Source organism: Sphingomicrobium lutaoense, assembly GCF_014195685.1.
In the GTDB taxonomy this organism is placed as follows: domain Bacteria; phylum Pseudomonadota; class Alphaproteobacteria; order Sphingomonadales; family Sphingomonadaceae; genus Sphingomicrobium; species Sphingomicrobium lutaoense.
Window position 1 is genome coordinate 332,501 of sequence record NZ_JACICF010000002.1, and the last position, 108,528, is coordinate 441,028.

Below are 108,528 nucleotides of genomic sequence, written 5' to 3' on the forward strand. Positions count from 1 at the left end.
GGGCTAAAGGTATGCACCGAAGCTTAGGGTTCGTAGTTTACTACGAGCGGTAGCGGAGCGTTCTGTAAGTCTGTGAAGCGGAAGGGTAACCGACCGTGGAGATATCAGAAGTGAGAATGCTGACATGAGTAGCGATAAAGAGGGTGAGATGCCCTCTCGCCGAAAGACCAAGGGTTCCTGCGCAAGGCTAATCCGCGCAGGGTGAGTCGGCCCCTAAGACGAGCCCGAAGGGGGTAGTCGATGGGAAACAGGTTAATATTCCTGTACCTGGAGGTGTGTGACGGATGACGTAAATTGTTCTTCCTTATCGGATTGGAAGGGCGGTGAAGTTGTCCCAGGAAATAGCCCCTCCATTAAGACCGTACCCGAAACCGACACAGGTGGTCAGGTAGAGTATACCAAGGCGCTTGAGAGAAGGATGTTGAAGGAACTCGGCAAATTGCCTCCGTACCTTCGGAAGAAGGAGGCCCCGTCATTGGGCAACCAGTGGCGGGGGGCACAGGCCAGGGGGTAGCGACTGTTTATCAAAAACACAGGGCTCTGCTAAGTCGGCTTCAAGACGACGTATAGGGTCTGACGCCTGCCCGGTGCTTGAAGGTTAAAAGGAGGAGTGCAAGCTCCGAATTGAAGCCCAAGTAAACGGCGGCCGTAACTATAACGGTCCTAAGGTAGCGAAATTCCTTGTCGGGTAAGTTCCGACCTGCACGAATGGCGTAACGACTTCCCCACTGTCTCCAACATCTGCTCAGCGAAATTGAATTCTCCGTGAAGATGCGGAGTACCCGCGGTTAGACGGAAAGACCCCGTGCACCTTTACTGCAGCTTCAGAGTGGCAGTGGAAAACAATTGTGTAGGATAGGTGGGAGGCTTTGAAGCACTGGCGCCAGTCAGTGTGGAGCCGTTGGTGAAATACCACCCTGTTGTTTTTTACTGTCTAACCTCGAACCGTTATCCGGTTCAGGGACCCTCTGTGGCGGGTAGTTTGACTGGGGCGGTCGCCTCCTAAAGAGTAACGGAGGCGCGCGATGGTAGGCTCAGGACGGTTGGAAACCGTCTGCAAGAGTGCAATGGCATAAGCCTGCCTGACTGCGAGACTGACAAGTCGAGCAGAGACGAAAGTCGGTCATAGTGATCCGGTGGTCCCTCGTGGAAGGGCCATCGCTCAACGGATAAAAGGTACGCCGGGGATAACAGGCTGATAACCCCCAAGAGCTCATATCGACGGGGTTGTTTGGCACCTCGATGTCGGCTCATCACATCCTGGGGCTGGAGCAGGTCCCAAGGGTTTGGCTGTTCGCCAATTAAAGTGGTACGTGAGCTGGGTTCAGAACGTCGCGAGACAGTTTGGTCCCTATCTGCCGTGGGCGTCGATACTTGAAAGGAGTTGCCCCTAGTACGAGAGGACCGGGGTGAACATGCCTCTGGTGGACCTGTCATCGTGCCAACGGTGCAGCAGGGTAGCTATGCATGGACGGGATAACCGCTGAAAGCATCTAAGCGGGAAGCCTCCCTTAAGATAAGGTATCATAGAGTCGTGGAAGACTACCACGTTGATAGGCCGGGTGTGGAAGTGCGGTAACGCATGGAGCTAACCGGTCCTAATTACTCAATTCGCGCTTGATGGATCCCACCATCATCGACAGTTTTCGAGCTGTCGTGTGCGATCGCTCACTAGTTTGATCAAAGATTTCTGGAATTTCGATACGACGGTCCCATAGCTTGGTGACCATAGCGTCCGTGACCCACCCGATCCCATCCCGAACTCGGCCGTGAAACCGGACAGCGCCGATGGTACTTATGCTTAAGCATTGGAAGAGTAGGTCGTCGCCAGGCTTTGCGACCGCCGTATCGAACCCATTCACATTGTCTTCGACAGCCGCTGCTTGAACCTCAGGCGGCGGCTTTCGTGTTTATAGGGCCGACAAGGCCCGTCCGGTGACGCGGGGTGGAGCAGTCCGGTAGCTCGTCAGGCTCATAACCTGAAGGTCGTAGGTTCAAATCCTACCCCCGCAACCACCGATCAGAAGCAGCGCTTCCCTCCTGCAGGGCGGCGCTTTTTTTGTGCCTGCAATCCTCCCCGCACGCCCGGGGGCGCAGGGGAGGGTCTGCTTTCCAACGTCAGGAAGCGCCGCCCTTGCGGGCCTTGGCGACCAGCTCGCGCATCTCCTTGAGATCGAGCCCACCCGGCACCAGCGAGCGGCCGATGATGAAGCCCGGCGTCCCCTCGAGCCCGAGCAGCGCCGCCTGGTGATCGTTGCGCGACATGAGCGCGCTGATCTTGTCGTCATGCTTCTTGAGATCGCTCTCTAATCGCGCCCAATCGACCCCCGCGCGCTTGGCGGCGGCGCGGATCTTGGCATCGTCGAGCGGTCCCTGCACTTGCATCAGCTGGTCGTGGAAGACACGATGCTTCTTCTGCCACATGCTCGCGATCGCGAGCCGCGCCGCCTTGTCCGAAGCCGCACCGAACACCGGCCAGTCGCGATAGATGATCCGCACCTTGCGATCGCTCGCGACCAGCTTCTTCAAGGTGCCATGCGAAGCGCGGCAAACGGGGCATTGATAGTCGGTATACATGACGATGGTCACGTCATACCCCCTGGGCGAATAGCGCGGAGCGATCGGGTCCTCGGTGAAATATTCCCGGCTGAGTTCGCCATTGGCAACGCTCGCGGCAAGATTGGCAGGGCTTCCCGCCAGCGCGACCCCGGCACTCGCCAGCGAAGCAAGCGCGGCTCCGCTCAAACAGATGAATTTACGCATACCGTTCCTCTTTCATTGGCCTTCGACCATGCACATCGCGTCTGAAGCTGGGCTGACGCAAGCGACGAGCGGTGCCCGCCAAGCCGTCGGTCGTGGGAAATGGATCGTCTTGCCCGAGTGGTCGTTGAAGATGATCCGTAAAGGATGTGCCGGCTCAGGCTAGCTTAAGCTGATCATTGTCATAAGGTTTTCCATGTTGCGTCACCTTCTCCCCGCCCGATCGCTTTGCCTCGCTCTTGCTGCGCTGTCACTTGCCGCGCCCGTGCATGTCCAAGCTGCCGCGCCCCAGGGAGCCGAGACGCCGCAATATAGCGATCTCGACCGTTTCTACGCCGCGCGCCCCGATCCGATCTGGGTCGGCGAAAAGGGGCTCAATGGAGCGGGACACGCGCTCCTCGCCCTGCTCGAAGGCGCGAAACGCGACGGGCTCGACCCGGCTGACTATCTCGACGCCGACCTCAAGAAGGCCCTCCGCGCCAAGCTGGACAAGCCCGAGGCGCGCAAGGCACTCGACCGCAGGCTCTCGGGCGCTTTCGTCAAATTCGTCCAGGACAGCCGCACGGTCCCTGCCTCGATGCCGGTCGCCATCGGCGATCGCTGGGCCTATCCGGGCCCGCCCTCGACGCTCGAAGTGATGAGTGCGCTCGCCGCCGATCCGATGGGCTATCTTCGCGATCTGCGCTGGATGCACCCCATCTATCGCGGCCTGCGTGAAGAGGTCACGCGCACCAGTGATCCCGCCGAACGGCGCATTCTTCTCGAGAATATGGACCGCGCGCGGCTGCTCCCCGTCAATCGCCCGCGTTACATCCTCGTCGATGCCGCCGCGGCCGAACTTTATGTCTATGAAGGCAATGCGCCGCGCGCCTCGATGCGCGTGATCGTGGGTGCCCCCGAGACCGAGACCCCGATGATCGCCAGCACCATCTACTGGGCGGCGCTCAATCCCTATTGGCATGTCCCGGGCCATATCACCCGCGATGCCATCGCCAAGCGCGTGCTGGCCGAGGGCATGAAATATTTCAACGGTCGCGGCTACCAGGTCGTTGACGAATGGTCGCACGACCCGAAGATCATCGACCCCAAGACGGTCGACTGGAAGGCGGTCGCCGAAGGCCGCAAGGAGATCAAGGTCCGCCAGAAACCCGGCCCCGGCAATGGCATGGGCAAGGTCAAGTTCCAGTTCCCCAACGATCTCGGCATCTATCTGCACGATACCCCGGGCAAGCATTTGTTCGACGAGGTCAGCCGCGACCTGTCGAACGGCTGCGTCCGCCTCGAGGATGCCGACGGCCTCGCTAAAATCCTGTTCGACGGCAAGGTGCCCGATTCCGACAAGCCCGAGGATCTCGTCAACCTGCCCACCCCGGTCCCGGTCTATCTCACCTATTTCACCCGTTTCCCGGGCGAAGGCGGGGTGGTGCGCCGCGCCGATGTCTATCGCCGCGACCAGCTGCGACAGGCCGCGGGCGAGACCCGCTCGGCCAACAGCGCCCGCTAGGCGCCCCACTTCCTCATCCAGCATTGCAGGCCGTCGCGCGCGCGTACGGCCCATCGCCGCGCGTCCATTGAACCTTGGACACCGTTGAGGCGTTGGTCTCCCTCGAAAGCGAAAAAACGTGTTATACATAAGCACTTAGCTTAATCATTCGAATAGGAGCCTGGCATGGCCGATACTGCACTCCAGGCCGCGAAGGAGCAGATCCTGCGCGCCCGCGAGGACAAGAGCCTGCGCCCCTCGATCGCCGGATTTTTCGACGAGGCGACCAATACGGTGACCTATGTCGTGCACGACCCGAAAAGCCGCAAAGCCGCGGTGATCGATTCGGTGCTCGACTATGAAGCCGCCTCGGGCCGCACCTCGAACGGCTCGGCTGACCGGGTCATCGAATATGTCCATTCGAACGACCTTGAGGTCGTCTGGCATATCGAGACGCATGCCCATGCCGACCATATCTCGGCCGCCCCCTATCTCCAGGAGCGGCTCGGCGGAAAGCTCGCGATCGGCCGTGACATCATCAAGGTGCAGGACGTCTTCGGCAAATTGTTCAATGCCGGCACCGAGTTCGAGCGCGACGGCTCTCAGTTCGACAAATTGTTCGTCGATGGCGAGACCTTCCGCATCGGCGAACTCGAAGGCATCGCGCTCCATGTGCCCGGCCATACGCCCGCCGACATGGCCTTCATCATCGGCGATGCCGATTTCGTCGGCGACACCATCTTCATGCCCGACTTCGGCACCGCGCGCGCCGACTTTCCGGGCGGCGATGCCGGACAGCTGTTCCGCTCGATCCGCCGCATCCTGTCGCTTCCCGACGAAACCCGGCTATTCCTGTGCCACGACTACAAGGCGCCGGGCCGCGATGAATATGCGTGGGAATCGACCGTCGGACAGCAGCGCCGCGAAAATGTCCATGTGAAGGACGGCGTCACCGAGGAGGAATTTGTCGAAATGCGAAACCGCAGGGACAAGGATCTGGCCATGCCCAAGCTCATCATGCCCAGCGTCCAGGTCAATATCCGTGGCGGGCGGCTGCCCGATCCCGAGGATAATGGCGTGAGCTACATCAAGATCCCGGTGAACGCCGTATGACCTTGCCAGGCTTTCCGGACGCAGCGCCTCTCGCGGGGCTGGGTGGCGGCATCCTCATCGGCCTCGCGGCCGCGCTGATGCTGCTGGGTGCCGGTCGCATCGCCGGCGTGTCGGGCATCAGCGCCCGCGCGCTGGGGATCAGCAAGACCGGCATGTCATCCTCGAGCGCATGGAGCTTTCTCATCGGCCTTCCTTTGGGCGCGCTGATCATCGCCTTCCTGCAGGGCGGCATTCCCGCGACTTTCGCGGGCCCCGTCCCGCTGGTGATCGCCGGACTGCTCGTCGGCGTCGGCACCCGCCTCGGCAGCGGCTGCACCAGCGGCCATGGCGTGTGCGGCGTCAGCCGGATGTCCAACCGCTCGGTGGTGGCGACCATCACCTTCATGGCAGCGGGCATCGCGACGGTGGCAATCATGAACGCCTTGGGGCTGGAGGTGCTCAAATGATCGGACGCATCCTTCCCCCGCTGCTTTCGGGCACCCTGTTCGGCGCGGGCCTCGCGCTCGGCGGGATGACCAATCCCGCGCGCGTGCGCGGCTTTCTCGACCTGTTCGGCGACTGGGATCCCACGCTTGCCTTCGTGATGGGCGGCGCGGTGATCGTGATGGCGATCGCCTGGCGCTTCCAGTCGGGAATGAAGCAGCCGCTGTTCGCTCCCAAGTTCGCCCTGCCCGACCGCTCGGACCTCACCTCCAGGCTGGTGATCGGCTCCTTGCTCTTCGGCGTCGGCTGGGGCGTCGCGGGGCTCTGTCCCGGGCCCGGTATCGCCGCGCTCGTGGTCGAGCCTTCTTCGGCGGTCATTTTCCTCGCCGCGATGTTCGCGGGGATGGGCCTCGTCCGGATCTTTGAAAAGGCGGCCTGATGGCGGCTCCCAAGGGACTGGCGCGCTATCTCCCCATTCTCGAATGGGGCCGGCAATATGACCGCTCGATCCTGACCAGCGACCTCGTCGCGGCGCTGATCGTCACGATCATGCTCATCCCGCAAAGCCTTGCCTATGCACTGCTTGCGGGACTGCCGCCGGTCGTGGGTCTTTACGCCTCGATCCTCCCGCTGGTCGCCTATGCGATCTTCGGGACCAGCCGAACGCTCGCGGTCGGCCCGGTCGCGGTGATCTCGCTGATGACCGCCTCGGCGGCGGGCGCGGTCGCCGCACAGGGAACCGCCCAATATCTCGAGGCCGCGATCACCTTGGCGATGCTGTCGGGCGCGATGCTCGCGATCCTCGGTTTTTTGCGCATGGGCTTCCTCGCCAACCTGTTGTCGCATCCGGTGATCAGCGGCTTCATCACCGCCAGCGGCATCCTCATCGCGACCAGCCAGCTCAAGCATATCCTCGGGGTGCGCGCGGGCGGCGACAATTGGCCCGACATGCTTTCCTCGCTCGCCGCGTCGCTCGGCACGGTCAACGGCTGGACGCTCGCGATGGGCCTGCCCACCACGCTGTTCCTTTTCTGGGTCCGCAAGGGATTGAAGCCCGCGCTCGAAGCCATCGGCCTCGCCCCGCGCATGGCGGGGATCATTGCCAAGGCCGGGCCGGTGATCGCGGTCGCGGCCACCATTCTCGCCGCGATCTTCCTCGACCTCGGCGACGAGGGCGTGAATCTGGTCGGCGCGATTCCGCAGGGGCTTCCGCCCTTCGCCCTGCCGTCCTTCGACATGGGCCTCATCGGCCAGCTCTGGGTGCCCGCGCTCCTTATCTCGATCATCGGCTTCGTCGAAAGCGTGTCGGTCGCCCAGACGCTCGCCGCCAAGCGTCGCCAGCGCATCGCGCCCGACCAGGAACTCATCGGCCTCGGCGCCTCGAACATCGCCAGCGCCTTTTCGGGCGGCTATCCGGTGACCGGCGGTTTTGCCCGCTCGGTGGTCAATTTCGACGCGGGCGCCGAAACCCCGGCGGCCGGCGCCTATACCGCGGTGGGGATCGCGCTTGCCTCGCTCTTCCTCACGCCGCTTCTCTTCAACCTGCCCATCGCCACGCTGGCCGCGACCATCATCGTCGCGGTGCTGAGCCTTGTCGATCTCAAGACCCCGGGGCGGTTGTGGCGCTATTCCAAGGCCGACTTCGCCGCCCATATGGCGACCATCCTCATCACCTTGTGGGCAGGCGTCGAACTGGGCGTGATCGCAGGCGTCGCGGTCGGACTGCTGCTTTATCTCTGGCGCGCCTCGCGCCCCCATGCGGCGATCGTCGGCCGAGTCCCCGGCACCGAACATTTCCGCAACGTGCTTCGCCACGAAGTGATCACCGACCCCGCGATCCTCTCGATCCGCGTCGATGAAAGCCTCACCTATCTCAACGCCCGCTGGCTCGAGGAATATGTGCTCGAACGCGTCGCCGACCAGCCCGAGGTCCAGCATGTCATCCTGATGGCCTCGGCGGTCAATGCGATCGACGCCTCGGGCCTCGAAAGCCTCGAGGCGATCAACCACCGCCTCAAGGACGGGGGCATTGCCTTCCATCTCTCCGAAGTGAAGGGCCCGGTGATGGACCGGCTGCGCCGCACCCACTTCCTCGACGAGCTGAACGGCAAGGTCTTCCTGTCGCACGACCATGCGGTTGCCGCGCTCGAAGGCGGGCAAGGGGTCGGGAAAGCTACGTAAAGCCCCCTGTCCGGCAGGCGATTAGACTCCCCGGCACGGCGCCCTGATGCGCGCCACCACCATACCCGAAGGGAGTGACAAGCCATGGCTACCACCGGATTGGACCTGTTCGACAAGACGATCCACACCACCAACATTTGGCTCAAGGAAATCATGGGGCAGATCGGCCCCGACCGCCAGACCGCCTGGAAGGTGCTTACCACCGTGCTGCGCGCACTGCGCGACCGGCTCACCCCCGAACTCGCTTCGCATCTTTCGGCGCAACTGCCGCTGATCGTGCGCGGGGGCTATTATGATCTCTACCAGCCCGGCCATGAACGGCCCGACGTGCATACCGAGGACCAGTTCATCGACGAGGTGCGCCGCGGTCTCAGCGACAGTCGCGGGGTCGATCCGCGCGATGCCATCCGCGCGGTTTTCATGGTCCTCGACGAACATATCTCGAAGGGCGAAGTCGAAAAGGTGCGCCAGGCATTGCCCAAGTCGATCCGCGACCTCTGGCCCGAAAATATCGCGATGCGCCCGCCGATGATGAAGGCCGGCCTGTGACGATCGACCAGCTCACTTCCTTCTTCGGCTGGATGACGGTGATCAATTTCGCCTTCCTGTTCGTCGCGGCTTTCATCCTGACGATGGCGGCGGGGCCGGTGATCGCGATTCACCGCCGCCTGACGGGATTGCCCGAGCGGCGGCTCCGGATCCTCTATGTGGACTTCCTCGCCCGCTTCAAGATGCTCGCGATCCTCTTCTCCTTCGCGCCTTGGCTGGCGCTCAAGATCATCGCCTAGACCGGCGTCAGGCTTCGCTCATCGGCGGCGGGGTTTCGCTCGGCGGGGGCGAGGGCATGGGGTCGGGCGGAATGCCCGGCGTCTCGGCGGGCCGCTCAGGGGCCGGGCCGGGATCGCGCACCGGCTCTTCGGGCGGGCGCGGGTTGGGCAGTTCGCGTGGCGGCTTGCCGCCCGATAGGCCGCCGCGACGCTCGGCTCCCGAATTCGCTTCCTTGCTCATCGGAATATCAAGCGCCGCGGCACGGCTTTGGTTGCATGAACCCATCAGGCGAGCGCCAAATTGGGCTCGCTCGCTTCCATCACCTTGGCCAGCGTTTCGCCCGCGAGCTTTGCCGACCCGCGCTGGGCGATGTCATCGAGGCTCAGCACCCCGACCAACTTGTCCTGCTTGTCGAGCACCGGCAGGCGGCGGAAATGGCCTTTCTTCATCTGGTCCGCGGCGCTCTCGATCGAATCGCCTTCATGGCAGCAGGTGGCGGGACTGGTCATCGCTTCGCGCACGCTCATGCTCTGAGGGTCCTTCCCCTGCGCCAGCCCGCGGGTCACGATGTCGCGATCGGTAATCACCCCGAGGATGCGTCCTTCCTCCTCGACCGGAAGTAGGCCGATATTCTGCGATTGCATGATGCGGGCGACATTGGCCAGATTCTCCGACGGCTGGACCGACTTGGCTTCCTGGCTCATCAACTTGTTGATCTGCATGCTCTTTCTCCAATGGATGGGGAAATCCGGCTCTACACCCCGATGCCCGGCGGGGCGTTGATCCCGGTCAAGCGCCGCGCCGCGCCGGGCTAAGTATCTTCCCCGAATGTCTCCGCACGCGCGGGCGCGTAGGAAGGATTTCGAGGAGACGGGACCCATGACGGACATGCCCTGGCAGCGCGGCGTCGCCGATCGCGATTGCAGCTTGCATTATGTCGGACAGCGCATCGCGCTCGCAGGCGCGGGAGAAAGCATTTTCCGCGAGGAGGAACCGTCATCGCTCTATGTGAAGCTGCTCTCGGGCGCGGGCCGCCTGCTCCGCTATGACGAGGAAGGCCAACGCAACCTCATCGCCTTCGTCCTACCCGGCGAAATCGCCGAACGCCCGCTCGCAGGCCGTCACCGCTTCACGCTCGAAGCCGCTTCGGACTGCAGCTATGTGCTCGAAGAGGAAGGCGTGGTCGCTCCCCGGCTGGAAACCGGCGTTGCGCTGGCAGGGGGCGTCGATCGGCTCGCCGAACGCGGGATTCTCTTGAGCCGCCATCACATCCCGAGCCGGATCGCAGCCTTCCTCCTCGGCATCGCCCCCCGCTTGCTGCCCGGTGGCGCGGGACTGCGCTTCCCGCTCTCGCAGGTCGACATGGCCTGCTATCTCGCGACCACGCCCGAGACGATCTGCCGCACACTGCGCCGCTTCCGCGAACAGGGGCTCATCGAACAGCCCGCGCAGGACCGGCTCGTAATCCGCGACGAAGCAGGGCTGCGCCGCGCGGCCGGGCTGCAACGCCGCCTGCTCATGGCATGAAGGAGGGATCCGGTACCCTTCTCCGAATAACTCAATGGCTCATCACCAGCCCGACCGGACAGGATTTCAGAAGGCTGCGCGTGACTCCGCCGAACAGATATTCGCCTACCCGGCTATGGCTGTAGGCACCCACGACGAGATAGGGATTTTCCGACAGACGCGCATGACCGAGCAGGACGGTCTCGACTTCGTCCTCGTCGAACGGCTCGACGTGCAGCTCGGCATGGACATCGTGGCGCGACAGATATTTGAGCAGTTCGGTGCCCGGGAATTCCTCTTCCTTCTCCTCGACCGTCACCACCTTGACGTCGCTCGCCAGCCGCAGGAAGGGCACGCTGGTGCGCACCGTATTGGCAATCTCGTAGCTGCCGTCCCAGGCAATCACCGCGGTCCCCTTGGGATCGACATGATGGTCGTCATCGCCTGGAATGAAGACCGGGGTGCGGGACCGGGTCAGGATCTCGCCCAGCCGCGCCAGCGCCGAGGACCAGCCGATCGCCCGGTGGACATGGCGGCTGGTGACAAGCAGGTCGGCCATCGCCGCGCGATGGACGATGGCAGTGATCGCATGGCCCGTTTGCCGGTTATAATCCCAGGACACGTCCTCGTTGCCCAATTCCTCGCGCAATTCCTTTTCGAAGGCCTCGCCGCGCTCGTCGATCGCCTTGGTGAGCTGGCCGAGCCCGTAGAGATCGCCGAACCCGCCCGAGGTCACATAGGCCTCGTAGGGCGAGACCTGCAGGCAATGAAGATGCCCGCCGGTCGCCCGGGTCCAGGCCAGCGCGGCTTCGGTTACGGCCTGGATGCGTTCGTCATCCTGCGCATCGAGAAGAATGGTGGTCATGTCGGCCTCCCTTGGTCGGGGGCCTGTCTAACTTTCGGGGAAGGGGCGGGGCATTGGGATTGATACGGATGCACCGCTCTCGCCGCCGCGCGCCATTTGGCCTATGGTGCGGGCCACGCTCGGGGGAAGGACGCCCACGCCATGGCTGACCGGGACCAGGACCAAAATGCGCCCGCGGGGGTCGAGGGCGTGGCGTCGCGCGTCCCGCTCGCTGCCATCGCCGAAGCGGTCCCCGACGCGATGATCCTCATCGACGAGACCGGCCATATCGAGGCCTTCAGCAAGAGCGCCGAACAGATGTTCGGCTATGGCGAGGCCGAGGTGCTGGGCGAGAATGTCAGCATGCTCATGCCCTCGCCCCACCGCGAACGGCACGACCAATATATCAACCGCTATCTCACCACGGGACAGAAGCGCATCATCGGGATCGGCCGCGCCACTCGCGCGCGCCATCGCAGCGGGCGGACCTTTCCCATCGACCTCCATGTCGGTGAAGCGATCATCGATGACCGCCGCTTCTTCGTCGGCTTCATCCAGGACGTCAGCCGCCAGCACCAGAACGAGCGCCAACTGCATGGGCTCCTGCGCGACCTCGCGCGCGCCGACCGCATCACCCGAACGGGAACGATTGCCTCGGCGATCGCGCATGAACTCAACCAGCCGCTCGCCGCCATCTCCAACTATGTCGAGGCCGCCGCCGCGATCGCTGCCGGCCAGCAGGAAGGCAGCACAAAGATCCGCGAAGCGCTCGCCCATTGCGCCGACGAGGTCGAGCGCGCGGGCACGATCATCCGCCGCATCCGCGAATTCGTCAGCCATGGCGACGGCGAGCGCCGCAAGGAATCGCTCGCCAACATCATCGAGGAAGCGGTCGCGCTGGCGCTCGCCGACGGGGACGGCGCCAATGTCACGATCTCGACCCATATCGACGAGGCCGCCGACTGGCTGCTGGTCGATCGCATCCAGGTCCAGCAATGCCTCGTCAACCTCATCCGCAATGCGCTCCAGGCAATGGAAAAGGTCCGCGACAAGAGGATCGAAATCCATGCGCGCCCGGCTGCCGATGACATGGTCGAACTGGCGGTCGCCGACAATGGTCCCGGCATCGACCCCGCGATCGCCGACCGGCTGTTCCAGCCCTTCCTTACCACGCGGCGCGACGGCATGGGGCTCGGCCTGTCGGTCTGCCATCGCATCGTCGAGGCGCATGGCGGGCGCATCTGGGCCGAAAAGGGCAAGGATGGAGGTAGCGTCTTCCGCTTCACCCTTCCCGCTCCACCCGCCGCGAAGGAAGCCCCATGACCGAGCCTTTCTCCGTCTATATCGTCGATGACGACCCGGCGATGCGCCGCTCCATCGCTTTCCTCCTCGACCAGCAGCGCCGCCCCTCGCGCAGCTTCGAAAGCGGCGAGGCTTTCCTGCGCGAAGTCGACCGTCTCGAACCCGGCTGCATCCTCCTCGACATCCGCATGCCGGGCCGCGACGGGCTCGAGATCCAGAAATTGCTGGGGGAGAAGGGAGTGCGCTCGCCGGTGGTGATGATCACTGGCCATGGCGATGTCGCGATGGCGGTGAAGGCAATGAAGGAAGGCGCGGTCGATTTCCTCGAAAAGCCCTTCCGCAGCGAAGCGCTGATGAACGCGATCGAGAGAGCGGGGCAAAGGCTCGAACGCCATGCCCGCCATCTCCATGATGCCGAGGAGGCACGACTGCTCCTCAACGGCCTCACGCCGCGCGAACGCGATGTCGTCGCGGGGCTGGCGCGCGGCCACCCCAATAAGACCATCGCCTATGATCTCGGCATCAGCCCGCGCACGGTCGAGGTGCACCGCGCCAACCTGATGGAAAAGCTCGAGGCGCGCAGCCTCTCGGACGTGCTCCGCATCGTCTTCGCCGCCGAGGAAGAGGGCTAGATCAGCTTCATCTCGGCGATGCGATAGGGACAGACATCGCCATCGGCCTCGGTGATGGTGAGATAGTTTCCGGCCGAGATCGGATGGTTGGCGAGCCGTGCCAGCATCTCGTCGTCATCGGGCCCGTCGCGATAGGAAAAGGCCCAGTCCCCGCCGGTCGGGATGAGCTGGCCAACCAGTTCGGGCTCGTTGGGCCAGAAGCGCCGCACGATCGCGCGCGAGGACGTCTTGCGGATCGCCTCGCCGTCGATGACCCCCGCGCGCCCCACGGGCAGATGGAGGATATAGCCCCGCGCCGCCGATCCCTGCGGGAAGGCAGGCGTTCGCGCCAGTTCGAGGCGCACCGCATACCAGTCGGAAAGATGCTCGTTCATCGACCGGCGCGCCTCATGACCGGCAGCTGTTGAGGCCGAGCAGCCGGTAAAGCGGGCAGAAGCTGAAAAGACTGGTGAGGATGAGGATCGCCGCAATGATCATCGCCGCGGCCGCCAGCCCACCTCCGATGACGCCGAACACGGCCAGCGAGAGGAGAATTGCCGCGGCGGCATAGCGGCTGATCCGGTCGGCGGTTCCGACATTGGCGTGCATGATGGTCCTTCCTTTCCGCGACGAGAATGCGCGGGGAGGATCCTAGGAAGGCGGGCATGGCCCCCGCCATCGGTTAGACTACTTAGCGGATGCCCATGTGATTGGGGCCGAATACCATTTCCCCACCATAATAGCCCTGCATGATGAGCGCCGCGGCAAGAATGAACAGCCCGATCCGCAGTCGGGTGCGCCCCGCGTCGCGAAGCGCGAACCATGCGGTGACGAGCGCGACCAGCGCGATTCCGGTCCCGTTCCAGCGGTGGATGGCAAGGATTTCCGACCGGTCGGATAGCCGCCAGCCCGCCGCGAACCAGCCGAGCAGCGCCGCCAGTGCCGCCCCGATCGCGCCTCCCGCGACGAGAAAGCGCACCGTCGGCTCCAGCCCGAGGCCGGGCCGCGCCATCAATGCCAGTTCGGCAAGAAAGGCGACCAGCAGGAGAGCGATGGGAAAATGCGCCGCGACCGGGTGGAGCCGGCCGAGGAAATCGCTCGCCGAAGTCGCGCGGTTCTTCTCGATCGCCGCCTGCAGCGCTTCCTCGGCACTGATCGGCGGCGGCGCGGGCGCGTGCATCTCCTCGCCCTCGTGATGGATCATTTCCTCGGGCGAGGGCATGCCCAGCTGGTTGGCCATCGCTTCCATCTGCGCCATCTCGGCATCGGTCATGTCTTCCTTGTGCCCCTCGTGCGCCGGCGCGGGGCCGGCAAGGAGGAAGAGGGCGAGAATGGCGGCCTTGAGGCGGAAAAAGCGGTTCATGCCTATCCTTACGCAGGGCGCGGCGCTCTCCCTCATGTTTGACTTTGAGGGATCGGCCGCGTCACAACGTAACAGCCCATGCAGCAGGCAAGGGCAAGGGAACGGAAAAGAGTGATGACGACGAGGCAGGATGACGCCAGGCAAGGCGAAACCATGGTACCCGAAGCCTTCATGCAGGGTGTCTGGGCCCGCGTCGCGCAGCTCGCCGAAGCGGCCGAGCGCCGCCGCCGCACGGGGCTTCTCATGGGAATGGTGACGGTCGCGCTCGGCGCGGGCTTCGCTACCATCGAGGCACCTGCCCATGCCGACCAGCCGCGCTACGGGCTCGTCGACGTGGCTGCGCTGTCGCCCTCGACGCTGCTGCGATGACAATGCAGGTCACGCGCCGCCACATCGTCCTCGCGCTCCTGCTCGCGGTGCTGGCGGGGTCGCTGGGCGCGCTGGCCGCCTCGCAGTGGGGCAGCGCCGACGAACGGCCCAGCATTCATGATTTCCTCCATGATGAACTCACTCTCACGCCCGAACAGGACGCCGCGCTCGACCGGGTCGAGGAGGATTTCGCCGCCGAGCGTCAGCGGCTCGAAGAGGAATTGCGCCGCGCCAACGCCCGCCTCGCCAGGGCAATGGAAGAAGAGCATCGCTACGGCCCCAAGGTCAGCGCGGCCATCGACGATGTCCATGGCGCGATGGGCGAACTGCAGAAGGCGACGATGCGCCACATCTTCGCGATGCGCGAACTTCTCGACGAGGAGCAGGGCCGCGCCTTCGACCGGCAGATCAGCCGTTCGCTGACCGGCCCGCAGCGCGAATAGGGCGCGTGGCCCGGCCGGAGGAAGAGGAACGGGAAGCGGCGCTGGTGCGAAAGGTCGCCGCCGGCGAACGCGAGGCCTTCGACCGCCTCGTCCTCCCGCTCGTCCCGCGCCTCCTCGGCATCGCGCGCCGGATGCTCGGCTCGACCAGCCAGGCCGAGGACGCGGTTCAGAATGCGCTCGCCGCGGTATGGAGGACCCGCCAGCGGCTCGAACCCGACCGCCCGGTGCTGCCCTATCTGACCACCGTCACGCTCAACAAGTGCCGCGACCAGCTTCGCCGCCGCAAGGCCGCGCGCCTCTTCGGCCTCGGGCAGGATGCCGCCGACGAGCGCGACGAGGCCCCCGACCCGGAAATGCGCGTAGGCGACACGATGGCGCTTTCGCAGGTCCAGTCCGAGATCGACCGATTGCCCACCCGCCTCAAGGAAGCGCTCGTGCTCATCGCGATCGAGGGAATGAGCCACCGGCAAGCCGCCGCGCTCACCGGCACCACCCCCAAGACCATCGAGATGCGACTTTATCGCGCCCGCAAGCGTTTGCGCCACGCGATCGATTTTTTTGAGGGATAATCCCCTTCCCGGTCGTAAGAAGCCCCGAAAGAGCAAACGCCCCCCCCGGAAGGATATTGCGTGCCCACTATCGATCGTAGGAAATTCATCAGCGGCGGCCTCGGCGCTGCCGGGCTCCTCGGCCTCAACGCGGCGATGCCCGCCTGGGCGCGGGGCGCCGATATCGGCCATGGCCTCGTCCGCCAGGGCTTCGATGAAGTGCGCGGCCCGCGCATCGACCTCGATGTCCGCCACAGCCGCACTCGCATCGCGGGCCATTCGGGCCATGCGATCGCGGTCAACGGCAGCGTGCCCGGCCCCCTGCTCCGGCTCAAGGAAGGCACCACGGTCCAGCTCGCGGTGCACAACCATCTGGGCGAGGACACCTCGATCCACTGGCACGGCCTTCTCGTGCCCTTCCATCTCGACGGCGTCCCGGGGGTCAGCTTCCCGGGCATCGCGCCGGGCCAGACCTTCGTCGCCGAATTCCCGGTCCGCCAGAGCGGCACCTATTGGTGGCACAGCCATTCGGGCCTCCAGGAACAGATGGGCCATTATGGCGCGATCGTCGTCGATCCGGCGGGCCCCGATCCGATCGAGGCCGACCATGACTATGTGATGGTGCTCTCGGAGTTCAGCCGCCTCCACCCGCACACCGTCTTCGACAAGCTCAAGAAGGGCGAAGGCTATTTCAACTATCAGCAGCGCCACTGGACCGACGATTATCCGCTGACCGGAGAGGAACGGCGGATGTGGGCCAGGATGCGCATGATGCCGACCGACATTCTCGACGTCTCGGCGCCCAACTATACCTATCTCGCCAACGGCCACGCCGCCGATGACGGGCTCGAATATCGTTTCTCGCCGGGTCAGCGGGTGCGCCTGCGCATCGTCAATGCGGGCGCGATGACCTTTTTCAACATCCGCATTCCCGGCCTTTCCTTCGAGGTCGTCGCCGCCGATGGCCAGCCGGTCGTGCCGGTGAGCGTCGAGGAACTGCAGATCGGCCCCGCCGAGACCTATGACATCCTCGTCACGCCGGGTTCGGCCGAGGCCTATACGATCGTCGGCGAATCGATGGACCGCTCGGGCATGGCGGTGGCCACGCTCGTCCAGCGCCCGGGCGCGCGCGCCGAGGTGCCGGCGCTTCGCGATCCGCCGCTTCTCACCATGGCCGACATGGGCATGGCAGGACATGGCGAGGGGGGTCATGGCGGCCACGGAGGCCATGGCGGTCATGGCGACAGTTCGGGCTATGGCGGCATGGACATGGGCGACATGAACATGCGCGATACCTCGCTGCTTCCTCCGACGGTGAAGGCCGGGCCCGGGGTGGACATGGTCGCCCCCAATCCCGTCGACCGCATGGGCGATCCGGGCATCGGGCTCGACAAGGTCGATCACCGCGTCCTGCGCTACACCGATCTTCGCGCGCTCCATCCCAACAAGGACAACCGCACGCCCTCGCGGCTGGTCGAGATCCACCTGACGGGCAACATGGAACGCTATATGTGGTCGTTCGACGGCCAGAAGTTCAGCGCCGTTTCCGACGATCCCATTCGCTTCGCCTATAACGAGCGCGTGCGGGTCAAGCTCGTCAACGACACGATGATGGCACACCCCATCCATCTGCACGGCCATTTCTTCGAATTGGTCAACGGCTCGCCCAAGGGCCGCCAGCCGCTCAAGCATACGCTCAACGTGCAGCCGGGCGGCAGCGCCCAGTTCGACCTCACCGCCGACGAGCCGGGTGACTGGGCCTTCCACTGCCATCTTCTCTACCACATGCACGCCGGGATGTTTCAGATCGTGACGGTTGCCTCGCCCCAGGGAGGCCAGTCATGAGCCTCACTCTCGCTCTCCTGCTCGCGCTCCAGCAGCACCAGCATCATCACCCGCCCAAGGCCAAGCCCGCGACGAGCGCCAGCCAGCCCGCGAAGAAGCCTGCGGCCAAGACCGCTCCCAAGGCAGCCCCGAAGCCTGCCCCCAAGGCCTCGACGCACGGCCATGCGGGCCACGCCAAGCCTGCTGCCAAACCCGCTCCCAAGGCAGCGCCGAAGCCCGCTCCCAACCCGGTCGCCAGACCCGCCGCGACGACGCAACAGGTCGACCATTCCGCCCATGCGATGCCGCAGGACGATCCCCATGCGGGTCACGACATGGCCATGCCGCAGGTAGACGACCCCCACGCCGGCCACGACATGGGCGATGAGGATCCCCACGCGGGCCATGACATGGGCAAGGACGATCCCCACGCCGGCCACGACATGATGGTCATTCCCAAGGCCCCGCCTCCGCCCGAAGCGGGCAGCGGCCCCGCGCGCGCCGCCGAAGCGCTATGGGGCAAGGAAGCGATGGACCGCGCCCGCGAAAAGCTGCGCATCGAGAATGGCGGCCAGAAGGTCTTCTGGTTCCAGGCCGACCGTGCCGAGCTGCGTGTCGCCGACGAAGGCGAGAATTACCTCTGGGACGTCCAGGGCTATTATGGCGGCGATCTCGACAAGTTCTGGTTCAAGAGCGAAGGTGAAGGCGAATGGGGCGGATCGCTCGAAGGCGCCGACGTGCAGGGTCTCTGGTCGCACGCCATCGCGCCCTACTGGGACCTCCAGACCGGCATCCGCCAGGACCTGACCGGCCCCGCGCGCACCTATGCCACCGTCGGAATCCAGGGGCTTGCGCCCTATCTTTTCGAGGTCGATGCCGGGCTGTTCCTGTCGAACAAGGGCGACCTGACCGCCGATGTGGAAGTCGAACTCGACCAGCGCATCACCCCGCGGCTGATCCTCCAGCCGCGCGCCGAACTGTCGCTTGCCGCGCAGGACGTTCCCGAACTGGGCGTGGGCGCGGGTCTCTCGTTCGTCGAGGCGGGGGTTCGCCTGCGCTACGAATTCGCCCGCGAATTCGCGCCCTACATCGGCCTCGAACAGGAGTGGCTGGTCGGCGGGACGGCCGATTTCGCCCGCGCCGAAGGCCATGCCGCCCGCCGCACCAACATCGTCGCCGGTATCCGTTTCTGGTTCTAGGAGAATGACTATGAAAAGCCTGATTGCCCCCATTGCCCTTCTCGGCATCCTCGCCGCGCCCGTTCACGCGCAGCAGGAAGGTCATCAGCATCATCCCGAAGGCCATGGCCCGACCGGCGAGGAAAATGCCGAGATGATGGCCGACAGGGACGCCATGCACGCCCGCCACCAGGAAATGATGGCCAAGCACAAGGAAATGAAGGCCAAGTGCAAGGAGATTATGGACGGCAGCGAGGAGATAAAGGCCAAGTGCAAGAAAATGATGGCCGGGCATGCCGGTCATGACATGCACAAGATGCATGGCGAACATCAGGCGAAGATGATGGAAGGCGCCATGGGCACGCTCAAGGCCTATCGCGACGCGCTCGTCGCGCTCGATGCCGATGCCATGACTTCGCTGTTCGCCGAGGACAGCCATGTCTTCGAAAATGGCAAATATGAAGGCAGCTTCGCGGACTATATGGAACATCATCTCGGGCCCGAGCTGCACGCCATCAAGAGCTTCACCTTCACCGATCCCACGATCGACGTCGAAGTGATGGGGCATATGGCGCTGGGCCGCGAAACCTATCGCTACGACATCACGCTCGATGATGGCCGCGAGATCGCGCGCCAGGGAACGGCCACCTCGGTGCTCAAGCATGACGCAACGGGTTGGAAGATCATTCGTTATCACAGTTCATCGCGCACCCCGCGCTAGGGCGGCGCTTTTTCCACCCACAGCGGGAGAGGAAGCATGAGCTATTATTTTGCCCGCCAGATCGAGGGCATGGACATGGCAAAGGTCGAGGAACGCGCCCGCGAGGCGCTGTCCTCGGCAGGTTTCGGCATCCTCACCGAGGCCGACGTGTCGGCCACGCTCAAGGAAAAGATCGGGGTCGAATTCCGGCCCTACAAGATCCTCGGGGCCTGCAATCCTGCTCTCGCGCATGAAGCGCTCAAGGTGGAGGACAAGATCGGCACCATGCTTCCCTGCAATCTCATTCTCCAGAAGCTGGACGATGGCCGCATCGAAGTCGCGGCGATCGATCCGGTCGCTTCGATGCGCGCCATCGACAATCCCGATGTCCGCCAGGTCGCCGAGCAGGTGGCCGGCAAGCTCAAGGGAGTGATCGAAGCGATCTGACCATCATCAAGGGGCGGGGGCCGAACTTCAGTACAGAGGGAATTCATGAACGACCGGATGCACCACGCCCCTTCGGAAAAGACCAAATGGCTCAGATTCTTCGGCATGATCGCGACCGCGACCGTGACGATGTTCTTCCTAATGTACCAGCTGGTCTACGAAGGCAGCCATCTCACCTTCAGCATGAACCGGCTGATTTCCTCGCTGGTCTCCGGCTCGGTGATGGTCATCATCATGCTTCTCTTCATGTGGAATATGTATCGCGACAAATCGACCAAGATGATGGTCCTCGTCGCCGCGCTCATCGCCTTTGTCGGCCTGCTCTTCATCAACCGCGGACAGGCGCTGATCGACGACGAACATTTCATGAAGTCGATGATCCCGCACCATTCGATCGCCATCCACAATGCGCGCAAGGGCGACATTTCGGACCCCCGCGTTCGCAAGCTCGCCGACGAGATCATCGAGGCGCAGGTGCGTGAAATCGCCGAGATGAAGCTGCTGCTCGAGGATATCGAGCGCAACGGCAAGCAGGGCGACGGAACCGCGCTTCCCCCGGTCCCCGCCGAACTTACCCCCGAACTTTATGACAAGGCTAGGGAACGGCTCGAAAAGCCCGTTACTCCCGAACTGCGCGACGCAGTCACCGTCGAACGATAAGCGAAAGGAACGCGGCCATGACCGATACGAATGACGAAGGCAGCTGGGACGTTCCCGAGCTCGAACATGCCGAACTGGTGCAGATGCGCATCCGGCTCATCGCGCTCGAGACGATCGTCGCCGCGCTTCTGTCCACCGCCAGTGACGAACAGCGGCAGATCGTCGCAGCCTATGCCGACAATATCCGTGCGCGCCCCGATGCCAAGCGCCATCCCCTCACCGAATATGCCGCCGAGGAAATCGAACGCCTCCTCAACCGCTCGGACAGCGCCTGATAGACGCGCGCGACTTGGCGGGCCGGGGCGGGGTTGCTAAGGGCCGCCCCAGCCCGCCCAGCCAGACGAGACCCCCGCGCCATGAGGCCCGAAACCCCGCCATCCTCGGTGATGGCCTTCTACTGCTTTTCCCGGTTCGACGCGCCCGCCGCGCTGCGGGCGCCGCTGATCGAGCGCTGCGAAGGCCTTGGCATCAAGGGCACCATCCTCCTCGCGCCCGAAGGATTGAACGGCACAGTCGCCGGAACCCGCCCCGCGCTCGAAGAATTGCTTGCCCATCTGCGCGCGCTGCCGGGCTGCGCGGCGATGCCCGTCAAATGGTCGACCGCCAGCACGCCTCCTTTCCACAGGATGAAGGTCCGTCTGAAGCGCGAGATCGTCACCATGGGCGTCGAGGGCATCGATCCCGGACAAATCGTCGGCACCTATGTCCCACCCGCCGAGTGGAACGAACTGATCGCCGACCCCGACACGATCCTCATCGACACGCGCAACGATTATGAAGTCGCGATCGGCACCTTCAAGGGCGCGATCGACCCCCAGACCCGCAGCTTCGGCGACCTGCCCGGCTGGTTGCGCGAACAGCGCCCCCGCTGGGAAGCCGAAGGCCGAACCCCGCGCGTCGCGATGTTCTGTACCGGCGGAATCCGCTGCGAGAAATCGACCGCTTTCCTCAAGGCCGAGGGCGTGGACGAGGTCTATCACCTCGAAGGCGGCATCCTCGCCTATCTCGAACAGGTCGCGCCCGCAGAAAGCGTCTGGGAAGGCGACTGCTTCGTCTTCGACGAGCGGGTCAGCGTCGGCCACGGGCTGAAGGTCGGCGACTACCGGCTGTGCCGCGCCTGCCGCATGCCCGTCTCCGCCGCCGACCGCGCCTCGCCTCTCTACGAGGAAGGCGCCAGCTGCCCCGCCTGCCACGACATCCGCAGCGAGGAGCAGCGCCGCCGCTACCGCGAACGCCACCGCCAGACACAGCTCGCCGCCCGGCGCGGCAAGACCCATGTCGGCGCCCGCCCGCCGGAAAGCGAATGAGCTTGCCCATCCTCTACAGCTTCCGCCGCTGCCCCTTCGCGATCCGCGCCCGCTTGGCGCTTCATGCCAGCGGCACCGAGGTCGAACATCGCGAGATCCTGCTGCGCGACAAGCCAGAGGAGATGCTCGCTGCCTCGCCCAAGGGCACCGTCCCCGTGCTCGTCCTTGCCCAGGGCAAGGTGATCGACGAAAGCATCGAGGTGATGCGCTGGGCGCTCGGCCGCAACGATCCCGAAAGCTGGCTCGAAGGCGACGACCCCGCGCTCATCGAGCGCATCGACGGTCCCTTCAAGCATCATCTCGACCGCTACAAATATGCCTCGCGCCACGACAGCGACGAAATCGCCCACCGTACCGCCGCTCTGGAAATCCTCGCCGAACTCGAAGCGCGGCTGGAAAAGCAGCCCTATCTTTGCGGCCCCCGATGGACGATGGCCGACGCGGCAGTGATGCCCTTCGTCCGCCAGTTCGCGATGCACGACCGCGCATGGTTCGATGCTCAACCGCTGCCGCGCCTCCGCGCCTGGCTCGACGCAGCCCTCGCTTCACCCCGTTTTGCCGAAGTGATGGTCAAGCACCCCCTCTGGCAAGCCGAAGGCTAGAGCGCCTCGACGATGGTGGCATTGGCGATGCCGCCGCCCTCGCACATCGTCTGCAGGCCGAAGCGCCCGCCCCGCCGCCGCAGCGCATGGATTAGCGTCGCCATCAGCTTGGTCCCGCTCGCCCCGAGCGGATGGCCGAGCGCGATCGCCCCGCCATGAACGTTGAGCCGCTCGGGATCGGCACCCGTCTCCTTGAGCCAGGCCAGCGGCACCGGCGCAAAGGCCTCGTTGACTTCATAAAGGTCGATATCGTCATGCCCGCGCCCGGCTCGTTCGAGCACCCGCGCGGTCGCGGGAATCGGCTCCATCAGCATGATCACCGGATCGCCCGCGGTCACCGCCAGCGCATCGATCCGCGCCAGCGGAGTGAGCCCATGTTCGGCCAGCGCCTTCTCGCTCACCACCATCACGCCCGAGGCGCCATCGCAGATCTGGCTGGCATTGCCCGCGGTAATCCTGCCGCCCTCGCTGATCGGATCGAGACTGGCGAGCCCTTCCATCGAGGCATCCTCGCGAATCCCCTCGTCACGGTCGTGGCAGATCGCATTACCCTCGCGGTCCACTCCGTCGAGCGGCAGGATTTCCGCCTCGAAAGCGCCTTCCCGCGTCGCTTCGGCGGCCTTGCGATGGCTCGACAAGGCAAAGGCATCCAATTCCTCGCGCGCCATCTGGTAATCGGCGGCGATCATCTCGGCGCCTGTGAACTGGCTGAACTGGGTGACGCCATAGCGCTCTAGGATTGCGGGGCTCCACGGACCTTTGCCTACCCCCGCCTTCACCGCCAGCATGGTGGGCGATCCCATCGGCACCCGCGTCATGCTTTCGACTCCGGCGGCGATCACCACGTCCTGCGTCCCGCTCATCACCGCCTGCGCGGCGAAATGGAGCGATTGCTGCGAGCTGCCGCACTGGCGGTCGATGGTCACCGCGGGCACGCTGTCGGGAAGCGAGGAAGCGAGCACGCAGCTTCGCCCGATATGGAAGCTCTGCTCGCCGACCTGGCTCACGCAGCCCATGATGACATCCTCTATGGCGGCGGGATCGATCCCGCTGTCGGCGACCAGCGCATCGAGAATCCGCGCGCCCATGTTGGCGGGATGCCACTCGCGGAGCGCTCCGCCGCGCTTGCCGCCTGCGGTCCGCCGCGCCGCCATCACATAGGCCTCGCCCATCATCGCTCTCCTCGAAAGATCAGGGGAAAAGGGGGTAGGCCGCGCGCTCCCGCTCGGCAAGTCTTGGGCGGGGAGACCATCGCCAAGCCCGCGCTTTGCCGCTACCGCTTGGGCCATGACCGCAACGCTTGCGCCCTTCCACCTCGCCTTCCCGGTCGACGATCTCGCCGCCGCGCGCCGCTTTTATGGCGAGCTTCTCGGTTGCCGCGAAGGCCGGTCGAGCGCCGAATGGGTCGATTTCGACTTCCACGGCCACCAGATCGTCGCCCATCTCGCCCCCGATGCGGGCGACCGCGCATCCAACCCGGTTGACGGCCATGAGGTGCCGGTCCCCCATTTCGGGCTGCTGCTGCCGGTCGCCCAGTGGCAGGCCCTTGCCGACTGTCTCGAAGCGGCAGGCACCGACTTCGTGATCGCGCCCCATGTCCGTTTCGAGGGCAAGGCAGGCGAGCAGCATGTCATGTTCCTGCGCGATCCGGCGGGCAATGCGCTCGAATTCAAGGCCTTCGCCGATCCTCGGCAGATCTTCGCGCGCGACTGACCGCCTTTCCATCAGCGCGTCGATGATTTCGCATCCATTGATTGATCCAGCCGATTGAACTGATGAACGCAAAGCGTTGGACAGTCGGCCTCGGAAAGGCGCACCCTCCCAGCCTGTGATCAATATATGAGTCGAGAGGAACAGGGTAATGGACAAGAAAACCGGCGAAGGCTTCAGCGGCTGCCCCATGCATGACGGGGGCGTCCGTGCCCTGCTCGGTCGCACCAATCGCGACTGGTGGCCCGACGCGCTCCAGCTCGACATCCTAACGCAAGGCGGCACCAGCCCCGATCCGCGCGGCGAGGATTTCGACTATGCCGAGGCCTTCCAGAAGCTCGACTATCAGGCGCTGAAAGAAGATCTGAAGGCGCTGATGACCGACAGCCAGCCCTGGTGGCCGGCAGACTATGGCCATTACGGCCCCTTCTTCATCCGCATGGCCTGGCACGCGGCGGGCACCTATCGCACCGGCGATGGCCGCGGCGGCGCCAATTCGGGGCAGCAGCGCTTCGCTCCGCTCAACAGCTGGCCCGACAATGGCAATCTCGACAAGGCGCGCCGCCTGCTCTGGCCGATCAAGCAGAAATATGGCGAGAATATCAGCTGGGCCGACCTGTTCATCCTCACCGGCAATGTCGCGATCGAATCGATGGGCGGCCCGGTGTTCGGCTTCGGCGGCGGGCGTGCCGACGTCTACGAACCCGAAAATGACGTCTATTGGGGCAGCGAGGAAAAATGGGTCAGCGAGGGCGTCGAGACCCGCATCATTCCCGAAGAGGGCAAGGCGCTCGAAAACCCGCTCGCCGCGATCCAGATGGGCCTCATCTACGTCAATCCCGAAGGGCCGGGCGGCAACCCCGATCCGCTGCTTTCCGCGCGCGACATGAAGGAAACCTTCTCGCGCATGGCGATGAACAATGAGGAAACGGTCGCGCTCACCGCGGGGGGCCATGCCTTCGGCAAGTGCCACGGCGCGGTTCCCGTCGACGGGATGAGCGGCGATCCCGAATCCGAGGCGATGCACCTGATGGGCTTCGGCTGGACCACCGATCCCGAGGAAATCGGCAAGGGCCATATCACCACCTCGGGCCTCGAGGGCGCCTGGACCCCCAATCCTACCCAGTGGGGCAATGACTATTTCCGGCTCCTGTTCAAATATGACTATGAGCTGGTGAAAAGCCCGGCGGGCGCGCAGCAGTGGCAGCCGATCGATCCCGATCCCGAGGACATGGCGCCCGACGCACGCGATCCCTCGAAAAAGGTCCCGACGATGATGACCACCGCTGACATGGCGCTCAAGATGGACCCCGAATATCGCGAGATCTCGCAGCGTTTCCTCAACGACCAGGCCGCGCTCGAAGACGCCTTCGCCCGCGCCTGGTTCAAGCTGTGCCACCGCGACATGGGGCCCAAGGTCCGCTATCTCGGGCCCGAGGTGCCCGACGAGGATCTCATCTGGCAGGACCCGGTGCCCGAAGGCACGATGCCCTCCGACAGCGCGGTCTCCGACTTCAAGTCGAAGATCCTCGACAGCGGGCTTACCGTGACCGAACTGGTCAAGGCGGCCTGGGCCTCGGCCTCGACCTATCGCAAGTCCGACCATCGCGGCGGCGCCAACGGCGCGCGCGTCCGGCTCGCTCCGCAGAAGGACTGGGAAGCCAATGATCCCGACGAACTCGCCCAGGTTCTGTCGAAGGTGGACGAACTTCGCGGCGATCTCTCGATGGCCGACGCGATCGTGCTGGCGGGCAGCGCGGCGGTCGAAAAGGCAGCGCGCGACGCGGGCTTCGACGTCGACGTTCCCTTCACTGGCGGTCGCGGCGATGCCAGCGAGGAGCAGACCGACGTCGAAAGCTTCGAACCGCTCGAACCCTTCGCCGACGGTTTCCGCAACTATCTGAAGACCAAGGCCTCGGTGAAGACCGAGGACATGCTGGTCGACAAGGCCCATCTCCTCAATCTCTCGATTCCCGAGATGACCGTTTTGGTTGGCGGGATGCGCGCGCTCGGCGCCAACAGCGGCAATTCCTCGCATGGCGTTCTCACCGACCGCCCAGGACAGCTGACCAACGACTTCTTCGTCAATCTTCTCGAAATGGGGACCCTGTGGGAAGTCGTCGATGAAAGCGGCGACGAGGAATTTGTCGGACGCTGCCGCAAGGAAGGCCATGAGAAATGGCGTGCCACGCGCACCGATCTCGTGTTCGGCTCCAATTCGCAGCTTCGCGCGGTCGCCGAGGTCTATGCCGAGAAAGGCAGCGAACAAAAGTTCGTCGACGACTTCATTGCCGCCTGGGTGAAGGTGATGAACAACGACCGGTTCGACCTGCACCGCTGATCGGCGGACCGGTTGGTGAAGGGCCCGCTTCCCCACGAGGGGAGGCGGGCCTTTTGCTGTTCTAAAAGCGCCCGGGCGCGACCTTGTCGGGCGACAGGCGCGGCGATCCTTCCCCGCGCCGCTCGGCGGCCTTGACGAGGTCGCGCACCCGCGTCGCGATCGGCACCGGCACGCCGTGCCGCTGCCCCAGTTCGATTACCGCTCCTTGCAGCGCATCGACTTCGGTGGTGCGCCCCCGATCGAAATCCTCGGCCATCGACGAACGTGCCTCGGGATCGATGCGGAAAGTGCGCGCCGCGACCTTGCGGAACAGGAAGGTCGGCAGCCGCAACAGCTTGGCCATCCAGCGCGGCGAAATCGGGGTCGCTCCCTGGTAATCGATCCCCGCCGCCTCGAGCGCGGCCATGCCTTCCTCCATCTGCCACGCCATGAGCTTGCGCCAGCGCCGGTCGGACATCTGCTCGATCAGCGGAATTCCCGACAGGGCGTTGAGCGCATTGTTGAGATTGATGAGAAGCTTGCCCCAGGCGAGTTCCTCGATCCCGTCCTTTTCCTCGAGGCCAAGGCAGCTCCCTTCGAACAGGCCTGCAATCGGCACCGGTCCCTTCGCCGCGATCAACACCCCGCTGGTGGCACGGTGGAAGCGCCCGTCGCCCGTCTGCACGACATTGAAGGGCACCACGCCTGCGCGCACGTCCCGGCCCGGCAATTTCTCCTTGAGGATCGGCGCATTGGTCACGCCATTCTGCAGGCTGACGATAATTGCTTCGGGGCGCGCAAAACGAGCGATGCCCTCCGCCATCTCTTGGGTCGCGCCGCTCTTCACCGTGACGAAGATCACATCGGCGCTTGCCAGCGCCGCGGGATCGACGGTCATCCCCGCCTCGCTCGCGGGGATATGCGCGTCCCAGCCGTCATTGTCGCTGAGGTGAAGCCCGTCCCGCGCGACCCTTTCGGCCACCGCTCCGCGCCCCAGCAAGGCGACATCGCGCCCGGCATGGGCGAGCACTCCGCCCACGAAGCAGCCGATCGTTCCCGCTCCGGCAATGATGATGCGCGGATTGTCCTTCACCGGTTTCGCCTGCCTGCGATCAGCGCATCGACCACGCCCGGATCCGCCAGCGTCGAAGTATCGCCCAGCGAGTCATAGTCATTCTCGGCGATCTTGCGCAGGATCCGCCGCATGATCTTGCCCGACCGCGTCTTGGGCAAGGCAGGGGTGAAATGGATGAGGTCGGGGGTCGCGATCGGCCCGATCTCGCTGCGCACCTGCGCTTTCAACTCCCGTTCGAGCGCGTCGTCCGGCTCCTCGCCCGCGACCAGCGTGACGAAACAATAGATGCCCTGTCCCTTGATGTCGTGCGGATAGCCCACCACCGCGGCTTCGGCGACCGTGGGATGCAGCACCAGCGCGCTCTCGACCTCGGCGGTCCCCATGCGATGCCCCGACACGTTGATGACATCGTCCACGCGCCCGGTGATCCAATGATAGCCATCCTCGTCGCGCCGGCACCCGTCGCCCGAGAAATAGCGCCCGGGAAAGGTCGAGAAATAGGTGTCGACGAAGCGCTGGTGGTCGCCATAGACGGTGCGCGCCTGCCCGGGCCAGCTGCGCGCCATGCAAAGATTGCCCTCGGCAGCGCCTTCCAGCAGCTTGCCCTCGCCATCGACCAGCACGGGCTCCACCCCGAACAGCGCCTTGCCCGCCGCGCCGGGCTTCATGTCATGCGCGCCGGGCAGGGTGGTGATCATGATTCCCCCCGTCTCGGTCTGCCACCAGGTATCGACGATCGGGCAGCGCCCGCTCCCCACCACTTCATGATACCATCGCCACGCCTCGGGATTGATCGGCTCGCCGACGGTGCCGAGCAGCCTGAGCGAGGATCGGTCGCGGCTCGTCACCGGCCCATCGCCCTCGCGCATCAAGGCGCGGATCGCGGTCGGCGCGGTGTAGAAGATGCTCACGCCATATTTGTCGACCACGTCCCAGAACCGCCCGGCGTCGGGATAGTTGGGAACGCCTTCGAAAATCACTTGGCTCGCCCCGTTCAACAGCGGCCCGTAAGCGACATAGCTATGCCCGGTGATCCATCCGATATCGGCGGTGCACCAGAAGATATCCTCGGGCCGCACGTCGAAAACATAATGGAAGGTCAGCGCCGCCCACACGCCATAGCCGCCGGTCGTATGCAGCACCCCCTTGGGCTTGCCGGTCGAGCCGGATGTGTAAAGGATGAAGAGCGGATCCTCGGCCTTCATCTCCTCGCACGGGCAGTCCGCATCGTTCGCCTTGTCGGCCAGCCAGAAATCCCGTCCTTCGGTCCAGTTCACCTCGCAGCCCGTGTGCCGAACCACCAGCACCGCCTCGACACCGGCGCCCGGCCGCTCGAGCGCCGCATCCACATTGTCCTTGAGCGGCACGGGCTTTCCTCCGCGAAGGCCCCCGTCGGCGGTGATGACGAAGCGGCTTTCGCAATCGGCGATCCGCCCCGCCAGCGCTTCGGGCGAAAAGCCCCCGAACACCACCGAATGGATCGCCCCGATCCGCGCGCAGGCGAGCATCGCGGCGGTCCCCTCGGGGATCATCGGCATGTAGATCGTCACCCGGTCGCCCTTCTTCACCCCGATCGCCTTCAGCGCATTGGCGATCCGCACCACTTCGCGATGCAACTCGCGATAGGTGAGAGTGCGCGCCTCGCTCTCGGGATCGTCGGGCTCGAAATGAAGCGCCACCTTCTCGCCCCGCGCATCGAGGTGCCGGTCGAGGGCATTGTGGCAAAGGTTGAGAACCCCGTCGTCGTACCAGCGGATATCGACCGGATCGTAGGACCAGTTTCCCGCCTTGCTCGGCGCCGTCACCCAGTCGAGCCGCCTCGCCTCCTCGAGCCAGAAAGCGTCATTGTCGCTCAAAGAGCGCGCATATCGCTCGGCATATTGCTCGGGCGTGGCATGGGTCCGGTCTGTCTCGGGCGCGCGCACCAGGCTGTCGGTCACCGCTTCTCTCCCTTCGTCGCTCGAAACGGGCAGGTTAGGCAGCTTCGCCGCGACTGTCAGCCACAGATCGCTTGCCTGCTGGCGAAGGTCCGCTATCGTGCCGCCAAAGTTTCAACCATCAATCCCGCGCTGGGGGAGGCGCAATTTCATGACCTTTGGCGAGTTGATCGACAATGTCTCCGGACTGATCTGGGGCGGCACCTGGGGCGATGCGCAACTAATCCCCCTGCCACCGATGGTGATCGTGCTGTTCGGCATCGGGCTCTACATCATGGTGGGGCTCAAATTCTATCCGCTCCGCCAGCTCGGAAGCGCCTTCAAGGGGCTGTTCGCAGGCCGCAAGAGCGCGGGCGAAGGTGAAATCTCGCCTTTCGCGGCACTTTCGACGGCTCTGTCGGGACAGGTCGGCACGGGCAACCTTGCCGGGGTCGCGACCGCGATCACGCTGGGCGGGCCGGGCGCGATCTTCTGGATGTGGATTACCGCGCTCATCGGCATGGCGCTCGCCTTTGCCGAAGGCAGTCTTGCCATCCGCTATCGCGAAAAGGCGGCGATCGGCGCCTATCGCGGCGGTCCGATGACCTACATCATGATGGGCCTGGGCAGGAAATGGACCTGGCTCGCCATCCTCTTCTGCATCGGCACGCTGTTCAGTGCGGTGGTCACGGGCAATTCGATCCAGTCCAACTCGATCGCCGACAGCTTCGGCGAACTGTTCGGCTTCGAGGAATGGGTGTCGGGGATCATCGTCGCGGTCGCGGTGTTCGCGGTGATCATCGGGGGCATCAAGTCGATCGGTTCGGTCGCCGAAAAGGTCGTTCCTTTCATGGCGGCGGCCTATATCCTGCTCGCCATCGTCGCGCTCATTCTCAATGCCGCCGATCTTCCCGAGACCTTCGGGCTGATCTTCTACGGCGCCTTCAACCCGCAGGCCGCATCGGGCGGTTTCCTCGGCGCGATGATCATCATCGCGATCCGCGCGGGCGCGGCACGCGGCCTCTTCTCCAACGAAGCGGGTCAGGGTTCGACCCCGATCGCCCACGCGGTCGCGCAGACCAACGATCCCGAACAGCAGGGCCGCATGGCGATGCTCGGCACCTTCATCGACACGATCGTGATCTGCACCATGACCGCGCTGGTGATCCTCACCGTGCGCGGCGATTTCACCTATGAAGGCGCGGCAGTCGCCCATGCCTGGCAATCGGGCCTCAATGGCTTTGAAATGACCTCGGCGGCCTATGGCGCGGCCTTCCCGCTGCCGGTGCTCGGCATCCCGATGGGGACCTTCATCGTCAGTGTCGCTCTCATTCTTTTCGTCTTCACCACGCTCCTGACGTGGAGCTATTATGGCGAACGCGCGATCACCTTCATCTACGACCGGATCCCGGGCGCGAGCGTGAAGGGCGAAAAGACGCTGCACTTCCTGTGGCGCCTGCTCTGGTGCGTCGTGATCTTCATCGGGGCGAGCGTCGATCTCGAACTGGTGTGGCGGATGGGCGATATCTCGAACGCTGCCATGGCGCTTCCCAACCTTGTTGCGCTGGCGCTCCTGTCGGGGGTGGTGTTCAAGCTCGCCAAGGGCGACCGCAACGCCGGTCCCACGCACGAGCTCAAGCATATCAAAAAGGTCGGCGAGGAAGAGGGGGCGGTAAGCCACGAACCCCCGCCGGGCGTCGGCCACTAGGGCTGCCGCAGGAAAGGGAAAGGCCGGGGTTCGCCCTGGCCTTTTTCGTTCGGGAGCGCATTTCGGCTCACATACGTATGCAGTTTGCAACGGGTTTGTTGCGGTGCAGCAACAAATCGGATAGGTTCGCCCGCTGAAAAAAGAGTGGGAGCCTTGTCATGAAGTATTTCGGCCTTTCGTCCGCCGCCCCGATCGCCATCGCGGTCGCCTGTCTGTCGCAACCCGCCCATGCGCAGGCCGCGCCGCAGGAAGAGGCTGGCCAGGACGTCGTCGCCACGCCGCTCGACGAAGGCTCCGACCAGGTCGTTGACGAGACCATCGTCATTACCGGCACTCGCCTGTCACGCGATCCCAACCAGGCTGCGCCGTCGCCCATTTCCTCGGTCTCGGTCGAGGACATCCGCAGCACCGGACAGGTCGATAGCGCCGAACTGCTCCGCGAGCTTCCGGCCCTGTCCAACTCGGGCACCATCGCGGACTCGCTCGAACGGGGCGAAGGCGGCATCGGCCAGGCCACGCTCAACCTGCGCGGACTGGGCTCGGGCCGCACCCTCGTGGTGGTCAATGGCAAACGCCATGTCTCGGGCGTCGCGGGTTCGCAGATCGTCGACGTCGCGACCATCCCGCCCGCGCTGATCCAGCGGGTCGACGTGCTCACCGGCGGCGCATCGGCCGTCTATGGCGCCGATGCCGTCAGCGGCGTCGTCAACTATGTCCTGCAGGACGATTTCGAAGGCTTCGACATTTCGGGCCAGGTCGGCAATTCGCGCCACTCGGACGGCTTCACCGCTTTGATCAACGCGGTGATGGGCAGCAGCTTCGCCGATGATCGCGGCAATATCACGCTCGCGGGCGGCTATGCCCGCATCGACGAACTGCAGATGGGTGACCGCGCCTATACGCGCGACAATGGCCGTTTCAACACCGGCCAGACCTATCCCAATCCGCTGCGTCGCTTCCAGAAGGGCGATATCTCGGCTTCGGCGACGCCCAACTTCTTTGGCTATTTCAACACCGCCAACGGGCTCTTCCCCTATGGCTTCTCGATCCCGCTGCCGGGCACCGCGGCCTATGACGCGATCTTTACCGGCGGGACCACGCCCACTGCCGAGGAACAGCGGCTGATCGACCAGGCACTGGGCGCGCCTTCGCTTGCCTTCCGCTCGGGCCCGGTATTCGCCATCTCGTCCAACTCGGGCCTCGTCTTCCGCCGCGATTTCGGCTTCTTCGACGCCGACATCAACAACAATGGCATCAACGATTGCGAGGAAAGCTTCATCGGCTTCACCGGCTTCGGCGGAGGCGGCTGCTATGTCACCACTCCCGATGGCGGAGTGCGCATCTTCGAAGATGGCATCATCGCTTCTTCCTCGAACCAGTTCGGGGGCGACGGCGCGGCCGAACGTTATGACGCCGATTCACTCATTCCGCAGAACGACCGCTATTATGCCAACCTTCTCGCCAGCTTCGAGGTGGCGGCGGGCGCCGAACTGTTCGTCGACGCCAAATATGTGAAATCGAAGACCCGCTCGCAAAGCCCCTACAACACCTTCTACGATTCGCTTCTCATCCTGCCCGACAACCCCTTCATCCCGGCGGTGCTGCAGGCCGATGCCGACGATGCGGGCGGGCTGCGCGTCAGCCGCGACTTCATCGACCTCGGGCCGGGCGCCACCACCGCCGAACGCGACACCTACCGCATCGTCGGCGGCCTGCGCGGCGAGATGGGCAATGGCTGGGACTATGAGGTCTACGGCAATTATGGCCGCACCGAGTCCGATGTCACTTTCTCCAACTCGGTGCTCTATGACCGGCTGTTCGCCGCGCTCGACGCGGTCGACGAAGGCGAATTCCTCAATGGCACGCCCAATGGCAACATCGTCTGCCGTTCGGATCTCGATCCCACCGCGGTCTATCCGGGCAGCCAGTTCTTCCCGGTGATCGAAGGGGGCTTCTTCACCTTCAACCCGGGCGATGGCAGCTGCACGCCCATTTCGATCTTCAACGGCGCTTTCTCGGTCAGCCAGGCGGGGGTCGATTTCATCACCACCCCCACGACCAATTCCTCGACCTTGGAGCAGCTCGTGTTCGGAGCCAGCCTCGTCGGCGACACCGGCAGCTTTCTCAACCTGCCGGGCGGCGCGGTGGGCTTCGTGCTCGGCGCCGAATATCGCGAGGAGAAAAGCGACACCCGCTTCGATCCGCTGACGCTCGGCATCCTTCCCGTCACCACGCCCTTCGGCAATGCCGGCGATTTCGTCGGCGACATCAGCGGCAACCAGTCGCTGGTGTTCGACGCCCAGACCCGCACCTTCGACGCGGGCGGCAAATATGACGTGAAGGAGGTCTATGGCGAACTCCGCTTGCCGATCCTCGCCGACATGCCCTTCGCCAACCAGCTCGAAGTGGGCGGCGCGGCGCGCTATTCGGACTATTCGAACATCGGCGGCACCTTTACCTGGAACGTCAACGGCATCTACGCTCCCGTCGAGGATCTGAAGCTGCGCGGCACCTACGCCCGCGCGGTGCGTGCGCCCAACATCAACGAATTGTTCAGCCCCGACCAGGGAACGGTCTTCCGTCCTGCCGATCCGTGCGATCTCGCGCAGATCAACGCCCTTCTCGCCGCCGATCCGGCGGCGGGCGCGCTGCGGCGCGACAATTGCTATGCCGAACTCGGCGTGCTGGGCTTCGATTCCGTCACCAATCCCTATCTCGACCCGCTGACCGCGCGTTTCTCGGGCACCACCGGCGGCAATCCCGACCTCGATGAGGAAACCGCCACCACCTGGACCGTCGGCGCGGTGCTCCAGCCCCGCTTCATTCCGGGCCTCGTCATCACCGCCGACTATTATGACATCGTCATCGAGGATGCGATCTCGGCGGTCAGCGCGCAGGACATCGTCGACAGCTGCTACGATGCCAGCGACTTCCCCAACCAGTTCTGCGGCCTCTTCGATCGCCAGACCGATTTGGGCTCGCCGATCCTCGGGGGCTTCACCTTCCTGCGCCAGCGGCAGCTCAATTTCGGCCGCATCGAGACCGCGGGCGTCGATGCGACGATCGGCTATAACTTCGACCTCGGCATGAACGAATTCGCGCTGCGCGCGACCGCCAACTGGGTCGACAAGATCGACTTCTTCTTCGATCCCACCGACCTCAGCGTCGTCGATCCCGAACTGCGCGAACAGGGCCGCCCCGAATGGTCGGGATCGGGCTCGGTTACCTGGACCCGCGGCGACTTCTCGCTGGGCTACCGCCTCCAATATATCGGCAGCCAGGCGATCGGCGGGGTCGAGATCGAGACCGCCGACGTGGTCGCCGGCCCCGAAGGCTTCGCAGACGAGAAGTTCGTCCACGACCTCTCGTTCAACTTCGACGTTGCCGAGGATATGTCGATTTATGGCGGGGTGAACAATTTCACCGACGTCGATCCCTATCCGACCAACTCGGCCTATCCGGTCTCGCCCTACGGACGCTATTATTTCCTCGGCTTCCGCATCAGCGGCGACCGGCTGCCGTTCTAGCCTGAAAGCGAAGGGGGCGGCCTCCCGGGGCCGCCCCTAGCGCGTCTCGAACCCCGCGATCGCCTCGGCCATCCACCGCCCCGCCACCAGGCTCGACAGGTCGGTGAGGTCAAGCGGCGGGTCCCACTCGGTCAGGTCGATCATCCGCACCCGGGGATCGCCCGCAAGCTTTCGCACCGCGAAGAAGAAATCGCGCGCCTGCATTCCCCCGGGTCGCGCGCCCGGCGCGCCCGGAAGCTGCGCCCGGTCGATGACGTCGATGTCGCAATCGACCATGATCGCCTCGCAATGCCCGACATGCGCGAGCGCCGCCTCGATCGCGGCGGCAATGCCATGGTCATCGACCTGCGCCTGCGTGATCACCCGGTTTCCCGCGGCCAGCGCATCGCGATGCATTTCCTGGCTGTTGGCAAAGGGCGCCAGCCCGATCTGCGCGATATTGGCCCCCGGCATCCCGTCCTCGATGAGCGCGCGCACCGGATTTCCATTGCCCAGCCCGTCCGACAGGTCACGCATGTCGAAATGCGCATCGAGCGTGATCAGCCCCACCTTGCCGAGATCCTCGCCCAGCGCCTGCACCCCGGGCCGCGTCACCGCATTGTTGCCACCGACCAGCAGCGTCAGCGCATGCCGCCCGGCGCTCTTTCGCGCCAGTTCGCGGATCGGCGAGGTCGCTTCCTCGATCTCCATCCCCCCGATCGCGGCATCGCCCATGTCGGCCACCCGCGCGGAAAGCTCGCGTCCCGTGTCGATGTCATACAGCCCGATCCGCCGCAAAACCTTGCGCAGCGCGGCAGGCGCCTCGTCGCAATTCCCGGGCGTTACCGAGCCCGCCCCCAAGGGCGCGCCCACGAGGCCGATGGCCGCGCCATCGCCACTTTTCACCAACAAGTCGTTCAAATTCGGCCAGCTCATGCTTGACGGATAGCACGGTGCCGTCGCAGTGCCAGCACCCATGTGGGATCGCCTCATCACCGACTGCAATGTGGCCACCATGGTCGCGACCGACGATGACCCTCTGGGCATCATCACCAATGCCGCCATCGGCATCGACGGCGGACGCATTGTGCGCATCGCCAAGCGCACTGAGCTGGCCGGCTTCCGCGCCTGCGAAGTCACCGCACTCGACGGCGCCTGGGTTACGCCCGGCCTCATCGACTGCCACACCCATCTCGTTTTCGGCGGCAACCGCGCCGATGAACATGCGATGCGCCGCGCGGGTGCCAGCTATGAGGAAATCGCCAAGGCCGGCGGCGGCATCCTTTCGACCGTCGAAAAGACCCGCGCCGCGAGCGAGGAGCAATTGCTCGCCTCGGCCCGCCGCCGCCTTGACGCGCTCGCCTCGAGCGGCGTCACCACCATAGAGGTCAAGTCGGGCTACGGCCTCGACCCCGACAGCGAACTCAAGATGCTCCGCGTCGCCCGCGCGCTCGACGGCCATGCCGGGGTGAAAGTGGTCGCGACTCTCCTCGCGCTCCACGCGCTGCCCGCCGATGCCGACCGCTCGCATTATGTCGACATGGTGGTGAAGAAGACCATCCCCACCGTCGCCGCCGAGGGGCTGGCGACCAGCGTCGATGCCTTCTGCGAGGGCATCGGATTCACGCCCGCCGAGGTCGAGGCGGTGTTCACCGCCGCGCGCCACCACGGGCTCGGCGTGCGGCTCCATGCCGAACAATTGTCGAACCTTGGCGGAGCCAGGCTCGCCGCGCGCTACAAGGCGCTGTCGGCCGACCATCTCGAACATCTCGACGAGGAAGGCGCCGCCGCGATGGCTGCCGCGGGAACGGTGGCGGTGCTATTGCCGGGCGCATTCTACTGCCTGCGCGAGACCCGTCGCCCGCCGGTCGATCTCCTGCGCAAGGCAGGGGTGGCGATGGCGGTCGCGACCGACTGCAATCCGGGCACCTCGCCCACGCTTTCCTTGCCTCTGATGATGAACATGGCCACCACGCTGTTCGGCCTGACGCCCGAGGAAGCGATCATGGGCACGACCATTCATGCCGCCCGCGCCTTGGGCCTTGCGCATGAACGGGGTGTGCTCTCGCCGGGCAAGAGCGCCGACCTCTGCGTCTGGAAGATCGAGGGGCTGGCGGAACTTGGATATTGGATCGGCCTTCCGGGGCCGCACCTGCGGATCGCCGCGGGACAGGACAGGGGAGTGAAATGAACGAACGCCGCGACAACAGCCGCGTCATCCGGGCGCGCCGGGGTGGAGAGAAGGTGGCGAAGCATTGGACCACCGAGGCGGCGGTGCGGATGCTGATGAACAATCTCGATCCCGAGGTGGCGGAGGATCCGCAGAGCCTGGTGGTCTATGGCGGGATCGGCCGCGCCGCGCGCAACTGGGACTGTTACGACCGGATCGTCGAGACGCTCGAGCGGCTCGGCGAAGATGAAACGCTGCTCGTCCAGTCGGGCAAGCCGGTAGGGGTCTTTCCCACCCACAAGGACGCGCCGCGGGTGCTCATCGCCAATTCGAACCTCGTTCCCAAATGGGCCGACTGGGACCATTTCAACGAATTGGATCGCAAGGGCCTCATGATGTACGGCCAGATGACCGCGGGCAGCTGGATCTACATCGGCAGCCAGGGCATCGTCCAAGGCACCTACGAGACCTTTGCCGAGATGGGCCGCCAGCATTATGGCGGTGACCTTGAAGGCAAGTGGATTCTGACCGGCGGGCTCGGCGGAATGGGCGGCGCACAGCCCCTGGCGGCGGTGATGGCGGGCGCGCATTGCATCGCCATCGAGGTCCAGGAAAGCCGCATCCAGAAGCGGCTCGAGACGCGCTATCTCGATCATCGCGCCGACAGCGTCGAGGAAGCATTGGAGATCATCGGCAAGGCCGACCGGCCCACCAGCGTCGGGGTGCTCGGCAATGCCGCCGACATCTATCCCGAACTGATCGAGAAAGGCATCCGTCCCGATGCGGTGACCGACCAGACCTCGGCGCATGATCCGGCCAATGGCTATTGCCCGGCAGGTTGGAGCGTCGAGGAATGGCAGGACGCGCGCGAGAAGGATCCGGCGGGGCTGGCCCGCGCGGCGCGCGACAGCATGGCGCGGCAGGTGCGCGCGATGGTCGCCTTCCACGAGATGGGGGTGCCGACCTTCGACTATGGCAACAATATCCGGCAGGAGGCCTTCGACCAGGGGGTGCGCCGTGCCTTCGCCTTTCCGGGCTTCGTCCCCGCTTATGTGCGGCCGCTCTTCTGCAAGGGAGTGGGCCCGTTCCGCTGGGCGGCGCTGTCGGGCGATCCCGAGGATATCGCAAAGACCGATGCCAAGGTGAAGGAGCTGATCCCCGACGATCCGCACCTCCATCGCTGGCTCGACATGGCGGCCGAACGCATCGCCTTCCAGGGGCTGCCGTCGCGGATCTGCTGGGTCGGGCTGGGGCAGCGGCACCGGCTCGGGCTGGCGTTCAACGAGATGGTGGCGAAGGGCGAACTCAAGGCACCGGTGGTGATCGGGCGCGACCATCTCGACAGCGGCAGCGTGGCCTCGCCCAACCGCGAGACCGAAAGCATGCTCGACGGCTCGGACGCGGTGTCGGACTGGCCGATCCTCAACGCGCTTCTCAACACCGCGAGCGGAGCGACCTGGGTGAGCTTCCATCATGGCGGCGGGGTCGGCATGGGCTATTCGCAGCACTCGGGCGTGGTGATCGTCGCCGACGGCAGCGAGGATGCCGCGCGGCGCCTCGAACGCGTGCTGTGGAACGACCCGGGCACCGGGGTGATGCGCCATGCCGACGCGGGCTATGACATCGCGAAGGACTGCGCGCGCGAACAGGGGCTCGATCTTCCCATGGTGACCCGATGATCCAGCTCGACCCCACCAACATCGACCTCAACACTCTCCGCCAGCTGTGGGAAGGGGAGGAAGGCAGGCTCGACGATGCCGCGCAGCGCCGCATCGCCGACAGCGCCGAGGTGGTCAGCCGCATCGTCGCGGGCGGGGAAACCGTCTATGGGGTGAATACCGGCTTCGGACTGCTCGCATCCGAACGGATCGCGCCCGACCGTCTCGCCGAATTGCAGCGCAACCTCATCCTCTCGCACAGCTGCGGGCTGGGCGATCCCTTGCCGCGCCATGTCACCCGCCTGATGATCCAGCTCAAGCTGCTCGGGCTGGGACGCGGCCATTCGGGGGTGCGCCCGCTCGTCACCGACGCGCTGCAGGCGCTGCTCGACGCCGACGCCATGCCGGTCGTCCCCTCGCAGGGCAGCGTCGGGGCCTCGGGTGACTTGGCGCCGCTCGCGCACATGACCGCGACCCTGCTCGGCGAAGGCTGGATCGACCTCAAGGGCGAACGGATGCCCGCCGCCAGGGCGTTGCAGAAAATCGGCCTCGGCGCGATCGAACTGGGGCCCAAGGAAGGCTTGGCCTTGATCAACGGCACGCAGGCCTCGACCGCGATCGCGCTCGATGCTTTGTTCACGGGTTCGCGCGTCTTCGATGCCGCGGTCGCCGCGGGTGCCTTGTCGGTCGATGCGCTGATGGGGAGCGTCAAACCCTTCGATCCGCGCATCTCGCAACTGCGGGGCCAGCCGGGCCAGATCCGCGTCGCCGCGGCGCTGCGCGAATGGCTCGACGGTTCGCAGATCGTCGAAAGCCACCAGCGCTGCGGCAAGGTGCAGGACCCCTACAGCTTCCGCTGCCAGCCGCAGGTGATGGGCGCCGCGCTCGACCTCCTCGGCAGCGCCGCTGCCACGCTCGAGATCGAGGCAGGGGCGGTCACCGACAATCCGATCCTGTTCGAGGAAGATGACAGCGCGATTTCGGGCGGCAATTTCCATGCCCAGCCGGTCGCCTTCGCCGCCGACATGATTTCGATGGCGCTCTGCGAGGTGGGCAGCTTGTCGGAACGGCGCACCAGCGTGCTGGTCGATCCCAAGATGAGCGGGCTACCGGCCTTCCTCATCGACGATGGCGGAGTGAATTCGGGGCTGATGATCCCGCAGGTCACCGCCGCGGCACTGGTCAGCGAGAACAAGACGCTCGCCTATCCCGCCAGCGTCGATTCCATCCCCACTTCGGCGGGGCAGGAAGACCATGTCTCGATGGCGCCGATTGCCGCGCGCAAGGCGCGCAGCATCGCGCAGAATGCCGCCGGGGTGATCGCGGTCGAACTGATCGCGGGCGCGCAAGGGGTGGATTATCACAAGCCGCTGAAGACCAGCCCGAAGCTCCAGGAACTGCACGCGATGGTGCGGCGCCACAGCGCCTATCTCGAAAGCGACCGCTACTGGGCCGACGAGATGGAAGCGTTGCAGGAAGCGGTGCTCAAAGGCGAAATCGGCTAGTTGCCAACCCGGCGCCACTCCTCGGACTTGCAGAAGATGCCGAGGACGACGCAGCCACGGACCTTGATGCGGTCGGACGAGATCTGCTCGATCCGGCCGCTCGCATTCATGTTGCGGTCGGCAACGAACACCTTGGCCTTGTAGCGATTGGGCCCGTCGGGCTGGATGTCGGTAATCAGCCGCGATCCGACAAGATTGATCCCGCTTCCCTTGCGGGCGCGTTCCTTCTGCTTTTCCGAAGCGCTCACCACGGTGCCGCACATCGCCGGCCCGCAGGGCGCGATGTCGATCACCAGATTGCCTTCCTTCCACTTGCCGTCGAGCGGATGGGGCGAGCCCGCGCTCGCGGGCGCGGCGAGAAGGGCCAACAGGCCAAGAGGGATCCACTTTTTCATGCCTGCCGCTTTACCATCCGCTGATGGCGCTGGGCTGAACGAATTGTGACCGGAATTTGTCAAAGCGCGCATTCTTGCCGGAAATCAGCGGTCGCGGCGGATCGGGCAGGCGCCTTCATGCTCCTCGACGAAGCGACGAATATGGTGGCTGGCATGGCTCAATGCGGGGCGCCACGTCGCCATCCCCATGTGATGGGTGTCGAGTTCGATGGCCTCGTCGACTTCATGCTCGGCGCCGCGCGCGGCATTGGGCGCGACGATCCCGTCGCGCCGCGACCAGAAGGCAAGCGTCGGTACGGGCGGCTTGCCCACCCCGCGCTGAAAGGGCGGGTGATCGACATGATGGCCGGCGATCCGCTCGTAGAGCCAGCGGACATTGTTGTTGGTCTTGAGATCGCCCGAAAAAGGCGAAGCCAGCGTCACCACCGCGCGGACATGATGCTGATGATGGCGGGCGGCCGCGCGGGCGAACAGCCCGCCGAGGCTCCACCCCACCAGCAGGACCTTGCGCCCGTCATTGAGCGCGTCGAGCCGCTCGCCGATGCGGATCATCGTGTCGGGCCGCGCGCCGCGATTGACGCCCATCCCCCAGCCATGGACGCGCCACCCGCTGCGTGCCAGCGCGCGGCGGATTTCCATCGTCGCCCGGTCGGAAGCGAGAAAGCCCGGAATGACCATCGCGGGCGGGCCTTCCTCGGGACCGCGCGGGTTGAGATGGCCCAGCCGTGCCAGCATGCGGGGAAAGGACCAGACCACCTCGCGCGTTCGATGCCAACCTGACGGAGCCAGGTCGCCAGGATCGAAACGATCCGCCTCACCCGGGCGCGGTGTGATGTCCTTGTTCACCCCATCAATATGGGGTCGGTTCACCCGCGATACAAGTTTATCGCGGAAAACCCCTATTTCTTGAGAAAGTTGTCGATTTCGCGCACCACCGTGCGCACCCCCTTGCGCGACACGCCGAACCCCATGTGCGAACAGTCCACCTCGCAGGCGGCATCGCATTCATGCGGCAGCCCCCGCGCCGACCGCGGCGCGACGATCCCGTCCCTTCGCGACCAGATTGCCAGGTGCGGCACCGGCGGCTTCTCGGTAATCCGCGGCAAGGGCGGATCATCGACCTTGTGCCCCGCCACCCATTCATAAAGCCGCCACACATTGTTGGCGCGCACATCGCCCGAAAAGGGGCTGCCCAGCGTTACCACCGCGCGCACCCGCTCGGGCCGCGCCCGCGCATATTCGCGCGCGAACAGCCCGCCGAGGCTCCACCCCACCATCAGCACCGGCCCCTCGGGCACCGCCTTCGAAAGCTGTCCGTCGATCCGGTCGAGAATGTCGGCGCTCGCACCCCGGTTGAGTCCCAGCCCCCAGGGATGCACCCGCCACCCCGCTTCGGCCAGCGCCCGGCGCAATTCCATCGTCGTGCGATCGGTGGCGATGAAGCCCGGGATGACCATCGCGGGCGCCCCGTCCTCGGGCCCGCGCGGCCCCAGATGCCCGAACCCCCGGTGAATGCGCGAAAAGACCGCCGCCGCCTCGAGAGCCCGCTTCCAGCCAGGCGGCGGCCGCTCGTCGAGGTCGAGGCCCTCAGAGATAGCCATCCCCGCCCATCAGTTCGGCGATCGCGGGCGGCAGCTTGACCCGCCCGTCGGCGGTCTGGTGGTTCTCGAGGAAAGGCACCAGGATCCGCGGGCTCGCCAGCGCGGTATTGTTGAGCGTATGCGCATGGCGCACCTTCCCGTCCTCGCCGCGATAGCGAAGATTGGCCCGCCGCGCCTGCCAGTCGTGCAGGGTCGAACAGCTGTGCGTCTCGCGATATTTTCCAAGGCTCGGCACCCAGCTCTCGATATCGTTCATCCGATATTTGCCGAGCCCCATGTCCCCGGTCGAGGTCTCGATGACCTGGTAGGGAATTTCCATCTTCGCCAGCAGCGTCTCCGCCGCCGCGAGCAACCTCGCATGCCACTCCTCCGAGACCTCATCGTCGGCTTCGCAAATCACATATTGCTCGACCTTGACGAACTGGTGGACCCGCAAGAGCCCGCGCACATCGCGCCCCGCGCTCCCTGCCTCGCGGCGGAAGCAAGGCGAATAGCCGGCATAGAGAATGGGCAGGTCGGCCGCCTCGAGGATCTCGCCCGAATGCAGCCCGGTCAGCACCACTTCGGCAGTCCCGGCAAGAAACATCTCGTCTTTCTCGAGCGCATAGGTCTCCTCGCGATGCCCGGGGAACTGCCCCTGCCGCACGAAGGCTTCCTCGCGCGCGATCGCGGGCACGGTGATCGGATCGAAGCCGTTGCCCATGATTTCCTCGAGCGCCCAGGTCATGAGCTTCTGTTCGAGAAGCGCCAGCCTTCCCTTGAGGCAATAGGTCCGGCTCCCCGACACCTGCGTCACGCGATTGAGATCGGCCCAGCCATTCTTCTCGATCAGCGCGACATGGTCGAGCGGTTCGAAATCGAACTCGGGCACCTCGCCCTCGGTGCGGATGACGACATTGGCGCTCTCGTCGGGCCCGACCGGTGCGCCCTCATAGGGGATGTTGGGGATGAGAAGCTGCATCGCCGCCATTTCGGCGCGCTTGCCTTCCATTTCCTTCTCGAGCGCGCTCGCGCGGTTGCCTGCTTCCTTGGCGCGCTTGCCCAGTTCGGCCTTTTGCTCGGGCGCGGCATCCTTGAAGCTTGCCGAGATGCGATTGCGCTCGGCGCGGAGCGCATCGACCTCGGTCTTGGCCGCCCGGAGTTCCTCGTCGAGCGCGAGAAAGCGGTCGAGATCGAGCGTCACGCCCTTGTCGATGATGGCCTGTTTCACCCGGTCGGGATGGGCCTTGATAAAATCCATGGACAACATGACGGAGCGAATTGGCCCATCTGCCCGTTGCTTGCAAGGCTTCTGCTCGCCTATCGCTACTGGGAACAACAGGGGAAATATCCATGCCGTCCGGCCTACTTGCACTGCTCGATGACGTTGCATTGATCGCCAAGACCGCCTCGGCTTCGGTCGACGATGTCGCCGCCGCGGCAGGCAAGGCGGGTTCCAAGACCGCAGGCGTGATCATCGACGATGCCGCGGTCACGCCGCGTTACATGGTCGGGCTCGACCCCAGCCGCGAACTGCCGATCATCGGCAAGATCACGCTCGGCAGCTTGAAGAACAAGCTCATCTTCCTGTTACCCGCGGCGCTCCTGATGGCGCAATTCGCGCCATGGCTGATCGTGCCGGTGCTGATGCTCGGCGGTGCCTATCTGTCCTTCGAAGGCACCGAGAAGATCATCGAGGCAGTGACCGGCGACCATCATGGCGAAGCCACGCTCGCCGAGGCCGACACCCCCGAAGAACTCGAACAGCGGCAGGTCGCGGGCGCGATCCGCACCGATTTCATCCTCTCGGCCGAGATCATGGCGATCACCTTGAACGAACTCACCGAGGGAGGCGGTCTCGACAGCATCTGGATGCGCGCGGGGGCGCTCGCGATCGTCGCGGTGGCGGTCACGCTGGTGGTCTATGGGTCGGTCGCGCTCATCGTGAAGCTTGACGACATCGGCCTCCATCTCGCCAAGCGCGAAAATGGCGCGGCGCGAAAGATCGGCCGGGCGATGATCGCCTTCGTCCCCAAACTGCTCAAGTTTCTCTCGGTGGTAGGGACCGCGGCGATGCTCTGGGTGGGGGGAAGCATCCTCCTCCACGGCTTCCACGAGCTGCACATCTTCGATTTCCTCTACCAGTGGCAGCATGACGCGGCACTGGCATTGGGCGGCGACAATGGCATGCTCGTCTGGGCGGTCGAAACGCTCGGCGCGGCGCTCGTCGGCCTCCTCTTCGGCTTCATCATCGTCCAGATCGTCACCTGGCTGTTCGGCCATCACCCGCTCCATGGCGGCGGCGAACCGGTGCGGAAGGCGTGAACGCGCTCGCGGTCTTTCTCGGCGGTGGGCTGGGCGCGCTGCTTCGCTGGCTGGTGGGCAAATGGTCGATCGGCGCGGTCGGCACCGCTTTTCCGATTGCCACCCTGTCGGTCAATCTGGCGGGCAGCCTCGCGATCGGGCTGGCGATCGGCGCATTGGACGGGGTGGGCCATACCGCGCGGCTCTTCTTCGTGACGGGGGTGCTCGGCGGCTTCACCACCTATTCGGCCTTCAGCCTCGATGCGCTCACCTTGTGGCAGCGCGGACAGTCGGGGCTCGCCGCGCTCTACGTGCTGCTGACGTTGGTGGGGGGCCTGGGAGCCTGCGCGGCGGGCTACCAGCTCGCGCGCTAGGCAAGGGCCAGGGCTGCCCTAGTCGAAATGCAGGCGGCGATAGCGCCCGCGAAAATAGAGCAGGGGGTCGAGATGCTCCTCGAAAGTCGCTTTCTTGACTTCGCCGACGAGGATCCAGTGATCGCCCCCGTCATGCACCGCGTGGCGCGAACATTCGAACACCGACAGCGAATCCATCAGCACGGGCGCGCCCAATTCGCCTTTCTCCCATTCGGTCTGGCCGAAACGGTCCTCGACGAAGGTCGAGAAAGTGATCGAGGCGGGGCGCTGCTCGGTCTGCAGGACATTGACCGCGAAATGGCTCGCCTGCGTCAGCGGGGTCGCGCTCGCCGCCGCCTTGGCGATGCACACCAGGAGGAGCGGCGGGTCGAGCGACACGCTGGTGAAGCTGTTGGCCGTCAGCCCGATCGGATTGCCGTCATCGTCGAAACAGGTGACGATCGTCACCCCGGTCGCAAAACAGCCCAGCGCATCGCGCAGGGTGCGCGGGTCGCACCCGCTCCGATATTCACTGGGCTTCGCCATTGGCAGGGCCATAACGCCCTGCTTCGGCCTCGCCAAGCGCCAGCAGTTCGCTCGCGCTCAAATCCTCGAGCCGCGCTGTGACGCTCTCGAGGCTGTCGGCGACGAAATAGAGCGGCTGGAAGCAATCGTTGCGATAGGGCGTGGCGGCGGCATCGGCGACGGTAAAGCGCGGACGCGGCACCTCGGCCTCGAGCGCGGCCCGCGCTTCGGAAAAGCTCGATGCCAGTCCCGCACCGAGGATGCGCGTCTCGCCCCGCTCGGCGGCCAGCCCGAATTCGACGCTGTGCCAGTAGATGCGCGAGATCGTCTCGCCTTGCCCCGCCGCGCAGGCCGCGACCCCGAGGTGGCCCAGCGCCTCCATCAGCCGCGCCATCGGCTGGTAGGCCAGAAGGGGGACATGACCGAAGATGTCGTGAAAGCAGTCGGGCTCCTCGAGATAGTCGAGCTGCGCGCCGTCGCGGATGAAATTGCCGATGGGAAAGACCCGGTCGGCCAGCATTGCGAAAAAGGCCGCGTCGGGAACGATCCCCTCGACCGACACCAATTGCCAGCCGGTGAGCGCCTTCAGCCGCAGCGACAGCGTCTTCAAGCGGGGGATTGCGGCGGGTTTGAGGTCGAGCCGCCGCAACCCGTCCATGAAGGGACTGACGATCCGCCCGTCGAGCAATTCGACCTGGCGCGAATAGAGGCGGTTCCAGGTGTCATGGTCGGCGGCGCTGAACTGTCCCCATTGTTCGGGCACGACGAAAGCGCGCCAATCGGGCGGGTCTCCGGCCTGGATCCGGGGCTGGAACATCTTCTCTGTCTCCTTCACGGGCAATAAAAAACCCGCCGAAGCTCGGGAGCTTGGCGGGCGATGGGTCCGAAAAATCTGCAGGGATTAACCTATGGCTGACTCGTCTCCATCGCACGCCTTTTCCACGCATGGCGATAGGCCGACATGGCGGCAGCCGTCGGGCAGATGCGGAAAAGGGTGATCGAACGGGTCATTGCGCTCTCGTTATGGCAATCGCCCGCTGAAGGAAAGATGAATTTTCTCGTCGAAGGCGCGTTCCGCCGTGCGGCCGCTCAGTCTTCGGCCAGCTTGCCGATGGCACGCGCCAGCTTGAGGTCGCGCTCGGTGATGCCATCCGCATCATGGCTGGTGAGGCGAAAATCGACGCGGTTCCAGACATTGGTGAACTCGGGATGGTGATCGACCTTCTCGGCATGCATTGCCACTCGGGTGAGGAAAGCGAACGCCTCGGAAAAGTCGGCAAATTCGTAGCGCCTTTCGAGCGCCTTGCCGTCCGCGCTCTTGGTCCAGCGTTGGGGAATATCCATATCGACAGCCTAGCCACGGGCGCCTGTCTTGCAAAGCGCCGCTCGAGCGCGCAGGACGCGGCCCAGACATTTCAGGGAGCCATGATGAAAAACGCCTATATCTGCGACGCCGTCCGGACCCCCATCGGAAAATTCGGGGGCGCGCTGTCGAAGGTCCGCGCCGACGATCTCGCCGCGGTTCCATTGGCGGCGCTCAAACAGCGCAATCCCGGCGTCGACTGGGCGATGCTCGACGATGTCATCATGGGTTGCGCCAACCAGGCCGGCGAGGACAATCGCAATGTCGCGCGCATGGCCGCCCTGCTCGCCGGGCTGGGCGACACCGCGCCCGGTACCACGGTCAACCGCTTGTGCGGCTCGGGGCTCGATTGCGTGGCAATGGCCGCGCGCGCGATCAAGGCGGGCGAGGCCGATCTCGTCATCGCGGGCGGCGTCGAGTCGATGACTCGCGCTCCCTTCGTCATGCCCAAGGCCGAAAGCGCATTTTCGCGCGATGCCGCGATCTACGACACCACCATCGGCTGGCGCTTCGTCAACCGGCGGCTCCAGGCCGAATATGGCATCGATTCGATGCCCGAGACCGCCGAAAATGTCGCCGAGGAATATGGCATCAGCCGCGAGGACCAGGACAAGCTCGCGCATGAAAGCCAGGTCCGCGCCGCTCGGGCCCAGGAAAATGGCCGGCTCGCCGCCGAGCTGGTGGCGGTCTCGGTGCCCCAGCGAAAGGGCGATCCCTTGATCGTCGATCGCGACGAACATCCGCGCCTTTCCAGCCTCGAGGTGCTGGCGGGCCTGCGTCCCATCGTGAAGAAGGACGGCACCGTCACCGCGGGCAATGCCTCGGGCGTCAACGACGGCGCCGCCGCGCTGATCATCGCTTCCGAAGAAGCGGTGAAGCGCCACGGCCTCACCCCGCGGGCGCGGGTGCTCGGCGGCGCGGTCGCGGGCGTGCCTCCGCGGATCATGGGGATCGGCCCCGCGCCGGCTTCGGCCAAGCTGATGGAACGGCTCGGCCTCCACATCTCCGACTTCGACGTGGTCGAACTCAACGAGGCCTTCGCCGCACAGGGTCTCGCGGTGCTGCGCGAACTGGGACTTCCCGACGATGCCGACCATGTGAACCCCAATGGCGGCGCGATCGCGCTCGGCCATCCCCTCGGGATGAGCGGCGCTCGCCTCGCGCTCACCGCCACCGAGGAACTCGCCCGTCACGGCAAGGGCAAGGCGCTCGCCACCATGTGCATCGGAGTGGGGCAGGGGATCGCGCTCGCGATCGAACATGTCGGATGATCGACAAGGCCGCCATCCTCGAGCTGCTCGCCAAGGTCCCCGACCCCGAGATCCCGGTGATTTCGGTGGTCGACCTGGGGATCGTGCGCGGCTTCGAGGATGACCGGCTGATCATTACCCCCACCTATTCGGGCTGCCCCGCGACGGTGGAGATCGAACATTCGATTCGCGCCGCGCTCGATGCCAACGGCTTTTCCGGGGTGAAGATCGAAACGCGCCTCTTCCCGCCCTGGTCGACCGACATGATCAGCGAGGAAGGCAAGGCGAAGCTCAAATCTTACGGGATCGCCCCGCCCGAACGCAGTGAAACCGCCGAATGCCCGCAATGCGGCAGCGCGGACACCCGCGAGATTTCTCGTTTCGGATCAACGCCTTGCAAGGCCCAATGGCAATGCAACGCCTGCCTCGAGCCCTTCGACCGCTTCAAGTGCCACTAGCTAACCGCCGCACTGTCCGCGGTGCAGCAGAAAATGGTCGGCCAGCACCAACGCCATCATCGCCTCGCACACCGGCGCCCCCCGCAACCCGACGCACGGATCATGCCGCCCCCGCGTCACCGCTTCCTTGGCGTCGCCCGCCGCGTTGATCGACGCCACCGGCTTTCGGATCGAGGAGGTCGGCTTGAAGGCGATGCGGGTGACGATCGGCTGTCCGGTGGAGATGCCGCCACTGATCCCCCCGGCATGATTGCTGTCATACCTCCCGCCTTCGCGCATCGGGTCGGCATTCTCGCTTCCCCTCAGCCGCGCGGCATTCATCCCCTCGCCGATCTCGACTCCCTTCACTGCGGGGATCGACATCATCGCTCCGGCAAGGTCGGCATCGAGCTTGGTATAGATGGGCGCACCCCACCCGGCCGGAACGCCGGTGGCGCGGCATTCGACGAGCGCCCCGAGGCTGTCGCCGTCGGCGCGTGCCTCGTCGAGCATCGCGTCCCATCGGCCTGCGTCCTCCTCGCCGCCGATCGCGATTACTTCCGCCTCAACTCTCACCTCGGGAATGATCAGTCGCGCGACCGCGCCGGCGGCGACGCGCATCGCGGTTTCGCGGGCGCTGGCACGGCCTCCGCCGCGCGGGTCGCGGCGACCATATTTTTCGTCATAGGTGCGGTCGGCATGTCCCGGCCGGTAGGCGGCGTCGGCGGGGTAATCGGCAGAGCGGGCATCCACATTCTCGATCAGCATCGCGATCGGGGTGCCGGTGGTATGGCCGTCATGGACACCCGAGAGGATGCGCACCTGGTCGGGTTCCTGCCGGGGCGAGACGTTCCTGCCGGTCCCAGGGCGCCTCCGGTCGAGATATTGCTGCACATGGGCTCCGTCGAGCGCGATTCCCGGCGGGCAGCCGTCGAGCATGCAGCCGATCGCCGGACCATGGCTTTCGCCCCAGGTCGCGAGCCGGAGCAGATGGCCGAAGATATTGTGGCTCATTCCAATTCTTCCAGTTGTGCGCCGAGCGATCGCATCACCTCGGCAAATCCCGGGAAGCTGACCGCAATCGAGCGGCCGTCGTCAAGCGTCACTGGCTGCCGTGCACCCAGACCCAGTGTGAGAAAGGCCATGGCGATGCGATGGTCGCCATGCGCCAGCACCATGCCGCCGCCGCGCACCTTGCCGCGGCCGAGGATCCGCAACGCGTCGGCCTCGGGAAAGACCGAGACGCCGTTGGCGGTCAACCCCGCCGCGACCGCGCCCAAGCGGTCCGATTCCTTGTGTCGCAGTTCGCCGAGGCCCTCCAGATGGCTTTCGCCATCGGCAAAGGAAGCGACGCAGGCGAGCAGCGGGATTTCGTCGATGGTCGAAGGCACCTGATCGGGGGCAAGATGGATCGGTTCGAGCCGGTCGTGGGAAACGGTCACGTCGGCGACCGGCTCTCCCGACTGGATCCGTTCGGCGTCGATTTCGACCCGCGCGCCCATTCGCTCGATCGCTTCGAGGAAGCCCGTCCGTCCCGCGTTGATGCAGACGCCGGGGGTGGTCACCGAAGCGCCGTGGATGATCGCGGCGGCCGCCCAGAGGAAGGCCGCCGAGGAAGGATCGCCCGGCACATGGATGTCGGTGGGGCGAAGCGAGCGTTGATTGCCGAGACGCACACACCAGCCTTCGGGGCAGGGCTCGGCGTCGACCTCGACCCCGAACTGAAGCAGCATGACCTCGCCATGATCGCGGCTGGGAACGGGTTCGACGATGCGCACTGGCCCCTTGCTGCGCAGGCCCGCGAAGAGCAGCGCCGTCTTGACCTGCGCCGAGGCGACGCGGCCGACATGGTCGATCCCGCCGAGCCTCTGGCCGTGCAGGGTGATCGGCAAATGGTCGGCGCCGTCAAATCGCGCGCCCATGCGCGACAGGGGTTCGGTGATGCGGTGCATCGGACGGCGCGACAGCGAGGCATCGCCGGTGAAAGTCGCACGCAGTCCCTCGACGCCTGCTGCCGCGCCCATCAGGAGCCGGGCGCTGGTCCCGCTATTCCCGCAGTCGAGAGGGTCTTCGGGACTCGTCCAGGGGCCTCCTTCGACGCGCCATTCGCTTCCGTTGCCCTCGATCCGCGCGCCCAGTGCCTCGACGGCTTTCGCGGTGGCCATCACGTCTTCGCTGGTGAGCAGGCCACGGATGCGGCTTTCCCCCTCGGCCATGGCGGAAAGGATAAGCGCGCGATGGCTGATCGACTTGTCGCCGGGCACGGTGGCCCGCCCGCCGAATTGCGGGCTGGGGCTGGAACGCCAGGCGCTCAAAGAAGCGCCGCCACTTGGCGGGCGAGCTCGATTGCCTGGCGGGCATTGAGACGCGGGTCGCACGCCGTCCGATAGGCGCGGTCGAGATCCGCCGGACCCTGCGGGCCGCCACCGCCCAGACATTCGGTGACATCGTCGGGGCTCATTTCGAGATGCATGCCGCCCGGATGCACGCCCGCCGCGCGGCAATGGCGGATGAAAGCGGCGATTTCGCTCGTGATCGCGTCAAAGCGGCGGAGCTTGCGGCCATCGACCTTCTCGGTGTTGCCGTGCATCGGATCGATGATCCAGACCAGATTGCGCCCGCGCACCGCTTCGAGGAGCGGCGGAAGGGCCGCGTCGATCCGGTCGGCACCAAACCTACCGATCAGCACCAGCTTGCCCGGCCGGTCTTCGGGGTCGAGCCGTTCGCACAGCCGAACGAGATCGTCCGGCTGGAGAGTCGGTCCGCATTTGAGGCCGACGACATTTTCGATCCCCGAAAGATAGTCGACATGCGCGCCATCGAGCTGGCGCGTGCGGTCGCCGAGCCAGACCATATGGCCCGAGGTCGCCCACCATCCGCCTTCGCCATCGCGGCGGGTGAGCGCTTCCTCATAGGGGAGGAGCAGCGCTTCATGGCTGGTGTAGATGGGATCGCGGCCATGACGCGCGACGCTAAGCGTGGCGGCGGTGCCGACCGACTGGAAATGGGCGCGGACCATGCGCTCGGGGTCGTGCGCGCGGGCAGCCGCCGAAAAGGCCTGCCCGTTGATGATGTCGCCGCGATAGGCAGGCAGTTCGATGCGTCCGCGCATTTCGGTCGGGGCCGAGCGTGGTTTGGCGAACTGTCCCGCGATCCGCGCGATGCGCACCAGCGGCACGCCCGCTGCGGGCCGAAGATGCTCGGCCATGCCGTCGAAAAGCTGGGCAAGGCGAGCCACCCGTTCGGCAACCGCATCGTCGAAATTTTCGGCGCAGTCGCCGCCCTGGAGGACGAAGGCGCGGCCCCGGGCGACCATGGCCATTTCCTCGCGCAGCGCGCGGGCATCGCCGATGGCGACCACGGGAGCGGCATCCTTGAGATGCGCCTCGACCGCAGCCAGCGCCGCCTTGTCCTCATAGGAGGGCAATTGCCGTGCGGGTCGTCCGCGCCATCGGCCCGGCCGCCAGCCCAAGATTTCTTCGTCACGCGCCATGCGCCGCCCCTATAGCATGCGGACGCGAAAGGCGACGGTCTTGGACAGGAGCGCTAGGCGGGCCGCCGCGCGTAGATGCCGAAGCCCGCGATCGCCGCATAGCAGAGCGCGGGCAGCGTCAGGGCGAAGGCAAGGCTGCCCGACAGGTCGGCAAGCGCGCCGAATGCGACCGGAACCACCGCGCCGCCAAAAATGGCGACATTGATGATGCCCGATCCGTCGGCGGCCCGGGGGCCGAGCTTTTCGCAGGCGAGGCTGAAGATCGTCGGGAACATGATCGAGTTCATCAGGCCCACCGCAAGGAGGCTGTAGCCCGAGACGACGCCGGTGCTATTCGCCGAGATGAGGATGAGCGTGATCGCCCCCATCGCGTTGAAGGCAAGAAGCTTGCCCGGGCTGAACATGCGCAGCAGGGCCGAGCCGATGAAGCGGCCGACCATCGCGCCGCCCCAATACAGACCGATGAGCTTGCCTGCGTCCTGTTCGGGCAAGTTGAGAACGTCGGCTTGCATCAGATAATTGACGATGATCGAGCCGATCGCGACCTCGGCCCCGACGTAGAGGAAGATGCACAGCGCGCCATAGCCGAAGCGCGTACGCTTCAGGAGGTCGAAGCCTGCAAGTCCCGAGGAAGGTGCATGGGTCTCGCCCTTAAGCTTGTTGCGGAACTTCCAGACCACCGCCGCGACCAGCGCGATCGCGACCGCGAGGCCCAGATAGCCCTGCCAGATGGCCTCCGATTCTGCCTGGCGATATTCGATGAGCGCCTGGCCCGACAGTTGTTCGGCGCTCATCGTCGCGAGGCTGCCGAGAATGAGGATCGAGCCCACGATCGGAAAGACGGTGGTGCCGAGCGAATTGAAGGCCTGCGCGAAGGTGAGGCGGCTGTGCGCGGTGCGCGGCGGTCCGAGCAGCGAGATGAGCGGATTGGCGACGACCTGGACGATCACCACTCCGCTGGCGAGCACGAAGAGGGCAAAGAGGAAGATCGCATAGGTGGCGGTCTGCGAGGCCGGAATGAACAGGAGGCAGCCGACCATCATGGTAAGAAGCCCCGCGACCGCGCCGCGCATATAGCCGATCTTCTTGACCAGTTTGGCGCCCGGAATACCGATCACGAGATAGGCGGTGAAGAAGCAGAATTGCACCAGCATCGCCTGGGTGTAATTGAGGGTGAACAGCTCCTTGAGCTTCGGAATGAGGACATCGTTGAGACTGGTGATGCCGCCGAAGATGAAGAATAGCGCAAAGACGAAATATTGCAGACCCGGCGCGTCGATCGGCTGGCCCTCTTCCTCGAAGGGGCGCGGGTCGGTACTGCTGGATACTTCCGGTGCGATGGCCATCGTGTCGTCCCCCTCATGCCGCGACGGCACGCGGCCAAGCCTGATCGTTTCGCGGCAATGTGAACGATCACATTTACCTCGTCCAGCCCATATTTAGGCACAGGCAAGGAGAAGTCGATGACAATATTCAGAACCGATGAAGAACGCTTCGCCGATGTGCCCGATTATCCCTTCGCCCCGCATTATTTCCACGTGCATCTCGACGGCGGCGAGGTGGCCCGCCAGCATTATCTGGACGAGGGACCGAGCGAAGGGCCGGTCATCCTGCTGCTCCATGGCGAGCCGAGTTGGTCCTTTCTCTATCGCCATATGATCCCGCCGCTCGTCGAAGCGGGCAATCGGGTGATCGCACCCGACCTCATCGGTTTTGGCAAGTCGGACAAGCCGACCCGCCGTTCGGATTATAGCTATGCCGCCCATGCAGGCTGGCTGGGTCAGCTTCTCGATCATCTGGGGCTGCGCGACATCGGACTCTTCTGCCAGGACTGGGGCGGCCTCCTGGGGCTTCGTCATGTCGGGATGAATCCGCAGCGCTTCGCTTTCGTGGTCGCTAGCAACACCTTCCTGCCGGTGGGCGCGGGGTCGCCAAGCGACGCCTTCGTCGCATGGCGCGAATATGCGACCACCAATCCCGCCTTCAACATCGGGGGGGTGATCCAGCGTGCGACCGTGCGCCACCTCTCCGATGCCGAGGTCGCGGCCTATGACGCGCCTTTTCCCAACGAGGAATCGAAAGCCGGGGCAAGGGCCTTCCCCGCGCTGGTGCCGGTGGCGCGCGACGATCCGGGCGCGCAGGACAATCTGACCGCATGGGAAGGCCTGTCGCGCTACGAGCGGCCGTTCCTCACGCTGTTCACCGACGAGGACCCGGTGACGCGGGGCGGCGAGCGCTATTTCCAGGAAATGGTGCCGGGCGCGGCGGGGCAGCCGCATCGCATCGTCGAGGGCGCGGGGCATTTCTGCCAGGAGGATGCGCCCGAGATCTTCGTCGAGGCGCTCCTGTCGCTATCGGCTCAGCGGGAGCGGTCGTAACGCAAGAGGAAGCGCTTGCCCGCGATGGTTTCCTCTTCCTCGACGATCCCGCCACGCGCGCTGACCGCGGCGCGGAAATGGTCGGTGTCATAGTCGGCGAAGATATCCTCGCGCTGCGACAGGAGAGTCTGGACCATCGGGTCGTCCTTGGTCGGAAATTCGATCACGCCGACCGGCGCGATGCCCATCAGCCAGTCCACCGCCATGTCGAGCGGCACGTTCCGGCCAATCGCGATATGGTGGATGACCGCGAGCGGCGACAGTGGCAGCGACCGGCAAACGGCACAAGGCATGACGGCCCCAGAAGCCGGACCCGGCGCTTCAGCTGCGATCTTCATGCATTTCGATGGTGGCATGGTCGATGTGGAAGCGTTCGAGGAGCAGTGCCCTTGCATCGCTCTTGATCCTTGTCATGTCGGAGCCTGCCGTCGCGGTGATTTCCATGGTGACCACCGGTCTTTCCTGCGTGACCGACCAGGCGTGGATATGATCGACCCTGCACACGCCTTCGACCTGCATCAGGAGATCCGCCACTTCCCGCCGGTCGAAACCGCGCGGCGCACCTTCGAGCAGGATGTGGCCGCTTTCCTTTACGACCGCCCATGCCGAGCGCAGGATGATGAGGACGACCAGAAGCGACAGAAGCGGATCGATCGGCGTCCAGCCGGTGAAGATGATCACGAGCGATGCAATGATCGCGGCCACCGAGCCGAGAAGATCGCCCGCGACATGAAGCATCGCGGCGCGGATGTTGAGATTGTCGCTGCCGCCCCGGGTGAGGATCGCAAAGGCGAGGATGTTGACCACGAGGCCGCCCACCGCGACCCACAGCATCAGCCCGCCGAGGATTTCGCCGGGCGCGCGCAGCCGTTCGATCGCTTCGTAACTGATCCAGGCAGCGATGGCGAACAGCGACAGGCCGTTGACGAAGGCCGCGAGCACCGAAAAACGGTCGAAACCATAAGTGCGTTTCCAGTCGGCGGGACGTCGCGAGATGCGAAAGGCGAACCATGCCAGCATCAGCGATGCGAAGTCGGTGAGCATATGGCCCGCATCGGCGATGAGTGCGAGCGAGCCCGACACGATCCCGCCCACCAGTTCGGCGATCATGAAGCTGCCGGTCAGTGCGGCGGCGAGCGCGATCTTGCGCTCGTTGCGCGGAGCATGTGAGTGGCCGTGATGGTCGCCGCCCATATCCTACCTTCCTTGTGTCACCGGCACGCAGGCCGCCCAACTGGTTTTCGGGGCCGCGAAGGTTTATCCTGCGCGCCGCCCTGCCACTGCAGAGGCAAGCAGAAAGGAGTAGCAAATGTCTATCCTTTACCCCCTGATGATGCTGGCCGCCGGCAGCGCGGCACTTCCTCCCGACAAGGGCGATGACGAGGCCGCGATCGCCAGCGCGACGAGCGCGGCGCCCGCTTCGGTGACCGCCGATGCCACGATCGTGGATGGCGAGGGCAAGGTCATCCGCAAAGGGAAGAACGGTTTCACCTGCCATGCCGAAAGCGCAGCCATGGGGCCGATGTGCAATGATGCCACCTGGGGCAAGCTGATCGCCGCCCTGATGGCCGGAAAGCCCTATGAGGGCAAAAGCTTCGGTGTTTCCTACATGCTCGCAGGGGAAGGCGATGCGCCCGGCGTCAGCAACAAGGACCCGGCCGCGACGGCTCCCAGCCCCGACAACGACTGGATCAAGGAAGGCCCGCACATGATGATCATCCTTCCCGATCCGGCGATGCTCGAAGGCATTTCCACCGATCCGGCCGATCCCGTCTATGTGATGTGGAAGGGCACGACCTACGCGCACCTGATGGTGAGGATCGCCGAGGAGAATTGAGGCTCAAGGCTCGGCGGAACCTGTGAAAGAGGGGGCGGCCAATGTCGCCCCCTCCCGAAAGCGCGACCTTATTGCGTCGGGCCCGCCTGACCGTCGTCAGTCGCCGTGGTGTTGGCGACCGGCACCTCCTCGGGTGCCTCGTCGGTGAAACGGTCTGCATGATCGTTGGCGAACTGTAGCTGGCACTTCTTCTGCACGCTGTTCACCCGCAGCGCCTCATATTCCCCCATCATGCGGGCATATTCGGCATTTTCCGCGCTATTCTTGCCCTTCATGAAAAGGAGCGCGGGCGCGAAGAGCACCATGCCCACGCCCATCGCCCATTTGTCGTTATTATTCCGCTTCTTCAGGCTGTGATACAGCTCGTTCGACTTGCGCTCCACCGCGGCCATTTCGAGGCCGATCTGGTCGCAGTCATAATCCTGGAACTGGATCGGCGAGACATAGGCCGGCGCGATCTTGTTGGGATTGGAAGCGCACGCAGTCAGGGAACAGACGCCAAGCAACAGTACAAATTTCTTCATTACAAACCCCCGTTTTCATGAGGGGTCCCGATTGCCTGTTATCGGGCCGAGCAACCACCAGTAACTGGTCCGGTTCTGGTCCGAATCGGACCAATCACGCCGCGACAGATATGGTCGCCCCGCGTGGGTGCAAGGCATCGAAAAGAGCGGCGGGAGCGGACGATCAAAGGATGGCGGAGCGGGTGGGATTCGAACCCACGATACGGGGTTACCGTATACACACTTTCCAGGCGTGCGCCTTCGACCACTCGGCCACCGCTCCGTACCGGGCGACCCTTTAGGCAGAAGCGGCGGTGGGGGCAAGGCCGCTTGCCGCTTTGCCCGCGCATGCTAAAGCCACGGGCATGACAAGGCGGATCGGAAAAGCCCCCAGCGCGGCCGAACTGGAAGCGCTCGCGCTCGAGGCCATGCGGCGCCTCGGAAAGCCGTTCAGCGACCATCTCGACGAAATCGTTCTCAAGATCGAGGATTTCGCCGACGAGGCGACGCTCGCCGCGATGGGCATGGAAGATCCGTTCGAACTGACCGGCCTATACGAAGGCGTGCCGCTTCCCGAGCAGAGCGTCGAACAGTCAGGGACTCTTCCACCGGTGGTGCGCCTGTTCCGCCGTCCCATCCTGGATGAATGGGCCGACAATGGCTCCGAGACGCTCGAGGAATTGGTGCATCATGTGGTGATCCACGAACTGGGGCATCATTTCGGGCTGTCGGACGAAGATATCCATGCGCTCGAGGAGCAGGCCTGATGCTGCTCGAACTGTCGGACGTAAGCTGCCGGCGCGGCGGGCGTCTGCTGTTCGAACATCATGATCTTGCGCTCGCGGCGGGCGATGCGGTGCACCTCACCGGACCCAATGGCGTGGGCAAATCGAGCCTTTTGCGGTTGGCGGCGGGGCTGCTCGCGCCCGCCGCGGGCAGTATTCGGCGCGCTGACGCCGCGCTCGCCGACGACAGACTAGCACTGGACATGGAAAAACCGCTGGGGGAGGCGCTTGCCTTCTGGGCGCGCATCGACGGCATATCGCCGGACGCCGCGATGGAAGCGATGGGGCTGGCGCCGCTCGCCGACGTTCCGGTGCGCTTCCTGTCGACGGGACAGGCGCAGCGCGCCCGGCTGGCGCGGGTGATCGCCTCGGGTGCACCGCTCTGGCTGCTCGACGAACCGCTCAACGCTCTCGACAAGGATGGTCGCGATCGGTTGGGCCGCGCCATCGCCGCGCACCGCGAAAAGGGCGGTGCGGTTCTCGCGGCGAGTCATGTTTCGCTTGGCGAGGATTGGCGCGAGGCGCGGCTATGATGCGACTTCTCCTCCTTCGCGAAGCGCGACGCGCCTGGCGCGCGGGTGCCTGGCTGCCGATCGCCTTCTTCCTTCTGGTCGCCGCGCTCATTCCCTTCGGGGTGGGGCCCGACCCACGGGTCCTCGAGCGCATCGGGGTGGGGGTGATGTGGGTCGCGGCAGTGCTCGCGGCGCTGCTCCCGATCGAAAGGTTGGTCGAGCCCGACCTCGCCGACGGGACAATCGATCAGCTGGTGCTGCGCGGAGTGAGCGAGGAATGGATCGCGGCGAGCAAGATCCTCGGCCATTGGCTGGGCTTCGGGCCGATGTTGCTCTTCGCGACCTTTCCCGCGACGATCCTTCTCGGCAGCGAGGGGGCGGGGCTCGAGCGGCTGCTGGTCGGCCTCGCCATCGGGACCCCCGCGCTTGCCGCGCTGTCGGTGGCGGTCGCGGCGCTCACCGCGGGCCTGTCGCGCGCAGGGGCGCTGGCCGGGCTCCTGCTGCTGCCGGTCGCGATTCCGCTGTTGATCTTCGGGGCAGGCGAGGGGCCGTCGGCGCTCAAGTTCGAGGCCGCGACCGCGCTCGCCTTGCTGGTCGGAAGCCTGTTCGTGACCGCGGCGGCGCTCCGCGCGGCTCGGCGCTAGCCGCGCGACCAGCGCGCGAAGATCGCGGTGGGAAGCAGCAGGCCGCGACTTTCCTCGCGGACCGCCATTTCGCCCATCTCGACCGTGCCGCCGAGATGCGCGGTCGCCTGTCGAACGAGTTCGCCGATCGCCAGCGCTGACATGCGCACCGCATAGACGGTGAGAATCATGAAGCGACTCTTGTCGTCGAGCAGCTTGGCGCAGTCGCCGACCAGCGGCGCCAATTGCTCTTCGAGCTGCCAGCGCTCGCCCTTGGGGCCGCGTCCGAACTTGGGCGGGTCGAGCATGATGCCGTCGTAGCGGCGGCCGCGCCGGACCTCGCGCGCGGCGAACTTTGCGGCATCCTCGACCAGCCAGCGGATCGGGCGGTCCTCCATGCCCGACAGAGCGGCATTGTCGCGCGCGCCGTCGACGGACTTTTTCGAGGCATCGACATGGACGAGCCGGGCGCCCGTCTCGCTCATCTGGAGCGTGCCGACCCCGGTGTAGCCGAACAGGTTCATCGCTTCGCTGCCTTCGCCAAGCCGCTCGCGCGCGAAATCCCACTGGGGCGCCATGTCGGGGAAGAAGGCGAGATGGCGGAAAGGAGTGAGGCTGGCGTGGAAGCGCACCTTGCCGCGCGAAAGCGGCCAGCGCTCGGGCACCGCGCGATGCTCGACCCAGCGGCCGCGTCCATCCTCGTCGGAGGCGGGCATGAAGGTCGCGTGCGGATCCCAGTCGTCCAGCGCGCGGGGCCACATGGCCTGGGGTTCGGGGCGAACCACGCGAATGTCGCCATAGCGTTCATATTTTTGCCCGTCGCCGCAGTCGATGAGGCCCCAGTCGTCCCAGGGCTCGGCAATCAGGCTGGTGAGCGAATTCATCGGTTTTCTCCGCGGCGCCGTCGCAGCGCCAGAATGAAGATGGTGAGAGCGATGAAGGCGAAGGCGAACCATTGCACCGCATAGCTCATGTGGTTGTCGGGCAATTGCGAAGGATCGGGGCGCTCGAAGGGTTCGAGGCCGGCCTGTGGCGGATCGGCCTGGAGGCGGACCTTTCCTTCCTGGCCCGGAACGATCAGCCCGGTAACCACGCCGGCCTCCCATTCGACCGGCGAGGGGTCGCGTGACCATCCGATCAGGACGTCGACCGTCCCTCTGTCGGTCGCGCATTGCTTGACCTGCGCATAGCCGAGCGTGCCGCGCTGGTTATGCGCGGCGGTCGCGCCGCTTTCGATCACGCCCTGGCAATCGACCGCGCTGCGGCGGAACAGCGCTTCGCGCATTTCTGCCTTCCCGCGCGGGAAGGCGATGACCTCGTCGTCGCCGAGCGCGCTTTCATATTGGGCAATCAGCGCGTCTTTCCACTTGGCGCGTTCGAGCTGCCAGAAGCCGAGCCCGAGCATCACCGCGATCGCCGCGCCGACGATGATGGTGGCGAGCCATTGGGCATTGCGGGTCATGGGCGCAGCCTCCCTTCGCGCGGGCCGGTGCGATATTCCTGCACGAGCAGCGCTGCCTTGCCGAGGCGCAGGCCGAGGAGGGTCATGCCGATCAGCAGCGGAAGCCAGATGGAATGGACCCAGAAAGGCGGCGCAAGGCCGAGTTCGAGCCAGATCGCCGCGCCCGCGATGATCGCCCCGATGATCAGGATGAGGAAGGCGGCGGGACCGTCGCCGACATTGAACTGGCGATAATCGAGGCCGCAGCCCCGGCAGGCGTCGGCCAGCGCGACGGCACCGGAGAAGAGCGTCCGCGCTCCGCAGCGGGGGCAGAGCCCGGAAACGGAAGCGGCGACGAGCGTGGGCCCGTCGCCGCCTTGGTGATGCCCGAAGGTCATGATCCTAGTGGATGGGGGCGCCCCAGCTGCCCCACACATAGATGGCAGCGAAGAGGAACAGCCACACCACGTCGACGAAATGCCAATACCAGGCCGCGGCTTCGAATCCGAAGTGCTGCTTGGGCGTGAAGTCGCCCTTGTAGGCACGGGCGAGGTTCACGATCAGGAAGATCGTGCCGACGATGACGTGGAAGCCGTGGAAGCCGGTCGCCATCATGAAGGTCGAGCCGTAGATATTGCCGGTGAAGGCAAAGGCGGCGTGACCATATTCATAGCCCTGGATGAAGGTGAAGAGCACGCCCAGCGCGATCGTCGCCCACAGGCCCTTCTTCAGCCCTTCGCGGTCGCCATGGATGAGCGCGTGATGCGCCCAGGTGACCGTCGTGCCCGAGCACAGGAGGATAAGGGTGTTGAGAAGCGGATAGCCGAACGGATCGAGGACCTCGATGCCCTTGGGGGGCCACTGCGCCACGGTCGCGGCGAGTTCGGGGTCGGTGACCAGCTCGGTGACTTCGCCCATCACCTCGATCGGCATGGGGAAGAGCGAGGCGTTGAAATAGGCCCAGAACCAGGCGACGAAGAACATCACTTCGGACGCGATGAACAGGATCATCCCGTAGCGATGGTGCAGCTGGACCACGGGGGTATGATCGCCGCTGTTCGCTTCGCGGCGGACGTCCGACCACCAGCTCCACATGGTGAAGAGGACGCCGATCAGGCCGGCACCGGAGATGAACTGCCCATAGGGGTTGTCATGCATCCAGAACACGAGCCCACCGAGCATCAACATCGCCGAAATGCTGCCGATCAGCGGCCAGATGCTGGGGGGAAGGATGTGATAGTCGTGGTTTACTTGTCCGGCCATCTTGTCATTTCCTGTTTGTCGTCAGGGGCGCTCTAGCCGCCCCTTCGTCAATTTTCCACCGGGAAAAAAGTGTAGCTCAAGGTGATCTCGTCGATATGGGCGGTCGCGGGATCATCGCGGATCGCCGGATCCACGAAAAAGGTCACCGGCATGTCCACCGATTCCCCGCCCTTGAGCGTCTGCTCGGTAAAGCAGAAGCATTCGATCTTGGAGAAATAGGGGCCCGCCTGCACCGGCGAGACATTGAAGGTCGCGGTGCCCGTCGTCGGGCGCGCGACGAGATTGGTGGCCCGGTAATGGACGATCGTGCGCGCGCCCGGCGCGATCCGCACGGTCGATTGCACCGGCTCGAAGCGCCACGGCAGCGCGCTGTTGATATTGGCATCGAAGCGCACCCCGATCTCGCCGGCCACCGCCCCCGGCGCTTCCTGCGCGACCTGGGTGGTGCCGCCGAAACCGGTGACCTGGCAGAAGACGCGGTAGAGCGGCACGCTGGCGAAGGCGAGACCAAGCATCGCGAGCGCGAACAGCCCCATTTTCATCGCGGTGCGGACGTTGGCATTGTCCTGCGCATGCTCGGTCATGAAGCGAGACCCATCTTGGCAATGGTGATGCCGAACACCAGCGCGACGAACAGCAGGAGGAGGATCGCGGTGAGGCGGCTCCGCTCCTTCTGGCGACGCTTGATCTCGTCCTGCTCGTTCATAGGCTGATCCACCGATCCGCGACGACCGCGGCAAAAAGAATGAAGAGATAGAGAATCGAGAAGCCGAACAATTGCTTTTCGGGCTTCATGCCCGACGGCTCCTCGGCGCGGTTCATGGCGGTGCGAACCGCCAGCACGAGGAAGATCGCGTTGAGGACGATACTTGTCCAGCCATAGAGGCTGCCCGCCAGGCCAAGCGGCCAGGGCGCCACCGCGGCGGCGACCATCGGCAGGGTGTAGAGCAGGACATGGCGGCGCGTCGTCGCGAGCCCCGACACGACGGGAAGCATCGGGATGCCCGCCTTGGCATAATCGGTGCGCACGAACAGGCTGAGCGCCCAGAAATGCGGCGGGGTCCAGAGAAAGATGATCGCGAACAGCAGGACCGGCATCGCACTGACGTCGCCCGTGACCGCGGTCCAGCCGATCAGCGGGGGGAAGGCACCTGCCGCGCCCCCGATCACGATATTCTGCGCGGTTCGGGGCTTGAGCCAGACGGTATAGACCAGCACGTAGAAAAGGATCGAGGCAAGGAGGATCGCGGCGGCGAGGAGATTGGTTGCCAGCCCCATGAGGATCACCGAAAGCGCCGACAGGCCGACCCCGAAATGGAGCGCGGTCTGGCGGTCGAGCCGCCCTGCGGGGAGCGGGCGCGACCGGGTGCGCTTCATCTGCGCATCGACATCGGCTTCATACCATTGGTTAAGCGCACCCGCCGCCCCGGCACCGAGCGCGATGCACAGGATGGCAGTGAAACCGAGAACGGGATGGATCGTCTCGGGCGCCGCGAGAAGGCCGCACAGCGCGGTGAAGACGACAAGGCTCATGACACGCGGCTTGGTGAGCGCGAAGAGGTCGCGCCAATCGGCGGGCAGCATGGCCTGGGATGCGGGAAGGCTGGTCACGGATCGGGCCTATAAGGCCTTGCCCCGCAAGAGAAAAGAGGGGGCTATGCGCAATTCATTTTCCATCCAGCATCGGAGAGCTAATATGGCGCCATGTTGACGCTCGCTCTTGCCGCATTCGCTCTCCAGGCCGCCGAGCCGCAGGCCATGCCCCTTCCTCCCGCTGCCGGGGAGGAGCCGGTCCCCGAAATGATCGTAGAGGAAGACCTTGTCCATGTGACGCTCGAAACCGAGATGGGGCCGATTCTGCTCGCTCTCGACCGGGGCCGCGCGCCCGTGACGGTCGCCAACTTCCTTGCCTATGTCGATCGCGGCTGGCTCGACGGACAGCCTTTCTACCGTGCCATGCCCTGGGGCGATGGCGGGCTGATCCAGGGCGGAGTGCGCGACGGCGCCAAGCTGCTTGACCCGATCGAGCATGAGCCGACCAGTCGGACGGGGCTTTCCAATGTGCGCGGGGCGATCGGGATGGCCAATGCCGGACCCGGCACCGCGCGCAACGACTTTTTCATCCTCACCACCGACATCGCGGCCTTCGATGCCAAGGAAAACTCGCCGGGCTTTGCCCCGTTCGGCATGGTGGTCGAGGGAATGGATGTGGTCGAAGCGATTCTCGCCGCGCCGGTCGACCCCGACAAGGGCGAAGGCGCGATGAAGGGTCAGATGCTTGCCAAGCCGGTCCGCATCCTCGAAGCCGAGCGGAGCGAGGACTAACGTCGCGTGGCGCGCTCGAACAGCAGCGCCGACCCCGTGAACAGTCCCGCGAATAGCGCATTCACCCCGATCAGTTCGGCCAGGCTTTCGCCGGGCTGGAGATGCTTGCCCGTCACTAGGCCTGCAAGGGCCATCAGCACGCAAAGTGCCGCAACGATGGCCATCGTGCGTGCCATGCCCTTTGCCTTTAGCCGCGAGAAGGCCGCGCCCAGCGCGACGATGGGCAAGGCAAGGAAATAGAAGAGATTGAAGGGGTCGTTTTCCGAGCCGACGATCCCGACCGCGAGATTGGCCCAGACAAGGAAAAGCAGCCCGCCGACCCCGATCAGCGCGCCGAAGCGGTAGGCAGTCGAGTGCGATCGACGCAGGAAAAGCTCGATGCCGAGACCCGTGCCCCCGAGTAGCAGTGCCGCAACGATGAAGTCGAAGGCCGTCCATTGGACGCTGTCACCCATCTGCATGGCGACAAGCGGCGCAATTAAAGGCAGCGCCAGCACGCCCCACAACAGATAGCGCATCCTTCCCAGCCCGTTTTCCGAAGCTTCGCTCATCTCTCTTGCTCCTTCTGCCATTCCTTGTGCGGTCATGCCGGGAAGCCGCTTCGAAAGGCATGAGCAAAGCATGAGCATTTGCTGAGGATCGCGCTTTTCCTCAGCGCTTTCGCCAGAGAATCGCGGCGGTCACCAGTCCGCCGAACAAGAGGCCTTCACCCCCCGCCACCAGCGCTTGTGCGAGCGGGCCGAAGCCATCCTCTCCCGCAAGCCTTCCGAACAGCCCGAGATCGAGCTGCGATCCGTGGAACCGGCGGGCCAGGCCCGCGAGGCTCGCCGCCATCAGCTTTCCGCCGAGCAGGGCGATGAGGATGCCTGCCCCCGCGCCGCCGATCGCACCGCCGATCGCGGGACGTGGCCAGCGTGCCTCTGGCCCGCCGCCTGCACGCGCTCCCATCGCGACCATCGCGCCGAGGATGAGGCCTTCGAGGCCGCCCGTGAACTGGTCGTGCGGGCTGCCGAAGAAAAGCGAGAAGCTGCCGCTTGCGATGAGGTGGAACAGATCGCCGACGATGAACCCGCCGATCGCGCCGCCCACCGCGCTGAAGAGGAAAGGCTGGCGCATCACCCGGCTGGCGAGTGCCATGCCTGCCGAGACCCCTAGCGCGCCGAGGGCGGCAAGCAGCATGGTGAGGATGGTCATCACGAAGAGAATCGGCATCGCGGCGTCATTGCCGAGACCCGCGATCAATCCGTAGACGAGCCCGCCGACGAGGCCCGCGACCGCGCCGCCAGCGGTACCCGCGAGGACGGGCGCGAGCAGGTTGGCGGTCGGGCCGCTATCGCCGCCCGCGGCGTCGACCTTGGCGATGAAGCGGTAGCCGCGCTTGGGCACGGTCTCGATGAAGCGGGGGGCGGCGGCATCGTCGCCCAGCGCCTTGCGCACTTCCTTGATTGCCTGGGTGAGCGCTTCGTCGCCGACGATGACCCCGGGCCAGACCCTCTCGAACAGTTCGTCCTTGGCGAACAATCGCCCGGGATGCGCGGCGAGCAAGGCGAGGAGATCGAAGGGTCGGGGCTGGAGCGGCACCGGTTCATCGCCGCGCAGCAACTGCTGTTCGCGAAGGTCGAGGGTGAAAGGGTCGAAGCGGATCAACTGCGCGGTCATGCCGGATGAAGGGATAGCATGCTTGGCGCGGCGGGAAAGCGGGCGGGCGCTTGGGGGAGGCAAAAGAAAAAGGCCGCCCCGCGCTGTGCGGGACGGCCTCTTTTCCTTGGGTCCGCCGGGACTAGTCGATCCGCGGCAGTGTTTCGAACTGGTGATAGGGCGGCGGGCTGGACAACGTCCATTCCAGCGTGGTGGCGCCCTCGCCCCATTCATTGTCGTCGGCCTTCGGCCCCTTGGCGAGCGACCAGAAGACGTTGACGAAGAAGATCAGCATGCTGAACGCCATGATCGCATAGCCCCAGCTCGAGACCTCGTTCCAGGCCGCGAAGGCTTCCGGATAGTCCGGATAGCGACGCGGCATGCCGTCAAGGCCGAGGAAGTGCTGCGGGAAGAAGATCACGTTCACGCCGATGAACATGATGAAAAAGTGCAGCTTGCCGAGCAGCTCGTTGTAGCGCTTGCCGCTCATCTTCCCGAACCAGTAGTAGAAGCCCGCGAACAGCGCGAAGACCGCGCCCAGCGACAGCACATAGTGGAAGTGCGCGACCACATAATAGGTGTCGTGCATGATCGTATCCACGCCGCCGTTCGCCAGCACGACGCCGGTGACGCCGCCCACGGTGAACAGGAAGATGAAGCCGATCGCCCACAGCATCGGAGTCTCGAAGCTGATCGAGCCGCCCCACATGGTGGCGATCCAGGAGAAGATCTTCACGCCGGTCGGCACCGCGATGATCATCGTCGCGGCGGTGAAATACATCTTGGTATTCACGTCCATGCCGATGGTGAACATGTGGTGCGCCCAGACGACGAAGCCGACGACGCCGATCGCGACCATCGCATAGGCCATGCCGAGATAGCCGAACACGGGCTTGCGGCTGAAGGTCGCGATGATCTGGCTGACGATACCGAAGGCCGGCAGGATCATGATGTACACCTCGGGGTGACCGAAGAACCAGAACAGGTGCTGGTAGAGGATCGGGTCACCACCGCCCGCGGCATCGAAGAAGGTCGTGCCGAAGTTGCGGTCGGTGAGCAGCATGGTGATCGCGCCGGCGAGAACCGGAAGCGCGAGCAGCAGGAGGAAGGCAGTGACCAGCACCGACCAGACGAACAGCGGCATTTTGTGCAGGGTCATGCCCGGCGCGCGCATATTGAAGATGGTGGTGATGAAGTTGACCGCGCCGAGGATCGAGGCGGCACCGGCAAGGTGCAGCGAGAAGATGGCGAAGTCCACAGCAGGCCCCGTCGAACCCGAGGTCGAGAGCGGGGCATAGACCGTCCAGCCGGTACCTGCGCCCATGCCCGTGCCGCCCGGCACGAAGGCCGAGGCAAGAAGCATGATGAAGGCCGCGACCGTCAGCCAGAAGCTGATGTTGTTCATGCGCGGGAAGGCCATGTCGGGCGCGCCGATCATGATCGGAACGAACCAGTTGCCGAACCCGCCGATGAGCGCGGGCATCACCATGAAGAAGACCATGATGAGGCCGTGCGCGGTGATCAGCACGTTCCAGTGGTGAAGCGCTTCGTCGAAGCTGGCTTCGGCACCGGCGCCGAAGGGCCAGCCGAAATTGTTCAGGACCTGGATGCCCGGTTCGGCCAGTTCCCAGCGCATGATGCCGGAAAAGGCGCCGCCGATGATCCCCGCGAAGATCGCGAAGATCAGGTAGAGCGTGCCGATGTCCTTATGGTTGGTCGACATGAACCAGCGGGCGAAGAAGCCCGGCTTGTGGTCGGCATGCGCCTCGGCATCATGGGCCTGGAGCGGCATGGCAGTGGCAGTGGTGTCAGTCATCAATCTATTCCACTCTCAGGTCAGGCGGTGACGGGCTGGTTGGGCTCGGCCTCGGCCGGGGTGGCAGGCGTTGCAGGCGCGGCATCTTCTTCCGAAGCGCCTTCGGCCTGTGCCGGGGCAGCGCCCGGCATGGTGCCGCCCTTGGAAGCGATCCACCGTTCATACTGGGCCTGCGGCACCACTTCGATGGCGATCGGCATATAGGCATGGCGCGCGCCGCACAGTTCGGAGCACTGGCCGAAATAGACGCCCGGCTTGTCGACCTTCACCCAGGTCTCGTTGAGACGGCCGGGAACCGCGTCCATCTTCATCCAGAAAGCGGGGATCGCGAAGCTGTGAATGACGTCGGCGGCGGTGACGATGAACTTCACAGTCTTGCCGGCGGGAATGACGATCCGCTCGTCGACGGCGAGAAGCGCGGGGCCATCGGCGTCGGTGCGATAGCGCGCACCTTCGGGCAGCGTGGGATCGTCCTTTTCCTTGAGCATGTTCGAGATGATCTCGAAGCCGCCATTGTCCGGATATTGATAGGTCCAATACCACTGGTGGCCGGTGACCTTGATCGTCACGTCGGCGGGCGGCGGGCTGTACTGCTTCTGGATGAGCTTGATCGAGGGCACCGCGATCACCACGAGGATGATCACCGGGACCACCGTCCAGATGACTTCGATCAGCGTGTTGTGCGTGGTGCGCGAAGGCTCGGGATGCGCGCTGCGACGGAAGCGGACCATCGCATAAAGGAGCAGCGCCAGAACGAAGATGCTGATCGCGGTGATGAGCGGCACCAGCCAGTTGTTATGGAAATCGGCGGCATATTGGCCGACTTCGGTGAACTGGTCCTGCAGGCCGAAGCGGCCGTCGGGCTGTCCCACGCTGGGCACGGGAGCGGCATAATCGAAGAGTTCGGCGGCTTCGCCGTCGACCGTTTCGCCTTCGCCGTCGTCAAGATCGGCGGCCAAAGCGGCGCTTTCGCCGATGGGGGTCTGCACCGTCGCGGTTGCCGTGGCGGGGGCCAGGAGGGCGGCTGCCAGGACAATCAGCCATCGCTTCAATATCATTGTCGCTCCAAACATGGTCGTGCGCGTGGAAGGGAGCAGGGGCGCCCCCGAAATTTGGCGCCTTATAGGCAGCAAGTGCCCAACCCTCAAGCACTGGATCAAAGTCCATGTTCGCGGTCCTTGTCTCGGGCCATGACGGGGCGTAAGTCGTGGCCCGAACAGTTTGGAGATCGGCATGACCGAAGAGGAAATCTTGGCGGAATTCCGCGACGCAAAGGCGTTGCTTGAAGGCCATTTCATCCTTTCCTCGGGGCTGCGCAGCCCCCGCTATCTGCAATGCGCGCGCGTGCTGATGAACCCCGCGCGGGCCGGACGGCTCGCCACTGCGCTCGCGGCAAAGCTGCCGGATTCGGTGCGCGATTCCATCGACGTGGTGGTCTCGCCGGCGATGGGCGGAGTGATCATCGGTCAGGAAATGGGCCGCACTCTGGGGCGCGACGCGATGTTCCTCGAACGGCCCGACGGCGTTTTCCATTTCCGCCGCGGCTTCGCGCTCGAGCCGGGCGCCAAGGTGCTAATGGTCGAGGACGTGGTGACCACCGGCCTGTCGAGCCGCGAAGCGATCGCGGCGGTCGAAGAGGCCGGCGGCGAAGTGATCGCCGAGGCCGCGCTGGTCGACCGGTCGGGGGGCAATGCCGATCTCGGGGTGCCTTTCACTCCGCTCATCCGGCTCGACGTGCCGACCTACGAACCCGATGCCCTTCCCCCCGAATTGGACGCCATTCCCGCGATCAAGCCCGGGAGCCGCGCGGCTTGAGCGAACGGCTGCGCCTCGGGGTCAATATCGACCATGTCGCGACGATCAGGAACGCTCGCGGCGGGGATCATCCCGATCCGGTGCGCGCTGCCGAGATCGTCGCGCGCGTGGGCGGCGACGGGATCACCGCGCATTTACGCGAAGACCGGCGCCATATCCGCGACGACGATCTGCAGCGCATCCAGGACGCGACGGACCTGCCTCTCAATCTGGAGATGGCAGCCACCGAGGAAATGCTCGAGATCGCCTTGCGCCACCGCCCGCACGCCGCCTGCATCGTTCCCGAAAAGCGTGAGGAGCGCACCACCGAGGGCGGCCTCGATGCAGCGGGCTTGCACAACCAGCTCGCGCCGGTGGTGACGCGCCTTGCCGATGCGGGGATCCGCGTCAGCCTGTTCATCGAAGCGAGCGAACGGCAGATCGATGCGGCCTTGCGATTGGGCGCGCCGGTGGTGGAATTCCACACGGGTGAATATGCCCATGCCTTCATCTACGGCGGTCATGACAAGGTCGCAAGCGAATTGAAACGCATCGGCGACATGGCCGCGCTGGCCGCGAAGAACGGGATCGAGCCCCATGCCGGGCACGGCCTCACCTATGACAATGTCCAGCCGATCGCCGCCATCCCGCAGATCGCCGAACTCAACATCGGCCATTATCTCGTCGGCGAAGCGATCTTCGTGGGCCTCGAAAATGCCGTGACGCGGATGCGATCGTTGATGGACGAAGCGCGCTGATGATCGTCGGGATCGGTTCGGACCTGTGCAACGTCGAGCGCATCGCGGCATCGCTCGCCCGCTTCGGCGAGCGGTTCGAAAAACGCGTCTTCACCGATGTCGAGCGCGAGAAAGCGGCGCGCCGCCCCTTCACCAAGGCAGGGACGCTCGCCAAGCGCTTCGCCGCCAAGGAAGCCTTTTCCAAGGCGGTGGGGACGGGTTTCAAGCGCGGCGTTTTCATGAAGGATATCGGCGTGGTCAATGCGCCGAGCGGTGCCCCGACGCTGGTCCTGACCGGCGGAGCGAAGGAACGGCTTGACGCCATCACCCCCAGCGGCCACGCGATGCACATCCATCTCAGCCTGACCGATGACCATCCCTGGGCCCAGGCGTTCGTGATCCTCGAGGCCCGCGAAGACAAGAGTGCCAAGTGAACAAAGCGCGTCCCAAGAAAGATTATCGTCAGCTGGCCCGCGCGGTCTGGAGCGAGATCAAGGGCCTCTTCTTCGTGATGCTCGCGGTGCTGGGCGTGCACAGCTTCATCGCCAAGCCTTTCTACATCCCGTCCGAATCGATGATGCCCGTGCTGCTTACCGGCGACCGGTTGGTGGTGACCAAATATCCTTATGGATACAGCTTCGTCTCGCCGACGATTCCCAACCCGGTGGGCATCGTGAAATGGCTGGTGCCCGGCGGCGATCCGGGTGGCTGGACCGTCACCCTGCCCCCGATCGAGGGGCGGCTGTTCGGCTCCTATCCGAAAAGGGGCGATATCGTGATCGTCACGCCGCCCGGCCGCTACGAGGACTATATCAAGCGGGTGATCGGTTTGCCGGGCGATCGCATCGCGTTGGTCGATGGCCAGCTCATCCTCAATGGCGAAGCGGTGAAGCGCGAGATCCTCGATCCCGTCGAAATCCCCGTCGATTCCAATTCGCCCTGTGGCCTGTCGCTCGAGGGCTTCGCCTTTGACCGGGCGCTTGCCAGCACGATCCGCGAAGGCGAGGACGGGCAGCGGCTGTGCGTCCTGCCGATCATCCGCGAAACGCTGCCCAATGGCGTGAGCTACGATACGGTCGAACTGGGCTATAGCGACGGCGACAATTATCCCGAGATCACCGTTCCCGCGGGCCATGTCTTCCTGATGGGCGACAATCGCGACCGTTCCTCCGACAGCCGTTTCGGCGAGGAAGTGCGCGGGCTGGGCGGGCCGGTGCCGGTCGAGAATATCGGCGGGCGCGCCGAGTTCATCACTTTCTCGCTCGACGGGACGACCGGATTGAATCCGGCAAGCTGGTGGTCGTCATTGCGCGAAGGGCGCGCGGGCAATAGCTTGCGGGGTAGCAGCGCGAGGGACGCCGACTAGGCTCCTCCCCTTCGCCAAAAAATTGGGGGTTTTGATGGCCAGTCACGATTATGAGCCCGGTCCGACCGAGATCAGCGACCCCCGGCTGAGATTCGAGGTGCAGCGCGCGGGCATCTGGATCGGGATGGTCCTGCTGGCCGCACTTGTCGTGGTGCTGGCCGCGCCGCTCCTGCTCATCATCGGGGGAATGGTCTTCGCCGTGCTGCTCGACGGGGGGACGCGGCTTCTCGGCCGCTGGCTGCCGATCGGGCGCGGCTGGCGGCTCGCGCTGGTGATCCTCGCCGCTCTCTTGTTCATCGGCTGGACGATCTGGTATTCGGGCACCCAGCTGGTCAACCAGTTCGCTTTGTTGCGTGACACGGTGACCGCGCAGGCAGACCGCCTGCTCGACTGGCTGAGCGCCAACGGTCTTTTCCCCGACGCCAACCTGTCGGCCATCTCGGGGCAATTGTTCGCTTCGATCGGTCGTGTGACCAGCGTACTGGGCACCGCGATCGGCGCGCTCACCGCCGCCATCCTCATTTTCGTGATTGGCATCTTCATCGCGATCGAACCCAAGATCTACGACCGCGGCGTCGCCTGGATGGTGCCGATGGCGCACCGCGAGAAGTTCTTCGAGATCAGCGACCGGGTAGGCTTTGCGCTGCGCCGACTGCTCGCGGGGCGCATCCTCGGCATGGTGATCGAGGGTATCTTCACTTATGTGATGCTGGCCCACGTCGGGACCTGGTTCGGGATTGCGCCCGTTCCGCTTGCCGCGGTGCTCGGCCTGCTCACGGGCCTTCTCGCCTTCATACCCAACATCGGCGCGATCATCTCGGGCATCCTGATGGTCGCGGTCGGCTTCTCGGCAGGGACCGAGCCCGGCCTCTGGGCGATCTTCGTCTATTTCTTCGTGCAGAATTTCGATGGTTACGTGATCATTCCGCTGATTGCGAAGAAGACCGTCGATCTCGCTCCTGCGCTGGTGCTGGCGGCGCAATTGCTGATGGGGACGCTGTTCGGTTTTCTGGGGCTGCTGCTTGCCGATCCCATCGTCGCGGCGATCAAGACCACGCTGGAGGAAATCAGCAAGCGCAAGGAAGAAGCGGAGCCGGCTCCGCCCCCGCCCGAAGATTAGTTGGCGGGGGTCTCTTCGGCCGGAGCGTCTTCGCCCTGAGGCGCGTTGGGCGCGGTCGGCGGCGGGCCGACCAGCTGCGCCGCGTCGCGAACGACCTGGGCGATTTCGACCGAGAAATAGAGATCGTCGCCGGGCTTGATGATGCTGCCCGGCGGGGGGCTGTCGCCATAGGCCAGTTCGGAGGGAATGCGGATTTCGTAGCTTCCGCCTTCGCGCATCTGCTGGAGCGCTTCGGCAAAGCCCGGAACCACGCCCTGCACCAGCATCGGCACCGGCTGGCCGTTCGAGCTGTCGAAGACCTCGCCATCCTCGAGCCGGCCCTCATAGGAAACGAAGGCACCGTCCTGGTCGGTGATCAGCTCGCCTTCACCCGCTTCGAGCGTGCGCACCATGACACCGTTCTCGGTCGTCACGCCCTTGAGGGGAGCCGCCCCTGCCCAGGCGATGGCAAGCGCCGCGATGACTAGCGCAGCGATCGCCAGCCACAGCTTGGCGACCGACCCGCGTTTGATCGGGCGGAGAGGAACCTGGCTGGCCGACATGGACTTTCCCTTCGGAAAGAGAAGGGTGCCTTAACGGCCGCCTTCGCGTTCGATGCGCTTGCGCTCGAGCTTGCGGGCGCGGCGGATTGCGGCGGCACGTTCGCGCGCACGCTTTTCCGACGGCTTTTCATAGTGGCGACGCAGCTTCATTTCGCGATAGACGCCTTCACGCTGCAGCTTCTTCTTGAGCGCGCGCAGCGCCTGGTCGACATTATTGTCGCGAACGATGATCTGCATAAAAAACACCAACTCCTTTTCGGTCGACCCCAATTCAGGCCGGTCGCCAAACCGTCCAACCGGACGGCCAGCGAGAGAATCACTTTAGCGAAAGGGACCAATGGTCCTCCACGAGGGCGGCCCCTTAGCAGCGCCGCGCCGACATGGCAAGTTTGCCGCGTCGATGTTGCAGCGCGACAGACAGTGGGCTTGGCGCGACGAACCGCCATTTCGTCCATCTCTAATTAACTAACGGAATGATAAGCATTAATTCCAGTGGGAGGGACGAATAGAATGTTGAACAGGCGGACATTGCTGACACGCGGACTGACGGGGGCCATCGGCTTGGCAGCATCGTCCTCCGCGCTATCATCGCAGCCTGCCAATCCGTCCTTCGTCTTCCGGACCACGCCGCGCCCCGGCGTGGATCCGCTGGCACCCGCGCCGCGTGCGCCCGGCGGAATCAATCCCGAACTGTTCGCCAAGGCCAAGGAAGCGCTCGATCGCCATTCGACCTATGTTGCCGACCGCGAATGGATCGGCATTGCCGACTATGGGCTGCGCTCGGACGAAGCGCGCTTCCACCTCGTGCACCTGCCTTCGGGCCATGTCGAAAGCGTGCCGGTGACCCATGGCCGCGGGTCTGACCGCAACCATAATGGCTATCTCGACCATTTCTCGAACCAGCCCGGCTCGCTCGCGACCTCGAGCGGCGCCTATCTCACCGCGAGCCGCTATCATGGCAAATATGGCCTGTCCGCCAAGCTGCACGGTCTCGACTGGTCGAACAACAATGCCTTCAACCGGGCGATCGTGATGCACCATGCCTGGTATGCCGAACCCGAGATGATCAGCCAGCACGGCAAGCTCGGGCGCTCGGAAGGCTGTTTCGCCTTTTCACGTCGCGATCATTGGCACGTGATGAGCCGGCTCGGCGAAGGCCGGCTGATCTACGCGGACAAGCTGGCCTGACCGCTTCAGGCGGTCGGCACCCCGTCCTTTCCTGCTTCGGCTGACTGCGATGCGCCCTTCACGGGGCCCGCATCGCGGAGCGCAGCGATCACCGGCGCGTCGCGGTCGTAGATGTCATCATACTGGATGAGCTTTCCGTCGGTGGTCGCCGCAACCGAGAAATAGACGATATAGACCGGCACCGGATTGACGAAATTGGCTTGCACCGTCTCGCCGCTGTTGAGCGTGTCGACGGTCTTCTGCGTATCCCATTCGCCTCCATCCATGCCCAGGAGCGTGGTCGCCAGCTTGAGGATGTTCTCGGTGCGGATGCAGCCATGGCTGCGCGCCCGCGCCTCGGCATTGAAGAGATTCCGCGCATTGGTGTCGTGCAGGTAGATGAGGTGCGGATTATACATCACGAACTTCACCCGGCCGAGGGAGTTGCGCGGACCCGGCGGCTGACGCCAACGCTGGATCGAGCCGTCATCGCGGCGCACCGCGACATAGCCGGGCTTGCCCGCCACCTCGGGAGCGATCGACGGCGGGACTTCCCACCAGGGATTGAAGATCACGCCCTGGGCCTTGGCCATCAGCTGGGGCGTGGGGGTTTTCTTCGCGCCTGCGACCGCACGGTGACGCGAGATGGTCTGCCCGTTCTCGATCAGCGCCGCGGTGTAAGCGGGGATGTTGGAGATGATGTAGCGATCGCCAAGGTCGCGCGGCAGCCAGCGCCACCGATCGAGGTTTAGGCGGATCTTGCCCACCGCCTTCTTGTCCTTCTTGTCGGCCTTGACGAGCGCGGTCTTGAGCGCGGCATATTGCGGATGGGTGGGGAGAAGCTCGTCGAGCGTTTCCTTGAGCCTGCCATGGTAGAGCGCCCATTCGAGCAGCGCCGCCTGGCGGTCCTTGCTCAGATCCTTGTCGACGATATGCCAGTCGACCCGGTCCTCGCCGCGGGCATGGCCAAGCGCGAGGTCAGAGGAAAGAAGATTGAACCGTTCGGTCGCCGCCGCCGAGATGGTGGCCGGGTCGCCCGAACGCATCGCGGCGCGCAGGCCCTCGGGGTCATAGTCGGCGGGCGCGAGCCCCTCGGCACCCACTCCGTCGATATAGGAAAGCAGCGCCTCGACATCGGCAAGCTGCCAGACCGGCACCTTGGCTTCCTCGGGAGCGAGCGGATCGCCCTGGGCGATCTGTTCATCGACCGTCAGCACCTGTTTTCCGGGAACGCCGTGCGGAGCGACATGCGCGTCGGGAGCGTCCTGCGCCTTTTCGGCCTCGACCGCCCGATCGGCTTCCTGCGGCAGCGCCATGGCGGTACTGGCAGAGAGAAGCATGATGGTTGCCGACAATTTCCCGATAATCTGGCGCTTTGACACGTGTTTTTCCCTGACATTTCTGAAGTGGTAGGAAAGATTAGTCCCGGCAATCCTTACACAGGCTGAATGGCCTGCAAAAGGCTGGACACACTTCTTTAAGCAACTGTTGTTAAAAGGAAACGCGTAACTAGTGCGTAGGGGGTTGGGGACAATGAACCACAAGCAGATCCTGGACGGGAGCATGATCCCGCGAACGGTCAAGCGCATGTTCGACGAGCGGCTCGAAAGCCGCCACGACGCTGGCTCGCAAACCGCCGTGATGGGACTGCGTGGTGAAAGCCACGTCGTTCGTTTAATTAATATTTCTGACAACGGGGCTATGGTGATTTATCCCGGCATGCCCCATATTGGCGAACAGGTGACGCTCCAGCTCCTCGACATGGGGGAGGTCACCGCGGTCGTTCGCTGGGTACGCGACGGGCGCATAGGTGTGAACTTCGCCGACTGACTGGACAGCCGGCGCGGAGATAGAACATTCGATGATCAAGGCGCGTCTGGCCGAAGTTGATCTGGGAAGCGAGCGTCGCCGCGTGGCGCGCCAGCCGGTCGATCTTGAAGGCCAAGTCCGGGAAATGGGCGAAGAGGGCTTCGAGGCCCGCATTCTCAACATCTCGGAACAGGGATTCATGGCCGAAGCGCCGCTCGGCGATTTCGAGGTGGGGACGCGCATCTGGCTCATTCTGCCCGGTCGCGACCGCGCCAGCGCGGTGGTCAAATGGATCGCCGGGACCAAGCTGGGCGCCGAATTCGCCGAACCCGTCGAAGTCAGCGCGCTGACCGCCTAAGCTCTCTTAAAGCGCGTCGATCACCCGATCGGCGGTTCTCGTCACCATCTGCTTCACGCCCTCGAACGTGGGATGCAGTCCGTCGGCCTGCATCCGGCCCGGCTCGCCGATCACCCCGTCGAGGAAGAAGGGGTAGAGCGGCACGCCATAACGCTTGGCCAGCGCGGGATAGATGGCATCGAAATGGCGGACATAATGGGGATCGTAATTGGGCGGCGCGCGCATGCCGATCAGCAGCACCGCGATACCGCGTTCCTTCGCGGTCTCGATCATCGCCGACAGATTTTCCTCTGTGACCGCAGGGTCGATTGCCCGCAACACATCGTTCCCGCCCAGCGCGATGACAAGGAGGTCGGGCTGTTCGTCGAGCCCGTCCAGCGTCCAGCCGAGCCGCGCTCGTCCCGCGCTGCTGGTATCGCCCGAAACACCTCCGTCCACCACGCTGGCGGCAATTCCCCGCCGCCGAAGCGCATCCTCGAGCTGGGGTGCATAGCCCAGACCTTCGGGCAGGTTGTAGCCTGCCGTCAGGCTGTCACCAAAGGCGAGGATGCGGGGTCTTTCGTCGGACGCAAGGGCCATGTCCGTCGAAAGAAGGAAGCCAAGAAGCGCAGCGATGATCAGGCGTGTCATGAGAGCCAAGCTGGCCATTCGCGGCAAATCTGGCAAGGTTCGATGCGGCGAGGCCGTGCATGAGAAGGATGATCGATGGACTTGGTGGAATTGAAGGATATCCGGCTCACGCTGGGCAAGGGCGCGGCGCGGACCGAGATCCTCAAGGGCATCGACCTGACCGTCGGAGCGGATGAAAGCCTCGCGATCCTCGGCCCCTCGGGTTCGGGCAAATCCTCGCTGATGGCGGTGATGAGCGGTCTCGAACAGGCCAGCGCGGGCGAAGCGCGTTTGCTGGGCCGCGACATGGGGACGCTCGACGAGGATGCGCTGGCACGGCTGCGCGGGCGCGACATCGGGATCATCCTCCAGAATTTCCAGCTCCTGCCGACGATGACTGCGCTCGAAAATGTGCGGGTGCCGATGGAATTGGCCGGTGCCAGTGATGCCGAGGAACGGGCAAGCAAGGAGCTTGCGCGTGTCGGGCTTGCCGACCGGCTGGGCCATTATCCCTCGCAGCTTTCGGGCGGCGAACAGCAGCGCGTGGCGATCGCCCGCGCGACCGCGCCCCGACCCCGTCTGCTGCTCGCCGACGAGCCGACGGGAAATCTCGACGGAGCCACCGGGGCCGCGATCATCGATCTCCTCTTCTCCCGCGCAAGCGATGCGGGTGCAGGCTTTATCGTCATTACCCATGACCCCGCGCTGGCCGAACGCGCGGGGCGGATCATCCGGATGCGCGACGGGATGCTGGACGCCGCATGACCGTCTGGAAGCTGGCCAAATGCGACTTGCGGGGCGGCCTTGGCGGGCTGGGCCTCTTATGGCTGTGCCTCACTCTCGCGGTGGCTGGGCTGGCCGCGGTGCTGAGCCTCGTCTCGGCGATGGACCGCGCGATCGAGGATAATGCCCGCGCGCTGCTCGGCGGCGATCTCGAACTGTCGATCGCCGCGCGCGAAGCGGGGCCCGACGAGCTTGCCGCGATCCGCGCCCTGGGGCCGGTGACCCATGTGATCGAAACCCGCGCGATGCTCAATGCGGGCAAGAAAGGCACCAGCCTCGTCGAGTTGAAGGGCGTGGACGAGGCCTATCCGCTCGCGGGAACGCTCGAACTGGATGGACGCCGGCCGCGCGGCCAGGAGATCGCGGTCGACCGCGACCTTGCCGCGCGCCTCTCGCTCGAGGTCGGCGACAGGGTAAAGCTGGGGCTTGGCGAATTCACCATTTCCGCGCTCATCCTCGACATGGCCAATGGTGGGGGGTTCTTCTTCGCGCCGCCCGTTCTGATCGACCCGGATGGGCTGGCGGCCTCGCGGCTGGTGCGGCCCGGCAGTATCGTCGAACATGAATATCGCATCCTCCTTGCCGCCGAGGCCGATCCCGAAGCGGTTGGCCAGAGGTTCACCGAACGCTTCGAGGATGCGGGCTGGGACTTCACCACCCGCGACGGCGCGGCCGGCGGAACCCAGCGCTTCGTATCGCGCACCGGCGATCTCCTGCTGCTGGTCGCCCTGTCGGCGCTCGGCATCGGCTCGCTCGGCATCGCCAGCGCGGCCAGCGCCTTCGCCGCGACCCGGCGGCGCACCGTCGCGCAGCTCAAGTTGGTCGGGGGAACGCGGCGCGCGATCGGCGCGATGCTGTCGATCGAACTGGGCATCGTCGTCGTTGCCGCCCTTCTTGTCGGCCTTGCCCTCGGGGCCTTGGCGCCGCCGATCGTCGGATCGATCATCGGCGAACGGCTGCCCATCGCGCCGCATCCGGGCCCGCACCTCGATGCGCTCTCGCTGGCAGCCATCACGGGCATTCTCGTCACGGTCGCCGCGGCCTGGTCGCCGCTGGCGGGCGCGCTCGACGTGCGTCCCGCGGCGCTGCTTCGCGGCAGCGTCGAGGATGGGGCGGGCGAGCGGCGTTGGCTCGTTCCGCTGATCGCCGGAGCCGCCGCGATCGGAGTGGCACTGTTCGCTTCGTCCAACCGCGAACTGGCGGCGCTGGCGATCGGCGGGCTGTTCCTGCTTGCCCTGATCTTCGGCGCGATGGGCTGGGCGATCCGGCTGCTTGCCCGGCGTCTGCGCCATCGCGGCGGACCGGTGCAGCGGCTCGGCGTCGCTGCGCTCGACCGGCCCGGCAATGCCACCGTCCGCCTTACCGTCGCGCTCGGGCTGGGGCTCAGCTTGCTGCTGCTGATTGCCGCGACAGGGCAGAGCCTTCTCAACCAGATCGACGAGAATATCGCCGAGACCGCTCCCGACTATTTTCTCATCGACCTGCCGCGCGAAAGCGAAGCCGACTATCGCGCGCTGGTCGACCGGGTGCTGCCCGGTGCGGGCGTGGCGATCGTTCCCTCGCTGCGCGGCGCGGTGACCGCGGTGAAAGGGCAGGCCGTGGCGGAGATGGAGGAAATCCCCGACGGCGCCTGGATCCTCAGGGGAGACCGGGGTCTGACCTTCCTTTCCGAATTGCCCGCCAGCAACCGCATCACCAGGGGCCAATGGTGGTCCCGCGACTATGACGGTCCGCCGCTCCTCAGCATCGATGCCGATGCCGCCGAGGCGCTGGATCTCGCCATTGGCGACACGATGACCGTGTCGATCCTTGGGCGCCCATTGACCGCTGAAATCGCGAGCTTCCGCGAGATCGACTGGCGAAGCTATGGCTTCAACTTCGCGCTCATCTTCTCGCCCGGGAGCCTCGACGATGCGCCCTATACGCTGATGAGCACGGTGAGCGCGCCGCCCGGTACCGACCTGGTCGCCTTCGAGCGCGAAGTGGTCGAGGCCTTTCCGCAAGTCAGCGCGATCAAGGTCGCCGATATCGTGAGCGAATTCCGTGCCATCCTCCTTAGCCTTGACGCGGCGGTGCGCATTGCCATCGCGCTCGCCATCGCGATGGGCGTGATCGTGCTGGCGGGGTCGGTGGTGGCGACGCGCGCCCAGCGGGCCCGCGATATCGTGCTGTTGCGACTGGTCGGCGGGCAGCGGCGTCAATTGATCGGCACCCAGCTCGTCGAATTCTCGATCCTCGCGGCGCTGTCGGCGCTGGGTGCCGCGGGAGCGGGGCTGCTGGCGGCTTGGCTCCTGTGCGCCTACTGGTTCGAAATCGCCTTCGCTCCGCAATGGGAAAGCATTCTTGCGATCCCCGCCGGAGCGATCCTGCTGGCGATCGTGGCGGCGCTCCTCGCGGCGTGGCCGGCGCTTGCCGCGCGGCCCGCCGAGGCGCTTCGGGCACGCTAAACCGCTGATTTTCCAACGTCCCAAATTGGATCGCGTGAAACCCTATCCTTTATTGTTCGTTAATTGTGGACGAAAGGATAGCGGTTATGAAGCACGTACCATCACTTGGCGACCTGCATATGAAGCATGATCCCGCTGGCCGGGGCTATCATGCCATCTATCGCGAGGAGGAAGTGAACCACTGCCCCGGTTGTGGCCGGACGCAATGGCTGGTCGGCCGCTTTTCGGCCGAATGCGCTTTCTGTTCGACAGCCCTGCCGCTGGCCGATGCCAGCCTGACGCTGCATGCCGGTCCGCCGGTGATCGAGCATCGCAACCGCAACGCCCGCCCCGCATTCGCTGCCTGAACCGGTCAGTCGTCCGTTGAAGGACGCACCGGGACCTGCACGTTGCACAGGGCGACGCCGCCCGCAGGAACATCATAGAAATCATCGTAGCGGTTCGACCGCACATCGAGATAGCGCGCGAAGGCGGCGCTGTCCTCGCTGAGATATTGGTAGGACGGACGCTCGTCTTCAGGGAGTGACGAGGCCAGGCGGATCGAGACGATCAGGCTGGCCTTTTCGCCTTTTTCCTCGACGAGAAAACCGAGCGGCCCCGAACCGCGCGGCAGGCTAGAGAGATGTTCGATGCCATCGACCGCCCGCCCGACGATCGCGATATTGCGGTCGAGGTGGCGCGGCGCATGGCCGATGATGGCATAAAGTTCGGCGCCCGAGCCCGTGTTCGGGCTGAGATCGCGCCCCGCACCGAGCGTTCCATAGCAATGGGTAAGGCTCGCGGTGCCATCCTCGTAAATCGCCACCGGCCAGCCGTCCGAAAATCCGGCGACCATCGCATAGGGATCGGGTGAGCCGAGCAGCGTGAGATCGAGCCCTTCGGCGCTGCGGACATATTCGGGCGGGGGATTGTCGATCACGCCGTCGGGGTTGGGACGGTCGCTTTCGAGAAGACCGAACTGGGCGACATAATTGTCCTGTACGCGATAGACGCTCGCACCTTCCCAATAGCCGCTGTCGGCGAAGCGGCGGATGTTGGCGACATGGACGGGCGCCCATTGCGGAGCGAGCTGGAAGGCGATCCGCTTGCCGCCTTCAAGATCGACTAGCAGCAAGTCCTCGGCGGGAATGGTGATCCAGTCCTCGGGCTGGGCCAGTTCGATGGCCTCACCGGGTGACATCTTCTCGCGCTCGGACTCATAGCCGGAATGCAACAGGGCGGCGGCCATCAACACGAAAAAGGACATCATCTTCTCCCCCACTGGATTCAGGAGCCGCAGCATGGCGCTTTGCGCGCGAAGCGCAAGCGGTTAGGGAGAGCGCCATGCATATTGCCACGCTGATGCTGCTCGGTTCGGGCGAACTGGGCCGCGAATTCGCCATTGCCGCCAAGCGGCTGGGTTGCCGCGTCATTGCCTGCGACCGTTATCCCGATGCTCCCGCGATGCAGCTCGCCGACGACAGCGAGGTCTTCTCGATGCTTGACGGCAAGGCCTTGCGCGCCGCGGTCGAGAAGCATCGCCCCGATGCCATCGTCCCCGAGATCGAGGCGATCGACACGGGTGAGCTCATCGCGCTCGAAAAGGAAGGCTGGCGCGTGGTCCCCACCGCCCGGGCGGCGCAGCTGACGATGAACCGCGACGGCATCCGTGAACTGGCCGCCGAACGGCTGGGGCTCGAAACCAGCAAATATCGTTTTGCCGAAAGCCGCGAGGAAGCGGTTGGGGCAGCCGGGCATTGCGGCTTTCCCTGCGTGGTGAAACCGGTGATGTCCTCATCGGGCAAGGGGCAAAGCGTAGCGCGTGACGCCGTCGAACTGGGCCGCGCCTGGGACTATGCCGTCGCCAACATGCGCGGCGACCGCCCGCGCGTGATCGTCGAGGAGTTCATCGCCTTCGACAGCGAGATCACGCTTCTGACCGTCGCGACCCGCGACGACGTGCTCTTCTGTCCGCCGATCGGCCATGAGCAGGAAGGTGGCGATTATCGCACCAGCTGGCAGCCCGCGCGTCTTTCCGATGCGGTCCTCGCTTCAGCGCAAGAGCAGGCCGCGAAGATCGTTCGCGAACTGGGCGGCGAGGGGCTGTTCGGGGTGGAATTCTTCATCGCGGGCGACCGGGCGATCTTTTCCGAACTCAGCCCGCGTCCGCATGACACCGGGATGGTCACGCTGATCGGGCAGCATCCCAACGAATTCGAACTGCACCTGCGCGCGATCCTCGGCCTTCCCATCCCCGCCATCGACCTTGTCCACCAGGCATCGGCCAGCGCGGTCATCCTCGCCAGCGGCGAGAGCGGCGCTTTCGGTTTCGAAGGGGTCGCAGAGGCGCTTGCCCTCGGCAAAAGCGGCGCGCCCGTCGAGATCCGGCTGTTCGCCAAGCCCGAAACGAGGCCCGGACGGCGCATGGGGGTCGCGCTGGCGACCGGTTCGACGATCGAGGAGGCCCGTGAAAGAGCGCTTCAGGCAGCGGCAAGGGTCTGCATTGTCGAGGACTAGGAAACGATTGGCCGGGGCCAAGCATTGACCCGGCAAGAGCCCCGTTTGGCGGCGCGACTGATTGATGGAGGAACGGACCGTGAAAGCACTCTACATCCTGCCGATGATCGGACTGCTGGCAGCGTGCGGCGAAACCGAAACGCCCACCAACGAAGCGCCCGCAATCGAGGTGCGGAGCGATCAGCAGAACCAATTGTTCGAATTGAGCGACCTGAATCGCGACATCGCGATGCGCCGGGCAATCACCGGCGCGGGCTTCCGCTGTCAGCGGGTCGATGGCTCGGGTTTTGTCGGCAAATATAAGAATCTCGACCAATGGGCCGCGACTTGCGAGGACCAGCGCGAATGGGCGGTTTACGTCGGTCCCGACGAAACCGCGCAGGTACGGCTATGCAGCGATGTGGTCGAACAGGGCCTGCCGGGCTGCGAAGTCACCAAGGCCGCGACGGGCGTCTATCTGGCCGACGCGCCGTCCGAAAACTGATCAGTCGTCACACTTGCGGGTGATCTTGAGCTCACCCTGCGCGGACATTTCCTTGATTTCGACGCATTTGCCGTCGCGCTTTTCCTCGCGCCAGCTGCCGTCGGGATTCACCTGGCGCTTGGCCTTGGGCACGCGCTTGCCGTCGACAATCTCATAATCCCACTTTTCAGGCGTCTTCTGCGCCTGCGCATAGGATTGCGCCGCCGGCGAGAAAGCCAGCGCAGCCATTCCGGCCGCCAGAAGGGCAAATGCAATTCGCGTCATCATGCCCGAGGTGATAGCGATTCGCCGATGAACCCGCCATGAAGCGGTCGGGCGGCTTCAATCACGCTGCTGACCGGGCATAGTCTTGATTCTTCACCAATGACGAAGGCGTCGCCGCTGCCGGCTCGTAACGTGCGATAAGCTTTCCCTGCACCGCGAGTCTTGGGCTTCGAATGACAACGACGTCGCCGATGCCCTGCTTGCCAGTCTCTATCGCTTCGAGGTCGGGCAGGACGTGCGCGCCGATCCGCGCGCCCTGTTTCTCGAGGCCATGCAATTGGCCAATGCGATCGAGGTCTGGCGGTTCACCCGCCCGTGGAACACCCGCCGCATCACGGAAAGTTTCGGGGCGCTCGAAGCGCATCTCCGCGCATAAGAAAACAGCCGCCCCGAAAGGCGGCTGTTTCTTGGCCAAACGGCACTTCGGCGGAGGGCAGCTTAGCCCTGGCGCGCCTTGAAGCGACGGTTGGTCTTGTTGATCACATAGGTGCGACCACGACGACGGATGACCCGGCAATCGCGGTGGCGCGACTTGAGCGATTTCAGAGAATTACGAACTTTCATGGCCGGAACACCTGCCTCGGGTTAAAATCTAAGAATGTCGGGGGTTTGATCCCAAATCCGGGCGCTCACCTAGGGTCGGCGCCTGCCAGAGTCAAGGCTTTACCGTCCGGCGAGTGCCTTTCGGATCGAACAGATCGCCGAAGAAATTGCCTTCATACCAGTACGGCCGGTGCGTCTCGCGCGCCAGGCGACGGGCGATGCGATAATTGAGTTCGGCATAGCGGGCGAGCGCGGTCCAGTTGATCGGCTGGGTCAGGTCATCGCCCGCACGGTGGTAGCGCTCCTTGAAGAAAGCCGACCATTGCTCCTCGCCGCCGCTTCCGTAGCCGGTGAAAAGCAGGATGGAGGGGATGCCTGCCTGCGCGAAGCGGTAATGGTCCGAACGGGTGAAGATCGCCTGCTCGGGCATCGGGTCCTTCGATACGCTGATGCCGATCTCGGCCCCCGCCGCCGCGACCGTTTCGGCAACGCTATTATGCGCCGCGCCGAAGGCGACCACGTCATTGAAGTCGTAAAGCGGAACCGGCATGTCGAGATTGACCACCGCCGCGATACTATCCAGCGGGACGGTGGGATTGGCGACATAATAGGATGCGCCCTGCAGCCCCAGCTCCTCCGCGGCAAGCGCGATGAACAGCACCGAACGGCGCGCATCCTCGGGCTTTTGGGCAAAGAGCCGTGCGGCTTCGAGCATGGTGGCGATGCCCGAGGCATTGTCGAGCGCGCCGTTGAAGATATTGTCGCCGCCGCGGCTTTCGTCGATGCCAAGATGATCGAGATGCCCCGACATCACGACATGTTCATGGGCCAGCGCGGGGTCGGTGCCGGGTAGCCGCGCCACCACGTTGGCCGCGGTGAATTCCTCCCAGGTCGAGCTGCCTTGCACGCTCATCGTTCCGGCCAGCGCGAAGCTCGGAAGGCGCTTGCCCGATTTGGCCGCGGCCCGCAGCTGGGCGAAATCCTGCCCGCTCCCCGCGAACAGGTTGCGCGCCGCATCGTCGGTCGCGACCATGCGCGCCTTGAGATCGCCGGGCAGATCGTTCGAGCGGCCCTTGGCATCGACCCAACCGGTCACTTCGCGGCGCGAATGAAAGCGCACGTAGCGGTCGCTGCCGATGACGATGAGGCCCACCGCCCCATGGCGCGCGGCGCTTTCGACGCGGCTGGAGCCGAGGTGCGCCGAAATATCGCTGTTGGTTCCCTTGGGAAGATCGGGCTGTTCGTTGAAGGCAACGACGATCTTGCCGCGGACATCGACCCCCGCATAGGCGTCATGACCGAAAGGTCCGGCCTCGAGGCCATAGCCCACGAAGACGAGCGGCGCGGTCAGTTCGACCCGTTCCTCGAGGACCGAGGGAAGCAGCCGCACCCCCTTCACCTCGCGCCCGCCATGGCGGACCTGCTGTCCGCTCAGCGAAGCCCGGCGGAAGGTGATGTCCTGGAACCAGCTGCCATTGTCGCCAGCAGGCTCGAGCCCGAGCGAGCGAAAATGGCTCGCGGTATAAAGAGCGGCCACGTCATAGCCGCGCTGCCCGTTGCCCCGCCCTTCGAGCAGGTCATCGGCGAGGAATTCGACATGAGCGCGCACTTCGTTCGCGCTGGCGCGCATCGCGCTGTCTTCGGCATGGAGCGGGGACGCGGCAAGAACGAGAGCCGCGGCGGCGAAAAGCAAACGCATCGGGAAATCCTTCGACTGGTGGGCGGCGCGAACATAGCGGGAGGCAAAGACCCGTGCGACCCCTTTCGACAAATACATCGCCATGTTCGACAGGGGTTTGCGCGCCCGCTCCACTCTCTCTATCAGGCATCCCGAACCAGAAGATCGAAAGGCGACCATGGGCATCTCCATTTCCAGTGCGTTTGACAGCGGCAACATCAAGCTCGTCGAGATCCGGGGCGACGAGATCGACCTCGAAATCGAGAAGGATTTCCAGTCCGATTTCTATCAATGGTTCCATTTCCGCGTGACCGGCGCGAAAGGCCGCGACCTCACCTTGCGGATCACCAATGCCGGCGATGCCGCCTATCCCGAAGGTTGGCCCGACTATAAGGCGCTGATGTCGATCGATCGCGACGAATGGACCCGCGTCGAAGCGACCAGCTATGAAGATGGCGTGCTGACCATGCGTCTCGTGCCCGAGACCGACAGCATCTTCCTCGCCTATTTCGTTCCCTATTCGATGGATCGCCATCTCGACCTCGTCACCACCGTGGCGGCGCTGCCGGGCGTTTCCTACGAATCGCTCGGCAAGACGCTCGACGGGCAGGACATGGACCTGCTCAGCATGGGCGAAGGCGATCTCAACGTCTGGCTCTATGCCCGTCAGCATCCGGGCGAAAGCATGGCAGAATGGTGGATGGAAGGCGCGCTCGACAAGCTCACCGATCCCGATGATCCCGTCTCGCGTGTCCTGCTCAAGGAATGCCGCTTCCACATCGTTCCCAACATGAACCCCGATGGTTCGCACCGTGGCCATCTTCGCACCAACGCGGTTGGAACGAACCTCAATCGTGAATGGGACAATCCCACCGCGGAAAAGAGCCCCGAAGTGCTGCTGGTGCGCAACCGCATGGACGAAACGGGCGTCGATTTTGCGATGGACGTGCATGGCGACGAAGCGATCCCCGCCAATTTCCTTGCGGGGTTCGAAGGCATTCCCTCGATTACCGATCGCCAGACCGAATTGTTCAATCGCTTCGCCAAGCGGCTCGAACAGGCATCGCCCGATTTCCAGACCGAGAAAGGCTATGCCGTCGCCGGTCCCGGAGAAGCCAATCTGTCGATGTCCACCACCCAGCTCGCCGAGCGCTATGGTGCGGTGTCGATGACGCTCGAAATGCCCTTCAAGGACAATTTCGACCTGCCCGACCCGATCTATGGCTGGTCTACCGAGCGCTGCAAATATCTCGCCCACGCCTGCCTCGACACGCTCCACTCGATGCTGGGCGATCTCAAGGAAGGCCGCAAGTAAGATGCCCACGCTCGTCCTCGTTCGCCATGGCCAGTCGCAGTGGAACCTCGAGAACCGCTTCACCGGCTGGTGGGATGTCGATCTGACCGATGCGGGGGTCGAGGAAGCGCGTGGAGCGGGACGGGCGCTGGCCGCGGCGGGGCACGAGTTCGATTGCTGCTTCACCAGCCTCCAGACCCGCGCCATCCGCACGCTCCACCTCGCCCTGCACGAGATGGGCAGCCTCTGGCTTCCCGTCACCAAGCACTGGCGCCTTAACGAGCGGCACTATGGCGGGCTGACCGGCCTCAACAAGCAGGAGATGCGCGACAAGGTCGGCGACGAACAGGTCCATATCTGGCGTCGCAGCTTCGACATCCCGCCGCCCCCGATGGACGCCGACAGTCCCTACCGGATGGAAGGTGACCGCCGCTACCAGGACATCGAGATCCCCGAGACCGAAAGCCTCAAGGACACGATCGCGCGCGTCCTTCCCTATTTCGACGAAGCGATCGCGCCGTCCCTCAAGTCGGGCAAGCGGGTGCTCATCTCGGCGCATGGCAACAGCCTGCGTGCCCTAGTCAAGCATCTGTCGAACATTTCGGACGATGAAATCACCGGCCTCGAAATCCCCACCGGCAAGCCGATCGTCTATGAACTCGACGACGATCTGGGCGAAATCAGCCGCGACTATGTCGAGGGCGTCTAGCGCTTCTTGCGGTACATCGCCTCGTCGGCCTTGCTGAGGATGTCCTCGGGCGTCGTTTCGCTATCGTCGATCAGCGCGATCCCGATCGCGACCGACATCGGGACCGTCTGGCCCTCGTAGCGGAATCCCGCCTGCTCAACCGTCGTGGCAAGCCGGTCAGCGGTCTTGCGCGCCTGTTGCTCGTCGACTTGGGCGAGCAGCACGCAGAATTCGTCGCCGCCATAACGCGCGAGGACATCGCTGGCACGCAGCCTCTGGCTGAGGAGATGAGCGACCTTGGTGAGCGCGGCATCGCCCGCGATATGGCCATGCTCGTCATTGATGCGCTTCATCCCGTCGAGATCGAGGAACAGCAGCGCCGAGGTTTCGCGATAACGCTGGCACCGGGAGATCAGACGGTTGAGTTCGCGCATCAACCCGCGCCGGTTGGGGATGCACAGGAGATGGTCCTCATGAGCCATTGCCTCGACCTCGGCGATGCGTTGACGAAGGGCGAGATTTTCTTCCCTCAGCCGCGCGACTTCCCGGGTTAGATCCCGGTCCCGCATGGGTTTTCCGGCCTTCGTCATCTGCACCTCCTACCTGACAAACGCACAAAAGGCAGGGGCTATCCTCGCCGGCATTGCGAAAGGGGCGGCGCTTGTCCTACACCCCGGCTTCAATCGCGAAGGGGAAACAAGCGAATGACTGCCCGTGTGGGGATCATCATGGGGAGCCAGTCTGACTGGGACACCATGCGTCATGCCGCCGAAACGCTCGATGCGCTCGGCGTCGCCTATGAAAAGAAGATCGTGTCGGCCCATCGCACGCCCAGGCGGCTGGTCGATTATGCCGAGAGCGCCCGCGAAAGGGGGCTGTCCGTCATCATCGCAGGGGCAGGAGGAGCGGCCCATCTGCCGGGCATGGTGGCCTCGATGACCCCGCTTCCGGTGCTTGGCGTTCCGGTCCAGTCGAAGGCGCTTTCCGGGCTCGACAGCCTTCTTTCCATCGTCCAGATGCCCGCCGGCATCCCCGTCGGCACGCTCGCGATCGGCCGCGCCGGTGCGACCAATGCCGCGCTGCTGGCCGCCGCGATGCTGGCGACCGGCGACGATGCGCTGGCGAAGCGCCTCGATGACTGGCGCGAACAGCAGACCGCTAAAATCGCGGAGGAGCCGCAATGACGCTCAAGCCCGGATCGACCATCGGGATCGTGGGCGGGGGCCAGTTGGGCCGCATGCTCGCGCTGTCCGCAGCGCAATTGGGCTATCGCACCCATGTCTATGCGCCCGACCCCGCGCCTCCCGCGGCCGAGGTCGCATCGCTCTATGTCTGCGCCGAATATGCCAATGGCGACGCGCTCGCTGCCTTTGCTGCCGAGTGCGACGTCCTGACCTACGAATTCGAAAATATCCCGGTCGAACCCCTGGCGGCGATGGGCGACAAGCTGCGCCCTGGCACCGCATCGCTCGCGATCGCGCAGGACCGCGCGCATGAAAAGGCCTTCGTCGAGGAACAGGGCTGCCGTGTCGCGCCCTGGCACCGCATCGATAGCGTCGAGGATCTCCGCGACGCCGCCGAACGGCTGGGCTTTCCCATGGTGATCAAGAGCCGGCGGCTTGGCTATGACGGCAAGGGCCAGGCCTGGGTGCGCGAGATGGATCATCTCGAGGAAGCCTGGGGCGCGATCGGGCGCGAGCCCGCGATCGCCGAGGCCGCGGTCAATTTCCAGGCCGAATTCTCGATCCTCGTCGGTCGCCGCGCCGATGACGAGATGCGGGTCTGGAATGCGCCGCGCAACATCCATGACGGCGGCATCCTGCGCCGGTCCGAGGTTCCCGCCGGCAATCCCGTCGATGCGTTGGTCGACGATGCCGTGGCCTCCTCATGCCGTCTCGCCAGCGCGTTGGGACATATCGGCGTGATGGCCGTCGAATTCTTCGCCACGAGCGAAGGCGCGGTAGTCAACGAAATCGCGCCGCGCGTCCACAATTCGGGCCATTGGACGATCGAAGGCGCGCTGACCTCGCAATTCGAACAGCATATCCGCTGCCTCCTCGATGCCCCGCTTGGCGATACCGGGCTGGTCGCGCCGCGCGTGACGATGGACAATCTCATCGGGTCCGACGTCGACCGCTGGGAGCAATTGCTCGGCGAACAGGGCGCGCATCTACACCTCTACGGCAAGCGCGAAGCGCGGCCCGGACGCAAGATGGGGCACGTTACCCGCCTCGGATAACGCGCCCCATTCGATTGCCGGAAAGTGGCGGGTGCCTTTCTAGAGGTCGCCCGCCATTTCATATTCGATGCCCGCCGCTTCGAGCTGCGGCCGGACCGCGCGGGCATCGCCCACGATGACCCAGACCCAGCCTTCGGGATCGAGCACTTCGCGGATCGCCCCGTCGAGGCCTTCCTGCGTCTGGGCGCGATATTTCTCCGACAGCGTCTCGTAATAATCGTCGGGACGGCCGAGTTCGACATTGTTGCGCATGCCGCTCAACACCGCGCTGGCGGTCTCGAACTGGCCCGGCAGCGCCGCGACATTGCTTGCCACGATGCGCTCGAGTTCGTCCTTGGTCACGCCCTTGTCGCCAAGGAAGGCGCGAACCTGCCCGTCGAGAGCGACGAGGCTGTCGGCGGTGCGGTCGGCCTGTACCGGCGCGGTGATGTAATAAGCGACATCCTCGTCGCTCCGGCGCACCGAGCCGCGCACGCCGTAGGACCAACCCTTGGATTCGCGCAGGTCCATGTTGATGCGCGACAGGAAGCTGCCGCCCAGCGCCTCGTTCGCGGCGTTGAGATCGACCAGATCAGCCGACGGATCGACGGGCAGGATCTGTGCCGCCGCGACGATCGACTGCGGCGAATCGGGCCGGTCGATAAGGATGACCTGCTGCTGGCTGGGACGCTTGGGCCGTTCGGGGAAAAGCTTGGTGCCTTTCGCCACGGCGGGTGCCTGCCAGGTTCCGAACTCGGCGTCGATCGCGGCCTTCACCTCTTCGAGCGACAGGTCGGAAACCACATAAACTTCCATATTGTCGGGGCGGAGGAAGCGCTGCTGGAAGGAGACGAGATCGTCACGGCTGAAGGCCTTGATCGCTTCCTCGCTGCCATAGGGGCTCGCACCATAGGGATCGTTCTCGCCATAGATGATGCGCGGCAGCGCCATGGCGAGCAGCCCGTTGGGGCTCGACTTGGCGCGGGCGATCCCCGCCAGCGCCTGCGAGCGAACGCGGTTGATCTCGCCTTCGGCAAAGGTCGGTTCCTTGAGCATCAGCCCGACCAGGTCGAGCGAAGCGCCAAGGTTGTTCGACAGCGTCGACATGGCGACCGTGCTTTCATCCATGCTGTTGCCGAAGCGGATATCGGTGCCGAGCGATTCGCGCGTTTCCGCGATCGCCTGCGCGTCGAGATCGCCCGCACCTTCCTCGAGCAGCGCCATGGTCATCGCGGCGAGCCCGCTCTTGCCGATGCTGTCGGCGGCGTTGCCGGCATCGAACTCGATGACCATCTGGGTCACCGGCACCGTGTCGCGATGCGCATAATGCAGCATCGCGCCGTTCGACAGGCGGACATGCTCGACATCGGGGAAATCGAGCGCCTGCGTCACCCCGATCGGGGGCAATTCGCGCACCGTGCGCTCGAACACCCGGGTCTCGGCGCCCGGAGCGGCGCTGCCGCCCTTGGCTTCCTCGTAGGGCGGGCGCTCGCCGGGCATCAGGTTGACCGTCACCGAAGGGCGGGCCAGCCACTTGGCCGCAGCCGCGCGCACCATTTCGGGCGTCAGTTCGGCATAGTCTTCGAGCGTCTTGCGATAATAGTCGCTGTCATCCGAATAGAGCTTGCCTTCGGCAATCGCATTGGCCTTGCCGCCGAAGCCTCCGACCTGTTCGAGACCGCGGATCCGGTCCGCCAGCATGTCGGTCACTGCGCGATCGACTTCGGCCTGGGTCGGCCCCTTGACAACGAATTCGGTGAGGACGCGATTGAGGCTGTTTTCCAAGGCATCGACTTCGGTGCCGACCTTGGCTTCGGCGCCCATCGAGAAACGGCCGAGCCGGTGAAAGGCGGTGTAGGAAGCATAGGCATTGTTCGCGCTTTCATCGCCGCGGACGATCGCCGCATCGAGACGAGAGGAAGCGAGCCCGCCGAGGATGCGCGCGGCGATTTCCAGTGCTTCGGTATCCTCGTCGTTGAGGCCGCCGACGACCCAATGCTTCTGCACGCGCGGCGTCGGAATGCGGTCATGCATCACGAGGCGCTTGGCTTCGTCGAGCGTCGGGATGTCGGCCTGGGCAGGGTTGTTCACCTTGCCGCGCCCGATCTCGCCGAAATATTTCTCGACCAGCGGACGCGCAGTCTCGGCGTCGATATCGCCGGCGAGGACGAGAATGGCGTTGTTGGGGCCATATTTGTCGATGAACCAGTTCTGCACGTCGCCCAGCGTCGCGCTATCGAGGTCGGCCATCGAACCGATGGTGCTGTGGCGATAAGGATGCCCCTCGGGGAAGAGCGTTTCCGACACGGCATAACCGACGAGCCCGCCCGGACGGTTATCTCCCTGCCTCTTCTCGTTCTGGACGACGCCGCGCTGGTTATCGAGCTTTTCCTGCGTCACCGCGCCGAGCAGATAGCCCATGCGATCCGATTCCATGAACAGCACGCGCTCGAGCGCGCCCGTCGGCACGTTCTGGAAATAGTTGGTGCGATCATACCAAGTGGTGCCGTTGAGGTTGGTGGCACCGATCTTCTCGGTCCATTCGAAATAGTCGCCCGGGAGGTTCTCCGAGCCGTTGAACATCAGATGTTCGAACAAATGGGCGAAACCGGTCTTGCCCTTGGGCTCGTCCTTGGAGCCGACATTATACCAGACCGACACCGCCACGATCGGCGCCTTGCGGTCTTCATGGACCAGCACCGTCAGTCCGTTGTCGAGCTGGAAGCTCTCGTGGTCGATACGCACCTGTTCGACGAGGCTGGTGAGGTCGCTGGCGGCCTGGGCGGCCTGCTGCTCGGCGGCGAAGGCCGCGGATGCGGGAACGGCAGTGAGTGCCGTTGCGGCAAGCAGCAGGGAAAGTGGCGAAAATCGTGACATGAGGCTCTCCGATGGACGAGGATTTTGCGCGAAACAGTGACGGCCCATCGCCAAGGGGGCAACCCCCATCGACCAACGGGCCGCCTCTCTCGACCAACGGAGGGGGATGGCGGAACCTAGTGCCCGGGGCGCAGATCCTGGTTCGGAATGGTGCGGTAACGCGCTTCGATGATGCTGAAGACCCCGAAGAGGATGAGGCCGACGCAGATTGCGGTGAACAGCCAGCCGGTGTCGCGAAGGCTGTTGAGTGCCCCGGCCAGTCCGCGCGCCTGGTCGGTCGCGCCCATGCCGGCCTGAATCACGAACCAGCCCGACACGATGAAGACGATGCCGCGCGCAAGATGGCCGAGCAGCCCGAACCATTCGACGAACTCGGGCGTGTTGCCCACCAGCCCGTCCATATATTCCTTGGTGACGCCCTTCTTGATCTGCCACAGCCCGGCGATCAGTACCCCGGCACCCGCCAGCAGAATGAGCCAGTCGCCCGCCGTCTGGCTGGCAGTCGCCGCGGCTTCCTCGGTGCCGCCGCCGCTGCCGCCCGAACCGAACAGCGTCTTGGCGGCAAGATAGGCGAGGATGAAATAGCCGAAGCCCCCGATGATGTAGAAGGCGCGGGTCGCCTGTCCCTTGGCATCATCGTCCTTGCCCTCGAGATTCTTGACCGCATCGACGATCTTCCACAGCCCGTAGCCGACCGCGCCGACCGCGATGATGCCGAGCAGCGCATTGCCCGCCGGCAATTCCTCGACCGACTTGAACAGGTCGGAGGTCGAAGTCACGCGGCTCGATTCCAGCGCGATGTAGCCCAGCAGGATATAGATCAGCCCGCGCGCGAAAAATCCGATGCGCGTCCAGGTCTCGAGTTGCGTCGCCTTTGCCATCTTGTCTTCCTTGTCCCTGTTCGGGGGTTAGACGGTTGGCCGCGCCCTCGGGTTCCCTTAAGTTGCTGACAGCACGACTTTTCGATGCTAGCGGCGCGGCTTGCCAAATCACCGACAGACTGAAGCTTCATGACTGACCTCTCGCGCATCCGGAATTTCTCGATAATCGCGCATATCGACCATGGCAAATCGACGCTCGCCGACCGGCTCATTCAGCTGACGGGCGGCCTTACCGAGCGCGAGATGAAGGCGCAGGTGCTCGACAATATGGAGATCGAGCAGGAGCGCGGGATCACCATCAAGTCGCAGACGGTCCGGTTGAACTGGCAGGCCGCCGATGGCGAGACCTACGAACTCAACCTCATGGATACGCCGGGCCATGTCGACTTCGCCTATGAAGTGAGCCGCAGCCTCGCCGCCTGCGAAGGCGCGCTCCTCGTCGTCGATGCCGCGCAGGGGGTCGAGGCGCAGACCCTCGCCAATGTCTACCAGTCGATCGAGCATGATCATGAGATCGTGCCCGTGATCAACAAGATCGACCTGCCCGCCGCCGATCCCGACAAGGTCAAGCTCGAGATCGAGGAAGTGATCGGCCTCGATGCCGAACATGCCGTCGAGGCAAGCGCGAAGACCGGCATCGGGATCGAGGAAATCCTCCAGGCGATCGTCGACCGCATCCCGCCGCCCACGGGCGACCGGGAAAAGCCTCTGAAGGCGATGCTGGTCGACAGCTGGTACGATCCCTATCTCGGCGTGGTCATCCTCGTCCGCGTGCAGGACGGCGTGCTCAAGCGCGGGCAGCAGATCAAGTTCATGCAGGCCGGCACCCAGCATCTCGTCGACCGGGTGGGCTGTTTCACGCCCAAGCGCGTCGAACTCGACGAGCTGGGTCCGGGCGAAATCGGCTTCATCACCGCGCAGATCAAGGAAGTCAGCCAGACCGCGGTCGGCGACACGATCACCACGGTGAAAAATCCCACCGAAAAGCCGCTGCCGGGCTTCAAGGAAGTGCAGCCGGTGGTCTTCTGCGGCCTCTTCCCCGTCGATGCCGCCGATTTCGAGAAATTGCGCGAATCGCTTTACAAGCTGCGCCTCAACGATGCGTCCTTCAGCTTCGAGATGGAAACCTCGGCGGCGCTGGGCTTCGGCTTCCGCTGCGGCTTTCTGGGCCTGCTGCACCTCGAGATCATTCAGGAGCGACTGACCCGCGAATATGATCTCGACCTCATCACCACCGCGCCGAGCGTCGTCTACCGGATGGACCTCGCGCACACCAAGAATGAGGACGCCAAGACGATCGAGCTGCACAATCCGGCGGACATGCCCGATGTGAACCGGATCATCAGCATCGAGGAACCCTGGATCAAGGCGACGATCTATACGCCCGACGAATATCTCGGAGGCATCCTCAAGCTGTGCCAGGACCGGCGCGGCATTCAGAAGGAACTGACCTATGTCGGCGGCCGTGCGCAGGTGGTGTACGAACTGCCCTTGAACGAAGTCGTGTTCGATTTCTACGACCGGCTGAAGTCGATCTCGAAGGGCTATGCCAGCTTCGACTATGAACAGATCGGCTATCGCGAAGGCGACCTCGTGAAGATGAGCATCCTCGTCAACGAGGAGCCGGTCGACGCGCTATCGATGATCGTTCACCGCGGCACCGCCGAGGAACGCGGCCGCGGCATGTGCGAGCGGCTGAAGGAACTCATCCCGAGGCACCTGTTTAAGATCCCGATCCAGGCCGCGATCGGCGGCAAGATCATTGCCCGCGAAACGATCAGCGCGATGCGCAAGGACGTCACTGCCAAATGCTACGGCGGCGACGCCACGCGTAAGCGCAAGCTTCTCGAGAAGCAGAAGAAGGGCAAGGCCAAGATGCGCGAATATGGAAACGTGAGCATCCCGCAGGAGGCCTTCATCGCCGCCCTGAAGATGGGCGACGACAATTAGTCATCGCGGCGCGCTCTGACGCTCAATCCCGCAGGATCGCGTCGATGTCCTTGGCGCCGTGGCGTTCGGGGAGTTGGCTGTCCTCGTCGCCCCAGGTGCGGTTGACGAGGCGGCCTCGGCGGACGGCTTCGCGGGACGCGATCTCGTCGGCCCAGCGGTTGACGTGGCGATAACTGGCTGCGTCAAGGAAGGTCGCGGAATCGCGGTAGAGCTTGCCCTGCACAAGCGGCCCGTACCAGGGCCAGATCGCCATGTCGGCGATCGTATATTTCTCGCCCGCGACATAGCGGCGCTCGGCGAGCTGCTGGTCGAGAAGGTCGAGCTGGCGCTTCACTTCCATCGTGTAACGGTCGATCGCATATTCGATCTTCTCGGGCGCATATTCATAGAAATGGCCGAACCCGCCGCCGAGGAACGGCCCCGCGCCCATCTGCCAGAACAGCCAGTTGAGCACCTCGGTGCGCGCCGCAGGCTCAGTGGGAAGGAAGGCTCCGAACTTCTCGGCGAGATAGAAAAGGATATGCCCGCTTTCGAAGATCCGGAGCGGCTCTCCTCCTCCGTTCGGGCGGGTGTCGAGCAAGGCGGGGATCTTGCTGTTGGGATTGATGTCGACGAAGCCCGATCCGAACTGCTCGCCCTCGGTGATGCGGATCGGCCAGGCGTCATATTCGGCATCTTCGTGCCCCGCCGCGAGCAATTCCTCGAGCATGACGGTGACCTTGACCCCATTGGGCGTGGCGAGGCTGTACAGCTGCAGCGGATGCTTTCCGCGCGGCAGTTCCTTTTCCTCGCGCGCGCCCGCGGTCGGGCGGTTGATGGCGGCGAATTGCCCGCCATTTTCCTTGTCGGCGGTCCAGACCCTGGGCGGCTCGTAACGGTTCATGGCCTTTCCTTCGATCGGGCTAGCGCAGGAAATTGACATAGACGGCGTGGATGACGCCCGGAACGAAGAAGATCAGCGTGAGAATGAGGTTGATCCAGAAATCGCGGTCGATGCCGTGGCGGGCGAGAACGCCGACCGGCGGGATCAGCACGGATAGAATAAGGATGATCAGATTACCCATCGGAATGGCTCCTGAAAAAAGTGATTGGCGAACCTGGTTAAGGCAACCGCCCGACCCCTCGGCCTGTTCCGAACTTGCTGAAATGCACCAATCTTTCGCGCTCCACGCGTGACTCTTGAACGGGTTTTGGGTTAATTAAGGGCATGGACCGCTGGGGGGACAGCGAGTCGCCGCCGCAGGCGAGCGAAATGATGCGTGACGAACAATCAGCACGCACCGCCCCCGTTCAACCCGATCAGCCGACTGTGGATGGCCAAGCCAGGGAGGGTCCTTTGGATGGTGCTGGCCTGGGGGAGGGCTTTGATTTCCATGCCCTGCTAGGGATCGCCGATTCCCTGCCGGTCATGATGGCATTCTGCTCGACCGATCTTCAGTTCAGATTCGTCAATCGTCCGCTCGCCGACTGGTTCGAATGTCCGCGCTCGCAGCTTCTCGGGCGCAGCATTAAGGACGTGATGAACGCGCGGACCTACGAGACGCGCCGCCCCTTGCTCGAAGCCGCTGCGAAGGGGCAGCGCCAACTGTTCGTGGCAGAATTCCATCACCCGACCCGCGGCCTCCTGACCACCCGCTCCGAATATATCCCCCATTATGACGCGCGCGGCGAGATCGCGGGGATCGTTCTCGTCATCCAGGACGTCAGCGAGCAGCGATCCACCGAAATCGCCTTGCGCGAAAGCGAAGCGCGCTTCCGCCGCATCGCTGACAGCGCCCCCGTCCTCATGTGGGTCAGCCGCAAGGACGGCAGCCGCGATTTCGCCAACGAGGCATGCCGCGAATATTTCGGCGACACGGTCGTCGACGATCCGCGCTCGGACTGGACCGATCGCATCCACCCCGACGACCGCGGCCGTGTGGTCGAGACAATCCGCTCGGCGCGCGAAAAGGGCACGGCGTACGACCTTATCGGGCGGCTCAAGACCCGCGAGGGCGAATATCGCTGGCTTCACGCCGTCGGCCAGCCGCGCTTCGACCCCGAAGGTAATTTCATCGGCCATATCGGGACCGCGAGCGATGTCACGGGAACCAAGGAAGCCGAGCTCGAGCTGCGCCGTGAAGTGGCGGATCAGCAAGGCGAACTGGCGCAGACCGAAGCGCGCTTCCAGGCCGTGTTCGAAAGCCTCGAGATGGTCGGGATCATGGCGCTCGACGGCAGTTATCTCGAGGTCAACCGAAGCGTGGTCGAGGGTCTTGGCATCACCATCGAGGAAATGCGCGGCCACAAGCCTTGGGAAATCGCTGCCTTCGCCCCCTTCGACGACAGCAAGGAAAAGCTCGTCGATATGGTCGAGCGCGCGGCAGCCGGGGAATCGGTCACCGGCGAGATGACCATCCGCACCATCGAGGGCGACAACCAGATCATGGTGACGATCAAGCCCGTCACCGACGCCGACGGAAAGCCGCTGTTCCTCGTCGGCGAAGGGCGCGACGTCACTGAACTCAAGATCGCGCAGGACCAGCTTCGCCAGGCGCAGAAGATGGAAGCGCTCGGCCAGCTGACCGGCGGGATCGCGCATGATTTCAACAATCTGCTCACCGTCGTGGTCGGCGGCCTCGATCTCATCGCCAAGCGGGTCGAGGACGAAAAGCTCAAGCGATATGCAGAAAACGCCTTGTCGGCGGCCGAACGCGGTGCGCGGCTCACCGGGCAGCTTCTGGCCTTCAGCCGTACCCAGCGGCTCGAAGTGGCGCCGGTCACCGTGGGCCGCCTGATCGAGGAAATGCGCCCCCTGCTTCGCAACGTGCTGGGCCCCGGGATCGAGAAGCAATTCGATTTCCAGGACCAGGACATGAAGGTCATGGCCGATTCTACCCAGCTCGAGGTCGCCATCCTCAACCTCGCGATCAACGCCCGCGACGCGATGACCGACGGGGGCCTGCTGCGCTTCGCCTCGCGCCGAGTCACGGTGAGCGAAGACCATGAACTCGAACCCGGTGACTATATCGAATTGTCGATTGCCGACACGGGCGAGGGGATGCCGCAGGATGTCGTCGATCGCGCCTTCGATCCCTTCTTCACCACCAAGGAAGTGGGCAAGGGGACGGGGCTGGGGCTGTCGATGGTCTATGGCATGGCGCGTCAGTCTGGGGGCACCGCGCGCATTGCCAGCATGCCGGGCGAAGGCACGACCGTGCTTCTTTACCTGCGCAATGCCGACGACAAGGACGAGGGGCGCGGCGTTCCCGTCAGCGGCTCGTTGAAACCGCGCTGTGACACCAGGGGCAAGAAGGTGCTCGTCGTCGACGATGACGAACAGGTGCGCAGCTATATCTGCGCCAGTCTCGATGAAAGTGGCTATGCATTCGCCGAGGCCGCCGACGGCGAAACGGCGATGAAATTGCTGAAGCAGTTCGAGCCCGATGTCGTCATTCTCGACTATATTATGCCGGGCCGTTCGGGCGCCGAGATCGCCGCGGCGATGCTGGAAAAGGACCCCGACCTGCCGATCCTGTTCGTGTCCGGCTATAACGAGACCGATGCGATCCGCGAAGCGGCGCCAGATGCCGCTTTATTGGCCAAGCCCTTCCGCCCGGATGCGCTCGACGCGGCAATCTGCGACCTGCTCGGCGACTGACTGCGGCGCGGCTTAGCTCGCTTTCTGGCGAACCATTCCGCGCACCATCTGATCGGCGCGGTCGAAGGCCAGCGGACGGCCGAACAGATAGCCCTGGATCGTATCGACCCCAAGATCGCGCATGCGCTCGAAATCCTCGGCGGTCTCGACGCCCTCGGCAGTGACGTTCATGCGGAACGACTTGGCGAGCTGGACGATCGACTGGATGATCGCGACATTCTCCTCGCGGGTGCCGGCTTCGCGCACGAAGCTGCCGTCGATCTTGAGCTTGTGGAAGACCGCCTTGTTCAGATAGCCGATCGAGGAATAGCCCGTCCCGAAATCGTCGAGCGCGATGCCCACGCCGAGCTGGCGCAGCCGCTTGAGATTGTCGAGCGTGACCGTGTTGTTGCCCAGGAACACGCCTTCGGTGACTTCCAGCTCGATCCGGTTGCCCGGCACCTTGTAGCGGGCAAGGCACTGGCTCACGATGTTGGGCAGCGCGGGCATGCAGATCTGCTTGGGCGAGATGTTGACCGCCACGGTGATCGGCTCGGGCCATTGCGAGATGGTGCGGCAGGCCTCGGTGATCACCCATTCGCCGATCTGCATCATCAGGCCGCATTCCTCGGCGATCGGGATGAAGACGGGCGGCGGGATCAGCCCGCGCGTCGGGTGCTGCCAGCGGATCAGCGCCTCGAAGCCCACCAGCTTCTGGTCCTTGGCCGAAACGAGCGGCTGGTAGAGGAGGTGGAATTGTTTCGAAGCGACGGCGGCGCGCAGGTCGCTTTCGAGGCGCACCCGGTCGTCCTGCTCGCTCTGCAGTTCGGAGGAGAAATATTTGGCGACGCCCCGGCCCGCGCCCTTGGCTTCGTAGAGCGCAAGGTCGGCCTTAAGGATAAGGTCGTCGACCGTCGCCCCGTCGATCGGTCCGAAGGCGCAACCGATCGAAACGCCGATACGAATCTCGGTCTCGTCGATGATATAGGGTTCCTTGATCGCCGTGATGATCGATGCGGCGAGCGTCTCGATATTCTTGCGCGACTGGGCGTCCTTGATGACGATCGCGAATTCATCGCCGCCCATGCGCCCGACATGGCCAAGGTCGCCGACTTCGTTGCACAGTCGCTTGGCGACCGCCTGCAAGACCGCATCACCCTTGGGATGGCCGAAGGTATCGTTGACCGGCTTGAACCCGTCGAGGTCGAGGAACATGATCGCGCAGGGCACATTCGACTGGTTCGCGGTGCGCAGCGCCTCGCCGAGAAGCTGGCGGACGCGGCCGCGATTGGGCAGTCCCGACAGCACGTCCATGTTGGCAAGATTGGTCAGCCGTTCCTGCGTCGCGCGCACCTCGGTAATGTCCGAGCCCACGCCGCGGAATCCCTCGAAACGGCCGGCGGTATCGACGATCGGGTCGCCCGAGATCGAGATCCAGCGGCTGCCCCGGCGCGAGGAGACTTCCATCTCGAGATTGGTGAAGGGCTTCTTCTCGAGAAGCACGCTACCCAATTCCTTATGCTCGCCGAGCAGGCCGGGGAAATTCTGCCCGATCACCTGGCTCGACGGCTTACCGAGAAGGGCAACCATGCGGCTCGACAGATAGGTCACGCGGTTTTCATCGTCGACCTGCCAGAGCCAGCCCACGCCGCGCTTTTCATATTCCTGGAGAAGCAGATTGGCGCTTTCCGACTGGGTGCCGAAATCGGCGGTGGTCTTGAGCTGGCCGAACGCCCAGCGCGCGACATGCACCACCCCGACGATCGACACGCCGAGAATGAACAGGATCGAAAGCATATGCTCGAACGGAATGCCGGAGCGGGCGATCACCATCGCGTAGCAAAGGCCTGCGGTGAACAGCGCCATCCACGCCATGACGCAGATCGGGATGACGACCAGCCCGAGGGCGGCGACGCCGAGGCCCGCCATGATCGAGCCCAGGATCACCTGCTCGGGCGGAGCGAGCGACGCGAAGGAAAAAAGCGGCAGGCTGAGCCAGGCCAGTCCGCGCAGCACCACGTCGCCGACAAGGACGGCCATCGGCACCTTGCGCCCCGAGCGGCCGATATGGGTCACGGCCTGCTTGCGCGCCCACATCATCGACAGCACGTTGGCCGAGGCGACGAGCAGGATCCACCCCATCACCTGCGCCATGTCGAGTGCGCTGTGCAGCGCCGCGGCGACCAGCAGCGCTGCCACGATATTGGCGATGCTGAACAGGGGAGCGAACTGGGCCCTGGCAATCAGCTGGACGTCGCGCAGGGGCGAACTCGAACGATCGTCGGCGAAGGTCGAGACGCCGAGCGATTCTCCGTCTGGCAGACGGGCCGAAATCATCCGCTTGTACCGGTCTGGGGCCTTGTACATTGCCACTCCGTTGGTGATCGAGTGGTCAATCCCTAGGCCAAGAGGGTTACATCGGGGTTAAGATTGCCCCGCCGCAGTCCCTCCCGGAAGGTCCGGTTTGATCCCCAAAAGGTCCAGTCCGCGGGTCGTGATCGGATGGTAGAGAGGCCGTGCCTTGGCATAGAGACGCTTGGCGATCGGCATCCCCCATTCCTTATCCTCGGCGAGCGCGGTGATCAGCGGTGCGACAAATTTGCGCCGCCCCTGGCTGGTGAGGAACTCCTCGAGACGCGGCAAGGCGGGGTCGTAACGGTTCTCGACCGCCAGTTTGAGCCAGAGGAAGAGAATCTCATTATTTCCGGTCTGCGACAGGCCGAACGCCCGGTCGAGAGCGGCAAGCCGGTTGTTGGGCAGGTCGGTCTCGATGCTGCCGAGGAAACGGAGACGCTCATCGGTATTCCAGCCGACCCAGGCCTCGCGGTTGGGGGTCTCGCCATTGTCGAAGGCTTTCACCGCCGCATCGACCTCGGCAAAGGCCTCGGGATTGGCGGGCGCCACATTGTCGGGAATGCCCGCTTCATAGACCCATTCGTCGAGGCGCAGCGAGGCTTCGAGTTCCTCGTCGCCCTTGATCAGATATTCGCGCACTTCCTCGAGGAACATGGACGAGGTCACGGGCTCGAAGGCATGGCGCTCGAACCAGCCCTTGAGGAAGGCATCGAAGGCTTCGCGCCCGACCGCCGCCTCGATGGTGCGCAGGAAGGCCGCACCCTTTTCATATGGTACGCCGTTGAAACCGTCGTCCGGATGCTTTCCCTTGAGGTCGATGGCGAGCGCCTGCTGCCATTCTTCCAGCTCCTCGATCTCGCCGCGAATGCCCTCGAGGCTCAGTGCAACCTGCTGGTCATAGGCTTCCTTGCCATAGACCGCTTCGACGATGCGCTGCTCGGCATAGACGGTCATCCCTTCGTTGAGCCAGAAATCGGCCCAGGTGGCATTGGTCGCAAGGTTGCCCGACCAGCTGTGCGCCAATTCGTGCGCAATGAGGCTGGTGAGCGACTTGTCGCCCGCGATGAAAGTCGGGGTGAGGAAGGTGAGGCGCGGATTTTCCATCCCGCCGAAGGGGAAGCTCGGCGGCAGAACGATCATGTCATAGCGGCCCCATTCATACGGCCCGAACAGCCGTTCGGCGGCAGTGATCATCCGCTCGGTATCGGCCAGTTCGGCAGCTGCCGCATCGATGGTCTCGGGCTCGGCCCAGACCGCCGAGCGCAGGCCAAGCGAGCGCTTCTCGATCTCGCCCACCGCGATGGCGATGAGATAGGGCGGCACCGACTTTTCCATCTCGAAGCTGAAAATGCGGTGGTCCTTCCCGTCGGGAACTGGATCGCCGATGGTCGCCGCGCTCATCACCGCGGTGAGCGGGTTGGGAACGCGGATCTTGGCTTCCCAGGTCTGGCGGATGCCCGGCGAATCCTGCGTCGGGATCCAGCTGCGGTTCTCGATCGCCTGACCCTGGCTAAGGAGAAAGGGATGGCGACCGCCCGCAGTCTGTTCGGGGCTGAGAAACTGGAGCGCGGTCGAATTCTCGGCCGAGACATAGTCGATGACGATGCGGCGCGCATCGCCGATCTTCACGCTGATCGGCGCGCCCAGCGTCTCGTCTTCCTCGCCGACTTCATAGGCAAGCGGCTCACCGTCGGCGGCAGTGACCGAATTGATCGTCAGACCGCGGCTGTCGAGAATGATTTCCTCGGCATCGTCCTTTGCGTCGATATCGAGCGTCGCCGTGCCTGCCACCCGCTTGGCGTCGAAATCGACGTCGAGGTCAAGCGCGACATGATAGACCCGCGCTTCGAGCGGTTTGGCATAGCTGTGGACGTCGACGGCATCTTCGCGGTCGAGGATCGGCGCGATGTCGTTGGCCGCCATCTCGTTACCTTGGGGGGCTTCGTCCCCGCTCCGGCACGACGCCAAGAGAAGCGCGGACAGGGCAAGGGTGAATAGACGCGCGGACATGGACAAAATCTCCTCTTGTGCTGCGAGGCACCGGAACGCGAAATGCCTCCCGTTCGTCCCCTAGACCCCATGGGGGGCTGCGCCAAGCCTAGGCGATGCGCTTTTGCGCGCCTATGTTGGCTGGCATGAAAGGCGGTATCATTGGCTAGGGATCCTGTCTCCACGATGAAGGAAGGCAAATCGCAACCCGGCGGCGTCAAGCGTCTCCAGCGGGAATCGGTGGCGACGCTCGCCAAGAATGCCGGTCAGCAGGTCCCCATCGGCCCCCGCAAGGAAGGGCAGGCGGGCGGTCTCGACCGACCCTTCTTCGCGGACAAGAACCGCGCTTTCTGGATCCTCCAGTCGCTTGGCTGGTCGGGCTATTTCATTCTGCGCTTCCTTACCGGGGTCGCCAATAATTTCGGGGCGATCTTCGCGGTCCATGCGCTCATTCTTACCGCCACCGGCTATTCGCTCACCCTGCTTCTCGCGGCGGTCTACAAGCGGCTGATCACCATGCAGGCGACGGTCACCGCGCTGGTGTCGCTCCTTCTCGTCTCGATCGCGGCGGCGATCTTCTCCTTTGTCGAGACATGGAGCATCTCGACCTTCGTCAATCCCGAGTTCCAGCCCGCGGGCGTGCAATTCTTCGGCGCGGTGATCCTCGGCTTCTCGCTGCTCGCCGCCTGGTCGGCGCTCTATTACGGGATCAACTATTACCTGCTGCTCGAAGACCAGATCGACCAGCGGATGCTCCTCGAAAGCCAGGCTTCCTCGGCGCATCTCGCGATGCTCCGCTACCAGCTCAATCCGCATTTCCTTTTCAACACGCTCAATTCGATCTCAACGCTGGTCCTGTTGAAACAGACGGGACGCGCCAACGCGATGCTCTCGCGGCTTTCGAACTTCCTACGCTACACGCTCGTCAACGAGCCCACCGCCAAGGTGCCGCTCGCCAAGGAAGTCGAGACGCTCAAGCTCTATCTCGAAATCGAGAAAATGCGCTTCGAGGACCGGCTGCGCCCGCATTTCCGCATCGATGCCGATACGGTGAACGCGCGCCTGCCTTCGCTGCTTCTTCAGCCGCTGGTCGAAAATGCGATCAAATATGCGGTGACTCCTGCCGAGGAAGGCGCCGACATCTGGGTCAAGGCCCGGCGCGAAGGCGCGGCGGTGGTGATCGAGGTGTCCGACAGCGGCCCGGGAGAAGCGGCAAGCAGGGAGCCGACCAAGTCGACAGGCGTTGGACTGCAGAATATTCGCGACCGATTGGCCAATGCCTATGGCGCGGCCCATGGATTTCGGACGCAATCGAACGAACATGGGGGTTTTAGCGTTATCATCCAGATTCCATATCGAACGGAAAAATTATGACCATTCGGACCATTTTAGTCGATGACGAACCCCTGGCGATCCAGGGCCTGCAACTGCGCCTCGAGGCGCATGACGATATCGAGATCATCGCCACCGCCTCCAACGGGCGCGAAGGCATCCGCCAGATCAAGACGCACAAGCCCGATCTCGTCTTTCTCGACATCCAGATGCCCGGTTTCGACGGCTTCTCGGTGATTTCGGGAATGATGGACGTCGAGCCGCCCTTGTTCGTCTTCGTCACCGCTTATGCCGACCATGCGGTCAAGGCATTCGAGGCCGAGGCCGTGGACTATCTCGTCAAGCCGGTCGACGAGGACCGGCTCGCATCGACGCTCGAGCGCGTGCGTGAGCGGTTGAGCGAGAAGAATGCCGCCGAAAAGGCCGAGAAACTGCAGGAAGCGCTCGCCGAACATGCCCCGCAGGCGGCCGAGGAAATCGCCGAAGGCAGCAGCGATGCCCCCTCGGCGAACCGCTACGAGCAGGTGATCAACATCCGCGACCAGGGCCAGATCTTCCGCGTTGACGTGGGCGATATCGAGCGGATCGACGCCGCGGGCGACTATATGTGCATCCAGACCGGCGACAATACGCTTATCCTTCGCGAAACGATGAAGGATCTCGAAAAGCGTCTCGACCCGCGCCACTTCCAGCGCGTCCACCGCTCGACCATCGTCAATCTCGACCAAGTCAAGCAGGTCAAGCCGCACACCAATGGCGAATGTTTCCTCGTGCTGGGTTCGGGTGCCGAAGTGAAGGTGAGCCGCTCCTATCGCGACGTGGTGGCGAGGTTCGTGCACTGATGCTCTGGATGCTTCTTCTCCAGGCGGCGCCGCCCGCTCCCGATATCGCGCTCGTCGCCACCGTCGAGGCGCGCGAAGTGAAGGTCGAAAGCAAGGGGCAGGCGACCATCGCCGCCACTGCCACGCCCGACGGCGGCAGCCGTGCCGAGGCCAGCGGCGATGGACAGCGCTACGAACTGCGGATCGAGGCAAGAATTGCCGATCCGCTGCCTGCCGATGAAACCGGGGACAGTCCGCAACGTTGAGGCTCCACAGGAAGAAACAGGGAGTTTCAACATGCGTTTTCTGATCGCGGCGCTTGCCGCCACCACCGCTTTCGCCACCCCCGCGCTGGCCCAGTCGGGCCAGCAGGAGCAGCAACGCCAGCAGGCGATGGGCCAGATGGGTCAGATGTCGCCTGCCGCGCGCGCTGCCATGCAGTCGGGCAACCAGCCCGACGTGCTGCTCGACATTCCCAACCTGTCGATCGACGAACTCACCGTCGAGGTGGACAGCCTCGAAGTCGACATCTCGCTCGATGCCCGGCTCGCCAATCTCCTCAAGCTGACCGCGGGCGCCAATGCCAGCGTCGACAAGGTCAAGATCGGCATCAAGGGCGTGCAGGCGCAGGCGACGCTCATCGTTCGCTTCGACAATGTGAAGGAAATCATCGACCGCACGCTCCAGACGATCGACAATAATCCGGAGATCGTCGAAGGGCTCTTCAGCACGGTCGACAATACCGTCGGCACCGTCGGCAATGTCGCCAACAATGCCGTTTCGACCGTCGGAAACCTCACCACCACGCTGCTTCGCGAAGGCCAGCTTCTGAACTTGGCCAACAGCGGCCTCAGCCTCGTCAACGAAACGGTGAACGCGGCGGGCAATACGGTGCGGCAGGTCCGTTCCTCGAACGGCGGTCTCTACGAAGTCGTCACCGACGCTTCGAACCGCATCCTCTCCTCGCGCCAGCTTTCCTCGCGCTAGGGACGGTCGAATTCCGCACGGGTCAGGCGGCCCATCAAGGCCGCCTGCCACACTGCCCGTGCCACGAGGAACAGGGTGAAGCTCGCCCACAGGCCATGATTGCCCAGCGGCCAGGTCAGCCATAGCGCGAGCGCATAGGCCGCTGCGCCCCCCAGCATCGTGAACAGCAGGTGGCGGGTCCAGCTGGCTCCGACATACACCCCGTCGAACACGAAGCCGGCCACCCCCGCGAAGGGGATGAGGACCAGCCATGGCGCCATTTCCTGCGCCGCGTCGCGCACAGCCGGCGTGGCCGCGAAGCTCGCCAGGATCGGATCGGCGAACAGGGCGAACGCCCCTGCAAGCAAGAGGGCCGCGACAAAGCCCCGCTGCGTGATCGCCTTCACATAAGCGACGAAGCCTGCCCGGTCTCCAGCTCCCTTGCGCTCGCCATTGAGCACCTGCGCGGCATTTTCGAACCCGTCGAGAAGCAGCGCCGAGAAGACGAACAATTGATAGATGATCCCGTTGGCCGCGAGCGTCACCGCGCCCCGCTCGGCGCTCAAGCGCGTCAGCGCGGCGAGGCTGACCATCAGCACCACCGTGCGCAGGAAAAGGTCGCGGTTGACGATCAGGAAGGGGCGCAGCGCCGCCAGCCCGAACTGCGCCCGCTCGCGCGCCGCGCCGAGAAGATGGCGCCCCGCCGGGCTGGCAAGAATGAGCGTGCCGACCAGCGCGAGCTTGGCATATTCGGCGATGAAGCTCGACCAGGCGACCCCCGAAATCCCCATGCCGAGGCCCAGCACGAACCACAGTCCCAACCCCACATTGAGAAGATTATAGGCAATCTCGATTGCCATCGCGGTGCGCACCTGTCGCCGCCCGACGAGGAAGCCGATGAGCGCGAGGTTCGCCATCACGCCCGGCGCGCTCCAGTAACGGATGTCGGCATAGATGCGCGCGGCGCGCAGCACCTCGCCCTCGGCCCCCAGCGCCGAGAGAAGCAGTGGCAGCAGGATCGGCTTGGCGAGAAGCAGGAGCGCGGCGATCGTCACGCCGACCAGCAGTCCGCGGGCAAGCAGTTCCGCCTGTGCCCGCTCGCCTTCGCGGGTGCCCGCTTGCGCGACCATCCCCGTGGTGCCGGTCTTGAGGAAATTCATCACCGTGAACACGAGAGCGAACAGCCGCGCGCCCACATCGACCGCGCCCTGGGTCGCCGCATCGCCAAGGCGACCGACGATCCACATGTCGCCGATCCCGATCAGCGCGGTCGCGACATTGGTGAGCATCGCCGGAATGGCGAGCGCCCAGATGGCGCGACTGTCGATCCGTGCGCTGATCATCGCGGCCTGCTATGGCAGCGGCAGGAAACAAGGGGAAGCAATATGGGCAGGATTACCGGACTGGGCGGCGTCTTCATCAAGCGCGCCGATGTCGAGAAAAGCAGCCGATGGTACAAGGAGGTGCTGGGCATCAGCGGCGAATATGGCCCCGTCTTCCGCTTCTCCGACGAACCCAAGGACGACCCTTTCAGCTTGCTGTCGAGCTTTGCCGACGACACCGACTATCTCGATCCCTCGCCGCATCCCTTCATGCTCAACCTGCGCGTCGACGATCTCGACAGCTTCCAGACCGAGCTGGAGGAAAAGGGCGTGGAAATCCTCGGTCGCCAGGACGAGCCCTATGGCAAGTTCGCCTGGATCCTCGACCCCGACGGCGTGAAGATCGAATTGTGGGAGCAGATCGGCCCCGCTCCCGAATGAGCGGCTAGCCGTCCATCTCGCTTGCGACGCAGCTTTCGAGCGCTTCGAGCGGGCGACCCATCGGCCCCGTCGCCAATCGCACGTCGATCAATCGCCCGGCATGGAGCGAAAGGCTGTCATCGACATGTCCGAGCGGGTGGCTCGCCGGGTCCATCGTCACGCCGAAGCGCATGAAGCCGCCGGCCATCGCGATACGGTGGACCTCGGGCGACAATGCGCTTTCGCCATCGTCGATCACCAGGTCGCCGGTCACCCGATAGACCTCATTGTCGAGCTTGTCCTTGTGGAGCACGACCAGTTCCATCGCGGGATCGCCGGCATAGCGATTGACGTGCAGGAAATATTGCTCCTTGCCCGCCGAAAATTCGCGGAACACCGTGCATCCGGCATCGCTGACATCGACGACCCATTGCCCGGTCGGAGTGGCATTCTGCTGCTTCGCGGCGGCAGGCGCGGCGAGAAGGCCGATCGACAGGGCCGCGGCGAGATATTTTCTCATGACTCCATCTCCCGATGCTGACGCACAATAATTACTCCTATCGCGCCAATGCGTCCATCACTGCCGTGCCGGCCGCCCGAACCATTTGCGCCACTCTCCGCGCGGCCCCGACTTCAGCACCGAGCGCTTGAACATGCGGCTCGCGAACTTGAGTATGAGCGCCACCCACAGCGCCTGCCATGCCAGCGCGAGGAGATGCGGCCAGAGCGCGGCATCCTCCGCCGCCCGCCCGAGCATCGCGAAGGGAGAGGAGAGGGG

General features: G+C 64.6%; 117 protein-coding genes, 2 tRNA genes and 2 rRNA genes (2 of these 121 only partly in view). 65 read left to right on the forward strand and 56 right to left on the reverse strand.

Features of this window, described 5'->3' with window-relative positions; translation table 11 throughout:
- The 3 genes from FHS50_RS09865 to FHS50_RS09875 all read left to right on the forward strand — a co-directional run.
- Positions 1–1,622, forward strand: a 23S ribosomal RNA gene (locus tag FHS50_RS09865) (it extends 1,170 nt beyond the left edge of the window).
- 96 nt (positions 1,623–1,718) lie between these two features.
- Positions 1,719–1,833, forward strand: a 5S ribosomal RNA gene (rrf, locus tag FHS50_RS09870).
- 106 nt (positions 1,834–1,939) lie between these two features.
- Positions 1,940–2,016: transfer RNA gene (locus FHS50_RS09875), tRNA-Met, on the forward strand.
- 102 nt (positions 2,017–2,118) lie between these two features.
- On the opposite strand, the gene FHS50_RS09880 is transcribed toward FHS50_RS09875, so the two are convergent.
- Positions 2,119–2,763 (reverse strand): DsbA family protein, encoded by a 645-nt coding sequence (locus FHS50_RS09880; protein ID WP_183934264.1) that lies wholly within the window; start codon positions 2,761–2,763, stop codon positions 2,119–2,121.
- A 193-nt stretch (positions 2,764–2,956) separates the two neighbouring features.
- On the opposite strand from FHS50_RS09880, the gene FHS50_RS09885 reads away from it, so the two are divergent.
- The 7 genes from FHS50_RS09885 to FHS50_RS09915 all read left to right on the forward strand — a co-directional run bounded on the left by FHS50_RS09885 (position 2,957) and on the right by FHS50_RS09915 (position 8,748).
- Positions 2,957–4,264, forward strand: coding sequence for a L,D-transpeptidase family protein (locus FHS50_RS09885; protein ID WP_183934265.1), 1,308 nt, complete (start codon positions 2,957–2,959; stop codon positions 4,262–4,264).
- 165 nt (positions 4,265–4,429) lie between these two features.
- On the forward strand, positions 4,430–5,356 hold the full coding sequence (locus tag FHS50_RS09890) for an MBL fold metallo-hydrolase (RefSeq protein ID WP_183934266.1): 927 nt from the start codon (positions 4,430–4,432) through the stop codon (positions 5,354–5,356).
- Positions 5,353–5,802 carry a YeeE/YedE family protein gene (locus FHS50_RS09895; RefSeq protein WP_183934267.1) on the forward strand — a complete coding sequence of 150 codons (450 nt, stop codon included), beginning with the start codon at positions 5,353–5,355 and terminating at the stop codon, positions 5,800–5,802. Before FHS50_RS09890 ends, FHS50_RS09895 begins: the two co-directional genes overlap by 4 nt.
- Positions 5,799–6,218 carry a DUF6691 family protein gene (locus FHS50_RS09900; protein WP_183934268.1) on the forward strand — a complete coding sequence of 140 codons (420 nt, stop codon included), beginning with the start codon at positions 5,799–5,801 and terminating at the stop codon, positions 6,216–6,218. Before FHS50_RS09895 ends, FHS50_RS09900 begins: the two co-directional genes overlap by 4 nt.
- Positions 6,218–7,960, forward strand: coding sequence for a SulP family inorganic anion transporter (locus FHS50_RS09905; RefSeq protein WP_183934269.1), 1,743 nt, complete (start codon positions 6,218–6,220; stop codon positions 7,958–7,960). Before FHS50_RS09900 ends, FHS50_RS09905 begins: the two co-directional genes overlap by 1 nt.
- Before the next feature lie 84 nt (positions 7,961–8,044).
- Positions 8,045–8,509, forward strand: a complete 465-nt coding sequence (locus FHS50_RS09910; protein ID WP_183934270.1) for a DUF2267 domain-containing protein — start codon at positions 8,045–8,047, stop codon at positions 8,507–8,509.
- Positions 8,506–8,748, forward strand: a complete 243-nt coding sequence (locus tag FHS50_RS09915) for a DUF6868 family protein (protein ID WP_183934271.1) — start codon at positions 8,506–8,508, stop codon at positions 8,746–8,748. Before FHS50_RS09910 ends, FHS50_RS09915 begins: the two co-directional genes overlap by 4 nt.
- A 7-nt stretch (positions 8,749–8,755) precedes the next feature.
- On the opposite strand, the gene FHS50_RS09920 is transcribed toward FHS50_RS09915, so the two are convergent.
- Together FHS50_RS09920 and FHS50_RS09925 are read right to left on the reverse strand one after the other, a co-directional pair.
- Complete coding sequence (locus tag FHS50_RS09920; RefSeq protein ID WP_183934437.1) at positions 8,756–8,968, reverse strand: hypothetical protein; 213 nt, start codon at positions 8,966–8,968, stop codon at positions 8,756–8,758.
- Between the two features lie 44 nt (positions 8,969–9,012).
- Complete coding sequence (locus FHS50_RS09925; protein ID WP_183934272.1) at positions 9,013–9,450, reverse strand: CBS domain-containing protein; 438 nt, start codon at positions 9,448–9,450, stop codon at positions 9,013–9,015.
- Positions 9,451–9,607: 157 nt separating this feature from the next.
- Between FHS50_RS09925 and FHS50_RS09930 the strand changes: the two genes are divergently transcribed.
- A complete protein-coding gene (locus FHS50_RS09930) occupies positions 9,608–10,255 on the forward strand; it encodes a Crp/Fnr family transcriptional regulator (RefSeq protein WP_183934273.1) in 648 nt (215 codons plus the stop codon).
- 31 nt (positions 10,256–10,286) lie between these two features.
- On the opposite strand, the gene FHS50_RS09935 is transcribed toward FHS50_RS09930, so the two are convergent.
- Positions 10,287–11,099 carry a universal stress protein gene (locus FHS50_RS09935; protein WP_183934274.1) on the reverse strand — a complete coding sequence of 271 codons (813 nt, stop codon included), beginning with the start codon at positions 11,097–11,099 and terminating at the stop codon, positions 10,287–10,289.
- A gap of 141 nt (positions 11,100–11,240) precedes the next feature.
- On the opposite strand from FHS50_RS09935, the gene FHS50_RS09940 reads away from it, so the two are divergent.
- Positions 11,241–12,401 (forward strand): two-component system sensor histidine kinase NtrB, encoded by a 1,161-nt coding sequence (locus tag FHS50_RS09940; protein WP_183934275.1) that lies wholly within the window; start codon positions 11,241–11,243, stop codon positions 12,399–12,401.
- The gene (locus FHS50_RS09945; RefSeq protein WP_183934276.1) at positions 12,398–13,012 is read left to right on the forward strand and encodes a response regulator transcription factor; all 615 of its coding nucleotides are present in this window, start codon (positions 12,398–12,400) and stop codon (positions 13,010–13,012) included. The genes FHS50_RS09940 and FHS50_RS09945 overlap by 4 nt, the downstream gene beginning before the upstream one ends.
- Here FHS50_RS09945 and FHS50_RS09950 read toward each other — a convergent pair.
- From FHS50_RS09950 to FHS50_RS09960, 3 genes are all read right to left on the reverse strand, one after another.
- Positions 13,009–13,386: a hypothetical protein gene (locus FHS50_RS09950; protein ID WP_183934277.1), complete on the reverse strand. Its 378-nt coding sequence runs from the start codon at positions 13,384–13,386 to the stop codon at positions 13,009–13,011. The genes FHS50_RS09945 and FHS50_RS09950 overlap by 4 nt on opposite strands.
- Before the next feature lie 13 nt (positions 13,387–13,399).
- Positions 13,400–13,600 (reverse strand): YgaP family membrane protein, encoded by a 201-nt coding sequence (locus FHS50_RS09955; RefSeq protein WP_183934278.1) that lies wholly within the window; start codon positions 13,598–13,600, stop codon positions 13,400–13,402.
- An 82-nt stretch (positions 13,601–13,682) separates the two neighbouring features.
- Entirely contained in the window at positions 13,683–14,354 is a 672-nt protein-coding gene (locus FHS50_RS09960; protein ID WP_183934279.1) for a DUF2231 domain-containing protein, read from the reverse strand.
- A 114-nt stretch (positions 14,355–14,468) separates the two neighbouring features.
- On the opposite strand from FHS50_RS09960, the gene FHS50_RS09965 reads away from it, so the two are divergent.
- From FHS50_RS09965 to FHS50_RS10015, 11 genes are all read left to right on the forward strand, one after another.
- Complete coding sequence (locus FHS50_RS09965) at positions 14,469–14,723, forward strand: hypothetical protein (protein ID WP_183934280.1); 255 nt, start codon at positions 14,469–14,471, stop codon at positions 14,721–14,723.
- A 2-nt stretch (positions 14,724–14,725) separates the two neighbouring features.
- Complete coding sequence (locus FHS50_RS09970; RefSeq protein WP_183934423.1) at positions 14,726–15,166, forward strand: periplasmic heavy metal sensor; 441 nt, start codon at positions 14,726–14,728, stop codon at positions 15,164–15,166.
- A 5-nt stretch (positions 15,167–15,171) separates the two neighbouring features.
- Positions 15,172–15,735, forward strand: coding sequence for an RNA polymerase sigma factor (locus FHS50_RS09975; protein WP_183934281.1), 564 nt, complete (start codon positions 15,172–15,174; stop codon positions 15,733–15,735).
- Between the two features lie 60 nt (positions 15,736–15,795).
- The gene (locus FHS50_RS09980; RefSeq protein ID WP_183934282.1) at positions 15,796–17,559 is read left to right on the forward strand and encodes a copper resistance system multicopper oxidase; all 1,764 of its coding nucleotides are present in this window, start codon (positions 15,796–15,798) and stop codon (positions 17,557–17,559) included.
- Positions 17,556–18,737 (forward strand): copper resistance protein B, encoded by a 1,182-nt coding sequence (locus FHS50_RS09985; RefSeq protein WP_183934283.1) that lies wholly within the window; start codon positions 17,556–17,558, stop codon positions 18,735–18,737. The genes FHS50_RS09980 and FHS50_RS09985 overlap by 4 nt, the downstream gene beginning before the upstream one ends.
- Positions 18,738–18,747: 10 nt before the next feature.
- On the forward strand, positions 18,748–19,437 hold the full coding sequence (locus FHS50_RS09990; protein ID WP_246333119.1) for a YybH family protein: 690 nt from the start codon (positions 18,748–18,750) through the stop codon (positions 19,435–19,437).
- Between the two features lie 36 nt (positions 19,438–19,473).
- On the forward strand, positions 19,474–19,863 hold the full coding sequence (locus FHS50_RS09995; RefSeq protein WP_183934284.1) for a DUF302 domain-containing protein: 390 nt from the start codon (positions 19,474–19,476) through the stop codon (positions 19,861–19,863).
- A 45-nt stretch (positions 19,864–19,908) separates the two neighbouring features.
- Positions 19,909–20,523 (forward strand): DUF305 domain-containing protein, encoded by a 615-nt coding sequence (locus FHS50_RS10000; RefSeq protein WP_183934285.1) that lies wholly within the window; start codon positions 19,909–19,911, stop codon positions 20,521–20,523.
- Between the two features lie 17 nt (positions 20,524–20,540).
- Positions 20,541–20,798: a hypothetical protein gene (locus tag FHS50_RS10005; RefSeq protein ID WP_183934286.1), complete on the forward strand. Its 258-nt coding sequence runs from the start codon at positions 20,541–20,543 to the stop codon at positions 20,796–20,798.
- An 81-nt stretch (positions 20,799–20,879) separates the two neighbouring features.
- Positions 20,880–21,830, forward strand: coding sequence for an oxygen-dependent tRNA uridine(34) hydroxylase TrhO (gene trhO / locus FHS50_RS10010; RefSeq protein ID WP_183934287.1), 951 nt, complete (start codon positions 20,880–20,882; stop codon positions 21,828–21,830).
- A complete protein-coding gene (locus tag FHS50_RS10015) occupies positions 21,827–22,432 on the forward strand; it encodes a glutathione S-transferase (protein ID WP_183934288.1) in 606 nt (201 codons plus the stop codon). The genes trhO and FHS50_RS10015 overlap by 4 nt, the downstream gene beginning before the upstream one ends.
- On the opposite strand, the gene FHS50_RS10020 is transcribed toward FHS50_RS10015, so the two are convergent.
- Positions 22,429–23,604 carry an acetyl-CoA C-acetyltransferase gene (locus FHS50_RS10020; RefSeq protein ID WP_183934425.1) on the reverse strand — a complete coding sequence of 392 codons (1,176 nt, stop codon included), beginning with the start codon at positions 23,602–23,604 and terminating at the stop codon, positions 22,429–22,431. The genes FHS50_RS10015 and FHS50_RS10020 overlap by 4 nt on opposite strands.
- 115 nt (positions 23,605–23,719) lie before the next feature.
- On the opposite strand from FHS50_RS10020, the gene FHS50_RS10025 reads away from it, so the two are divergent.
- Complete coding sequence (locus tag FHS50_RS10025; RefSeq protein WP_183934289.1) at positions 23,720–24,145, forward strand: VOC family protein; 426 nt, start codon at positions 23,720–23,722, stop codon at positions 24,143–24,145.
- Positions 24,146–24,293: 148 nt separating this feature from the next.
- The gene (gene katG, locus FHS50_RS10030; RefSeq protein ID WP_183934290.1) at positions 24,294–26,483 is read left to right on the forward strand and encodes a catalase/peroxidase HPI; all 2,190 of its coding nucleotides are present in this window, start codon (positions 24,294–24,296) and stop codon (positions 26,481–26,483) included.
- Between the two features lie 61 nt (positions 26,484–26,544).
- Here the strand turns inward: katG and FHS50_RS10035 are convergent, their stop codons facing one another.
- Both FHS50_RS10035 and acs read right to left on the reverse strand, forming a co-directional pair.
- On the reverse strand, positions 26,545–27,555 hold the full coding sequence (locus tag FHS50_RS10035; protein WP_183934291.1) for a 2-dehydropantoate 2-reductase: 1,011 nt from the start codon (positions 27,553–27,555) through the stop codon (positions 26,545–26,547).
- Positions 27,552–29,477: an acetate--CoA ligase gene (acs, locus tag FHS50_RS10040; protein WP_183934292.1), complete on the reverse strand. Its 1,926-nt coding sequence runs from the start codon at positions 29,475–29,477 to the stop codon at positions 27,552–27,554. The genes FHS50_RS10035 and acs overlap by 4 nt, the downstream gene beginning before the upstream one ends.
- A 148-nt stretch (positions 29,478–29,625) precedes the next feature.
- Here acs and FHS50_RS10045 point away from each other — a divergent pair, with 148 nt between their 5' ends.
- Together FHS50_RS10045 and FHS50_RS10050 are read left to right on the forward strand one after the other, a co-directional pair.
- Positions 29,626–31,161: an alanine/glycine:cation symporter family protein gene (locus FHS50_RS10045; protein WP_183934293.1), complete on the forward strand. Its 1,536-nt coding sequence runs from the start codon at positions 29,626–29,628 to the stop codon at positions 31,159–31,161.
- A gap of 158 nt (positions 31,162–31,319) precedes the next feature.
- Positions 31,320–34,688, forward strand: coding sequence for a TonB-dependent receptor domain-containing protein (locus FHS50_RS10050; protein WP_183934294.1), 3,369 nt, complete (start codon positions 31,320–31,322; stop codon positions 34,686–34,688).
- Between the two features lie 36 nt (positions 34,689–34,724).
- Here the strand turns inward: FHS50_RS10050 and FHS50_RS10055 are convergent, their stop codons facing one another.
- Positions 34,725–35,603: an arginase family protein gene (locus FHS50_RS10055; RefSeq protein WP_221184917.1), complete on the reverse strand. Its 879-nt coding sequence runs from the start codon at positions 35,601–35,603 to the stop codon at positions 34,725–34,727.
- Positions 35,604–35,643: 40 nt separating this feature from the next.
- Between FHS50_RS10055 and hutI the strand changes: the two genes are divergently transcribed.
- The 3 genes from hutI to hutH are packed head-to-tail and all read left to right on the forward strand — an operon-like array spanning position 35,644 to position 40,000.
- Positions 35,644–36,858 carry an imidazolonepropionase gene (gene hutI, locus FHS50_RS10060; RefSeq protein WP_183934296.1) on the forward strand — a complete coding sequence of 405 codons (1,215 nt, stop codon included), beginning with the start codon at positions 35,644–35,646 and terminating at the stop codon, positions 36,856–36,858.
- Positions 36,855–38,516: a urocanate hydratase gene (gene hutU / locus FHS50_RS10065; RefSeq protein ID WP_183934297.1), complete on the forward strand. Its 1,662-nt coding sequence runs from the start codon at positions 36,855–36,857 to the stop codon at positions 38,514–38,516. The genes hutI and hutU overlap by 4 nt, the downstream gene beginning before the upstream one ends.
- The gene (hutH, locus tag FHS50_RS10070; RefSeq protein WP_183934298.1) at positions 38,513–40,000 is read left to right on the forward strand and encodes a histidine ammonia-lyase; all 1,488 of its coding nucleotides are present in this window, start codon (positions 38,513–38,515) and stop codon (positions 39,998–40,000) included. The genes hutU and hutH overlap by 4 nt, the downstream gene beginning before the upstream one ends.
- Here hutH and FHS50_RS10075 read toward each other — a convergent pair.
- From FHS50_RS10075 to serS, 4 genes are all read right to left on the reverse strand, one after another.
- The gene (locus tag FHS50_RS10075) at positions 39,997–40,395 is read right to left on the reverse strand and encodes a DUF2147 domain-containing protein (RefSeq protein WP_183934299.1); all 399 of its coding nucleotides are present in this window, start codon (positions 40,393–40,395) and stop codon (positions 39,997–39,999) included. The genes hutH and FHS50_RS10075 overlap by 4 nt on opposite strands.
- Before the next feature lie 84 nt (positions 40,396–40,479).
- Positions 40,480–41,130 carry an alpha/beta hydrolase gene (locus FHS50_RS10080; protein WP_183934300.1) on the reverse strand — a complete coding sequence of 217 codons (651 nt, stop codon included), beginning with the start codon at positions 41,128–41,130 and terminating at the stop codon, positions 40,480–40,482.
- A 164-nt stretch (positions 41,131–41,294) separates the two neighbouring features.
- Complete coding sequence (locus FHS50_RS10085; protein WP_246333121.1) at positions 41,295–41,996, reverse strand: alpha/beta hydrolase; 702 nt, start codon at positions 41,994–41,996, stop codon at positions 41,295–41,297.
- Positions 41,983–43,236, reverse strand: a complete 1,254-nt coding sequence (serS, locus tag FHS50_RS10090) for a serine--tRNA ligase (RefSeq protein WP_221184918.1) — start codon at positions 43,234–43,236, stop codon at positions 41,983–41,985. Before serS ends, FHS50_RS10085 begins: the two co-directional genes overlap by 14 nt.
- A gap of 92 nt (positions 43,237–43,328) precedes the next feature.
- On the opposite strand from serS, the gene FHS50_RS10095 reads away from it, so the two are divergent.
- Both FHS50_RS10095 and crcB read left to right on the forward strand, forming a co-directional pair.
- A complete protein-coding gene (locus tag FHS50_RS10095) occupies positions 43,329–44,300 on the forward strand; it encodes a DUF808 domain-containing protein (protein WP_183934302.1) in 972 nt (323 codons plus the stop codon).
- Positions 44,297–44,653 (forward strand): fluoride efflux transporter CrcB, encoded by a 357-nt coding sequence (crcB, locus tag FHS50_RS10100; RefSeq protein ID WP_183934303.1) that lies wholly within the window; start codon positions 44,297–44,299, stop codon positions 44,651–44,653. Before FHS50_RS10095 ends, crcB begins: the two co-directional genes overlap by 4 nt.
- An 18-nt stretch (positions 44,654–44,671) precedes the next feature.
- On the opposite strand, the gene FHS50_RS10105 is transcribed toward crcB, so the two are convergent.
- From FHS50_RS10105 to FHS50_RS10115, 3 genes are all read right to left on the reverse strand, one after another.
- Positions 44,672–45,178, reverse strand: a complete 507-nt coding sequence (locus FHS50_RS10105; protein WP_183934304.1) for a flavin reductase family protein — start codon at positions 45,176–45,178, stop codon at positions 44,672–44,674.
- On the reverse strand, positions 45,162–45,974 hold the full coding sequence (locus FHS50_RS10110) for a phenylalanine 4-monooxygenase (RefSeq protein WP_183934305.1): 813 nt from the start codon (positions 45,972–45,974) through the stop codon (positions 45,162–45,164). Before FHS50_RS10110 ends, FHS50_RS10105 begins: the two co-directional genes overlap by 17 nt.
- A gap of 272 nt (positions 45,975–46,246) precedes the next feature.
- A complete protein-coding gene (locus tag FHS50_RS10115) occupies positions 46,247–46,501 on the reverse strand; it encodes a 4a-hydroxytetrahydrobiopterin dehydratase (protein ID WP_183934306.1) in 255 nt (84 codons plus the stop codon).
- Positions 46,502–46,585: 84 nt separating this feature from the next.
- Between FHS50_RS10115 and pcaF the strand changes: the two genes are divergently transcribed.
- A complete protein-coding gene (gene pcaF, locus FHS50_RS10120; RefSeq protein WP_183934427.1) occupies positions 46,586–47,791 on the forward strand; it encodes a 3-oxoadipyl-CoA thiolase in 1,206 nt (401 codons plus the stop codon).
- Entirely contained in the window at positions 47,788–48,228 is a 441-nt protein-coding gene (gene paaD / locus FHS50_RS10125; RefSeq protein ID WP_183934307.1) for a 1,2-phenylacetyl-CoA epoxidase subunit PaaD, read from the forward strand. The genes pcaF and paaD overlap by 4 nt, the downstream gene beginning before the upstream one ends.
- Here paaD and FHS50_RS10130 read toward each other — a convergent pair whose 3' ends face one another.
- From FHS50_RS10130 to FHS50_RS10145, 4 genes are read right to left on the reverse strand one after another with little or no spacing between them, the layout of a single operon-like run.
- Entirely contained in the window at positions 48,229–49,221 is a 993-nt protein-coding gene (locus FHS50_RS10130) for a chorismate synthase (RefSeq protein ID WP_183934308.1), read from the reverse strand. It abuts the gene before it with no gap.
- A complete protein-coding gene (gene aroA / locus FHS50_RS10135) occupies positions 49,218–50,522 on the reverse strand; it encodes a 3-phosphoshikimate 1-carboxyvinyltransferase (RefSeq protein ID WP_183934309.1) in 1,305 nt (434 codons plus the stop codon). The genes FHS50_RS10130 and aroA overlap by 4 nt, the downstream gene beginning before the upstream one ends.
- The gene (locus tag FHS50_RS10140; RefSeq protein WP_183934310.1) at positions 50,519–51,700 is read right to left on the reverse strand and encodes a 3-deoxy-7-phosphoheptulonate synthase; all 1,182 of its coding nucleotides are present in this window, start codon (positions 51,698–51,700) and stop codon (positions 50,519–50,521) included. Before FHS50_RS10140 ends, aroA begins: the two co-directional genes overlap by 4 nt.
- Before the next feature lie 53 nt (positions 51,701–51,753).
- Positions 51,754–53,046 (reverse strand): sugar MFS transporter, encoded by a 1,293-nt coding sequence (locus FHS50_RS10145; RefSeq protein WP_183934311.1) that lies wholly within the window; start codon positions 53,044–53,046, stop codon positions 51,754–51,756.
- A 117-nt stretch (positions 53,047–53,163) separates the two neighbouring features.
- Between FHS50_RS10145 and FHS50_RS10150 the strand changes: the two genes are divergently transcribed.
- Positions 53,164–54,078: a haloalkane dehalogenase gene (locus FHS50_RS10150; RefSeq protein ID WP_183934312.1), complete on the forward strand. Its 915-nt coding sequence runs from the start codon at positions 53,164–53,166 to the stop codon at positions 54,076–54,078.
- Here FHS50_RS10150 and FHS50_RS10155 read toward each other — a convergent pair.
- Positions 54,060–54,371, reverse strand: coding sequence for a hypothetical protein (locus FHS50_RS10155; protein WP_183934313.1), 312 nt, complete (start codon positions 54,369–54,371; stop codon positions 54,060–54,062). The two genes, FHS50_RS10150 and FHS50_RS10155, sit on opposite strands and share 19 nt — an antisense overlap.
- 28 nt (positions 54,372–54,399) lie before the next feature.
- A complete protein-coding gene (locus FHS50_RS10160; protein ID WP_183934314.1) occupies positions 54,400–55,272 on the reverse strand; it encodes a cation diffusion facilitator family transporter in 873 nt (290 codons plus the stop codon).
- Positions 55,273–55,387: 115 nt separating this feature from the next.
- On the opposite strand from FHS50_RS10160, the gene FHS50_RS10165 reads away from it, so the two are divergent.
- Positions 55,388–55,915, forward strand: a complete 528-nt coding sequence (locus FHS50_RS10165; protein ID WP_183934315.1) for a hypothetical protein — start codon at positions 55,388–55,390, stop codon at positions 55,913–55,915.
- A 68-nt stretch (positions 55,916–55,983) separates the two neighbouring features.
- Here the strand turns inward: FHS50_RS10165 and FHS50_RS10170 are convergent, their stop codons facing one another.
- Positions 55,984–56,439 (reverse strand): metal ABC transporter ATP-binding protein, encoded by a 456-nt coding sequence (locus FHS50_RS10170; protein ID WP_183934316.1) that lies wholly within the window; start codon positions 56,437–56,439, stop codon positions 55,984–55,986.
- Between the two features lie 171 nt (positions 56,440–56,610).
- A tRNA-Ser gene (locus tag FHS50_RS10175) sits at positions 56,611–56,701 on the reverse strand.
- Between the two features lie 82 nt (positions 56,702–56,783).
- Here FHS50_RS10175 and FHS50_RS10180 point away from each other — a divergent pair.
- From FHS50_RS10180 to FHS50_RS10190, 3 genes are read left to right on the forward strand one after another with little or no spacing between them, the layout of a single operon-like run.
- A complete protein-coding gene (locus FHS50_RS10180) occupies positions 56,784–57,185 on the forward strand; it encodes a metallopeptidase family protein (protein ID WP_183934317.1) in 402 nt (133 codons plus the stop codon).
- Entirely contained in the window at positions 57,185–57,736 is a 552-nt protein-coding gene (ccmA, locus tag FHS50_RS10185) for a heme ABC exporter ATP-binding protein CcmA (RefSeq protein ID WP_183934318.1), read from the forward strand. The genes FHS50_RS10180 and ccmA overlap by 1 nt, the downstream gene beginning before the upstream one ends.
- Positions 57,733–58,359 carry a heme exporter protein CcmB gene (locus FHS50_RS10190; RefSeq protein WP_407696063.1) on the forward strand — a complete coding sequence of 209 codons (627 nt, stop codon included), beginning with the start codon at positions 57,733–57,735 and terminating at the stop codon, positions 58,357–58,359. Before ccmA ends, FHS50_RS10190 begins: the two co-directional genes overlap by 4 nt.
- On the opposite strand, the gene FHS50_RS10195 is transcribed toward FHS50_RS10190, so the two are convergent.
- The 7 genes from FHS50_RS10195 to FHS50_RS10220 are packed head-to-tail and all read right to left on the reverse strand — an operon-like array spanning position 58,356 to position 62,626.
- Positions 58,356–59,222, reverse strand: a complete 867-nt coding sequence (locus FHS50_RS10195; protein ID WP_183934319.1) for a class I SAM-dependent rRNA methyltransferase — start codon at positions 59,220–59,222, stop codon at positions 58,356–58,358. The genes FHS50_RS10190 and FHS50_RS10195 overlap by 4 nt on opposite strands.
- Positions 59,219–59,800: an SURF1 family cytochrome oxidase biogenesis protein gene (locus tag FHS50_RS10200; protein WP_183934320.1), complete on the reverse strand. Its 582-nt coding sequence runs from the start codon at positions 59,798–59,800 to the stop codon at positions 59,219–59,221. The genes FHS50_RS10195 and FHS50_RS10200 overlap by 4 nt, the downstream gene beginning before the upstream one ends.
- Positions 59,797–60,177 carry a DUF983 domain-containing protein gene (locus FHS50_RS10205; protein WP_183934321.1) on the reverse strand — a complete coding sequence of 127 codons (381 nt, stop codon included), beginning with the start codon at positions 60,175–60,177 and terminating at the stop codon, positions 59,797–59,799. The genes FHS50_RS10200 and FHS50_RS10205 overlap by 4 nt, the downstream gene beginning before the upstream one ends.
- 4 nt (positions 60,178–60,181) lie before the next feature.
- Positions 60,182–61,042 carry a cytochrome c oxidase subunit 3 gene (locus tag FHS50_RS10210; protein WP_183934322.1) on the reverse strand — a complete coding sequence of 287 codons (861 nt, stop codon included), beginning with the start codon at positions 61,040–61,042 and terminating at the stop codon, positions 60,182–60,184.
- 47 nt (positions 61,043–61,089) lie between these two features.
- Entirely contained in the window at positions 61,090–61,626 is a 537-nt protein-coding gene (locus tag FHS50_RS10215; protein WP_183934323.1) for a cytochrome c oxidase assembly protein, read from the reverse strand.
- Positions 61,623–61,748: a hypothetical protein gene (locus tag FHS50_RS10805; protein WP_265569288.1), complete on the reverse strand. Its 126-nt coding sequence runs from the start codon at positions 61,746–61,748 to the stop codon at positions 61,623–61,625. The genes FHS50_RS10215 and FHS50_RS10805 overlap by 4 nt, the downstream gene beginning before the upstream one ends.
- Complete coding sequence (locus FHS50_RS10220; RefSeq protein WP_183934429.1) at positions 61,745–62,626, reverse strand: heme o synthase; 882 nt, start codon at positions 62,624–62,626, stop codon at positions 61,745–61,747. Before FHS50_RS10220 ends, FHS50_RS10805 begins: the two co-directional genes overlap by 4 nt.
- 120 nt (positions 62,627–62,746) lie before the next feature.
- On the opposite strand from FHS50_RS10220, the gene FHS50_RS10225 reads away from it, so the two are divergent.
- Entirely contained in the window at positions 62,747–63,367 is a 621-nt protein-coding gene (locus FHS50_RS10225) for a peptidylprolyl isomerase (RefSeq protein ID WP_183934324.1), read from the forward strand.
- On the opposite strand, the gene FHS50_RS10230 is transcribed toward FHS50_RS10225, so the two are convergent.
- The 4 genes from FHS50_RS10230 to coxB all read right to left on the reverse strand — a co-directional run bounded on the left by FHS50_RS10230 (position 63,364) and on the right by coxB (position 67,879).
- On the reverse strand, positions 63,364–63,918 hold the full coding sequence (locus FHS50_RS10230) for a hypothetical protein (RefSeq protein WP_183934325.1): 555 nt from the start codon (positions 63,916–63,918) through the stop codon (positions 63,364–63,366). The genes FHS50_RS10225 and FHS50_RS10230 overlap by 4 nt on opposite strands.
- A 100-nt stretch (positions 63,919–64,018) precedes the next feature.
- Positions 64,019–65,026, reverse strand: a complete 1,008-nt coding sequence (locus FHS50_RS10235; RefSeq protein WP_183934326.1) for a winged helix-turn-helix domain-containing protein — start codon at positions 65,024–65,026, stop codon at positions 64,019–64,021.
- Between the two features lie 121 nt (positions 65,027–65,147).
- Positions 65,148–66,821 carry a cytochrome c oxidase subunit I gene (ctaD, locus tag FHS50_RS10240; RefSeq protein WP_183934327.1) on the reverse strand — a complete coding sequence of 558 codons (1,674 nt, stop codon included), beginning with the start codon at positions 66,819–66,821 and terminating at the stop codon, positions 65,148–65,150.
- A gap of 20 nt (positions 66,822–66,841) precedes the next feature.
- Positions 66,842–67,879 carry a cytochrome c oxidase subunit II gene (gene coxB, locus FHS50_RS10245; RefSeq protein WP_183934328.1) on the reverse strand — a complete coding sequence of 346 codons (1,038 nt, stop codon included), beginning with the start codon at positions 67,877–67,879 and terminating at the stop codon, positions 66,842–66,844.
- Positions 67,880–68,054: 175 nt separating this feature from the next.
- Here coxB and pyrE point away from each other — a divergent pair, with 175 nt between their 5' ends.
- Genes pyrE through FHS50_RS10270 form a run of 5 tightly spaced genes read left to right on the forward strand, consistent with a single transcriptional unit; the run spans position 68,055 to position 71,838 of the window.
- Positions 68,055–68,636 carry an orotate phosphoribosyltransferase gene (gene pyrE, locus FHS50_RS10250; protein WP_183934329.1) on the forward strand — a complete coding sequence of 194 codons (582 nt, stop codon included), beginning with the start codon at positions 68,055–68,057 and terminating at the stop codon, positions 68,634–68,636.
- Positions 68,633–69,373 carry a pyridoxine 5'-phosphate synthase gene (locus tag FHS50_RS10255; protein WP_183934330.1) on the forward strand — a complete coding sequence of 247 codons (741 nt, stop codon included), beginning with the start codon at positions 68,633–68,635 and terminating at the stop codon, positions 69,371–69,373. The genes pyrE and FHS50_RS10255 overlap by 4 nt, the downstream gene beginning before the upstream one ends.
- Positions 69,373–69,786 carry a holo-ACP synthase gene (gene acpS, locus FHS50_RS10260; RefSeq protein WP_183934331.1) on the forward strand — a complete coding sequence of 138 codons (414 nt, stop codon included), beginning with the start codon at positions 69,373–69,375 and terminating at the stop codon, positions 69,784–69,786. Before FHS50_RS10255 ends, acpS begins: the two co-directional genes overlap by 1 nt.
- Positions 69,783–70,718 (forward strand): signal peptidase I, encoded by a 936-nt coding sequence (gene lepB, locus FHS50_RS10265; protein ID WP_265569287.1) that lies wholly within the window; start codon positions 69,783–69,785, stop codon positions 70,716–70,718. The genes acpS and lepB overlap by 4 nt, the downstream gene beginning before the upstream one ends.
- Before the next feature lie 34 nt (positions 70,719–70,752).
- Complete coding sequence (locus tag FHS50_RS10270; protein ID WP_183934332.1) at positions 70,753–71,838, forward strand: AI-2E family transporter; 1,086 nt, start codon at positions 70,753–70,755, stop codon at positions 71,836–71,838.
- Here the strand turns inward: FHS50_RS10270 and FHS50_RS10275 are convergent.
- Positions 71,835–72,380: an FKBP-type peptidyl-prolyl cis-trans isomerase gene (locus tag FHS50_RS10275; RefSeq protein ID WP_183934333.1), complete on the reverse strand. Its 546-nt coding sequence runs from the start codon at positions 72,378–72,380 to the stop codon at positions 71,835–71,837. The genes FHS50_RS10270 and FHS50_RS10275 overlap by 4 nt on opposite strands.
- Before the next feature lie 30 nt (positions 72,381–72,410).
- Complete coding sequence (rpsU, locus tag FHS50_RS10280) at positions 72,411–72,617, reverse strand: 30S ribosomal protein S21 (RefSeq protein ID WP_183934334.1); 207 nt, start codon at positions 72,615–72,617, stop codon at positions 72,411–72,413.
- A gap of 273 nt (positions 72,618–72,890) precedes the next feature.
- Here rpsU and FHS50_RS10285 point away from each other — a divergent pair, with 273 nt between their 5' ends.
- Positions 72,891–73,568, forward strand: a complete 678-nt coding sequence (locus FHS50_RS10285) for a murein L,D-transpeptidase catalytic domain family protein (RefSeq protein ID WP_183934335.1) — start codon at positions 72,891–72,893, stop codon at positions 73,566–73,568.
- Positions 73,569–73,573: 5 nt separating this feature from the next.
- On the opposite strand, the gene FHS50_RS10290 is transcribed toward FHS50_RS10285, so the two are convergent.
- Positions 73,574–74,929 (reverse strand): L,D-transpeptidase family protein, encoded by a 1,356-nt coding sequence (locus tag FHS50_RS10290; RefSeq protein WP_183934336.1) that lies wholly within the window; start codon positions 74,927–74,929, stop codon positions 73,574–73,576.
- Between the two features lie 151 nt (positions 74,930–75,080).
- Between FHS50_RS10290 and FHS50_RS10295 the strand changes: the two genes are divergently transcribed.
- Together FHS50_RS10295 and FHS50_RS10300 are read left to right on the forward strand one after the other, a co-directional pair.
- A complete protein-coding gene (locus tag FHS50_RS10295; RefSeq protein WP_183934337.1) occupies positions 75,081–75,377 on the forward strand; it encodes a PilZ domain-containing protein in 297 nt (98 codons plus the stop codon).
- A gap of 31 nt (positions 75,378–75,408) precedes the next feature.
- Positions 75,409–75,714 (forward strand): PilZ domain-containing protein, encoded by a 306-nt coding sequence (locus FHS50_RS10300; protein ID WP_183934338.1) that lies wholly within the window; start codon positions 75,409–75,411, stop codon positions 75,712–75,714.
- 6 nt (positions 75,715–75,720) lie between these two features.
- Here the strand turns inward: FHS50_RS10300 and FHS50_RS10305 are convergent, their stop codons facing one another.
- Complete coding sequence (locus tag FHS50_RS10305; protein WP_183934339.1) at positions 75,721–76,344, reverse strand: arylesterase; 624 nt, start codon at positions 76,342–76,344, stop codon at positions 75,721–75,723.
- A gap of 75 nt (positions 76,345–76,419) precedes the next feature.
- Between FHS50_RS10305 and FHS50_RS10310 the strand changes: the two genes are divergently transcribed.
- The 3 genes from FHS50_RS10310 (at position 76,420) to FHS50_RS10320 (ending at position 79,900) form a co-directional block, all read left to right on the forward strand.
- Positions 76,420–77,088, forward strand: a complete 669-nt coding sequence (locus tag FHS50_RS10310; protein ID WP_183934340.1) for an ABC transporter ATP-binding protein — start codon at positions 76,420–76,422, stop codon at positions 77,086–77,088.
- A complete protein-coding gene (locus FHS50_RS10315) occupies positions 77,085–79,553 on the forward strand; it encodes an ABC transporter permease (RefSeq protein ID WP_183934341.1) in 2,469 nt (822 codons plus the stop codon). The genes FHS50_RS10310 and FHS50_RS10315 overlap by 4 nt, the downstream gene beginning before the upstream one ends.
- Positions 79,554–79,639: 86 nt before the next feature.
- Positions 79,640–79,900 (forward strand): hypothetical protein, encoded by a 261-nt coding sequence (locus tag FHS50_RS10320; RefSeq protein WP_183934342.1) that lies wholly within the window; start codon positions 79,640–79,642, stop codon positions 79,898–79,900.
- A gap of 5 nt (positions 79,901–79,905) precedes the next feature.
- Here the strand turns inward: FHS50_RS10320 and FHS50_RS10325 are convergent, their stop codons facing one another.
- The gene (locus FHS50_RS10325; protein WP_183934343.1) at positions 79,906–80,802 is read right to left on the reverse strand and encodes a peptidylprolyl isomerase; all 897 of its coding nucleotides are present in this window, start codon (positions 80,800–80,802) and stop codon (positions 79,906–79,908) included.
- A gap of 74 nt (positions 80,803–80,876) precedes the next feature.
- Here FHS50_RS10325 and purT point away from each other — a divergent pair, with 74 nt between their 5' ends.
- Positions 80,877–82,049 (forward strand): formate-dependent phosphoribosylglycinamide formyltransferase, encoded by a 1,173-nt coding sequence (gene purT, locus FHS50_RS10330; protein ID WP_183934344.1) that lies wholly within the window; start codon positions 80,877–80,879, stop codon positions 82,047–82,049.
- A 79-nt stretch (positions 82,050–82,128) separates the two neighbouring features.
- Positions 82,129–82,533, forward strand: a complete 405-nt coding sequence (locus FHS50_RS10335; RefSeq protein ID WP_183934345.1) for a hypothetical protein — start codon at positions 82,129–82,131, stop codon at positions 82,531–82,533.
- On the opposite strand, the gene FHS50_RS10340 is transcribed toward FHS50_RS10335, so the two are convergent.
- The 4 genes from FHS50_RS10340 to FHS50_RS10355 form a co-directional block, all read right to left on the reverse strand.
- The gene (locus tag FHS50_RS10340) at positions 82,534–82,800 is read right to left on the reverse strand and encodes a hypothetical protein (protein ID WP_183934346.1); all 267 of its coding nucleotides are present in this window, start codon (positions 82,798–82,800) and stop codon (positions 82,534–82,536) included. It lies immediately after the preceding gene.
- A gap of 58 nt (positions 82,801–82,858) precedes the next feature.
- Positions 82,859–83,161, reverse strand: a complete 303-nt coding sequence (locus tag FHS50_RS10345; protein ID WP_183934347.1) for an LbetaH domain-containing protein — start codon at positions 83,159–83,161, stop codon at positions 82,859–82,861.
- Positions 83,162–83,235: 74 nt separating this feature from the next.
- Positions 83,236–83,361 (reverse strand): type B 50S ribosomal protein L36, encoded by a 126-nt coding sequence (gene ykgO / locus FHS50_RS10350; RefSeq protein WP_183934348.1) that lies wholly within the window; start codon positions 83,359–83,361, stop codon positions 83,236–83,238.
- Between the two features lie 91 nt (positions 83,362–83,452).
- On the reverse strand, positions 83,453–85,039 hold the full coding sequence (locus FHS50_RS10355; RefSeq protein ID WP_183934349.1) for a M20/M25/M40 family metallo-hydrolase: 1,587 nt from the start codon (positions 85,037–85,039) through the stop codon (positions 83,453–83,455).
- A gap of 157 nt (positions 85,040–85,196) precedes the next feature.
- Here FHS50_RS10355 and FHS50_RS10360 point away from each other — a divergent pair, with 157 nt between their 5' ends.
- A complete protein-coding gene (locus tag FHS50_RS10360; RefSeq protein WP_183934350.1) occupies positions 85,197–86,333 on the forward strand; it encodes a M14 family metallopeptidase in 1,137 nt (378 codons plus the stop codon).
- 1 nt (position 86,334) lies between these two features.
- Positions 86,335–87,021, forward strand: a complete 687-nt coding sequence (gene gpmA, locus FHS50_RS10365; RefSeq protein WP_183934351.1) for a 2,3-diphosphoglycerate-dependent phosphoglycerate mutase — start codon at positions 86,335–86,337, stop codon at positions 87,019–87,021.
- Here the strand turns inward: gpmA and FHS50_RS10370 are convergent.
- Complete coding sequence (locus tag FHS50_RS10370; protein ID WP_183934352.1) at positions 87,018–87,569, reverse strand: GGDEF domain-containing protein; 552 nt, start codon at positions 87,567–87,569, stop codon at positions 87,018–87,020. The two genes, gpmA and FHS50_RS10370, sit on opposite strands and share 4 nt — an antisense overlap.
- A 135-nt stretch (positions 87,570–87,704) precedes the next feature.
- Between FHS50_RS10370 and purE the strand changes: the two genes are divergently transcribed.
- Both purE and FHS50_RS10380 read left to right on the forward strand, forming a co-directional pair.
- Positions 87,705–88,184: a 5-(carboxyamino)imidazole ribonucleotide mutase gene (gene purE, locus FHS50_RS10375; protein ID WP_183934353.1), complete on the forward strand. Its 480-nt coding sequence runs from the start codon at positions 87,705–87,707 to the stop codon at positions 88,182–88,184.
- Positions 88,181–89,239, forward strand: a complete 1,059-nt coding sequence (locus FHS50_RS10380; RefSeq protein ID WP_183934354.1) for a 5-(carboxyamino)imidazole ribonucleotide synthase — start codon at positions 88,181–88,183, stop codon at positions 89,237–89,239. The genes purE and FHS50_RS10380 overlap by 4 nt, the downstream gene beginning before the upstream one ends.
- Before the next feature lie 39 nt (positions 89,240–89,278).
- On the opposite strand, the gene FHS50_RS10385 is transcribed toward FHS50_RS10380, so the two are convergent.
- A complete protein-coding gene (locus FHS50_RS10385; protein ID WP_183934355.1) occupies positions 89,279–92,095 on the reverse strand; it encodes a M16 family metallopeptidase in 2,817 nt (938 codons plus the stop codon).
- A 116-nt stretch (positions 92,096–92,211) separates the two neighbouring features.
- Positions 92,212–92,976 (reverse strand): DUF1206 domain-containing protein, encoded by a 765-nt coding sequence (locus tag FHS50_RS10390; RefSeq protein WP_183934356.1) that lies wholly within the window; start codon positions 92,974–92,976, stop codon positions 92,212–92,214.
- 129 nt (positions 92,977–93,105) lie between these two features.
- Here FHS50_RS10390 and lepA point away from each other — a divergent pair, with 129 nt between their 5' ends.
- Positions 93,106–94,926, forward strand: coding sequence for a translation elongation factor 4 (gene lepA, locus FHS50_RS10395; protein ID WP_183934357.1), 1,821 nt, complete (start codon positions 93,106–93,108; stop codon positions 94,924–94,926).
- A 22-nt stretch (positions 94,927–94,948) separates the two neighbouring features.
- Here lepA and yghU read toward each other — a convergent pair whose 3' ends face one another.
- Positions 94,949–95,809: a glutathione-dependent disulfide-bond oxidoreductase gene (gene yghU, locus FHS50_RS10400; RefSeq protein WP_183934358.1), complete on the reverse strand. Its 861-nt coding sequence runs from the start codon at positions 95,807–95,809 to the stop codon at positions 94,949–94,951.
- Positions 95,810–95,828: 19 nt separating this feature from the next.
- Positions 95,829–95,990 (reverse strand): YqaE/Pmp3 family membrane protein, encoded by a 162-nt coding sequence (locus FHS50_RS10405; RefSeq protein ID WP_183934359.1) that lies wholly within the window; start codon positions 95,988–95,990, stop codon positions 95,829–95,831.
- Positions 95,991–96,181: 191 nt separating this feature from the next.
- Between FHS50_RS10405 and FHS50_RS10410 the strand changes: the two genes are divergently transcribed.
- Positions 96,182–98,566 carry a hybrid sensor histidine kinase/response regulator gene (locus FHS50_RS10410; protein WP_281376580.1) on the forward strand — a complete coding sequence of 795 codons (2,385 nt, stop codon included), beginning with the start codon at positions 96,182–96,184 and terminating at the stop codon, positions 98,564–98,566.
- Positions 98,567–98,578: 12 nt separating this feature from the next.
- Here the strand turns inward: FHS50_RS10410 and FHS50_RS10415 are convergent, their stop codons facing one another.
- Together FHS50_RS10415 and FHS50_RS10420 are read right to left on the reverse strand one after the other, a co-directional pair.
- Entirely contained in the window at positions 98,579–100,912 is a 2,334-nt protein-coding gene (locus FHS50_RS10415; RefSeq protein ID WP_183934361.1) for a putative bifunctional diguanylate cyclase/phosphodiesterase, read from the reverse strand.
- A 57-nt stretch (positions 100,913–100,969) separates the two neighbouring features.
- A complete protein-coding gene (locus FHS50_RS10420) occupies positions 100,970–102,910 on the reverse strand; it encodes a M1 family metallopeptidase (protein ID WP_183934362.1) in 1,941 nt (646 codons plus the stop codon).
- Positions 102,911–103,051: 141 nt separating this feature from the next.
- On the opposite strand from FHS50_RS10420, the gene FHS50_RS10425 reads away from it, so the two are divergent.
- The 4 genes from FHS50_RS10425 to FHS50_RS10440 are packed head-to-tail and all read left to right on the forward strand — an operon-like array spanning position 103,052 to position 106,029.
- Complete coding sequence (locus tag FHS50_RS10425; RefSeq protein WP_246333123.1) at positions 103,052–104,263, forward strand: sensor histidine kinase; 1,212 nt, start codon at positions 103,052–103,054, stop codon at positions 104,261–104,263.
- Positions 104,260–105,063: a LytR/AlgR family response regulator transcription factor gene (locus tag FHS50_RS10430; RefSeq protein WP_183934363.1), complete on the forward strand. Its 804-nt coding sequence runs from the start codon at positions 104,260–104,262 to the stop codon at positions 105,061–105,063. Before FHS50_RS10425 ends, FHS50_RS10430 begins: the two co-directional genes overlap by 4 nt.
- On the forward strand, positions 105,063–105,308 hold the full coding sequence (locus FHS50_RS10435; protein ID WP_183934364.1) for a hypothetical protein: 246 nt from the start codon (positions 105,063–105,065) through the stop codon (positions 105,306–105,308). The genes FHS50_RS10430 and FHS50_RS10435 overlap by 1 nt, the downstream gene beginning before the upstream one ends.
- 31 nt (positions 105,309–105,339) lie before the next feature.
- Positions 105,340–106,029, forward strand: coding sequence for a hypothetical protein (locus FHS50_RS10440; RefSeq protein WP_221184919.1), 690 nt, complete (start codon positions 105,340–105,342; stop codon positions 106,027–106,029).
- On the opposite strand, the gene FHS50_RS10445 is transcribed toward FHS50_RS10440, so the two are convergent.
- Positions 106,026–107,351, reverse strand: a complete 1,326-nt coding sequence (locus FHS50_RS10445) for an MATE family efflux transporter (RefSeq protein ID WP_183934365.1) — start codon at positions 107,349–107,351, stop codon at positions 106,026–106,028. The two genes, FHS50_RS10440 and FHS50_RS10445, sit on opposite strands and share 4 nt — an antisense overlap.
- A gap of 42 nt (positions 107,352–107,393) precedes the next feature.
- Between FHS50_RS10445 and FHS50_RS10450 the strand changes: the two genes are divergently transcribed.
- Positions 107,394–107,771, forward strand: a complete 378-nt coding sequence (locus tag FHS50_RS10450; protein ID WP_183934366.1) for a VOC family protein — start codon at positions 107,394–107,396, stop codon at positions 107,769–107,771.
- Between the two features lie 4 nt (positions 107,772–107,775).
- Here FHS50_RS10450 and FHS50_RS10455 read toward each other — a convergent pair whose 3' ends face one another.
- Both FHS50_RS10455 and FHS50_RS10460 read right to left on the reverse strand, forming a co-directional pair.
- Positions 107,776–108,270 carry a hypothetical protein gene (locus FHS50_RS10455; protein WP_183934367.1) on the reverse strand — a complete coding sequence of 165 codons (495 nt, stop codon included), beginning with the start codon at positions 108,268–108,270 and terminating at the stop codon, positions 107,776–107,778.
- 57 nt (positions 108,271–108,327) lie between these two features.
- On the reverse strand, positions 108,328–108,528 hold the 3' portion of the coding sequence (locus tag FHS50_RS10460) for an ABC transporter permease (protein ID WP_183934368.1). The gene runs 1,038 nt beyond the window's last position; only the last 201 of its 1,239 coding nucleotides appear in the window; its start codon lies beyond the right edge, outside the window — the gene reads right to left on this strand; it ends in the stop codon at positions 108,328–108,330.

Bases quoted from the DNA above. Each gene is read 5' to 3' on its own strand.
- FHS50_RS09880 (WP_183934264.1), bottom strand. From the start codon at position 2,763: ATGCGTAAATTCATCTGTTTGAGCGGAGCCGCGCTTGCTTCGCTGGCG.
- FHS50_RS09885 (WP_183934265.1), top strand. From the start codon at position 2,957: ATGTTGCGTCACCTTCTCCCCGCCCGATCGCTTTGCCTCGCTCTTGCT.
- FHS50_RS09890 (WP_183934266.1), top strand. From the start codon at position 4,430: ATGGCCGATACTGCACTCCAGGCCGCGAAGGAGCAGATCCTGCGCGCC.
- FHS50_RS09895 (WP_183934267.1), top strand. From the start codon at position 5,353: ATGACCTTGCCAGGCTTTCCGGACGCAGCGCCTCTCGCGGGGCTGGGT.
- FHS50_RS09900 (WP_183934268.1), top strand. From the start codon at position 5,799: ATGATCGGACGCATCCTTCCCCCGCTGCTTTCGGGCACCCTGTTCGGC.
- FHS50_RS09905 (WP_183934269.1), top strand. From the start codon at position 6,218: ATGGCGGCTCCCAAGGGACTGGCGCGCTATCTCCCCATTCTCGAATGG.
- FHS50_RS09910 (WP_183934270.1), top strand. From the start codon at position 8,045: ATGGCTACCACCGGATTGGACCTGTTCGACAAGACGATCCACACCACC.
- FHS50_RS09920 (WP_183934437.1), bottom strand. From the start codon at position 8,968: ATGAGCAAGGAAGCGAATTCGGGAGCCGAGCGTCGCGGCGGCCTATCG.
- FHS50_RS09925 (WP_183934272.1), bottom strand. From the start codon at position 9,450: ATGCAGATCAACAAGTTGATGAGCCAGGAAGCCAAGTCGGTCCAGCCG.
- FHS50_RS09930 (WP_183934273.1), top strand. From the start codon at position 9,608: ATGACGGACATGCCCTGGCAGCGCGGCGTCGCCGATCGCGATTGCAGC.
- FHS50_RS09935 (WP_183934274.1), bottom strand. From the start codon at position 11,099: ATGACCACCATTCTTCTCGATGCGCAGGATGACGAACGCATCCAGGCC.
- FHS50_RS09940 (WP_183934275.1), top strand. From the start codon at position 11,241: ATGGCTGACCGGGACCAGGACCAAAATGCGCCCGCGGGGGTCGAGGGC.
- FHS50_RS09945 (WP_183934276.1), top strand. From the start codon at position 12,398: ATGACCGAGCCTTTCTCCGTCTATATCGTCGATGACGACCCGGCGATG.
- FHS50_RS09950 (WP_183934277.1), bottom strand. From the start codon at position 13,386: ATGAACGAGCATCTTTCCGACTGGTATGCGGTGCGCCTCGAACTGGCG.
- FHS50_RS09955 (WP_183934278.1), bottom strand. From the start codon at position 13,600: ATGCACGCCAATGTCGGAACCGCCGACCGGATCAGCCGCTATGCCGCC.
- FHS50_RS09960 (WP_183934279.1), bottom strand. From the start codon at position 14,354: ATGAACCGCTTTTTCCGCCTCAAGGCCGCCATTCTCGCCCTCTTCCTC.
- FHS50_RS09965 (WP_183934280.1), top strand. From the start codon at position 14,469: ATGACGACGAGGCAGGATGACGCCAGGCAAGGCGAAACCATGGTACCC.
- FHS50_RS09970 (WP_183934423.1), top strand. From the start codon at position 14,726: ATGCAGGTCACGCGCCGCCACATCGTCCTCGCGCTCCTGCTCGCGGTG.
- FHS50_RS09985 (WP_183934283.1), top strand. From the start codon at position 17,556: ATGAGCCTCACTCTCGCTCTCCTGCTCGCGCTCCAGCAGCACCAGCAT.
- FHS50_RS09990 (WP_246333119.1), top strand. From the start codon at position 18,748: ATGAAAAGCCTGATTGCCCCCATTGCCCTTCTCGGCATCCTCGCCGCG.
- FHS50_RS09995 (WP_183934284.1), top strand. From the start codon at position 19,474: ATGAGCTATTATTTTGCCCGCCAGATCGAGGGCATGGACATGGCAAAG.
- FHS50_RS10000 (WP_183934285.1), top strand. From the start codon at position 19,909: ATGAACGACCGGATGCACCACGCCCCTTCGGAAAAGACCAAATGGCTC.
- FHS50_RS10005 (WP_183934286.1), top strand. From the start codon at position 20,541: ATGACCGATACGAATGACGAAGGCAGCTGGGACGTTCCCGAGCTCGAA.
- trhO (WP_183934287.1), top strand. From the start codon at position 20,880: ATGAGGCCCGAAACCCCGCCATCCTCGGTGATGGCCTTCTACTGCTTT.
- FHS50_RS10015 (WP_183934288.1), top strand. From the start codon at position 21,827: ATGAGCTTGCCCATCCTCTACAGCTTCCGCCGCTGCCCCTTCGCGATC.
- FHS50_RS10020 (WP_183934425.1), bottom strand. From the start codon at position 23,604: ATGGGCGAGGCCTATGTGATGGCGGCGCGGCGGACCGCAGGCGGCAAG.
- FHS50_RS10025 (WP_183934289.1), top strand. From the start codon at position 23,720: ATGACCGCAACGCTTGCGCCCTTCCACCTCGCCTTCCCGGTCGACGAT.
- katG (WP_183934290.1), top strand. From the start codon at position 24,294: ATGGACAAGAAAACCGGCGAAGGCTTCAGCGGCTGCCCCATGCATGAC.
- FHS50_RS10045 (WP_183934293.1), top strand. From the start codon at position 29,626: ATGACCTTTGGCGAGTTGATCGACAATGTCTCCGGACTGATCTGGGGC.
- FHS50_RS10050 (WP_183934294.1), top strand. From the start codon at position 31,320: ATGAAGTATTTCGGCCTTTCGTCCGCCGCCCCGATCGCCATCGCGGTC.
- FHS50_RS10055 (WP_221184917.1), bottom strand. From the start codon at position 35,603: ATGAGCTGGCCGAATTTGAACGACTTGTTGGTGAAAAGTGGCGATGGC.
- hutI (WP_183934296.1), top strand. From the start codon at position 35,644: ATGTGGGATCGCCTCATCACCGACTGCAATGTGGCCACCATGGTCGCG.
- hutU (WP_183934297.1), top strand. From the start codon at position 36,855: ATGAACGAACGCCGCGACAACAGCCGCGTCATCCGGGCGCGCCGGGGT.
- hutH (WP_183934298.1), top strand. From the start codon at position 38,513: ATGATCCAGCTCGACCCCACCAACATCGACCTCAACACTCTCCGCCAG.
- FHS50_RS10075 (WP_183934299.1), bottom strand. From the start codon at position 40,395: ATGAAAAAGTGGATCCCTCTTGGCCTGTTGGCCCTTCTCGCCGCGCCC.
- FHS50_RS10080 (WP_183934300.1), bottom strand. From the start codon at position 41,130: ATGCTGGCACGGCTGGGCCATCTCAACCCGCGCGGTCCCGAGGAAGGC.
- FHS50_RS10085 (WP_246333121.1), bottom strand. From the start codon at position 41,996: ATGGCTATCTCTGAGGGCCTCGACCTCGACGAGCGGCCGCCGCCTGGC.
- serS (WP_221184918.1), bottom strand. From the start codon at position 43,236: ATGGATTTTATCAAGGCCCATCCCGACCGGGTGAAACAGGCCATCATC.
- FHS50_RS10095 (WP_183934302.1), top strand. From the start codon at position 43,329: ATGCCGTCCGGCCTACTTGCACTGCTCGATGACGTTGCATTGATCGCC.
- FHS50_RS10105 (WP_183934304.1), bottom strand. From the start codon at position 45,178: ATGGCGAAGCCCAGTGAATATCGGAGCGGGTGCGACCCGCGCACCCTG.
- FHS50_RS10110 (WP_183934305.1), bottom strand. From the start codon at position 45,974: ATGTTCCAGCCCCGGATCCAGGCCGGAGACCCGCCCGATTGGCGCGCT.
- FHS50_RS10115 (WP_183934306.1), bottom strand. From the start codon at position 46,501: ATGGATATTCCCCAACGCTGGACCAAGAGCGCGGACGGCAAGGCGCTC.
- pcaF (WP_183934427.1), top strand. From the start codon at position 46,586: ATGAAAAACGCCTATATCTGCGACGCCGTCCGGACCCCCATCGGAAAA.
- paaD (WP_183934307.1), top strand. From the start codon at position 47,788: ATGATCGACAAGGCCGCCATCCTCGAGCTGCTCGCCAAGGTCCCCGAC.
- FHS50_RS10130 (WP_183934308.1), bottom strand. From the start codon at position 49,221: ATGAGCCACAATATCTTCGGCCATCTGCTCCGGCTCGCGACCTGGGGC.
- FHS50_RS10140 (WP_183934310.1), bottom strand. From the start codon at position 51,700: ATGGCGCGTGACGAAGAAATCTTGGGCTGGCGGCCGGGCCGATGGCGC.
- FHS50_RS10145 (WP_183934311.1), bottom strand. From the start codon at position 53,046: ATGGCCATCGCACCGGAAGTATCCAGCAGTACCGACCCGCGCCCCTTC.
- FHS50_RS10150 (WP_183934312.1), top strand. From the start codon at position 53,164: ATGACAATATTCAGAACCGATGAAGAACGCTTCGCCGATGTGCCCGAT.
- FHS50_RS10155 (WP_183934313.1), bottom strand. From the start codon at position 54,371: ATGCCTTGTGCCGTTTGCCGGTCGCTGCCACTGTCGCCGCTCGCGGTC.
- FHS50_RS10160 (WP_183934314.1), bottom strand. From the start codon at position 55,272: ATGGGCGGCGACCATCACGGCCACTCACATGCTCCGCGCAACGAGCGC.
- FHS50_RS10165 (WP_183934315.1), top strand. From the start codon at position 55,388: ATGTCTATCCTTTACCCCCTGATGATGCTGGCCGCCGGCAGCGCGGCA.
- FHS50_RS10170 (WP_183934316.1), bottom strand. From the start codon at position 56,439: ATGAAGAAATTTGTACTGTTGCTTGGCGTCTGTTCCCTGACTGCGTGC.
- FHS50_RS10180 (WP_183934317.1), top strand. From the start codon at position 56,784: ATGACAAGGCGGATCGGAAAAGCCCCCAGCGCGGCCGAACTGGAAGCG.
- ccmA (WP_183934318.1), top strand. From the start codon at position 57,185: ATGCTGCTCGAACTGTCGGACGTAAGCTGCCGGCGCGGCGGGCGTCTG.
- FHS50_RS10190 (WP_407696063.1), top strand. From the start codon at position 57,733: ATGATGCGACTTCTCCTCCTTCGCGAAGCGCGACGCGCCTGGCGCGCG.
- FHS50_RS10195 (WP_183934319.1), bottom strand. From the start codon at position 59,222: ATGAATTCGCTCACCAGCCTGATTGCCGAGCCCTGGGACGACTGGGGC.
- FHS50_RS10200 (WP_183934320.1), bottom strand. From the start codon at position 59,800: ATGACCCGCAATGCCCAATGGCTCGCCACCATCATCGTCGGCGCGGCG.
- FHS50_RS10205 (WP_183934321.1), bottom strand. From the start codon at position 60,177: ATGACCTTCGGGCATCACCAAGGCGGCGACGGGCCCACGCTCGTCGCC.
- FHS50_RS10210 (WP_183934322.1), bottom strand. From the start codon at position 61,042: ATGGCCGGACAAGTAAACCACGACTATCACATCCTTCCCCCCAGCATC.
- FHS50_RS10215 (WP_183934323.1), bottom strand. From the start codon at position 61,626: ATGACCGAGCATGCGCAGGACAATGCCAACGTCCGCACCGCGATGAAA.
- FHS50_RS10805 (WP_265569288.1), bottom strand. From the start codon at position 61,748: ATGAACGAGCAGGACGAGATCAAGCGTCGCCAGAAGGAGCGGAGCCGC.
- FHS50_RS10220 (WP_183934429.1), bottom strand. From the start codon at position 62,626: ATGCTGCCCGCCGATTGGCGCGACCTCTTCGCGCTCACCAAGCCGCGT.
- FHS50_RS10225 (WP_183934324.1), top strand. From the start codon at position 62,747: ATGTTGACGCTCGCTCTTGCCGCATTCGCTCTCCAGGCCGCCGAGCCG.
- FHS50_RS10230 (WP_183934325.1), bottom strand. From the start codon at position 63,918: ATGAGCGAAGCTTCGGAAAACGGGCTGGGAAGGATGCGCTATCTGTTG.
- FHS50_RS10235 (WP_183934326.1), bottom strand. From the start codon at position 65,026: ATGACCGCGCAGTTGATCCGCTTCGACCCTTTCACCCTCGACCTTCGC.
- ctaD (WP_183934327.1), bottom strand. From the start codon at position 66,821: ATGACTGACACCACTGCCACTGCCATGCCGCTCCAGGCCCATGATGCC.
- coxB (WP_183934328.1), bottom strand. From the start codon at position 67,879: ATGATATTGAAGCGATGGCTGATTGTCCTGGCAGCCGCCCTCCTGGCC.
- pyrE (WP_183934329.1), top strand. From the start codon at position 68,055: ATGACCGAAGAGGAAATCTTGGCGGAATTCCGCGACGCAAAGGCGTTG.
- acpS (WP_183934331.1), top strand. From the start codon at position 69,373: ATGATCGTCGGGATCGGTTCGGACCTGTGCAACGTCGAGCGCATCGCG.
- FHS50_RS10270 (WP_183934332.1), top strand. From the start codon at position 70,753: ATGGCCAGTCACGATTATGAGCCCGGTCCGACCGAGATCAGCGACCCC.
- FHS50_RS10275 (WP_183934333.1), bottom strand. From the start codon at position 72,380: ATGTCGGCCAGCCAGGTTCCTCTCCGCCCGATCAAACGCGGGTCGGTC.
- rpsU (WP_183934334.1), bottom strand. From the start codon at position 72,617: ATGCAGATCATCGTTCGCGACAATAATGTCGACCAGGCGCTGCGCGCG.
- FHS50_RS10285 (WP_183934335.1), top strand. From the start codon at position 72,891: ATGTTGAACAGGCGGACATTGCTGACACGCGGACTGACGGGGGCCATC.
- FHS50_RS10295 (WP_183934337.1), top strand. From the start codon at position 75,081: ATGAACCACAAGCAGATCCTGGACGGGAGCATGATCCCGCGAACGGTC.
- FHS50_RS10300 (WP_183934338.1), top strand. From the start codon at position 75,409: ATGATCAAGGCGCGTCTGGCCGAAGTTGATCTGGGAAGCGAGCGTCGC.
- FHS50_RS10305 (WP_183934339.1), bottom strand. From the start codon at position 76,344: ATGACACGCCTGATCATCGCTGCGCTTCTTGGCTTCCTTCTTTCGACG.
- FHS50_RS10310 (WP_183934340.1), top strand. From the start codon at position 76,420: ATGGACTTGGTGGAATTGAAGGATATCCGGCTCACGCTGGGCAAGGGC.
- FHS50_RS10315 (WP_183934341.1), top strand. From the start codon at position 77,085: ATGACCGTCTGGAAGCTGGCCAAATGCGACTTGCGGGGCGGCCTTGGC.
- FHS50_RS10320 (WP_183934342.1), top strand. From the start codon at position 79,640: ATGAAGCACGTACCATCACTTGGCGACCTGCATATGAAGCATGATCCC.
- FHS50_RS10325 (WP_183934343.1), bottom strand. From the start codon at position 80,802: ATGATGTCCTTTTTCGTGTTGATGGCCGCCGCCCTGTTGCATTCCGGC.
- purT (WP_183934344.1), top strand. From the start codon at position 80,877: ATGCATATTGCCACGCTGATGCTGCTCGGTTCGGGCGAACTGGGCCGC.
- FHS50_RS10340 (WP_183934346.1), bottom strand. From the start codon at position 82,800: ATGATGACGCGAATTGCATTTGCCCTTCTGGCGGCCGGAATGGCTGCG.
- FHS50_RS10345 (WP_183934347.1), bottom strand. From the start codon at position 83,161: ATGCGCTTCGAGCGCCCCGAAACTTTCCGTGATGCGGCGGGTGTTCCA.
- ykgO (WP_183934348.1), bottom strand. From the start codon at position 83,361: ATGAAAGTTCGTAATTCTCTGAAATCGCTCAAGTCGCGCCACCGCGAT.
- FHS50_RS10355 (WP_183934349.1), bottom strand. From the start codon at position 85,039: ATGCGTTTGCTTTTCGCCGCCGCGGCTCTCGTTCTTGCCGCGTCCCCG.
- FHS50_RS10360 (WP_183934350.1), top strand. From the start codon at position 85,197: ATGGGCATCTCCATTTCCAGTGCGTTTGACAGCGGCAACATCAAGCTC.
- gpmA (WP_183934351.1), top strand. From the start codon at position 86,335: ATGCCCACGCTCGTCCTCGTTCGCCATGGCCAGTCGCAGTGGAACCTC.
- FHS50_RS10370 (WP_183934352.1), bottom strand. From the start codon at position 87,569: ATGCGGGACCGGGATCTAACCCGGGAAGTCGCGCGGCTGAGGGAAGAA.
- purE (WP_183934353.1), top strand. From the start codon at position 87,705: ATGACTGCCCGTGTGGGGATCATCATGGGGAGCCAGTCTGACTGGGAC.
- FHS50_RS10380 (WP_183934354.1), top strand. From the start codon at position 88,181: ATGACGCTCAAGCCCGGATCGACCATCGGGATCGTGGGCGGGGGCCAG.
- FHS50_RS10385 (WP_183934355.1), bottom strand. From the start codon at position 92,095: ATGTCACGATTTTCGCCACTTTCCCTGCTGCTTGCCGCAACGGCACTC.
- FHS50_RS10390 (WP_183934356.1), bottom strand. From the start codon at position 92,976: ATGGCAAAGGCGACGCAACTCGAGACCTGGACGCGCATCGGATTTTTC.
- lepA (WP_183934357.1), top strand. From the start codon at position 93,106: ATGACTGACCTCTCGCGCATCCGGAATTTCTCGATAATCGCGCATATC.
- yghU (WP_183934358.1), bottom strand. From the start codon at position 95,809: ATGAACCGTTACGAGCCGCCCAGGGTCTGGACCGCCGACAAGGAAAAT.
- FHS50_RS10405 (WP_183934359.1), bottom strand. From the start codon at position 95,990: ATGGGTAATCTGATCATCCTTATTCTATCCGTGCTGATCCCGCCGGTC.
- FHS50_RS10410 (WP_281376580.1), top strand. From the start codon at position 96,182: ATGCGTGACGAACAATCAGCACGCACCGCCCCCGTTCAACCCGATCAG.
- FHS50_RS10415 (WP_183934361.1), bottom strand. From the start codon at position 100,912: ATGTACAAGGCCCCAGACCGGTACAAGCGGATGATTTCGGCCCGTCTG.
- FHS50_RS10420 (WP_183934362.1), bottom strand. From the start codon at position 102,910: ATGTCCGCGCGTCTATTCACCCTTGCCCTGTCCGCGCTTCTCTTGGCG.
- FHS50_RS10430 (WP_183934363.1), top strand. From the start codon at position 104,260: ATGACCATTCGGACCATTTTAGTCGATGACGAACCCCTGGCGATCCAG.
- FHS50_RS10435 (WP_183934364.1), top strand. From the start codon at position 105,063: ATGCTCTGGATGCTTCTTCTCCAGGCGGCGCCGCCCGCTCCCGATATC.
- FHS50_RS10440 (WP_221184919.1), top strand. From the start codon at position 105,340: ATGCGTTTTCTGATCGCGGCGCTTGCCGCCACCACCGCTTTCGCCACC.
- FHS50_RS10445 (WP_183934365.1), bottom strand. From the start codon at position 107,351: ATGATCAGCGCACGGATCGACAGTCGCGCCATCTGGGCGCTCGCCATT.
- FHS50_RS10450 (WP_183934366.1), top strand. From the start codon at position 107,394: ATGGGCAGGATTACCGGACTGGGCGGCGTCTTCATCAAGCGCGCCGAT.
- FHS50_RS10455 (WP_183934367.1), bottom strand. From the start codon at position 108,270: ATGAGAAAATATCTCGCCGCGGCCCTGTCGATCGGCCTTCTCGCCGCG.